Below are 115343 nucleotides of genomic sequence, written 5' to 3' on the forward strand. Positions count from 1 at the left end.
GCCTATCCCTTTTTCTCTTTGACCTGTCGGGCGATTCCGGTCACTGGCCAAGCTATTTTGGCGAGGCTTTTGAAACCGTATGGGGTTTTACCGATGTTGACCAAGTCCTTAAAAACCTGTTGTTCGGAATATTGGGAAGCAGCCTTGCCTTGATGGTCTTTTTCAGAAAAAAAATTTTTCAACTGAACAGGAAACGGATGGATGGGCATACCGTTCTCGAACTCATAAACAAGGGAGAGAGCAGCCGGGTGGAATTCAAGTCAAGTTTGCGATGGGACGTGCAGCAGGGCAAGGTCAACAAACAACTTGAGTTTATCATATCAAAAAACATTGCCGGGTTTATGAACACCGAGGGGGGCAAGTTGCTCATGGGTGTCGATGACGGGGGAACCATTCTGGGCCTGCAACAGGATTTCGATACGCTTAAAAAGCCGGACAGCGATGGCTTTGAGCAGTATTTGATGCAATTGATCGCCCTAAACCTGGGAACCCATCTTTGTACGCTAGTGAACGTAGCATTTTTTGGGTTTGGTCTAAAGCAAGTGTGCTGTATCGAGATTTTACCAGCCCAAATGCCGGTATATGTGACCCTTGAGGGACGGTCACGGTTTTATATACGCACGGGCAATGCCACACGCGAACTCGATTTGCCCGAAGCCCTGGTGTATATAGGTAAGGAAAAGGCACAGTACAACTAAAAACGGGAGGTTATTGGGCCATGCAGGAAGGATTATTTGCACTTCCGTTGCACAATTGTTTTAATTAGATTGATTTAAAAAAATATACAAATATGGTACGGATAATAAACTTGGAACAGGAACACCTAATTGCCGCTAAAATCAGTGGAAGACTTACAGAAAAGGATATGGAAAAGATGCATCCGCTTATCCACAACATCATAGAAAAAGGGCATAAAGTGGATTTCTATTTTGAAATGGAAGATTTTGAAGGTTATACCCTTGAAGGGTTTTGGGAAGACCTAAAAATTGATTCGGCACACTTGGGAGATTACGGCAAGATAGCCTTTGTGGGCAACAAAAAATGGCAGGAGTGGGTGGCTAAGGCAACTGAATTTTTCACTAGCTCGGAAGTTAAGTATTTTGATATTTCCGAGAAATCACAAGCCCAAAAGTGGATTAAATCTTAATTAACGATAACAAAACGATTAATAATATGAATGACAAGGAAGAACATAGCAATGACGATGGCCACAATCACGACCACGGTGGCATCTTCGGCAAAAACACGGAACTCTATTTTGCTATTTTAAGTGGGGTCACACTAATAACAGGTTTCCTATTGGAGAAATTTACAGGGGTTTCAGAAAATATTCCTTTTGGACTCTATATCGCAGCCTACTTTTTTGGCGGTTATTTTACCCTGAAGGAAGCTATAAGCAAAGTGGCCAAGGGCGAATTTGAAATCGATTTCCTGATGCTGGTCGCGGCTGCGGGGGCGGCCTATCTGGGCGAATGGGCAGAAGGAGCCTTGTTGCTGTTCCTTTTTAGTCTGGGTCACGCATTGGAAAACTATGCAATGGGCAAGGCAAAAAAGTCCATTGCGGCACTGACCGACCTCGCCCCAAAAACAGCCCTTCTCAAGAAAGATGACGATACCGTTGAAGTGGGTATTGAAGAACTACAGGTGGGCGACATCATCGTGGTGCGCCCCAATAGCAAAATATCTGCCGATGGTGTAATTGTAAAAGGTAACAGTAGTGTTGACCAGGCACCCATTACCGGGGAAAGCGTTCCGGTGGACAAAACACCAATAGAAAATCCGGACAAAGAGTATACCTCAAAAAGCAATATTCCCAATGAGAACCGTGTATTTTCAGGAACTATCAATGGTAACAATACCCTTGAAATAAAGGTAATCAAAGAGGCAAAAGATTCTACCCTCAACCGCTTGGTTACAATGGTTCAGGAGGCTCAAGACCAGAAATCGCCCACCCAGTTGTTGACCGACAAGTTTGAGCGGTACTATGTGCCAGCGGTCATTATACTGGTCGTTGCACTGAATTTTGCTTTTTTGGTCATCGATGAACCCTGCAGCGAAAGCCTATACCGTTCCTTGGCGGTATTGGTAGCTGCAAGTCCGTGCGCGCTCGCCATTTCTACGCCATCTGCTGTATTGAGTGGTGTGGCAAGGGCTGCACGTGGCGGGGTTTTGATAAAAGGTGGTCGCCCATTGGAAGATTTAGGGGTACTTACCGCATTGGCCTTTGATAAGACAGGAACGCTTACCGAAGGAAAACCAAAGCTGACCGACGTCGAAAGCTTTGGCAGCATAGATAAAAAGGAACTGTTGGAAATTGCTATTGCGGTTGAGGAACTGAGCGACCACCCCCTGGCAAAGGCAGTTGTACGGGACGGAATGGAACAGCTCGGAAAGGACACAAAGATTCCGGATGCCGATGATTTGGAGGCCGTACAGGGCAAGGGCATAAAGGCAAACTATCAAGGGAATTCCATTTACATTGGTAACCTGGAACTCTTCGAGGACATTGATAAGGGCGTACCCGACGATGTATCAGAAAAGGTAAGAGCGCTTGAAGGGGAAGGAAAGACCACGATGCTAATAAAAAGGGGCAATGAATTTATAGGGATGCTGGGGCTGATGGACACGCCACGGGAAAAAGCCAAGGAAACCCTTGCCCAACTAAAGGAAATAGGCATCAAGAAAATGATAATGCTTACGGGCGACAACCAGAAAGTGGCAGATGCCGTAGCCGAGGAAATCGGTTTGACCGAAGCACGCGGAAGCCTGCTTCCCGAAGAAAAAGTGGAGGCCATCAAAAAACTTGCGGAACAGGAAAATAAACTGGCAATGATAGGTGATGGGGTCAATGATGCCCCTGCTATGGCAAACAGTACCGTTGGTATTGCAATGGGTGCGGCGGGAAGCGACGTGGCTTTAGAAACCGCAGATATAGCACTAATGGCAGACAAACTGGAAACCTTGCCTTTTGCCATCGGTTTGAGCAGAAAAGCGAAGGCGATAATCAAGCAAAACTTATGGGTTAGCTTGGGGGTTGTTGCCCTTTTAATTCCTGCGACAATTATGAGTTGGGCAAGTATAGGGATAGCCGTGGCCATTCACGAGGGCTCTACGTTGGTAGTGGTGGTCAATGCACTGCGTTTGCTCGCCTACAAAAAATAAATTCAATAAAGGAGATTGCCTTTGAATCAAGGTTAAAAATGAACAAAACGGAAAAAATATTGTCAAATTACGGTATTCGCCCTACTCAAATGAGGTCCAAGATATACAGGTATCTGAGAAGGAAGCAAAGTGCCGTGTCCTTTTCCGACTTGAAAAAGGTCTTTGCTGAAAAGAGCGAAACCAATAAGACAGCAAACAGAACGACCTTTTATCGCAACCTTAAGATTTTTGAGGATAAAGGACTTATTCATCAGATAAATGATGGAACAGGAGTGGCAAAATTTGCAATTTCTGATGAAAATGCAAAAGGTGATTACGGTTCAGATTTACATCTGCACTTTCATTGTACCGAATGTAAGAAAACAATCTGTTTGCCAAATAAGATATCCGAAGAAAGTTTACCAGATGATTATAAAATAAACGATGTCAACTTGGTATTAAAAGGGATATGTGTGAAATGTAAGGAAAAATAACAGGTGGGAGTTCCAGAACTTTGAACCCTTGTGCCCAAGAGTCAAGTCCAAGGTTCTTCCACCTTATTTAACCAAAAAAATACAACTATAGAAAAATATGATATAACAATTATTGGTTCGTGTTTTGGCGATAATGGAATTCAGGGCAGCGGCAGAAGATATTGCACGGATGTCCCACGGACACCCCACATTTTCAGAAACCTTTAAGGAAGCCTGCTTGGCCGCTACCGAAGACAGGGCGTTGCATATATAAAATTATAAAGAAACGAAGATGAAGAAAATTCAAAAGCTAACCCAAGAAATCAACGAATTAACAGTAAGGATAGAACAAGAATATCCCGAACTCTATCGGTATTTGGATGAGAACCCCATAACTATTCCCGTAGATGATGAAGCAAAACCGACCATTAAATTGTTCACTGATTATTTGGAGAGCTTAAAATCGATTTTGGAAAAATATATGGAATCCCATAAAAAGTAAAGATTTAAAAGACCAAACGTAGAATTTAATACAGATAAATCAAATGTCCACCATAAACAAAACCACTTTTAAGGTAAGTCAAATGGATTGCCCTTCCGAAGAGCAGATGATAAGGATGAAACTGGAGTCAAATCCTCAGATCAAATATCTGGACTTTGACATTCCAAATAGAAAGTTGGATGTGTACCATCAAGGGAATGCCCAAGAAATAAATGTGGCATTGGGGGCATTAAAGTTGGGAGAAAAACTCTTGGGAACAGAAAAGGCGGAAACACCTATTGCCGAAGACGAGACAAAACAAAAGAAGATACTCTGGTGGGTCTTGTACATCAATTTTGGTTTTTTTGTTATCGAAATGACCACGGGTTGGATTTCTTCCTCGATGGGTCTAATTGCCGATTCACTGGATATGCTGGCCGATTCCATTGTATATGCATTGAGCCTTTTTGCCGTAGGCGGCGCTATTTCCAGAAAAAAGAAAGTGGCGAAATTCAGTGGCTATTTTCAGATGGCGTTGGCCCTGCTGGGATTTTCGGAAGTCGTGAGAAGGTTTTTGAGTAGTAGCGAAACCCCTTTGTTCCAATGGATGATCATCGTTTCCATTTTTGCCCTTATCGGCAACCTCGTTTCCCTATGGCTCATAAACAAAGCCAAGAGTAAGGAGGCGCATATGCAGGCAAGTGCCATCTTTACCTCAAACGACATTATTGTGAACGGCGGGGTAATACTGGCAGGTGTGTTGGTTTATTTTTTGGACAGTAAATGGCCCGATTTGGTCATTGGCGGTGTTGTGTTTGCCTTTGTGATGCGGGGGGCCATTAGAATTTTAAAATTGTCCAAATAATTTGAATGTACAATATCAAATAGTATCAAATGGCAACAAACCAATTATGGAGAAAAGAACTATAATCCTGCTGATTTTACTATTGTTGGCCATAGACCACACAATAAAAATATATGTTAAGACTAATTTTTATTATGGAGAGGAATATTATGTGTTTGGCCAGGATTGGTTTCGGTTACATTTTTGGAAAACTCCGGGATGGCCTGGGGATTCAAGTTTGGCGATGGTTATCTGGCCAAAGTTGTTTTAATTTTATTCCGGTTGGCAGCGATCATATGGGGAACCTTTTATATCAATAAGATGATTAAGAAGGGATATGCCAAGTTTTTTTTAATCAGTGCAGCATTTATATACGCAGGTGCGCTAGGCAATTTGATTGATGGAGCTTTCTACGGGATGATTTTTGAAAAAAGTGACCCGGCACTTCAAAATATTGCGGAAATATTCCCGTCGGGCGGTGGTTATTCGGGATTTTTAAACGGTAATGTGGTCGATATGTGGTTCTTTCCGATTATAGACACCAGGCTTCCGGAATGGTTGCCATTTTGGGGCGGGGATCATTTTACGTTTTTCGACCCTGTATTCAATACAGCGGATGTTTGGATCAGTACGGGAGTTCTTTTACTCCTGGTTTTTCATAAAAAACATCACAAGACAAAAAAACTCGAATAATAAACATTTGAATATACGAATGCTAACAGAACAATTTTAAACAACGATATACGATGAATGTCTGGCTTTGGGTAGTAATATTGGGCCTAGCGGCCTGGGCAGCACACTGGGGTGCGGATCGATTGTTGACTCCTTTAAAGTTGCTCCGCAAGCAATGGGGGCTTACCGCATCCGCTGGAGCCGCTTTTCTTGCCCTTTTAACGGCCAGTCCTGAAGTTGCCATCAATATAACCAGTGCGGCACGGGACGTTTCCGATATTGGCTTGGGAAATTTGTTGGGTTCCAATATTATTTCCATTCCCTTGATGGTGACCATAGCTTATTTTGCTTCAAGGAAACAGTTCAAGAACAACAAGGAACATCAAGAACATCTTGATAAAGACATTCTGGCGTTGAACAAACGTTCGGTTTCCGTACTGTCCCTTCCTTATCTGGGCATTATCGCCCTTGTGGCCATTTTAACTCTGCCCAAGCCCTGGCGTGGCCTGCAACCTGTAGACGGGTGGATTATGCTGGTCGCTTATGCTGCCTTTTTGACCCACGCAATCATAAAAGGCAAGGAAAAGGGCAAAAAAGTAGAATGGAACAAAAAACAGGTCTGGTTATCGATTGCCGGGGCCTTTGCGATAGCAGTTGGCGCTTTTTTCATAGTGAAGGCGACCGAAAATATTGTTTCTGCCCTAAATATTTCTGAAATCGTGGGAGGCCTTTTCATCACGGGCCTAATGACCACCGCACCGGAAATATTCAAGACCTGGAGCGTGGTAAAAGGGGGCGAGGTGACAGCGGGCACCACCAGTGTTATTGCAGACAATGCCGTAACGATGACGGTGGCATTTTTTCCGCTGGCTTTGGTAACCACCCCCATTGAGGACTTTGAACTGTTCTAGGTCAACCTGGCCTTTGTCGGGCTTATGCCGCTGCTTTACACATTGTTTGTGCATCAAAGCAAGGGACTACACGGTTTCGCAAAGTGGCAGATTATTGTGTTTGACGCTACGTATATCGCCTATTTACTGGTCATGGTTTTTTACGTGTTGAAACTTTTTTGATAGATGAAAAATAAACTTTTAAAGATTGCTCGATGAGGCTCAATATGCTGAATGAAAACATCCGCAAATTGGCCGTAAAGTATGCTGAAGAATACTATTGAACAAACCTATGTTCCAAGGAGGAAGCCCTTGAACGCGGCATTGTAAAAGCAGAAATGGAAGGGCGAAAGCTCTAAAAAAAGTATAGAATATGGACTGGACATTTGAAGATTTCAAAACAAATCTTGATGGCCTACAGCCGTCAGTTCGGAAGAAGGCCCTCAAAATTGCGCAAGAATTGGTAAAGGAGAATGGGTATTCTCGTGAGAAGGCCCATTACGGAGGGAATCAAAGGTGCAGAAGAATGGTTTTATGACCTTAGGGGATAGCATTGGTGCGTTGATTTAAATAAAGCACAGTATATTATGTCACGGGAAAGGAGAAAGCGGAGAATAGAGGAAAAAAAGGGTAATTCAATAAACAGGAAAGTGAAAACCAGAAAGGAGAAAGGGTATTGCCTGTTGGTATTTGTGGCAATGTTCCTTGCGGTGCTGACAATTGCCTTTCTAGATTCAATTCTATATGGTTTTTTCCTGCTTTTCAATTGAATAATTAAACCTAAAAAGAAAGATTAATGGAGTCAAATCAATAACAACAAAATGATATGAAAGATAACGGTATTTTAATACCTGTAGATTACACACAGGTTTCAAAAAATGCGGTGAGCTACGCAATAGGGCTAGCACAAGAATTGAAATCAAAACTGGTTTTTGTCCACGCCTATTCAGTGGTAGATCCATCAGGTACGCCCATCGGCATGGCAACTATGGCACACAATGTAACAGATACCACAGCATCACAAGAGAAAATCAATAAAGAAAAATTGGATAAGTTTCTAAGGGGCTTTCCTGAATTGGACAAGTTGAAATTTCAAGCAATGGTCGGTTTCGGGGCAACGGTCGATATGATTTCTGGCCTGGCTAAGGAAATGAATACCAGTCTTGTCGTTATGGGTACCAAGGGTGCGTCTTCGGGATTTGATGAAATTTTTATTGGAACCGTTACCGAAAAGGTGACACAAAAGGCACCTTGTCCGGTACTGGCCGTACCTGAAGATGCCAGCTATACTGCATATAAGCGTATCGGGGTCGCAGTGGATACGGATAGTATGGATAATAAAATAGATTTTGAAATGTTGTCCAGATTATTGGAAAACTATAATGCACAGTTGCACTTTGCACATATAGCGGACAAACAGGAAAGGGTGCTGGAGAAAGCATTTATTCGTGAAAGATTTGGCAAACTTCTTGTACCTAGGCAATGGTCTTTTACAGTTATTCAGGAAGACAAAACCGAAGAGGGTATCGATGAATTTTTGACTGAAACCCCAATTGACCTATTGGTTTTGCTTTATAGGGAACACGGATTTTTTGAGGCACTTTTCAAAAAGGGGCTAAGAAAAAAAATGTTGTATGCCTCTAAGGCCCCATTGCTGATAGTTAAGTAGCCTTTCTACCTATGTGCTGCTCTAGTAAATATTAGGTATAGCTTACTATGCGAAATTATCGTGCTTATTCTTGGCGCAGGTGGATTGGCTACGATGTGGGAAGCCGTTTTTGCGGATGTTGGTGTGGTGTTGTTAGCGATATTGAATGCGGTGCGGTTGCAGAAGATGAAATGGACTTAGGAATAGTAAGTATCGAAATATAGTATTTTATTCTAGCCAACTATCAATATCCGATAGCACAGGATTTGCATAATTAAATCAACAACCCTTTTAAGATGTAAACACTTCCTTCTTGGCAAATTACTATAAATAAATTTAGACTAAACTAAAAATATATTTATATTTGCAAAAATATAAATATAGTAATGCCTAAAATCATTCAATTTTACATTGGCCTGTCCTTAATCGCTCTACTTGGCTGTGAAAATTTCGGCCCCGAAGAACCTATGGAGTTTGAGTTATTGGATGGGCCGTTGGATGGATTGTCCGTTAGTGAGCAACAGCGTTTTTTAGCCGGGGATATTGCCTTTAACGATGATGTTTTTACCGTTGAAAAAGGCCTTGGTCCCTTGTTTGTTGGCACCAGCTGTGCAAGTTGCCATTCAGGGGATGGAAAGGGTCATCCTTTCAATCAACTTATCAGGTTCGGTAACAATGACTTGAACTTACCCTCGATGTTATCCTTTGGTGATGGCAGGAATCAAATTCAAAATAAAGCCATACCGGGTTTTGAACCGGAGACCGTGCCAGACGGCTTCCCATTTTCCATTTTGGTCGCTCCGGCAGTGACGGGATTGGGTTTGTTGGATGCTGTCCCTGACACGGATATTTTGGCTCTCGCAGACCCTTCTGATGCAAATCAAGACGGTATTAGTGGAAGGCCTCACTACAATATTCCTCCTGAATTCACCAAGATTCGGAATAATAGTGTTCCCCAGGGAAACAATTATATCTTCAGGTTTGGAAAGAAAGCGGGTAGTTATGATTTGTTGCACCAAAGCGTCAGCGCATATAACCAGGACATAGGAATTACATCCCTTTATGACCCTATAGACCCGTTCAGTGGACTTGAAGAGGATCCTGAAATAAGCACCCAGACCTTGAACGATGTCGTTTTCTACCTTAAAACCTTAAAAGCACCAATTCCCAGAAATCAAGCAGACCCCGATGTCATTGCTGGAAAAGAACTCTTTGAATCGGTACAATGTGCTGTCTGTCACACCCCCAAGTTGACCACAGGATTTTCCCCAATTGAATCGTTATCCTTTAAGGAATTTCATCCCTACTCGGATTTGTTGTTACATGACATGGGGCCTGAATTGGATGATGGATTCACCGAAGGAATTGTCGAGACTTCGGAATGGAGAACCCCACCGCTGTGGGGAATCGGTTTATCGGCCAATTCCCAAGGGGGGCAAATGTTCCTGTTACATGATGGAAGGGCTTCGAGCATTGAAGAGGCTATTGAATTGCACGGCGGCGAGGCCGATAATTCAAAAGCCCGGTATGTGTCCCTGACCCCAAAAGAAAAATCACAACTGATAAAATTCATTAATTCCCTATAGGTGCATAGAAAAGATTTTATTAAACAATTTGGATATCTGATTGCAGTCCTGCCAGCTTCCTCCGCTTTACTCAGTAGTTGCGCAGGCCTGTATTATGCATCCTTTGTTGAAGAAGGAGGAGTGCTACGAGTTTCAAAGGGTGAGTTTCAGCAGGTGAAAGGGGGAAAGCAGATTGAACGAGATTTCGTGGTCATCCAGGGCGATTCCATGCGATACCCCATCGGAATTTTCAAAACACAAAACAATGTTTATCTGGCCAGTTTGATGCAATGTACCCACAGGGGCTGTGAACTCAACATTGGCGGCGGCATATTCAATTGTCCATGTCATGGCAGTGAGTTCGACCGTTCAGGCAGGGTTTTAGAAGGGCCGGCCGAAGAAAACCTAAAATCATTTGAAACAACCGCCGATAATGAAAATATTTATGTGCATGTCTCATAAAATATATGCAGCCCTTGCTTTAATGAACATTTGCGTTTCAACCCTAAGCTCGCAAACTAGCGACAGGGACAGTATTCAGGAATCGATGAATATGGATGCGGTTTATGACCGTCCGTTTTTGACTTTCGATAAATTTCCAGTCAATCTGGGTGGTTATCTAGAGGCGAACTCAATTTACAGTGTTGAGGACGGATTGTCGGAGGGGCTTTCTTTTCAGGCCCGAAGATTGACCCTTTTTGTCTCGGCTTCTATTTCAAAGCGCATTAAGTTTTTGACCGAATTGGAATTTGAAAACGGGACAGAGGAAATTGCCATTGAATTCGCCTCAATGGACATTTCCTTGCACCCCTTGTTGAATCTTAGGGGAGGTATCGTACTGAATCCAATAGGATCCTTTAACCAAAACCACGACGGTCCAAAATGGGAGTTTGTCGAACGGCCAGATGTCAGCACCAATTTGTTGCCCGCCACTTTCTCCAATGCCGGATTTGGTATATATGGAAAGGCATATAAGGGAGCTTGGACCTTGGGATATGAAGCATACCTCACCAATGGCTTTGATACAAGCATTATAGATAATGAGGAAGAAAGGACATTTTTGGCCGCAGTCAAGGAGAATTCCTCGCGTTTCGAGGAGAATTTTAGCGGCAATGCTCTCCTCAATGGAAAGTTCGCCATCAAGCACAGAAAATTAGGGGAATTGGGCATTTCCTATATGGGCGGGGCATACAACAGGAAAGAAGTTGATGGGCTTCAGGTTGATACAAAATCAAGAAGGGCAGATGTTCTTGCGCTGGATTTAAATACTGCCATAAAAAAAACGGGAACAAGGTTTATTGGTGAAATGGCCTATATATGGGTTGATGTTTCGGACACTTTTACCCAGCAGTTTGGCAATCGGCAGGTTGGTTTTTTTGTGGATATTGTTCAACCGGTACTAAAGACCGAAGTATTGGACTGGGAAGATGCCGTACTCAACCTGTCGCTCAGAACGGATTATGTGGACTACAACATGGGCAAGTTTGCCCAAACCAATACGAATATTGGGGATGACCTGTTCGCTATAACACCGGCACTAAGCTTTAGGCCCACGCCACAGACCGTTCTAAGGATCAACTACAGATACCAATGGCAACAGGATATTCTTAACAATCCAGCCTCAAGAACGGCTACATGGTATTTTGGATTCAGCACCTATTTTTAATAAAATATTCTACATAGCTGCTTTGATTTCATATCGGGTAGAATGTACTTAAGTAAGGTGTGATTTTAAAAGAGCATCGATGGATAATATTATTTAAGTATTTGCTTAAATAATTATATTAATATATCTTTGTCAAAAACAGTACTATGGCACTTGAATTAAGTTGTACGCGCGCCGAGGCCGACCAAAAGCAGCTAATGCGTTGTCGCGAAACCTTGGGAACAAACTCAGAGGCGATTGTCGAAATCAGCAAAGTGCTAGCCTTGGCCGGTAACGAAACGCGATTAAGGATACTATTCCTGTTAAATGAGGAAGGCGAGCTTTGTCCCTGCGATTTTGCCGATATACTTGAAATGAGTGTCCCTGCGATTTCCCAGCATATCCGTAAAATGAAGGATGTGGGATTGATTACTTCGAGACGTGAAGGGCAAATCTTGTATTATTCATTGGTCCAGAATCATAACGAAGTATTGGACAATGTATTTACCAAAATTCAGAAAAACAAAAAGGTAGCATAAAATGGAAACAGGAAAAACCTCGAACAAGGTCGCCTATGCAGGAATATTGACGGCCATAGCGGCATCAATATGTTGTATAACCCCAGTTTTGGCATTGATTGCCGGAACCAGTGGAATCGCATCCACGTTTTCTTGGGTGGAACCATTTCGGCCTTATCTTATCGGCATCACTATACTCGTTTTGGTCTTTGCCTGGTACCAGAAACTACGACCAAAAACACAGGAGGAAATTGACTGTGCCTGTGAGGATGATGCAAAACCCTCCTTTTGGCAATCCCAAAGCTTTCTTTTAATAGTTACAGTTTTCGCGGGATTGATGCTGGCATTTCCATATTACTCCAATATGTTTTATGCACAGCCCAGTAAGGACATTGTCTATGTCTCGCAATCCAATATTGTAAAGCACACTTTTAATGTTGAGGGAATGACCTGCGCAGGGTGTGAAGCCCACGTAGAGAGCGAGGTCAACAAACTGGGTGGCATATTATCGGTCAAGGCAAGTTACGAAGGTGCGAATACCGTAGTGGAATATGATAAAACCAAAACCGATTTTGTCGCAATCCGAAAGGCCATTAACAGCACAGGTTATAAAGTAATCGATGGTGAAAATAAAGAAAACGAGTAGATGAAAAAGTACGATGTCTTTGTTATCGGTTCTGGGATGGCAGGGATGACCGTTGCAAATAAATGTGCTTCCAAAGGCCTTAAGGTAGGCATTACGGATGAATTGCCATATGGTGGAACCTGTGCGCTAAGAGGTTGCGACCCCAAAAAGGTAATCATCGGTGCGACCGAAGTAAGGGATTCTGCTATGCGCCTAAAAGGAAAGGGTATCGATACGGTTCCCGTTGTCAATTGGCGGGATATAATGGCTTTCAAGCAGACCTTTGTTGACGAAATGCCGCCCAAAATAGAAAAAGGAAACAGGCATAATGATATAGACACCTATCATTCTTCGGCAAAATTTCTGTCCAAAAATACCCTACAGTTGGGAACAGATACTATCGAAGCCGACAAGATTGTGATTGCAACGGGCGCAAAACCAAGGGTACTGGATTTTGAAGGTGGGTACTTGGCACTTTCGAGTACCGATTTCCTCAATCTAAAGGAGCTGCCCCAATCCCTGCTCTTTATTGGCGGAGGTTACATCGCCTTTGAATTTGCACATATCGCCGCCCGTTGTGGTGCCGATGTAACTATTGTACATAGGGGCAAACGACCTTTGGAAAACTTTGAACAGGATATTGTAGTACACTTGATAAATGCCACGAAGGAATTGGGAATAAAACTGGTTCTAGCGACCGAAGTTTCTAAAATCGAAAAGAGAGATAACCACTATACAGTTACAGGAACTACCGACGGTAAAGAAATGACATTTAGAACGGAAACCGTTTTCAATTCGGCCGGTCGCCAGCCTGCAATTTTTGATTTGGAGCTGGACAAGTCCGGAATATTCTTTTCAAAAGAAGGGGTTGCCGTCAACGAATATCTTCAAAGCGCATCGAACCCAAATGTTTATGCGGCCGGAGATGCGACAGATTCAAAAGGACTGCCCCTGACACCTGTAGCCGTTATGGAAGGACATATTGTAGCTTCGAATATCATCAAGGGGAACACGAAAAAAGTGAGCTATCCACCGATGCCCTCCGTGGTTTTCACTTTGCCAACATTAGCAGCCGTAGGTCTGACCGAGGCAGAGGCCAAATCACAAAAAATCGAATATCAGGTCAATTATAACGAGGTGGGCAATTGGTTCAACGCAGAGCGGTTGAATGTTAAGGAATATGCCTTTAAGACTATTGTCGATAAAGAATATCATACGATACTGGGAGCACATTTAATTGGTCCCAACGCCGAGGAAACCATTAATTTGTTCGCAATAGCGATAAAGACCAAGATGAGAATCAACGATTTAAGGACGATGATTTTTTCTTATCCAACATTATCCTCGGATATTCCCTATATGCTTTAACAAACTATCAAAATTTATGAAAAGTGATGAATACACTAAAAAGCACTGGGAAGAGGTTTATACCGGAAAAAGTGATGAAGAAGTAAGTTGGTTTGAAGGGAAACCCTCGACTTCATTGGATATTATAGCTTCCCTTGACTTACCCAAAGATAGTTCAATTATTGATATTGGCGGGGGGAACTCAAACCTTATAAGTCATTTGTTGGAAAATGGCTATAACAACCTGTCCATTCTTGATATTTCAGAAAATGCACTTCAGCGTACCAAATCAAAATTAGGCAAGTCAGCCGCAAAGGTGCAGTGGATAAATTCGGACATATTGAATTTTGAACCGACCCAAGACTTTGAGTTATGGCACGACCGGGCTACTTTTCATTTCTTCACACGGGAAGAAGATATCTTAAAGTATATTGACATACTGGGTCGTTCCCTTAAGACGGGAGCGTATTTTATACTGGCAACTTTTTCGACCACCGGGCCAAAAAGATGTAGTGGATTGGAGATTACCCAATATTCTCCTGAAAAACTAAAGGAATTGTTTAAAGTAGATTTCACCCTATTGGAATCCTTTGAAAAAATTCATAAAACCCCTTTTAAAACAGAGCAAAATTTTATTTATAACCTGTTTCAGAAAAAATAATATGAACTACGAGAGAATCCTTTTAAATTCAACCATTACCTGCCCTAAGTGCAGTTTTAAAAAAGAGGAAGAAATGCCCATAACGGCCTGCCAATTTTTCTACGAATGCAATAATTGCAAAGCCCTGTTAAAGCCGAAAGAGGGGGATTGTTGTGTATTTTGTTCCTATGGTACGGTAGCCTGCCCACCAATACAAGAAGGCTCTGGTTGTTGTTGAATAATTTCAGGATAAATTTGTAGAGCACCCCCAGTACAATTATATATTGCCAAAATTTTAAAATCGATGATACCACGAGATTTAAGCAAGGACATAAAAACGAGGTTGCAAAGTATCAATGGGCAAATTGGTGGCCTCATTAAAATGCTCGATGAAGATACAGACCCAGAGAAGATTTTAATACAGTTCAAGGCAGCACAGAAAGGATTGGATAAAGCCCATTTTCTGTTACTGGACGAAGTTTATCGAAAAGCTTTGGCCATAAAAATATCCGAAACTGTCAAGGCCTGCCCCGGAAATTGTGGCAATGAAGACCGTATCGAATTTATAAGAAAACAGTTTCCAGATTTGGAATTGGACAACCTAACTGAAAAGATGAAGGAAATCGATGTGCTCAAGGCCAAGCTTGAAGCATACAAAAATGGTTGAATCCTTCCAATTAGCATAGCATTTATGGCCCACGAAACGTGGGTCATTTTTTTTGAAATTTTATTTGGAGACCACCCCACCCACCATTCTACCTTTAAACTGTTGTTATGATTTACTAACAATGAAACGATTTATGAATAATTAAAATTGAAAGAATGAAACGTCAAGTAGAAGTTTTTACGGCCAATTGTCCAGTCTGCGACCCGGTGGTCAAAATGATCAGGGAATTGGCTTGTGATAAATGTGAGGTAACGACCTATGATTTGGTCCAGCAGTGTGAAGACAAGATTTGTCTTGATAAGTTGGATGAATACGGCATAAAGAAAGTTCCCGCTGTGATAGTGAACGGCAAATTGCTGGACTGCTGTAAGGACTCGGCCATTACCAAGGAAAGATTGATGGAAGCAGGAATTGGACAATCATAATTAAAAAACGGTTAAGTATGATTCGCAAAATATTCCCGAAAATATCGCTGAACATTAGCTATCTACTATTGATATTGCTATTGGCCGTAACAGGAATGGCGATGGCCCAGGGTCACGGCCCTTTATATGGTTTGCAGACACCGACTTTGGCCAAAGGTGGTGTAGATTTGAACGTGGCAAGTATGAGTTTGAGCACGGAAGATGAAACGTCTTATATGCTCCGCTATCTGTTTTCCTATGGCATTACGGAAGACCTGCAGATCAACCTGACCACCCCCACGATGATAGAACGGTTGGGTGATGCACCAAGGACAAGGGGCAATAGCAATATGCCCGCCAACGGTGATATTGAGGCTTCTCTTTGGTACCGTTTTTTCTCGAATGCTTTTGGGGTGGGAAAGCGTTTTGAGTCCACGGCCATCGTGGGTGTTTCTGCACCAACCGATGATGTCAGGGGACAGGTCAACGTGGGCAACTCGGTACATGCGGCCATTTCAACGGGCTATGCCTCGCGCACATGGTATGGATGGATTGGGGGTGGTTATCAATATTATTTTAAGAAAGGTGGCGAACAATTGGGCGACCTGCCCTACGCCAGTGCGGTAGTGGGGTATCGCCCCAATATATTTATGGGGGATTACCCAAAGCCCGATTGGCGCATCTTTATCGAATCGCTGGCCGAATTCCCCGGCGACAATAAATTTGAGGGGCAAATGGACTTTACAGATTCGCGCAGTACAAAAATACTGGTCGGGCCCTCTTTTCTTGGACTGTATGGTGCTTGGGGAATATCGTTCGGTGCGATGTTTCCGGTCGTACAGGACTTGACACTTGGGGCAGTGAAAGAAAGGTATCGATTGGCCATAAACTTAAGCTATTGGTTATAAAGCAAGAATTTTAAAAATGTATAGAATGAGAAATATATTTAGAATTATGATGATAGGTCTATTCGGAATTGGCACAGCATCGGGGCAAATTACCAAAGTTGACCAAGAAGTTTATGGAATGGATTGCGCCCCTTGCGCCTATGGCCTAGAGCGGGGACTGAAAAAGATGGATGGGCTTCAGGAAGTGCGTGTCAGCCTCAATGACGGAAAGGCATATATGGGATTGGCTGCCGAGAACGGACTTAAATTACGTAGCATTCAGGAAGAGGTAAAAAAGAACGGTTTTTCGGCAAAAAAAGCTGAAGTGACCCTAATTGGAAACGCAACGAAAGAAGATGGCCAATGGTACATTGAGACCGCTAATGAACGATTTTCGGTATCGCAGGATACTCCTAAGGCGTTGTTACAAAAATTAACCGTTGGAACAGCAACCATAAGCGGAACGGTACAGGATGAGGAAGATGATAACCTCTCTGGCCAATGGTCCATCGTACTAACCAAAATCGAATAGGTTTTATGAAGACTATTTCCAAAATGGTATTGGGAAGCAGCTTGGTTGCCGTCCTTCTTCCCTTGATATGCTGTTTTTTGCCTGCTCTGCTATCGGTCGGCGCGGGATTTGGTTTCTTGGGCTCAACTTTTGAATGGGTACATCCTGCCCAACCCTCTCTGACCATCTTTTCGGCCGGTGCCCTTGGGTTCGCCCATTTAAGGAATTTTCAAAATTCAAGAAAATGCAGTGGAGAGGAAACCTGCCAAAACGACAAAAGGAAACGCATTATCAACACTTGGTTTCTCTGGACATTTACCTTGCTGATTCTTGCTCTTATGATTTTAAACTACTGGTATGAACTTTAGAAAGTTATTCATTTTTTCGGTTTTTGCTTTGGTTCTTCTCACATCTGGTTGTGAAAGAACGAAAGAACAATGGCAGTTCGAACGGAAAATTATACTTCCCAAAGAAGCCCGCCCCTTGGCTTTGGCCAAGGACGAGGAGGCCATTTGGTTTTCAGATCCGGATTATTTCCGCTTGTATAAAATCGACCTGAATGGAAAGGTGTTGGATTCCATCACGGGGATACAACGGCCGATGAACATCCATATGGATAAGGAAACACTTTACATACCCGAATTCTTGACCGACACCATCTGGCAATATAAAAAAGGTAAAACCAGTCCGTTGAAAATCAACAAACGACCACAGGCCCCGGCGGGTGTTTCTGTATATGGGGATACCATTCTGGTAGCCGATTTCTATAACCATCGTATCATCGTTCAGACACCAAATTATAGCTATACTATTGGAAAGCAAGGCCATAATGAGGGCCAATTGTATTATCCAATAGATGTAAAACTAAAGGATGGTAAGGTATTCGTGGCCGATGCGTACAACCATCGGGTTCAGGTCTTTGATTTTGATGGAAACCACATCAAGACTATCGGCTTAAATGAAAAAATGAATGTGGCCTCCGGCATTGCTTTGAGCACTAATGAATTAGCCATCACCGACCAAGAAAATAGCCGGATATTAATTTTTGATTATCAAGGAAAGTTGCTGCAAATATTAAAGGAAGGCATTTTCTATCCAACAGATATTCACTTTGACAAGGGAAGGCTTTTCATCGCCAATTTCAAGGACAATTCTATATCCCATTATGGCAAGTAATATCAATTGGATATTATTATAAAAGCTATCTTATGCGTTCATACTCCGTAAATTCGAACGTAGTCTCGCCATTTTCGTTTTTATCCGATTCAGTTCTGACAAGTAATTGTTGGGCATTTAATTGAATTACAATATGGTATTCACTTGTATTAAAATTAACATGGCTCAGTTTTCCTGATTCTTCGAGAGACCAAGTGCCAATTTCAGTGAAAGTTTTTGATATCTGGCTATGACAGGCAATTGCCCCGATTCCCCAGAAATAGCGGTTATCTTCTTGCTCGTCGCCCTTAACATATCTGATAATGTCATCTTTTCGGCAATTTTCGAATTGGGCAAACAAATCTTCCAAGGGCTCCAATATGCCCAATGAATCATTGGGTTGTCCTCTAAATTCTGCAATTCTTTTCCAATCTCCTGCTAAATTATTTTCGGTAAACAAAAGGTTGACTTGTTGTGAACTTTGGTCGTCTTTTTTGCAAGACCACATAACCAACAAGGAAAGTGATAATATGTAAATTGTTTGTTTTGGCATTACTTGATTGACATAAAGTTACATCTTATCCTAACATTAAGTACATCTATTTTAAAGAACTATAGTTAGATAGGTTCCAAGTTGTTTTAAATGGCCATTCACTAAATAATTTCAAAATACAAATAAGATTCTTGCATTGGAATTTAGACCTGTTGGGTTGTTAAGGCCAAAAAAGTCTATCCGATTAGCGATGTTGCTTTTACGTTTCCCGTCGTTTTCCTGAAATCTCAAGTATTTTGATCTGATAGACAATCGGATTTCCCCTTTCGTATAATTTGCTCGAAAATTCATTGATAAACTCAACCTCTCTCCGTTCTTTTCTACGGATAATGCTCTTCACGCCTTCTGTAAAAAGGTGTAACTTTTGTTTGGCAATGTTGCCCTCAAGTTCTTCGAATGTGCCGTGCACCATGGCCGATTCCCAATTGAACATCGATTGTATTTCTTCTACCTGTACGGTAACCGAGTTGTTATTTCGCATTGCATTGATTTTATGGCCATCCGAGGTATAGCTAATGATCGTATTGTCGGCAGGATCAAAATAATAGGTGATGGGAATCAAATAAGGCTTCCCTTGCCATAGATAGGCCAAGTGGCCGAGGTAATTGTTTCTGAGGACACGCTCAATCGCACTAGTTGTTAAATCTGTCATTGCTATTGTTTTTGAATATTACTGATGGCTTATATGTGTTTTTCAAAGTGTGGTTTCTGCTTGTATTCTATCATCGATTATATATTTCCTTTTTTAAGTTGTTGTGCCTCATGATTTATCGCCTTGGCCGTATAGACAGATAAACAAGCCAAACCATTTAACCACTTGCCAACATATTATAACCTATAATTTTTCAAAAACCTTAAATGCGGTAGAAAGGTTAGAAAAAGCATGGTTGAACGTACCATTTGATACGAAATCCAATTACCCAACTTATTGAGTATATCGGCTCTTTGTCTGAGAGTTCCCTTTGTAATTTCGCTACACTGGCTTATAACCATTTCAAAGTCGGCCCGAAGGTTTTCGGCAAATTCTCCGGAGTGAACTTCTACGTTCATTTCAATACTGCCATAGCAACTAAGACTGTTCAAGTTAAATGAGCCTACGGTAGACCATTTGTTGTCAACCACCGCAGCTTTACCGTGTACTACGGATTTGTTCCACTCATAGATTCTCATATGGTGGTCTAGAAAAGAGGAGTACAAATGTTCGGTAGCCCTACTTACCAAAGGCACATCGCTAATGCCCGCTAAGATTACCGTTGTTTTTATTCCTCTTTTACAGGCCTTTTTCAATGCCTTTGCCAATCTGCTTCCAGGCAAAAAATACGAGCCTATGATAACTATTTCCTTTTTAGCATGAATGAAGGCGTTCGTGTAGGCATCACAGACTTCCGTTTTTTGCTGTAGCCAGTCGTTTTGTAAAATTCCCACGAGTGCGCTACCGGCCGAATGTAACACGGGTGGTATTTTTTTTGAGCTTCCCCTTTTATAAAAATAATCGCTACATAATATTTGCAGATTCTTAGCTGCCGGGCAGTTCAACTGAACGGCGTAATCTAGCCAAGGCTCTTCATCTTGGGTTCCATGGTATTTATCGGCAATATTGATACCTCCTATCAGTGCCATTTTTTCATCGGCGACCGCAATTTTATGGTGCATTCGCCTACCTAAATAGAAATTATTATAGGAAAAAAGGGGAGAGAAAAATCGAAGGGAGATACCATGCTGCACCAAATCCTGTACAAAACTATCGGGTAATGCCGCACTACCAAAGGCATCCAATAAGACATATATTTTTACCTTTCGTTGAGCGGCTTCCTTCAAACAGGAGGATATGCGGTTTCCCGTGTCATCGTTTTCAAAAATATAGGTTTGTAAATGGATTTCCTTTTCCGCCTTATCGATTAACTTTTCCAACCGCAAAAAATAGTCTTCTCCCGAATGGACCAACTCAACATATTTTGAATTGTCTGTGGCATTTTGAAATGCTGTTTTACTGTGTTTTCCAACTGCATATTTATGGTCCATCGCTACCCTTTTTTATGCTGGTCGGCCAATAAGATTTGATCAACCTCATTATCTTGTTTCCTCAAAAAATAAACCAATCCCAAAGATGCCAAAACGGTTGTCCCAGCAATAATGAAAGGGTAATAAAACCCTCCGGCAATCAGCCAAGTCCCCAATACCGGACCCAAAATTTGACCGATACTGTTCGTGGAACTTTGAATGGATATATTCCTTCCCGTGTTTTCCTTGGATATCAAAGAAACTGCCGAAAGCAGGTTTGGTGTCACCATGGCTCCCCCGGCTGCGAAAATTATTATAGTAACATAAATGTATAGTTCACCACTCACAAAAGGGAAGACGATTAACGAAACACCCGATATCAATAACCCCAATGTTATTTGCTGTTTAGAGGTCAATATTTTTTCGCCATAGGTTGCGAATACCGGTTGCAAAACGGCCATCACGGAACCACAAAGCATAAAACCAATACCCACCTGATTGGTTGTAAAGGCCAACTCATCCTTCCCATAAATTGAAAACACGGTCTCAAACAGGGTAACCACGAACTGCATCACAAAGGATAAGAGCAACAAAATGATAAAATAGTTACTAAGGGAAAAGCTGAATTTGACTACCTCAGAAGCAATACGACTTTTTACTTCCGTATTCTTTAGCCATTTTATGATTATCAGCAATACCACAAAGCCCAAAAGAGCGGCCAAAATAAAGGGAACCGAAAAACGGTCTAGATGGAACACTCCAAAAGAGTATGTATAGTGAAGGTTCGTTCGCGACAGAAATCCCCCCAGAACAGGGCCAAATATGACACCGGAACTGATAGCGACCCCAGACCAGGCCATTATTTTTGTCCGTCGCTTTTCTGAGGTAATATCACTTAAATAGGCATTACTGACGGGAATGACCGCTGACGTAAAGATGCCCCCTATGATACGGGCTATATATAGCATCGACAGGGAAGTGGCAAGACCCGTTAGCAAGTTCATCACGACAAAACCTACAAGCCCCAATAGTATAATAGGTTTACGGCCGCATTTATCGGAAAGCTTGCCCCAGACGATAACGAACAAAAGCTGGAACAGGGGATAAATACTGGTCAACATTCCAATATGGAAGTTGATCAGATCCGTGTCCAGATTGTCCTTTAACGCCAATCTTTCCGTATAATACGGGAGGGTAGGCAATAAAATCCCGTACCCGAGCATTACCACAAATAAACTCAACAAGACTAAAAATATCCTGTTGCGTTTTTCCTTTTTGTTCATTATTTTTTCCCTATTTTCCTTTTCAATAACTGTGCATTAATAGCCACAATAACAGTACTCAAACTCATAAACACTGCACCAACGGCTGGACCCAGAACAAAGCCCGATGAGTACAATACACCCGCTGCCAGGGGTATGGCCACTACGTTATAGCCCGTAGCCCATATTAGGTTCTGAATCATTTTGTTGTAAGTGGCCTTGCCGAATAAAATCAAGTTGGCAATATCCTGTGGGTTACTGTTTACTAGAATAATGTCCGCAGTCTCGGCAGCGACATCGGTGCCGGAGCCTACGGCGATACCTACATTAGCTTTAGCAAGTGCGGGTGCATCATTGACCCCGTCCCCAGTCATAGCTACGAACTCTCCTTTGTTTTGTAGCTCTTCTACGATCTCCACTTTTTGATGGGGTAGTACCTCGGCATAATAGCCATCCAATCCTAGTTTGTCGCTCACGGCCTTAGCGGTTTTTTCATTGTCACCTGTGGCCATCAAGACTTTGATGTTGTTCTTTTTGAATATTTCGATAGCTTCCGCAGATTCTGGTCTTATTTCATCGGCAAGAGCAATGTATCCTGCTAGCTGTCCATCGATTAATACAAACACAACAGTTTCAGCAGCGTCACTATAGGCATCTTCAGGTATAGTGATTTTTTCATCCCTTAAATAACCCGGACTGACCACTTTTACTTTTTTGCCCTCTACATTTGCTTCCACCCCTTTGCCGGTAATCGCTTTGAAATTTTCAGGTTTTGGGATGGCAACTTTATCTTCCTTTACCTTTTTTATTATTCCAACCGCGATAGGATGTTCTGAACTTTGTTCCAAGGCACTGGAAAGCCTTAGGACTTCGTCAGTTGAATACTTTTCATCCACCGATTCAATACGGGTAACGCCAAAATCCCCTTTGGTCAATGTTCCTGTTTTGTCAAATAGTAAAGCGGATATTTTACGAGATTCTTCAAAGGCAGTTCTGTTACGGATCAATAAGCCGTTTTGAGCAGATACCGCGGTGGATATGGCCACTACCAGCGGAATGGCCAAGCCCAGGGCATGAGGGCAGGCAATGACCATTACGGTAACCATTCTCTCCAAGGCGTATACAAATGGGAAGCCTAAAATCAACCAAACCGCCAATGTGCCAAAACCAATTGCCAGGGCTATGTATGTCAACCATTTTGCAGCCCTATCAGAAAGGTTCTGCATTTTAGATTTGGTCTTTTGCGCTTCCTCAACCATTGTGATTACTTTGTTGAGATAACTATCCTTACCGGTATGTTCAACCTTTACTTTCAAAGTGCTATTGCCATTTACTGAACCACCGATTACTTTATCGTTCTCATCTTTTTTTACGGGCTTGGATTCCCCTGTAAGCATTGATTCATTTAAGTAACTCGAACCATCTACTATAATCCCATCAGCTGGGACTTTTTCACCTGGCTTTACTAAAATCACATCGTCTTTTAACAAATCTTCCAAGGGAATATCTTCTATAGTATCACCCTTTACCCTGTGGGCTTCGGCTGGCATCATACTTACTAAAAGCTGTAAGGCTTTTGATGCACCTAATACACTTTTCATTTCTATCCAATGGCCTAAAAGCATAATTGCGATCAGTGTTGAAAGTTCCCAGAAAAAATCTTCGCCCCTTAGTCCGAATACTGTGGCAGTACTATAAAAGTAGGCAACGCTTATGGCCATGGAAATTAGGGTCATCATTCCAGGTGCGCCCTTTTTGACCTCTGACCAAAAACCTTTTAAGAAAGGCCAACCTCCAAAGAAATAGACGATGGTAGATAGTGCAAATAGGATATATGGGTTTCCTGGTAAGAGAAATTCATATCCGAAAAACTCCTGTATCATTGGCGAGAAGAACAATATGGGAATGGTTAGCACGAGCGTTACCCAAAACCGTTTTCGAAAATCGGCAATCATCATTTTGTGATGGTCGTGACCCATTTGACCGTGACCTGGATTATGACCTGAATGGTCGCCAGAACCGTGATCCATTTTACTATGATCCATCTTGATATGGTCGTCGGATTTTAAATCTTCCATTTTCGAGTGATCCATTTTTGAATGGTCATCTTTGTCGTGATTCATTTTAGAATGGTCCATTTTTGAGTGATCCATTTTGGAATGATCTATTTTTTTGTTTTTTTGCTTTTCGTGATTGTCCATAGTATTCTATTTAAGGGTTATCGTAATTTTTTTCGCATTGCTTCCGAGATATTTTCAGCATAGACCCCATAGGCATCTACCAAAAGCCCCTTTTTACCATCTTTTGATGAAATGGCATAAAGAACACTGTTATCGTCCGTACTGCTCATACCTTCAAAACGATGGGTTTCATCCACATCAAAATCTTCGGGATGGATTTCCAATTCCAATGAAGCACATTTTATACAGTCGGGGGCCAAATTAAAATCATAGGTATATCCCCTGATCTGTAAATCATTAATTGCCTCTGATAGGGTGTCATAGTTTCTCATAATTTATTATTTGTATGCCATCGTAAAATAGCTGCCGTCTTTCTCGGTAAATTTCTGGAATGATAACAAGTTCTCATTTGTAAGTTTTTCACTTGCAACATAGTCCAATTGTTTAATTCGTATTCCTATGGCGTAGGCCTTTATGTTGATTTTGGATTTGATTGTTTTCCCACTTCCGTTAGATACCAATACCCGGTCATAAATTTTAATTTTACTGTTGGAACCAAAGAAGTTCAACAATCCCGAATCAAAGCTCATTTCGAGTTCAACATTCTCCAAGTTCGCTAGATCATAGAGTTCCTTGAAATTTTTGGACACTGTATTGATTTCGGTTTCCTTTGATTTTGGGTTTGAAAACGGAAATGCCATTACCAAAATACTGGATTCATCCGGTTTACATCGGTAAGTGGTGGTATATTTATCGGTCGAGGTGCCATTTTCATCAAAAAGTTCGGTTACAACCTCAATTTCATAATATCCATTGGCTTCTTTTAGCCTTCCCGCTTTAAAGGTTTGCTTGTTCAGAAAATCGCCATTGTTATTGAAATTTTCCCGTACCACCAGTCTATCGGACAATTGTCCAATCAACATTTTATCTTGTGGGTATGCGGAAAAAATCATAAAAACGAACAGTATTAAGTGCAATCCTATTTTCATATGTGGTGCATCAATTCTTTTACTTCCTTGGCGATGACATCGCTCAAATCAATTTTATTTGACTGGTGTGGAATAGTGTTGCAGGTAATGATATCCTCCACATAAGCGTCCCATAAATCCTGATAGGCATTTCCTGAAAATACGGCATGGATACCTATGCAAATCGGTGGTTTCATTCCTGCATTTTTTAAATGTTCCGTTGTTTCTATCATGGTCCGGGCAGTTGAAATAATATCATCTACCAAAAGTGGTGTTGCCCCCTTATACTTATCTACATCCGGCACGGAAACCTCAACATCGCGGTCTCCATGACGGATTTTTTGCAAGACGGTAAAAGGGGCATTTGCCTTTTTCGCCACATCGGAAACCCATTGCTCGCTCTCGGAATCGGGTCCGATGAGTACTGGATTATGAATGTTTTCCTTGATGTATTTGGAGATTTCGTCAGCAGCATGGATGACCCTGTTCGGAATGTTGTATACTTCGCCCAACGAATGTATTCTATGCAAATGGGGATCGATGGTGGTGATGCTATCGGCAAAACCCGAAATCAATTTCCCGAAGAAGCTAGAGGTGACGCCTTCCCCTTCATTAAAGACCTTGTCCTGTCGCATATAGGCCAAATAGGGAGCCACCAAGCAAGTGCACATAGCGCCCAAAGATTTTGCGGTGTGGCTTAAAAAATACAATGGCAATAGTTTTTCATCGGGTTCGTGCAAGGTGCAGACCATGACCACACATTTGTCTTTCACATCGGAAAGGATACGCGTGTAGGATTCCCCGTCAGGAAATTTGCGTATGGTGCATTCCCCGATTTCCGCTTTCATTTTCTCCGCTAACAATTCCGTGAGTTCTTGGTTTCCCGGAAGACTGAATAATATAGTTTTCATTTGTCCTTTTTTTTATTCTATTGTTATAATATCGTTATGGCTCTCATAATATTCCAAGGCATAGTTCAACTCCCCTTGCGATTCTGCAAAGAGCGTATACAGCAACTGGCCTTTTTCTATTTCATCGTTTAAATGAACGTTCAATAAAATACCGGCAGATTTAGATTGAGGGGCACCCGAAAGTTTGGCGAGCTTTGCTATTTTTCGATTATCAATACGCTTTAGACTACCTGATTTTTCTGCTCTGATTTCAATTTTATAAGGTGCTAAAACAGGTTTTGAAAAGCGGCCTTGGGCCTTACAAATGGCAAGGAATTTTTCATACGCTTTACCAGATGTAATCACTTCTTTGGCGGTTTCCGTTCCTTTTCCTTTTTCGACTTTGCCCGAAAGCTCTATAAGTTCGCCAGCCAAAAGCAATGCTCTTTCCATTAGGTCGATTGGCGCATCTGTCTCATTTTTCAAAACCTTTAGTATATCGATGGCTTCCAAAGCTGGGCCAATTCCTCTCCCTACAGGTTGCGTACCATCTGTAATGACCACTTTCACATTAAGCCCAACAGCGTTACCGACTATTTCCATATGGTTTTTTAGTTTTTGTGCCATTTCTTCACTTCTAACTTTTGCAGTTTTTCCCACGGGAATATCTATAACAACGTGGGTTGAACCTGCCGCAGATTTTTTTGAAAGTACCGAAGCTATGAGCTGCCCTTCACTATCGATATCCAAGGCCTTCTCAATCTTAATCAGTACATCATCGGCAGGGCTTAATTGCGCTGTACCCCCCCAAACAAAACAACCTCCTTCTTTTTCTACCACAGCCGTTATTTCTTCGGAAGAGAGCGTTACATTGGTCAGAACTTCCATAGTATCTGCTGTACCAGCGGGCGAAGTAATGGCTCGCGAGGACGTTTTTGGCATTGTAAGTCCATAAGCAGCAACAATGGCAACTACTAACGGGGTTGTTCTATTGCCAGGTAATCCGCCAATACAATGTTTATCTACTACTATTTCTTTGTTCCAATTTAGTTGCTTTCCAGAGGCAATCATGGCTTTTGTGAGATCCGAGATTTCATTGACATCTAATCTATTTCCGGCACAGGCCGTAATAAAAGCCGAAAGATGAATGTTGGAGTAATCTCCTTCAACGATATCCGTAATGATTTCATCAAAGGCCATATAATCCAGTTTTTGATTGTAGATTTTGGCCCGTACATAGCTTAACGAATCTATAGGTTCCAAGTGCGACACCCTTAGTGTTTCATTTCCGGACACTTTTAATTTTTTCGCCGCCGCTTCCGATAAGCCTATCTCTCCGTCTAGCAGCACATCCGACGTTATTACATTAAGACTGGCAACGATGGAAGTATTGAAATTGGAAACTCTGATTCTGGTCAATGCTTCAAAACCTTCGGAAACACAGACATGGCAATCTTCCCGCATATAGACCACATGTTCGTTCTGTGTATAAATGCCCAAGTGTTTATATTTTAAAGTACTTGATTTTTCTTCCATACTATTTTTCATTATTTGGTTTTTAAATGTTTCGATGAAGTCCAAAGAAGCCAAATACCGAGAGTTACATCAACCCCCAAACAGAAAAGTGGCCACCATTGAGGTGGGTTTGTCGAGAACACAATATTACCTTGAAAAAGGTCATATATCCCGTGGAATACCAGTGCGATGCCAACTATTTTTAGGTTTCTATGATGCCCTAATATTGCAATTACCGAGAATAGCAAAGCAATGCTTGTTTCGAATATAATTTCGTAAGTATTGTTAGCTTGAAAAGCAAAAAGAACATAGTAGAAAGCAATAGCAATCAATAATACAGGATAGAAACTGCTGTCCTTATCAAAGCCCGTTTTTATTGCAAGTAATACAATGGAAATTCCTAATAGTACCCCAATGATTAGTTCGACCATATCAGTTAATTAAGTATTATTTCTTCAATATTGTATAGCTGAGAAATCTCGGAATCCCAGTCATAGGTTTCCTTAATGCCTTTTTGCAATGCCTCCGCACCTTCTATCTCTCCATGAACAATAAATATCCTTTCAGATTTCTGTTCGACCTTGCTTAGCCAATCCAATAGTTCGGAATGGTCGGCATGTGCCGAAAGACCTTCTATTTCTGCCACCTCCATTTGAAAGGATACAGTTTTTCCGTACACTTTTAATTCCTTCTCGCCTTCCAACAATTTTCTCCCCCGAGTGCCTTCCGCTTGATAGCCCACAAAAAGCAAGGTGTTATTGGCGTTTTGTGCCTGGGTTTCGAGGTAATTGAGCATTCTACCTCCTGTGAGCATTCCGCTTCCGGCTATGACGATTTTAGGTGTATCGTCGCTTCTCAATTCCATAGTTTCACGATAACTGCTTACTACCGTAAAATGTGAACACATTTCGTCACACTCAGCATCTTCCAACCTATGCCAGTCCCTGGTACGATGGAACAGTTCCAGTACGTTGGCACCCATCGGGCTGTCCATAATCATCTGTACTTTGGGGATTTTATTTTGTTGTAACAACCTCCAAAATATTAGCATCATCAATTGGGCACGCTCTACGGAAAAACTTGGTATGAAAAGGCTTCCGCCCCTTTCAATGGTTTTGTTGACCAATTTTTCAATTTCGGGAAGTGCCTCTGCTTCTTCGGGATGAAACCTGCCGCCATAGGTCGATTCTATAAAAAGAACATCCGCCTTTTTTGGTTTTAGCGGTGGATATAGCAATAAATCGTTCGTTCTGCCGATATCCCCTGAAAAAACAAAACGTTTTCCGAGAACATCCAATTCAATGTAGGTGGCACCAAGAATATGGCCGTTGTACTGAAATCTAGCTTTTATGTTTTTCATCAAGGGCAGCCATTGGCCGGGCGGTACTCCCTTAAAAAAGGGAACGGTTTTTTCAACATCCTTTAAGTCATAAAGTGGTTCGGCGGGACTATGTTTGGAATAGCCTTCCTTATTGGCCCGTTTAGCTTCCTGTTCTTGAATCTTGGCACTATCGTTCAATACGATTTTGGCAATGTCCAATGTGGGGTACGTTCCATAGATGGGGCCATTAAAACCATGTTTGACCAATCTGGGCAGATAGCCTGTATGGTCCATATGTCCATGTGTTAGTAAGACCGCATCAATTTCCGAGACTTCAATGGGAGGATGCTCCCAGTTTTTTAAGCGTAGTTCTTTTAATCCCTGAAAAAGGCCACAATCAATCAAGATTTTGCGTTCGCCGGTATCCAAGAGATATTTTGAACCAGTAACGGTTCCAGCAGCTCCTAAAAAGTGAATGTTTATTTTGTTGTTTTTCATTTATAGTACCTGTTTAGTGTCCCCCACAGCAGGAAGGTGTGTTCCCTTTATCTTGGTCCGGTTGGCATAACTCCGCTATTTCTTTGTAGAGACCATGAAAATCCTTTTTAATGAGAGCTGCCATATTCTTGGCAGATTTCGGATCGGTGCTTACCATCTCCAATAGTATTTCAAAAGCTTCTTCAAGTAATTTGGAATCATCCTCCAATGCTTGGTAAAATGGCTCTAGGTCAATACTCTCCTGTTTTTTCAGTTCTTCCGTTTTCATATGTTTTCTTTTTAGGATTAATTAATGTTTGTTGGTTTAATGCGCTGTGCATAATTCTTCCGAATCTTCGAGAATTTTTTTTTGTCGTTGCTTGACGATACCTATTTGCTCCAATAGTGATGGGTTTTCGTTAATATCCTTGCAAAGCACAATGCCTTTATCCAATAATTTGGATTTCTCGGCTTTTGTCAATGTTGTTAAAGAGGTTAAGGGATGAAGGCCGGATTTGTCTATCCGTTCTTTCAGACCGTTCCCTTTCGGGTAATCCCAACTTGTAAGCATCAGCCCAACACAGGTACCATATTGTATGGCATCGGTGGTAAAACGTGTATTGGTATAAACTCCTCCTTGATGAAACTTGGTTTTATGGCCTTGCTGTTTTCCCCATTGTTTTTCCACATCCAAAAATCTTGAATGGATATAGAGCGGGATTTTCACATTACAAAACCTCCCCTGATCACTATGGTATTTACATTCGATCATATAGTGTTTATTGTCTTTTTGGGCAATCACATCTACTTCGTGCTGAACACAATTGCCTTGTACCATTACCCCGACCTTTGTATCAAAACCCTCATGACTTAAGAGGCCACCAACAAATTTTTCAAAAGGATAGCCCGAAGGCCCCAATTCCATAAGGGCTTTTTTTAGTTTGTATTTTGAAGCACTTACTCTAGATTTTTTCCTTAATATTTTAAACGCCATTTGATATATCTTTTTGGTGGTCATTCCCTCGTAAACTGCCTTATCAATTTCTTGAACTATCTCTTCGACCAACAATTTATCGGTACCGGCCCGTTCTAATGAATGCCTTACTTTACCTATTTCAAAAGGAGCTTTCTCCCCACTTGCCTTTATGATATGTATCTTATCCATTGATGTGTATTTTTTTAATATTGGCCAAAGCAAATACGATTAGGAAAAAACTTAAGAATATTTCGAGCATGACAACGAACCGGGCTACATCGGACGTTGGAATTATATCGCCGTATCCTACCGTTGAAAAAGTAATCACACTGAAGTAGAAAAAGTGGTACAAATTATACAAGTACGAATTTGAATAATCGGGAACTCCTTCAAATGTGGTATGGCTGAATTGAAAAAGGCAGGCATAATCGGTTGCAAAGGACAATATGCTTATGACGATTATCAGCCCAAAAACCCAAAGCAATCGCTCCAATGAATGACAGATCTTTATCAATTTCGACAATCGCTTCAAGGTAGTCATCGTAATCAGGATGGTCTTACCCAAGGCCGCCGTTGCAATGATAATGTGGAATGGCAAAGATTTATGATCGACCATTGACATTAAAATAACATACAAGATGCCGATACCCAAAATGGTAACGAGGGGCAATACCGTTCTTCCCAACAATAACTTGTAAAAGGGCTTTTCTCGTATTTGATTTAAGTTATTCGACATCGTACTATCTATGTTTTTTTTTAAATTTTGATTGTCATTACCGGAAGTGCCGAATGATTGGCCACACCCTCGGCGATGCTCTTGGAAAACAGGCTCAAAAAGCCTGTACTACCATGGGTGGACAAAGCAATCAGATCCGCAGGTTCGTGTCTTAGGAACGTGTTTATACCCGTTTCTACGGACGGTTCGTTATTGACGTACATGGAATAATTATTCAAATGGGGAAACTTTTCCAAGAATCTTTTAATCGGATTTAATCCTGCCGCGATGCTATTGGTATCCGTTTGGGTGTTGATGCGCAACAAACGAATATGTGCATTACATTTTTTTGCGATTGAGATTACATGTTCGAAAGCACCACTCACATCCTCCATAAAATCAGAAACAAATACAATGTCTTTAAAAGGAAAGGAAACTTCGTCCTCTTTAACCACGATTACGGGGACATCTGATTTTCTTACAATTTTTTCCACATTGCTGCCAAACAGTTCCCGCGCTGTGCCTTTGGTGCCGCTACTCCCCGTGATAATAAAATCATGTTGAAAATGACCGGAATGTTTTAAAATATTGGTGGTCTCAATCTGGTACTCCAAGAAGGTGCGACACTTTAGGTTTTCCTTCTCCGCTTTTTTTTCCAATTCCCGCAATGCAGATTTGGCCGATCCGATTTCCTTCAAGGTCTTAGGATATCTTTTTTCCTTTAGCTTGTCGAGTTTGACCCAGTCTACGGGAGTATGTATCAAGTGAAAGAAATGAATTTCCGCATTATATAGTTTGGCCATTTCAATGCCCAAATCGGCGGCTTTGTTACAATTTTCGGAGAAATCAGTGGGTACTAATATATTTTTCATAGTGCTATTGTTTTTAGGTTTATATGTATTTTAAAGCTTACAATTGGAGCCTGTCCTTTATTCATTGGAGACTTCGTTTCCCGATTCGATTTGTTTTTCAAAACAATCCAGATTATATACGGTAGTGTCCGCAATATTGGTCAATGCGGTATCGGTCAAGAATGCCTGATGGCTTGTTATTAGAACATTCTTGAAGGTCATCAAACGCGCAATTACGTCATCCTGAAGTATCTCATCGGAATGATCTTCAAAAAACAATCCTTCCTCTTCTTCATAAACATCCATCCCAAAATATCCGACTTTTTCTGTTTTTAAACCTTCAATGACCGCTTTGGTATCTACCAGGCCGCCCCTGCTCGTATTGATGAGCATAACACCTTTTTTCATGACCCCAATTTGCTCGGCATCGATTAAATGTTTCGTGTCGGTAGTCAAAGGCACGTGAAGACTGATAATATCCGATTCGGCACATAATGTTCTACAATCGGTATAGCGGGCACCAAATTTTTCTACTAGGTCTTCATCCTTGTTGACATCATAGGCTAGAATTTTACAGCCAAAACCATGAAGTATTTTGATTAGGACCCCTCCAATTTTTCCAGTACCTATTACACCAACTGTTTTCCCGTTCAGATCAAAACCAGTGAGCCCGTTCAAGGAAAAGTTCTGTTCGCGCACCCTATTGTTGGCCCGTATCAATTTTCTGTTCAAAGCCAATATGAGTGCGACCGTGTGTTCTGCAATAGCGTAAGGCGAATATGCGGGAACACGAGCCACCTTGATGTTCATTTCATTCGCCTTTTCCATATCCACATGGTTGTAGCCTGCCGAACGAAGAGCTATGTATTTGACTTCGAACGCACCTAGTTTTTCTAGTATGTTGGCGGATGCATCATCGCCTGTAAATAGGCTTATGGCCTCCGAGCCTTCTGCCAAGGGAACGGTATGCTCGGACAGTCGTTCCTCTAGTAGCCTCAATTCATGTTTGCCGTCATTGGCGGATGTCAAATACGATTCTTCGAATTTATGGGTGCTGAATACCGTTGTTTTCATTTACTATTGTTATTTTATTTGCTAAAAATATTTACGAGTTCGTACAATTCATTATTTACTTGGTGTTGTTTTACCACCTGTTCAAAAGGCGTAAGACTTAATTCATTATTCAAAACCCCGACCATAACATTCTTCTTTTCGCTCAGAATTGATTTTACGGAAGCCACACCTAGTCTTATCCCCAACATTCGATCGGCAGCCGAGGGGTTTCCACCTCTTTGTACGTGACCCAACTTGGTTATACGCAGGTCTACATCAGGCTTCAGTTCCTTGATTTTCGATGCGGCAATCTCGGCACCCAATTCATCTCCTTCAGAAACAATTACAATAAATGCATCTTCACGATTGTAGTTGGCGGCCCTTTTTAAAAGTTGGACAAAATCCTGCCCGCTTTCAGGAATTAAAATGGCATCCGCACCAGTACCCAAAGCTGAATGAATGGCAATGTAGCCCGAATCCCTTCCCATTACTTCCACTATGAACACGCGGTTATGCGATTCAGCGGTGTCCCTGATTTTATCAATATTTTCAATGGCGGTGTTAACGGCAGAGTCAAAACCCAACGTAAAATCCGTGCCTGCCAAATCATTGTCTATGGTTCCAGGAATGCCTATAAATGGGATGTCACATATTTCCGAAAAAACCAATAAACCTTTAAACGTTCCATCACCACCTATCGCTATCAGAGCATCTATATCATTTTTTTGAAGATTTCTCAAAGCCCGCTGTCTTCCTTCCAGCGTTAAAAAGCGTTTGCTTCGGGCTGTTTTTAAAAATGTTCCTCCCCGATGTACCATCTTTTGCAATTTGTGGGCGTCCAAGAGAACTAAATCGCCATCTACTAGGCCCTCATATCCTTTTCGGATACCACTTAACCTGATACCACTTTGTTCTGCTTTTTTTGCAATTCCGTATAAAGCCGCGTTCATCCCCGGGGAATCACCTCCCGAGGTAAATACTGCTATATGTTGACGTTTTATATTCTTCATCTTCTAAGTTTTGTTTCGATAATTTTTAGCGGAACCCTATCATGAATCCGACTCTTCAAAAGCACAGCTCTTATTTTTCATAAAAACGGCAGCCATTTTTTTGTATTCCTCGCCAAGGTGCTCTCCGCACCATTCAAGAAGCACTGGCTGTTCGGAACAAGTGGTATTGCGAACCGCCTTTTTCAGTTCCATCTTTAACAACCTCTTGTCGAAGCTGACTTTTTTCAATATGGTTTCGTGATATTCCAGTGTTTTCATCTGTTCAATTATTTGAAATTTGATTTAATGCTGCCATAGTATCAAGCTATTCTCCAACGGTACGGAAACGCCTTCGTAGCTGGGTACAATGCGAACCGTATAGTGATCGATAGGTCGGGAAGAATTTACCTCTGCATAAAAGTTATGTGCCCCATCTTCCCCCATCCAATCAAATTTCATCTTGATTTTTTCGGGTACTCCACCGTTGATCCCTTCCGCGAACAGTTCTACCTGAACATGTTTTGGGTTTATTCCATTTAACCAGATAGGTACCTTAAAGTGATGTTTTTGGCGTTCGCTTTCGATTTGAACTTGTCCGAATTTTATGGCATCCCATTTAGCTTTGAGCTCATGGCCCGCGCCAACGATTCTTTTCCCTTTAGCCCCTTTTCTCGCTGCGCACTTTTTATAGTTGATCGCCGCTGGCAAATAATAGTCCTCCGTATATTCGCGAACCGTTCGGTTGGTGGAAAAAAGGGGTGTTAAGGTCGCCATACTTTTTCGCATGCGCTCTACCCAAATTTCCGATACTCCTTTTTTGTTACGTGCGTAGAATTCGGGGACGACCTGCTGCTCCAGTATTTCATATAGTGCTGCTGCCTCGTGCGCGTCCCACGCGGGATCATCGCCATGTTCTTGGCCATCGCCCAAGGCCCAGCCCACTTCGGGAGTATAGGCCTCGGCCCACCAACCGTCCAGTACCGATAAATTGAGGCCGCCATTTACAAGTACTTTCATACCACTGGTTCCGCTAGCTTCCCAAGGCCGTCTCGGGGTATTTAGCCATACATCGACACCTTGGACCAAATTTTCCGCTAACATCATGTCATAATCACTTAGAAAAAGGACATGCTTGTACAGATTATGCTGTTGGATAAACTGTACCCATTTTCGTATCAAACCTTTTCCCGCTTCATCAAATGGCGGTGCTTTACCAGCCAGGACCAATTGTACCGGATGTTCCGGGTTGGTAAGGATTCGGACAAACCGTTCGGGATCGTGTAACAAGAGATCCGGTCTTTTATAAGGCACAAACCGGCGGGCGAAGCCCAAGGTCAAGGTATTGGGGTCAAAAACCTGTTCTGTGGTCGTTATCACTTCTGCGGGTAGGCCCGAGACTATTGCCTGCCTCTCAAACCTTACCCTTATAAAACCTACGAGACGATTTCTGGAGCGAGTCCTAAATTCCCAGAGTTTTTCGTCGGATAGTTTCGAAATATGCGCTGTATGGTCAGCGAGTTCACCTCTCCAGCGATTTTTTCCACAGGATTCCGTCCAGATTTCATCTGCATATTTGGAATCCCAACATGGCATGTGCACCCCATTGGTTACATGGCCTACAGGAACTTCGGCTGCCGGCCAGCGCGGGAAAAGATTGTTAAAAAGATTTCTGCTTACTTCACCGTGCAAACGGCTAACACCATTTACCGCCCCGCTGCCACGAATGGCCAGATAGGCCATGTTAAAACTTTCTGATCGGTTATCGGCGTCTGCCTGCCCCAAGGCCATGAGATTATTAAAATCCAAGCCCAGTTGTTCCTTGGCATAAGCTCCTAAATGGTATTCCATTGACGAGGGACTGAAATGATCAAAACCAGCTGCAACCGCCGTGTGTGTCGTAAATAGGTTGCCCGTACGGGTTACGGCTAGTGCCTCCTCAAAAGAAGTTCCGTTTGCCTTCATAAAATCGTTGGCACGTTCCAGAACCAGAAAGGCCGCATGGCCTTCGTTCATATGGCAGACTTCGGGTTTTATATCCAAGGCTTTTAGTAATTTGTAGCCTCCTATACCCAATATGATTTCCTGTTTTATGCGCAGTTCGTGCCCTCCACCATACAGCTCATCGGTAATTCCACGATGGATCGGCAAGTTGGCGGCGTCGTTGCTATCCAACAGATAGAGTCTCGCCCTTCCTACCTGTACCTGCCATGCACGGAGCCAAATCGGATGACCGGGCAACGATACCTTTATACGAAGCCATTCCCCATTCGGTAAGCGTAAGGGTGTAACGGGCAATTGCCCCGGGTCATTATAGGGGAACAGGGCATTTTGCGTGCCGTATTTATCGATTTCCTGACGGAAATAGCCTTTGGCATAAAGTAGCCCAACGGCAACAACGGGCACGCCCAGATCACTAGCCGCTTTTAGTTGGTCTCCCGCTACATTGCCCAGGCCACCGGCATAAATAGGCAGGGCCTCGTTGAGCATATATTCCATACTGAAATAGGCAATGGTCGTAAGTGCTGCCTTCCGATGTTTTTCCTGAAACCATGAAGGAGCGGAATTCGCTTGTTCGTTTGCCTTTAATAGGCCTTTAAGTTTTTCTCGAAAAGCCGGGTCCGTCAAACGCTCCTCCAGTCGATCTCGTGAAACCGTTTGTAGAATGACCCATGGGTTTCGTGTGAATTCCCAGAGTTCCGGATCTAGTTGCTGCCATAATTCATCCGAGGCATGGTTCCACGACCACCGGATGTTCAGGGCCAGTTCAATAAGGGCATCGACTCCCTCGATGTCAGTATGCATCAATCCGTAGAATTGATTTGTACTGTATTTTTGTTTTTTCATCTTTCTATTTCATTTTCAGATTAGTATTCAATCCTATTCATCATGATTTTTCATCGAAAAAATTCTCTATCGCTTTCCAGACTTTCAGTGGTTGCTTCAGAAAGAGCTGGTGGTCGCCATCCTGAACTTCTATCAACTTAGCCTGAGAAAAGGACCTTGCAAAGTTTTCTACATTCGCAAAGGGGGCTACTTTGTCTTTAGCGCCATGAACAAAAAGTATCTTTCTATCCCGTATGTTCTTAATCGTTCTATATAAATTGTTGTTCAGGATAATTTCGTTCAACGAATTATAATAGCTCTGCCAGGTATGTTTTTTCGAGTCCCTAAAAACATCATCGGTCAGATTTTCAGGCTTGAACCATTTGACAATGTATAATGGGTGGAGCATACAGAACAGTTTTCCATAGGGACCTACGGCAAGCTGGTCGAAAAAAGAATCGCCGGACATCTGTTCCAAAAATTGGTTTTTACTTTCGAAAACGGGAAGGCCAATCACCGTAGCTCCCTTAAACCAGTCTGGGTGTTTTGCGAAAAGTGCCAATGATAGCACGGCACCTAAAGAATGACCGACAATAAGACTCTCTCCTCTATCAAAGCCTTCTTTAGAAATGATGTTTTCAAGAGCAGCAAGCTGAATTTCAAGGGTATAATCGCTTTGGGGTTTGGGAGAATCTCCGAAGCCCAATAAATCAACCAATAGAAGCCTGTACGTTCCGGTAATTTGCTCCAAATCCCTTTTCCAGTAGTTTTTGGAACCTGCCAAGCCATGAATCAAGACCATGTCCTTTTCGCCCGAGCCCACTACTTCATAGTTCAACAGCATGGTTTCGGAATCATATTCAGGTGCTAAAGCGACGGTTAGGTATTGATATCCTGCAACAGAGATGAAGAGTATCAATACTGCCGACACTGCCACCAGAGCCCCTTTTACAATTTTCACGATCATGTATTTCATGGTCTTATATTATTAATTTCTACAACCTAAGTTTGTCTTGCTTACGTGTTTTTGAACATCAAAAACTCCATGGGTTTTAGCTTTACCTTAATGAAAAGGCGGTCAGCTTCTTGATCTGTATTCTTTTCTATTCTGATTTTTTTCTTGTTACCATAGATGCAGTCCATAAGGCTGCCCTCTTTATTGATAGTGGTATCAATCGCTATACATTCTTCTTTGGTATCCTTTGGGGAAGAATTATAGACTACGAGAATTTCACCCTGATGCAGAATCCTTGAAAACGCCAGCAGGCATTCCTCACATTCAGGAAAATGAAAATCAAGTCCGTTTTCTGAAGTTTCCCTAAAATACATTCTGCCGAACTTTAGTATGGCCTCTTTCTGCCTTAGATGTGCCAAGACCGAAATTCTCTTGTATATCCATGAATCCTGGTTCAATACGTTGGTCTTCTTGTCGTCGGGATCGAACATTCCTTCCCTGATATACCGGTCATCCGTTCCGTTGCCCTCAAAACCTTGTTCGGTACCGTAATAAATACATGGAGCACCGAGGGCACAAATAAGAAAGCCCACGCCCGCAACAACTTGCTCGGGAGTGGCATTTTGACCAAAACGGTGCTTAAAGTCCATCCCCACCTGATCATGGTCATCGATATAGGTTACCAAGAATTCCCCATACTCACCCCGGCTTAGGGCATTCTTTTGCAAATCCGAATACCGTTGTATCAATCGGTTCGGGGATGAATTCCCCTTTATCACTTCAGCCAAAACACTGTGCAATGGATGATCCAAAATGGAATCAAGCCCATAGTATACATTCCGGTCCTCCGGAAGCATTTTGGGGCCTATATAGGGATTACCCATCTCATCATTACCGATAATCTCACCAAACAAAAAGAAGTTTCTCTTGCCCAAGGAGTAGGCATATTCTCGTATATTAGAACAAAAACGGCTGATATCGCTACCCTTCATATGCTTTACGGCATCCAAACGGAAACCGTCCACATCGGTCTCCCGTATCCAATAACTATGTATCTTGGCCAGTATCTCTTGTAAATCTTCACTAGCAGGGGAACCATCGTTTCTAAATGTTTTTAAGGTAAGGAAGTCACCTTCTTGGGTCTCCGGATACGCATCGAAATTCCTGATCTGCCCTTTACGGTTATAAAGCTCCTGATCTCTCAGTTCGACTGGAAGCGGCCTGTCTTTCTCGCGCCAACCTCCCAGTGGAAAACGTTGTCCACCCGCATAGAAATAATCATAATCAAAAGGATAGGACCAATTATCTCCAGAATGATGCAGAACGATATCCAAAAAGACCCGTATATCCAGATCATGTGCCTTGTCCACCAATTGTTCCAGTTCTTCCTTGGTGCCCCAGCGTTTGTCCACGTCCATATAGTTCTGGATGGCATAGCCATGGTAGGATCCCGGGTTGTTTTCGAACACAGGGCTCAGCCAAAGGGCCGTACAACCCAAATTTTTGATATAATCGATATTGTTGATGATGCCTTTAATTGTCCCCCCAAAAGGCTTTTGCAACTGATCTTTATTCCCGAAACCGGGATGTCGGATATCGAAATTCTTCGAATGCCGCTTATTACTATCATGAAACCGATCAACCATAAGAAAATAAATAATCTCCTCCCGCCATTCCCTGTGACAGTTTACCCAGTACGCTTTGCCCTTTTTAGGGGAAAGATCTACTTCATTTATTGATTTTATCATCATCCAGTTCTTTAAACATTTAAACAGTGGAATATTCCGTATTTGCTTTTACATCGCTTATAATAGTTCCTTCTGATTTATTCCCATAAAACCTATCGAATACCATACAGGCCGTTAGGTCCCCGGTAACGTTGACCGCAGTTCGGAACATGCCAAGCAAGCGCTCAACCCCGATTATTATGATAATTCCTTCGGCCGGAATTCCTGCACTGGATAGTACAGAGGCCAAAATCACCACGCCACCACCCGGTATGGCCGGGGTGCCGATGGAAGCGGCGACTATGGTAACTACCACAACAATAACATTTAGAAGGCCCATTTCAAGTCCATAGGCCTGTGCTATGAACAAGGTCGTTATGGTCTGATAAAGGGCCGTCCCATCCATATTCACAGTAGCCCCGATGGGAATAATGAAATTACTGATGGAGGCATCCACTTTGAGATCTTCCTCCGCTGTTTTTAGCGATAAGGGCATTACTGCGGCAGAGCTTGTTGTAGAGAATGCCAAAAGTTGGACATCCGTGATTTTTTGTAAAAATTTAAACGGATTGCTGCGGCCAAGCAGACTTATCAATACAAGGTAAACACCGACTAATATTAGCAATCCCATCAGTACCACGAGTACATAAAAGCCCAAACCTGAAAGGGAGTTTAGGCCAACGCTCGATGTAAGCTGTGCCATTAAACCAAATACGGCGATCGGAACCAATAACATGGCCCATTTGACCACTGTCATACAGATTTCCTGTATGGCCCCCAAGAGTAACTTTACGGGTTTGAGAAAGTCGTCGGTCAACGATAACACGGCAACACCTATTATAATGGTAAAAATGACGATACTCAACATTTCGCCACTTACCATGGATGCCAATGGGTTTTCGGGCAGTAAATTTGTTATGGCATTCGGAATATCGTTTATTCCAAAGGATAGTTCCGAACTTTCGGCAGTTTTGGCCAATGCATTTGCATGATCGACCTCCGCCTGTTGATGCAGATACTTTCCAGGCCTAAAGATCAGTGCAAGTACGGTGCCTATGGTTACCGATATAATTGTTGTTAATATGAAATATAAGAGCACCCCGCCACCCAACCTTTTCAAGTTATCCTTGTCGTTACTGGCTATTCCGGTAATGATTGAAGCTACGATCAAGGGAATCATGATCATCTGCACTAGTTTCAGGAAGAGCATGCCCGGCAAGGCCAGCCAATTCCCTAAAACATCGGCAGTGCTTTTGGTGATCCAACCGTTTTGGGGGCTTAACAACAGGCCGACCCCGACACCGAGAAACAAAGCAATGATAACCTTGAGCCACAACCTATTTTCTACCAACTTTTGCAGGTAGTGGTTCAGGGATTTTAGTGATTTTATTTCCGTATCAAGCATGCTTATATCTGTATTAAGCTATTGTGATTCTTTTTTCAAGGTAAACCCCCTGAACCGCATGTATCAATTCCACTCCTTCCTTAAAAGGTCTTTGAAAAGCCTTTCGTCCCAAAATAAGACCGGAGCCTCCAGCCCGTTTGTTTACGATTGCCGTTGTGATGGCTTCGGTCAAATCGGACGCCCCTTTGGAACCCCCACCAGAGTTGATCAATCCAATTTTGCCCATAAAGCAATTGGCGACCTGTAAACGGCACAAATCGATGGGGTGTTCCGTTGTCAGGGTTTTGTACATGGCATCGTCATACTTCCCAAATTGAAGGTCTTTAAAGCCAAAATTTGTTGTGGGCAATTTTTGTTTGATGATGTCCGCCTGTATCGTTACTCCAAGATGGTTCGCCTGCCCTGTTAGATCCGCGGCGGTGTGATAGTCCTGTTTATCCGTTTTGAAAGCATCGTTGCGGGTGTAGCACCACAAGATCGTGGCCATGCCGAGGCTATGGGCCTCGGCAAAGGCTTCCGCAATCTCTTTCAACTGTCGATTACTTTCCTTAGATCCAAAATAGATGGTCGCCCCGATAGCTACTGCGCCCATATCCCAAGCTTCCTTGACCTTTCCGAACACGTTTTGGTCATACGTGTTGGGATAGGACAATAACTCATTGTGGTTTATCTTGACAATGAACGGGATTTTATGGGCATATTTACGGGCATAGAGACCTAATGCCCCAAAAGTTGAGGCTACCCCATTACAACCAGCTCCAATGGCCAATTTTATAATATTCTCAGGATCAAAATAATCGGGATTCCTATAAAACGAAAAAGCGGCACTATGCTCAATCCCCTGGTCTACGGGAAGTATGCTTAAATACCCCGTATCCTTTAGATTGCCATGCCCGTACAATTGGGCAAGACTCCGAAGCGTTTGTGGATTTCGATTACTATTGGCAAAAACTTTAGAGACAAAATCAGCATCGGGCAGTTGTAGTTCGTCCTTGGTAATTTTTTCGCTTACGTGGTCCAAATAGAAGGAAGCTTTGTCCCCTAATTGTTCCACTATATTTCCGTATGTTTTCATTGTTGTTGCTATTGATTAATACCTAGACTTTTATTGGTCTTTTCGATGGATTTGTGCGCATCGGTCTCAATACCAGTAAGGGCCCGAATGGCATCGATGGTCTCGGGGATTACGATCGCCTGATTATCGACCACATATGCATAAAAAAGTTCATCGCCCACCACTTTTAGCATATCTTCCCAAAGGGCTACCTCATACATATCGCCCCAAGGTCTTCCCATATCCATAAACATTTCCTTGATCGTATTGTTGGAAACCAATCCTTGATCATAATGGATTAGCTTAATGCGTGTAGAGGTTTTAAAGGCGTTGAGCACTTCTTCTTTAGATGCTTTTTTCCTTAGCTTCACGTTCCAGTAATGCATGTGGCTAAGGGTTTGGGGAACTTTGACCGCTGAAGTAATGACATCCAAATCCGGATCGACACTTTGCGCATCGGGCCCTTGATGACTTGGGATGTCTTTTTCAGGCACCATGGTGTTCATTATACCTCCTAAATGGCTTTCCCATGGGTCGGTGGCCCTTCTTAATAATGTTCCCCGTGCATAATCCAATAAATCTGCCCTTTTTAAAGCGGTCAATGTTCTCAAGATTGATGTGGTATTACAGGAAACCACTCGGGTAGCATCAATATTTAGCGCCGTACTATAATTGTTTTCCGCACTAAAGGAATGTCCTGTGGTTTCGTGTTTTTCGCCACCTTGAACAATGAACTTAATACCTTGTTTTTTATAGACCTCTACGTTCTTTGCCGCTATATTCTTCGGAGTGCAATCCACCACAAGGTCCACTTTATCCAATAAGTCCTGCATATTGCCCATTACCGAAATGCCCGAAGCCTTCATTTGTTTTTCCGCTTCGGTGGTTGCCGCATAGATATCATAATCCTTTCTTACAGCGTTCTTTATGCGCCAATCGCTGATAATGTCGCAAATCCCGACTAGTTTCATGTCATCCTGTAACTGTATGGCATCGGCAACTCTTTTGCCGATGACCCCGTATCCTACTACTGCAATATTTTTCATATCCTTATTATTATTTAACTGTTATTAATTTTTTACTGTTTCCGTGTAATAGTAGCGCGCCCATTACCCCTGCTATCATCGAAGCGAATAGGATGCTTACCTTGGCCGTAAATATTAGGGACTCGTCCGTGAAAGCCAATTCATTTATAAACAATGACATTGTAAAGCCTATTCCTCCAAGAAAGGCCACACCATAAATCATGTTCCAATTCACGTTTTCCGGTAGTTTGGCCAGTTTAAATGCGACCAGCAGTCGTGAAAAAGCGGTAATACCGATAAATTTTCCAAAAATCAGACCTAGACCAATCCCCAAACTAACGGGACTGGATAGTACTTTCAACAAATCTCCATGAAGATGTATTCCAGCATTTGCCAAAGCGAACAAGGGAAGAATTACAAAGCCCACTATTGGGTTTAAAGTCCTTTCCAATTTTTGAAGTGGAGTTTCAGCCTCGGAACTTGCAGTCTTTATATCCTCCAATATCTCCAATTGCGTTTTTGAGATAAGCGTGCCCTTTATCGACTTGGTTTCTTGAAATCTCTTATGCAAACGGTCTAAACGCTCTAAAAAGGTATTCTCCTTAATTTTTACCCTACCAGGAATGGCAAATGCCGTCAGAATCCCGGCAATGGTTGGATGTACCCCTGAAAAAAAGAAGGCCAGCCAAACACCACCGATACCAATGATGGCATAGAACCAAGTGCTTCTCACTCCAGCATAATTGCCTATAATCAAAGCTCCGAAGAACAATAGCCCATGCAGTAAATCCATCTCGGATATACCGGAAGTATAAAATAGGGCAATGACCAAGACGCCTCCCAAATCATCCACTATCGCCAACGTAATAAGAAAAACCCTTAAAGAGGCTGGCAGTCTTTTGCCGACAAGGGCCAGGACCCCTAGAGAAAAGGCAATATCCGTGGCCATGGGAATGCCCCAACCATTAGAAGCTTCGCCCGAGCTATTGAACATAAAATAAACAAGGGCAGGAAGTACCATGCCACCTATAGCTGCACCAATAGGTAGCACCGCATTCTTTGGGGATGAAAGTTTACCACCGATTATTTCACGTTTCAGCTCCAGACCTACTTGTAGAAAGAAGAGGGCCATCAAACCATCGTTGATCCATAACAGCAGTGGCTCCGATAGCTGAAGACTGCCAACGGTAAAGGCAATATCAGTTTGCATTAAGTCGATATAATATTCCTTCCACGGCGAATTGGCCCAGACCATTGCGACGACGACCGTGATAAAGAGAACAACACCACTGTTATTGAGTTCTTTGGCCGTGCTGCCGAAGAATTTAATAATGCCGTTATTTGTAAGGTGTTTAGACATCAATACTGGATTTTTTTGTGTTTACATCCTTTTCCAAATGATTTTCGGAATTATCCTTTGTTTGAGTTTTCGCAGTATTATTAAGTTTGAAATTCCTAATAATTACCCTATTGCTCTTTTCATAGGAAAAATAGCTTACGGCCCAATTGAAGCCGACCAATAACTTGTTTCGAAACCCACTAATGGATAACAGGTGTACGACCGACCACAGCAACCAGGCAAAATAGCCGGCAAACTTTAGTTTACCTAGATCTGCAACAGCCTTGCGCTTACCAACGGTAGCCAAAGAACCCTTGTCCTTATAGCTAAATAACCCTATTGGTTTATCATTGATGATCCCCATCAATGTGCAGGCAAGGTATTTTCCCTGTTGGATGGCCGCCTGTGCTACCTGTGGGTGGCCTTTTGGGGTCTCTTCGGAAATCAGGGCGGCAATATCCCCGATGGCATAAATGTTTTCTTGACCGTCTACTTTCAAATAAGCATCGGTTTTTAAGCGATTTCCCTTCACTACATGCCTCTCATCGATACCCTTTGGGAAGTCCCCTTTTACACCTGCCGTCCAAATTAAGTTCTTGGCCAAAATCGTCTTCCCACTTTTGGTTTGTACGATCCTACCATCATAATTGCTAACGGACTCTTTCAGCAATACTTTCACGTTTAGATTTTCCAAATAGGTCAGGGTTTTTGAAGAAGCTTTGTCGGACATGGCCGAGAGCACTTCGTCCATAGCTTCCACCAAATAAATGTTCATTATGGAAGAAGGGTACTCTGGATAATCCTTTGGTAGAATGTATTTACAAAACTCCGCCAAGGCACCTGCCATTTCTACCCCTGCAGGGCCACCGCCCACAATCACAAAATTGGTAAGGGCATCGCGTTCCTCATCATCGCATGTAATCGCGGCCTGCTCCAAGTTTTGCAACATCATGTGGCGGATGTTCAGGGAATCCCGGATATCCTTCATGCCCAAACTATTTATTTCCACTTCTTCCATACCGAAGAAGTTGGTCTTTGTTCCCGTAGCCAAGACCAGATAATCGTAGGTAAGTTTTCCTTTGTCCGTTATGACAGTATTGGTAGAGGCTTGAATTTCCTTTACCTCGGCCAGCCTGAAGCTTACATTCTTATACCCCTTAATTTGTTTTCTAAAAGGGAACACAATACTATCGGGTTCGAGGCCGCTAGTGGCTACCTGATAAAATAAGGGTTGGAATTGATGAAAGTTGTTGCGGTCTATCAGTACAACCTGAATATCTTTGTTTTTCAGCCCTTCCACCAATGCTAGACCCGCAAAGCCCCCTCCAACTATAACTACCCGTGGCAACCTAGAATTTGGCAAGCAGATAGCTTCCGTCACTTTACATGTATTGTTGTTGATACGGTCTAACATTTGGTTATTGCTCATTAACTTTTTACTGATTATTTTTCTCTTTCGAGTCGCGTTTCCGTACTATCATGACGGAACAGTCGGCATGCGTTGCCAAGGACTGGGAAACCGAGCCAAGCAGAAATCTGGAAAATGCACCATGACCCTGCGACCCGACTACGATTAAATCGGCATCAAAGGCTTCCGCCTTTTCCAAAATTGCACTTTTGGGAAGGCCATTGACCACCGCTGTTGTTATAGACAATGCGCTATTATTGTCACTTAATGATTTTGAAGCTTCATTAACAAGATCTTCTGCTGATTTTTTCGCATTGGATACCGTTTCTTCATAATAATTGCCAAGTGTGCCGCCCAATGGAAGGGCACCAGGAGCGGCCAACATGGGATTTTCGAACACATTCAAAATACATACTTCGGTACCCGCAGGCAACGGCAGCGCTGCAAGTTCATCTATGGCGACTTTACTAAAGTCAGAACCATCTATTGCTAATACTATTTTCATCTTTTTAAATTTATTTGTTCATGATTAATTATGCTTAATTCCCATATTGCCAAATCAACTTACGACCAAGGGTTTCATCAATTTTTTCCAATACAAATGCTCGTATAGCCCCGACCAGTACATTCCGAAAGTGAAAGCGAACAACAGTTCCTCAACGGGGATACCAATAACCAATATATGGGTCAGGTTCTCCAGATTCCAGTAGAGTTCCACATAATCGGGATAGAACGGAAGGATGCTACCGAAATAAATAAAGTAGAGCACCGTGAACAATAGACCTCCGATCCAAATCTTTTCTATTAAATCTGGCCTGCAATACAGCGTTGCCAAACCGCCCATGAACATGGCTAGAATCCCACAATAAATATGGTTCAATTCGGTAAAAAGACTCAAGGCCCCGAAAACCAAAACTGGAACAAAGAGAATATATACATGCAGGGAGTGTCTTCTATGACTTCTTTCGGTGTGCGGGAATTCAACGTAGCCACGTTTAAAAATAAGATTATACAATACCGTACCAATACCCCCAATAGCGAATGAAAAGATGAGACTTTCAATATCGAAGCCTGTCTTTATCGCCAAATCAAAAAGGGACGGCGGATGCCAATATTCAGGAACGAACAAAGGTTCTGTAAGCCCGAAGGGCATCGTTATCCAACTCATTTTGAGCATTTCCTTCCTAGAATCCTTTTTCAGGAGGTAAACCAGGCCCCAAAGGGCAAGGAGGATAAGCGACCATATAAACCAAACGTATTGCATAGGAATCTTCTAGTTGATATAATTATGTCCAGATTCAACAGGTCTTCCCTGTCGCCGAACTGTTTATTGAATATTTTACTAAAGGAATACACCAAGGCCAGCTGCACATGGTGCCCGATTTTACCAAATAAGTTTCCATTGGCCCCCTTGTTATTTTACCCATTTTTTGGCACTTACCACTAGCAGATTGTCAGGAAAAAACAATATACCAGCGGTCAATGCAGTGCCATATTCTAAAGCCTCTTCTATCCACAAGCTTAGATTATCTCCTCTTAATTTGTGCGTTATAAAAGCCTGCAATGCATGCTCCGATAAGCCATCCCAGAATAAAGGTTTGTACGATGCCAAAGAGAGCCTCCAGTAGGGGGACATCCATTCTTATAATATTGGTCGTGTCCAGACCGTGCAATAGGCTATTGAAAAATAATATGCTCCCTTCTTGCCCTGCGGTAGCCATGACGACCATACAGCCCAGATAAATCAAGGCTCCTGTGAGACCGAATGCAAAACCAAGTTTTTTTACGTTTAATCGATACATGATTGTTGTTTTTATGTTAATAGTTGTTCCAAATTCATTTGTGGAGTAAAGACCCTTTGTGCTAAACCAAAATTTTAATTAATGGTTCTTTTCCATACTTTTTTTGTACTCCATCTTATTGTGCATAGCTTTTTCCAATTCCTCATGCTCCAAAGTGTGGTCACAAAAGGTGTTGCTCAAAAGGCTGTCATTGGCAATGACCGGCATAAAATGATGGGTGGTCAATAGCATAAGGTCAGGGTATCCAGTAATCATATCGCTCAGTTTACCGGCGAGAATGGTATCGTTTGCCGCTGCTTTTACGAGTTCGTCTACCATCATGCCCGTGGCATGATCATTATCCATCATTTTGGTAATATACTTTTTGCCCAAATCGTGGTCTTCGACCATCAAGGTCAAGACTTCCTCTTGTTTAGAGGGGTTCTTAAGCATATCCTTTACAGCACTTTCCTGTTTTTGTGCACAGGCCGATAATGTGAAAACGGCCAATACAATTCCTACTGCTTTTTTGATTTTTGTTTTCATTTTGATTCATTCTAAGTGTTACTAATTGCTTATTATTCCTAGTGTCATGTTAAAGTTGAAATGACACTATTCGGATTTTAGAATCCTTTTTGATTCTTCAAATTCCTCTTTTGTAATTTCCCCATTGGCAAATCTTTTTTTGAGAATTGCGAGAGGGTCTTCCTTCTTTGATTTTCGGTACGGGATATCGTATGGCACAAAGAAGATCCATATTAAGAGGATCAACCATATGATCCACCATACGAAGTGCATACCGCCCCAGTGTCCGTCAAAAAAATGCATAGTTTTAGATTTAAAGATTAATAGTTGTTCGTTGTTGGACTATTTGTCCGATCTTAAAAGATTCCTTGATTGCTCATATTCCTCCTTGGAAATCTCGCCCTTGGCAAACCGGATTTTGAGCGTTGTTACCGGATCGTCTTCATTGATTTCTGCATCAGATGTGCCAGACGGCGCAAAAAAAATCCAGCCTAAAGCCACTAACCAAATTGCCCACCAGATAAGGTGCATTCCCCAAAAAAATCCATCTCTGTAAAACATGTTCTTAATTTTATGGTTACTATTATTTTAAATGATCTCAGTAATGGTATAGCCCTCAAGTTTGTTGAGTTGCTTTTGCAAATCTTCTACTGAAAGTTTCTCCTTCATACTGATGATCGTCTTTCCTTTTGGGCTTAAAAAGATTTCCGTTTTCTCAATGTCCGGGTGTGCTTCCATGGTTTTTTTTACCCTTGCTATACATCCGCCACAGCTTATTCCGTTTATTTGATATTTATGTTTCATTGGTTTCTGATTTTTTTAATGATGGCTATGGCCCTTATGTTCCTCATTGGTTTCAGATGCCAACGATTTTTTTTTACCATATTCGTGTTGCTTATTATTCTGTTCCGAATGGTTATGCCTACCGTGGCCATGTGCGCCATGCGGCATAAAGAGATGAAACACGAACATCAGGATGATAAAGCCAAAAAGTCCGTTATATCCCGTAATGCCCAATGCTGGGGCGAAAAAAATTAATAGTAACGGAAGTCCGCAACCGATAACCATCCATATCCAATGACCTTTCATGATTTCTATTTTTTAGTGTTAAATTTTATATACTTTAATGATGATCGCCATGACTTTGGCTTTTGCTCAATTCCAATTTGGCCTGTTCAATATTATCTACTCCTTTCTCGGCCATCATATCCATGCAAGACTCCATACAATCTTCGCTCATCATGCCTTTTTCATGCATCATTTTCATCATATCGCCCATCATCATTCCATCTTTCATCATGGATTGCATCATGTTTTTCATCATCATGCTATCTTTCATCATGTTTTTCATCATCATGCTATCTTTCATCATCATTTGCATACCCTGGCCTTTCATCATATTACCCATCATCTGTTGGTTGCCCTGCATCATCTGCATGGCATGGTCGTTCCCTTTCATATTGTCCATGAATTCGGTCATATAGCTGTGATTATTGGCAATTGCATCAAAGAGTGCCGTTCTCGTTTGTGAATTTTCGAGCATAGCATTAGAATCTGTTTTCTGGTTGCAACTGGATAGGATAACCATTGCGAATACCGAAATAATGATTGTTATTGTTTTCATAGTGTTATATTTTAATTATGATTCAATTGTTATCTTTTTTTGGAATTTTGCTCCCATAGCTAAGCATCTATTACTATGGGAGCATCTACCTCTAACCCTAATTTGCTGATTTAAGAAACTCTTCAATTTTTTTACTTTCATTTTCGGTAAGATTGGCCCTTACCCTCATATGGAGGCTAATGGTTTCCCAATCGGTATCGTTATAATCTGCTGGAGATGGGGCAATATGACAGCGATTACAGGTCTCTCCCCAAAGCTGTGCTCCTGATTTCTCTATCTTGAAATCATCAGCTGTATCCGCTACCGTTTCGGCGGGCACATCCGAATATTTTGTCTTGGTTGAAGAGCACGCAACCACTGTCAAACCCGTGATGGCCAGTAAGGCCAAGACTATCGATAATTTATATGTTGTTTTCATTTTTTTGCTTTTTATGATTCGATCAAAATCCTATGGCCCAATGCAGAAATAATCCATCTGTATTTGTGATTCCATTACCGTCATGGCCTCCTTCTGTTTCCGTGGTCTGGTAACTCAACTTGACTACAGAACGCCAGCTCAGCCAATAGTTGACGCCAAAGGCATACTGAACTGATTTTTCCTCCCATTCGGCACCCTCGGGAGCATTGAAATCTGAATATCTTCCAACAAACTCCAATTTCTTGACAAAGTCATTGCTTGCCATTGTAGGCCTATAGCTCAATTGCCCATAAAAGGAATTACTTTGGTTATCAAAAGAGTATTCTTCTGCGATACCATCCTCCAGTTCTGTAAAAGTTGCCGTATCCACATTGGAATTATTGTATTGCGCCTTTACGTCAACTACGCCGCCTATTCCTGATATTTGTTTGACAAAGGAAAAATCCAAGGCATAGAGAAAGGCACCGATATCTTCATATTCTGAATCTTCTTCCCCCGTTCCACTAGTGGAATACGCTGAAAACCCTATTTCTGTGGAAGAATCAGAAAAAGGCAGCAACCCGATTCGACCCCCATAAGCCTTGGCAAGATTGGTGTCCTCATAATTCTCGAATTGAAGCATCCCCGCTTCTTCAGGTTCCAAATTACCGTCCTTGAGACGTGGACCGTTTGTGGAGTATACCGAATAGTTCAAAGTAGGGCCTCCCAAATCAAATGCCCCTCTTAATTCTACCCCTATACCCGAGGAAGGTGCAATCCCGTCATGCCCATAGCCCAAAGGCGTATTGGGCAATCTGTTAATCCATGCAGGATGCAAGCGTTCCATAAAAGTGCCAAATGGTAAAAGAAATTTTCCGGCCCTAACGGTCATGTTTCTATTAAGTGCATACATAACGTCCGCATATTCCAAACCGGTTTCCAGTTCGTTCCCTTCAAGAACAAACTCCAGTTCTGCCTCGAACATCAGCCTATCTGAATGTTTATAAAGAAATATTGGAGCAAAGGCCGCACCCAAAAATGTGGATTCTGTTTCATCGCCAGAATCCATATACTCAAATCCTGTATGCCCGTAACCACGCAGCATAAATTGGGTCTTGCTCGGTTCAAACGTGTTATAGGTCTGGGCGTATGAAGTTGTACCTAAGACCACTACTGTTAGAAAATATATTAGCTTTTTCATTGTTTCAAGGTTCTGATATAGTTAATCAATTCCCATCTTTTCTTTTCGGGAAGAGCGGTTTTATAGGAGGCCATGGGTGAGCGTCCTTCCTCTAGTTTCCAGAAAATTGCGCCGTCGGTCTGGGCTTGGAACTCGGCACTGGTCAAATTGGTCGGTAGCGGCTTTAATCCTGCGCCACCAACGCCATCACCTTTGCCCTTGGCTCCATGGCAGACCACACAGAGCATTCTGTACGTCCTTTTCCCGTTTGCCACTGCATCTGTGTCCCCCTTTAAGGGGTTGACAATCTTATCGGCACTTGCAGGGGCTACCCATTTTTCTTGGGCATGGCCATTGAACCCGAGAATTAACAAACCTGTGACCATTAATATGGTCCAAATACGTATGTCTCTTTTGTTTTTCATTTTATTGGTATTGAATTGTTAGTAAATCTATTTTTTGTTGGATGTTTACATCTGCATAATTTTCGTTCTTATCTATATAATTTCGTCCAGGAAGCTTCTTTCCCATACTTGGCTGTTTTTATAATCTGTCATGCTCAATCCAGTAACATTTTTAAACTGTCTGGATAAATGGTTCACGCTACTATAATCAAGTAGATAGGCTATGTCTGAGAACGCATGCTGTTGCAACTGTATGAGCTCTTTGACCCTTTCGACCTTCAGTTTTATAAAGTACTTTTCAATGGTAATGTTCTCTTTTTTAGAGAAAATCTTGCTCAACATCTTATAATCGCGATGTAGTTCTGCTGCCAAATGTTCGGAAGTCTTTTCCTTAATATGTAAAGGAAGGTCTGTTACAAGTTCGATTAAGGTGATCTTGATATTCTCAACGATCATTTCCTCCTCGTTCTTGGCGATTTCAAATCCGTTGGAATGAAGCACCTCCGCTATTTTCAAATCGATTTTTTTATCGATTTCAGTAGTGATACGGACTGATAGTTTGCCCAGTTCAAGGGAAAGCACTTCTACACCGATTTCTTCAAGGTCTTGCTTTATGACCTTAAGGCACCGACTGCAGACCATATTCTTGATCCAGTATTCTCTCTGAGAATCCATACTTTAGGGTTTATTGAATGTTCTAATTGCTTATGTCCGTAAGGACTCATTATTATTTGGTATTTTGACCAATTGGAGCGAGTGTCGTTGGAATAAAGGGTACGACATTAGAGGGCAGAACGCGATGTTTGCCAGTAGGAAGTACAGATTATTGGATCAATAATCTGTTTGAATAAAAATCAAATAAGGAAAGTTTCATGAAGCACAAGAATGTCCTTCTCGATCCATGGCGGATCGTAATTTACAAAGGGAACGATGTTTTTATCTAGCCCTTCAAAACGATTTATATAGGTGTAAAAAAAGCTATGTAAGAAAACATAGTTTTCGATGCTGAATTCCGCGGTAACCTTTTTAACGTTGTCATCACCGGCCTTGCTAAATGTTTCATTCCTGCAACAATCCTTGGCTCCTACAGAACACTCCTTGGAAGGGCTTTCGCTTTTTTGAACTTTATCGTCACAAGATTTTGCCTTACCAAATACGGCAATATCCACTAATTTGTTACAACAGAAATGCATATCAGCGCTAAAGGATGTGGTCGCAAAAAGTATTGCGAACGTCAAACCGATGGATACTATTTTACGTAAAAAGCGCTTCATACTCTAAAATTAGCAAAAAACTGTTTAAGTTTTAAAATTAAGGGTCAATTTGAAAAATATATAATAATCTAATTTTTATGTAGTTAGAATCAATTTAAATGATATTATTTTTCAAAAATAACATAAGTGATTAAACAAGAACATGACGATTGTCATGTTTGCAAAAAAAGTTGAATGTAGTAACTCGAATAAAAGCTATTCTTGTTTTTTACTAAACACAATCAGCATAGTACTAAAAAATTGGTGTGTGCTTTTGGGTATATAACACTATAAATCAGATGCGTTCAAACACTTAGTTAGACCCCCGTGTAGAGAAATTATTGATTTTACTATCTTTTAAAAGATGCGCCGAAGACCATATATATATTGTTTGGATACGATTTTCTAGCAAAAGACGTTAATTTTTAAAAGTCTTTGTTATGGAAAGAAAACAGTTCTTACGAAGTTTGGGTGCCGGTGCGGCATTCGCAATTGTTTTTCCCTGTGTTCAAAGCTGTTCCAAAGATGGTAACGGAGACGTTTCACCAGAGGATATGAGACCGATACCTACTGGAATCGATTTTACGATAGACCTTAACTCCAATGAGGGTACTAGCTTACAGAACAACGGCGATTATATATTAAAAGACTATGTGGTCGTAGTTAAAAATTTAGAAGGTAATTTTGTGGCGGCCAGTCAGATATGTAGCCATCAACAGACCGAGGAAGTTAGGTTTGTTGAGAACGACGGCGGTATTTACTATTGTTCTACCCATGGCGCACGCTTTGACCAAACCGGAAAGCCCTTGAACAGTATTACGAGCAACCCTTTGAAAATATTCCAGACTGAACTTACTGGAAACCTACTTCGGGTCTTTGAATGAATTAGACTGAGCTAAGGTTTGGGTATCGTTTTGATTTTCACATTTTTCAATTGAATTAGGGAGAGTTCTTCCAGTTGGTCATTTTCAAAAGCCTTCTCGATTTCATCAAAATCAATGCCGTCCTTTATTTTAGGTTGTAGGTTACGGTAATCCTGTATTACGACCCCATTAACGTTGCGCTGGTTGTATGCTTCCCGAAACCGCATTCCCCCTTTGCCAGTAAAGTATTTGTAAGCCAGATAATCCATACTATAATCCTCAACATCGAACCAATAGAGGAACACATCCTCAAAATCATCGCCACCGCCCTCTTGCTTAAAAGTAACACGGATTTTATAGTACTCCTTACTTTTTATCACGCTTCTACCTTGGTCTTCTACAATGACCGCGGGGTCTTTGAGCCAAAGGGGCAAAAACGCAAAGTACATCACTGAATTTACCGAATTGGTATAGGCTTTCTCTCTTTTTTCGGTAAGGCTTATCAAGGTATCGGCCACATAGCGGACCAGCCCCTTATTGGTATAGACATCCCGTATTTCCGTGCCATCGCCTTTCTTGCCGATTCTTGTGTATTCAAACCGCCCCTGGTTTCTTTTGTATTTATAATGATAATCCCGAAAATCAAATGAAGCCTTTGCATTTTTCAATTTTTCGGTTCCCGAAACTGCTATGGCCTTATCGATGATATCTTGTTGCGCAAAGGAAAGACTAAAAGATAGTATGGATATGATTATTGGAATCGAAAAAAAGAATGGTTTGTTGCTTACTTGTTTCATATAGTTCTTGATCGGTCCAGTTGTTTTTTGGTAATTCATTTTATTTCTTGTTTGTTGGTATTCCCTTATTCTATTCATCAATAGCTTTGGTCTCCGTCTGTAAAAAGTCCGGTGCCAAGAACTGTATCTGTTCCCGTATTTTTTTTGCCTTATCTTCTTCCCCGGTACTGACATATCGCAAATAACGATGGTAAAGCGCCCCCACTTTTACAAATCGAATTTCTTCCTCTGCTAAGTTGGAAAGATAGGGGTCTTTCCCAGCAGGAAGATTAGTATTTAATAAGGTCAACAAATCATCCAACTCCTTGCCTGTAATATAGCTTGCACTGCCCGAATTGGCTTGTTGCGATAGAATAGGTGCCTTAAATTCAATAGACCTTCTGTCATCGGTATTCAGTTCAACACCCGACAACCGATTTCTAATGGCCTCCAAGTTACCTAGATAAAAAAGACCGGCCATGTGGTTGTTTTCCGGGTCAATTTGCTTACCCACTACATGGACAATATTTTTGCGTAAGGTATTATCGTTAAGCTGTGAGCCTGCTTCCTGGCCAACGAGTACGATACTGGCCCGGTCCTTGGAAAAATCGGCCCGCCAGAGTGTCACTTGTGGATAAACGGCTGCAAATGTAGCGGCAATGGTATTGAAGTTCTCAGGTGTAAGCTGGTATAGCGGTAACCATTGCGCAAAGATGCCACCGGGCGATAATCGCTTTTTAACTTGTTCAAAATGTTCAAGGGTGTAAAGACTTCCCGTACCTGCATGCCACGGGGTAAAAAGGTCTCCGATAATAACGTCGAATTTCTTATTGGCGCCCAGAAGAAAGTTTCTGGCATCGTCAGCTACTATATTCGCCCGTTTATCTTTGAAAAGTCCATTGGTCCAAGGTGAAAAATAACGTTTTGCCGCAGTAACCACGTTGGACACCAGTTCAACGGCTACTACATTTTCTACATCATGGTTAAACGCCGCACCTGCCGTGATGCCGGTCCCCAGTCCCAAAAACGCCACATTTTTAGGTGCTGGATGTATCATAAGCGGAACATGGGCCTGCATTTGCTCGACCAAAAACGATTTCGAATCCCCGAGCACATAAAAATTATCTAATCGCATCTCTAAATTTCCCGCCAATTGTATTATAGAGACGACACCGTCGCTTGATTGCCAATAATCCAGTACTTTTTCTCCTGTTTTCAATTGTACAAGAGGTGGGTTTTTCAACACGAATATTCCGAAAATCAATGTAACTAGTAATAAAAGTTGAATAATTTTCTTTTTTCCGGATGCTGGGAAAACAATCAATAGAGCTAAGATGCCATACAGAACAGCAATGATTTTTATACTATTCCAGAGGCCGACCAAATCAAGTAGAACAAAACCTGCCACTACCGGCCCCACAAAGCCGCCCAACGAATTGTAGAGTACTAATTTGCCCGCGATTATCCCAGATGGCATATGGATTGTAGGGGCCGCTTTCAACAGAAAGGGAAACACGGCACCTAAAATAATAGTTGGAGGCATAATTACTATTAGGCTTAGTTTAAAGACGGACCATATATATGTAAGCCAAGATGCGTTCACTGCAAGGTACTCAAGTCCGTTTGTCACAGTACTGAATACCGTTGGAGATATTCCTATCAAAATTGCGGCCGAGGCCAACAATAAGATCAAAAGTTTTGTTGACGGCGCCCTTAGCCTTACCAGCACATGGGATAAAATACCGCCAAGCCCTAGGGATAAAAGGAACACTACCAATATTGCAGCGAACGAATAGACCGAATTTTGTAAAACTTGGGCGAACATTTTAGTCCATAAGGTTTCGGCCGCTAGTGCCAAGGCCCCGGAAAAAAAGGCGACCGTGATGAATTGGCCATAACCCAATTCGGATGTAGCGTAAGTGGATTTTTCGTGCTTTTCAGGCCAATCGAAGGCTTCAAGAGTAGCGGGGCGGGGAGTCTTATAAAAGCGGTCGATAACAAGCGCCAGAACCCCTACGGAAAGAGCCAGGGCCATGGCAAAGCTATAGGTTGCACTGACCCCGTACCTAGCTAACAAATAAAACGCGGCAGCAAAAGCACCTAGAGCGGCCCCTAAGGTATTTACGGCATACAAAATCGTTCCACGTCTTGAAAGGTCAATTCGGTTTTTCCCGATGTACTGTGCCAAAACGGGAAAGGTGCCTCCCATTAAAAATGAAGGAAAAAAAAGTAATGAAATACCAAATACAAACTTGATGACTAAGAGAACGCTTCTTGAAACCCCTAAAAAAGATACGATATCAGAATAGTATTTTTCATAGAAATGGAGGCCAGGAATCAACAAGAGTGCCGTTACGGCAATACCTAGCTCCATAAAGCCATATAAGCGAAGTGGCCGTTTAAAACGGGCGGAAGCCTTGCCAAAAAACCGTCCCCCAAGGGCCAATCCGAGAAAAAAAGCGGATAATGTTGCAGCCGTTGCATACGCCGCATTCCCGAACACAAGTCCCAGCCGGTACATCCAAATCACTTGGAATATAAGGCCAGCGGTGCCGGACAACAAAAACAAGGCACATAAGAAAATGAAGCTTCCAGAACGTTCAAATTTTGGAATCGCTAACAGGTTTTTCATAAAAAATGTAATTGACAACTTTGCCTTCAGCAAACTTAAAAAGAAAAGAGGCCCTAAAAAGCCTCCTCTCTTTTTTGTATGACATTTTCAAATATTTTCAATCCAAACAGCCAACATAATTGGGGTTGTTCGATTCTGACTGTGGGACTAGAAATTTAAGATTGGGATTATATTCCCCTCCCTTGAAATAAGGCCCCCATGGAAACACACTAGAGGGCATCATATCATAAACATCCACAAGTCTTCTTAGGTCTCCCAGTCGATGACCGGTACTGAACAACCAAAAGGCACGTTCTGAAAAATGGGCCAGCAACAGGTCTTCGCCACTAATTCCTGAGAGGTCTAACTCTGATAGACCCATTGCGGCCCTAAGTTCATTATGTATATTCTCGACGGTTTGGGCATCATCTGCACTAGCGGCCGCCTCGGCTTCGATCAACCTTGCTTCTATTCCTGAGGCCAAGGCCACGGGTACACTGGAGGAATTGAATTTGAGTTGGTTGTAATACAGGGTAATATCATCTTGTCCAAATTCCGTGCCCCCGTCCCAAGGTGTCCGGGGATCCATAGCGGAGCGGTACATTAGACCATTGCCGCCTTTGCCATCTGCTATAGAAAACTGACGGCGAACAGTGGTCATTATATAAATACCGTTCTCTTGTCTACGACTGTTGTCCGATTGTTCAATATTGTAAACAAAATCTGATGGAACAGCAGCTACTTCGCCAGCCGCGGCATCAATTTGTCCTAGGCCCAAAAGGGAGCGGGCCTTGCCTAACCGCCCCAGGTTGGCCAATTTATCGTTGCTGCCGGCGTTGGTGATGGCTTGATCAAACCATTCGACCGCAGCATTAAACATTTGCTCAGTAGTCAAAGGCTCCCCATAGATCAATTCACCTCCGTCGGCAGGTGCCTTGCTAAAGGGAACCCCACCGCAAAAGGTTTCTGCGAACATGACATAGGCATACCCAACGATACTTTGCATCTCGCTTTCCACTTCTGGATTTCCGCCGAAATTGGCAAGAAGGTCTATAGTAGTTTCGGCCCCGGTTCGTGATCTGTGCAGGTTACCATAAATTGTATTTATGTCACCGTTAATATCTTGAAGGTTTCGGGTATCAGCCTCACGTCTAGTGGGGAAGGTTCCAGAATAACTATACTCATCAGCCATAAGGCCGCTCATAACGATTAGGCCCGTGGTAGCCCCATGGCCTGCTGCGGAACCGCTCATGGCCACGGCAAGATCTCCCAAAGAACCCGCGCGTAGGGTTTGTATACCGGCTTCGCTATTAAGTGATTCCGGTGTAACAATATCAGGATCTGTAACTTCTACCACCGAATCGCAAGATATACTCAACGATGTAAGTACAACCAAAACAACGACATTAAAGATCAATCTGGAATAGTTGTTTTTTATTTTCAGTAATGTTCTCATTTTCTTAGATTTTTTTATATTAAAAAGATAGGTTTAGCCTTGCTTTCCAAGAACGCACGGGTGGTTGACTGAGAAATTCCTCAGTAGTAAAATTGGCTTGCCCCACAGAACTTATTTCGGGATCAAGTCCCGTGTAGTCGGTCCATACACCCAAGTTTTGCCCGGAAAGCGTCAGGCTTATACGATCAAAACCAAGTTGACTCGAAAAGGTGACAGGCGCATTATAGGTCAACGAAATTTCACGTAGCCTCCAAAACGAAGCATCTTCGATATAACCAGCATTAGTGCCCAAAAATTTTGATGCAACGGCCCTTGCCTGATCGGCAAGCGAGGCATTGGGATCGTTCAGTTCTTGGTTGTTACTATTCCCGTTTCGCCAAGAACCGGTGTTGTTATAAAGTTTTTGACCACCCCTGTAGTTTAGGAGTCCTCTTAGCACAAATTGATTTTCGAAAAAACTAAGTGTTGGGGTAAATGAAATATCGGTAGTGGCAAACGGCGTACCTAAGTACCCTACTTCCCCAACTTGTATCTCATCCTGCCCAATGAAACCATCGCCATTGGCATCGTTAAAAGTATAGGTTTCATCCCAGTAACCGCCAAGGGGAAAGCCTTCAACGTGACGTTGTTGACCAAAAATGACCGGTTGTATGCCCTCACCCAATTCTATCAATTCATTATCTATGAACGAACCCACAAAATCGACCCCAAAGAAAAACTTATCGGTTTCGATGATTCTTGTATTCAATCCAATTTCAATACCCGAGTTTTTAACGGAACCCAAATTTTCAAAGCGCCCTTCGCCCACGCCGAGCGATAAGGGCAATTGCCTAAATATAAGAGCATCTTCGGTACGTTTATTAAAATAGGTCATTTCAAAGCCAATTTTTTCGGACAATAGTTTCGCATCAAAGCCGAACTCAACTTCCGTTGACCGCTCTGGGGTTAAGTCGGAGTTTCCAACGCTGCCAATAGTGACCCCGGTAACACTTTGTCCGTCCAGTGTAGCGGCTATGGGATTGAAAAACCTCAGCGCATCATTGGTGCCCGGTTGTACCCCCGAGGCTCCCCAGGCTCCCCTAAGCCGTAACGAGCTTATGCCATATTTGTCGGAATCATTGAAAAATTCTTCTTCCGAAATCAGCCAAGAAGCACTCACTTTGGGGTAAAATACCGAATTGAACGAGGCACCAAAAGAACTCCCGCGATCGGCCCGTACGGCACCTGTCACGAACAATTTGTCATTAAAACCGATCTGTTCCTCCACAAAGACCCCTACGGTACGCGACTCGATGGTCTGTTCGTTACTTTGTGTTACTGCTGCCCCCGCAATAGAATTACTACCCGCAACCAACTGAAGACCGGTTGCGAAGGTGCCTTGCGAAAGATTCTGTAAATATTGGAATCCAAGGGAAGTTCTGGAATTTATGCCCTCCCAAAGATCTGTTTTGTAAGAACCTACGGCATCCAAAGTATAGACAAAATCGTTGAACCTATTAGAGAACCGGGCACCTTCGTCGTAGTTTAGAAAATCAGGGGCTTCACCCGTGGGGAAAAACTGACTGTCCCAACGGGATGTAAAATCTAGGCCTCCGGAGGCTCTTAGGTTCAATTTTTCAGAGGGTTGCCAAATGAGTTCAAGACCACTGGTAAAACGATTGATTATTTGCCGGGTGTCTATGGTAAACAGTTCATCGGGTGTAAATTCGCCCCAACCGTTGTTGACATCTATGGTCGATGTACCATTTAGGCCCTGACTCATTAATGCGAGGGCAAAATTATCGTTCAAGGGAAGTTCCAGATTACTGTTGGTGTAGCCCGTGGTCAAATTTACCTTAAGGTCATCAGTAATCTTGGCTCCGAAATTTCCCCGGAAATTCGTTCTTTTTATGTTATTGACGGGCAACACGCCTTCACCGTCGCTAAGACTTCCCGAAAGGAAATAGGTGAGTACTTCCGAACCTCCCGATACGCTCAACCCACCGCCATAAGACTGTCCGGTTCTAAAAGGCGAGGTACGCGGGTCGTTCAAGGGCTGAAAAGAATTGACCGTACTGTGGACAAAAGTGCCTTCGGCCGCTTCAAAGTTGAAACCGGGATTGCCTGCTGCGTCAAGTGCCTGATAGTTTTTGGGATAGGTTGTTACATCTTCTACCAAACCGCTCTCGAAAAATGCAGACCATCTTGGTTCTCCTTGTTTACCTTTTTTAGTGGTAATACGAATTACACCGTTGGCCGCAATAGATCCGTATAATGTTGCCGCGGAAGGACCCTTGATGATTTCGATAGACTCAATATCCTCTGGGTTGATATCATTTAAACGGGAAGGGGATTGCCCACCTGTTTCAAAAGAGATTGAATTTGCCTCGTTATTAATCAAAATACCATCAACATAAATTACTGGTTCGTTGGAAAGGGATGCACTGTTCGAACCCCTGATCCTAATGCGCGAGCCCATGCCTGTAGAACCTCCACTACTTGAAATCTGAACGCCGGTCGCCTGCCCCTGAAGTAGGTCCGAGACATTGCTTATCGGCCGCTGCTTTACGTCATCGGCAACGTTGAGATTCGCAATGGAATTTCCCATCTCAACCTTACGGCGCGCACCGGTTGCGGTAACGATTACTTCGTTCAAATCCATTGAACTTTGCATCATGGCAACGTTAATTACGTCTGCTTGTTTTACACTGATTTCACGTGAGGAAAAGCCAATATAGGAGAACACAAGAATATCGCCCTCAGAAGCTTCTATTTCATATTCCCCATCAAAATTGGTGGAAACCCCCTTAGTGGAGCCCTTGATGACAATACTCACTCCACCTAAGGGAATATTGTCTTGATCGGTTACCGTGCCAGTTACCGTCATAGTTTGATCCGGAACCTTTGGAGGATTGGATGAGGCCGGACTTGTACCGGAATTCAACGTTTTGCCGTTTTCAACCAACACGATAAGTTTTCTTCTAATTTCAAAAGAAACATCGGTTTCCTTTAGAACTATACCCATCAGTTCATCTATCTTGACTTTGTCGACGTTTACGGAAATACGTTTATTGATGTCTAAAGTGGAATTCTTATAAAGAATGTTGAAATCGGTCGTTTTCTCTATTTCTTCAAATACGGAGGCTATCGTAGCATCCTTCATGTTCATAGAAATATTGGATTTCTGGGAATACGTGTTATTTGCCTGAAGTTGAAAAAAGGCAACCAAAAGAAACAACATGGTAATTTTCATTTTCAGGTCTATTTTAATCGTAAAATACCTTTTACATAGTGTGTTTTTCATACTTTTGAGAGAGTTTAGAAATTGGTCAAATAGTTTTTAAATTCGTTTGGAATCATGGGATTGTTCCAGCAATCCCTGATTCTTTTAAGGTTCACTCCATACGCTTAGTTTTTAAGGTTAATTTTAATGTTATTGTTTTCAATGTTGTAGTCAAAACTTTTAATCCGTTGAAAAGCCTGTAGTATTTCCTCAATGGTTTCCGTTTTAAACCTTCCTGTATATCTTTCTTTGCTTACCTGCATATCCTTTATCTCGATTTTTACATCATAGTGCCTTTCAAGTTTTTTTGCGATATGATAAAAGTCTTCGTTCTTGAACAACAATATGCCATTTTTCCAAGCAATGTAACTGCTAACATCTATATTAGCAGTGGCTAGTTCATCATCGGAATAGGAATAGGAAGCCAGCTGATTCGGTTTTAGGATTACATCTTCCGAACCAATAGAATTATTCCGACCGACTGACAGACTACCTTCAACAAGTACCACTTGAATATGTTCGTCATCTCGGTAACTGGAAATATTAAATTCCGTCCCTAGGACCTTTGCATCAAGAAGCTGTGTGCTGACCGTAAATGGCCTTAAAGAATCTGGAGCAACGGTAAAGTAAGCTTCCCCTCTAAGAACAACATTCCTTGGGCCTTCGTCGTAAAATACCACTGGGTATGTAATTGAAGAACCCGAATTAAGGTATACTTCCGTACCATCGGATAGTACCAACTGAAACTTTTTCCCATAAGGTACATCCAAGGTGTTGAACACCAACCGATTCACCTTTTTTTGGTTCGATGCTACTTTTTTATAGGTAATTTTAGTGCCTTCTTGCTCTACCACATAGGCATTTGTAGTAGACACTATTCCGGTTGCCCTGTCATTTAAGGTTTCCTTTTTAGACCCATCTTCAAAAGTAATCGTGGCTTCTTTTTCAAGAATTACTTCAGGACTACGTTGCTCGTAAGCATAAATACCTAACATAAGAACGCCGACAAAAATCGCGGCGTACCTGAGTAGTAAGTTCCTTTTTTTGACCTTGCCTGCGACGAGTCTAGCTTGATTGAAGGCCGATGTCAGATTTTTCTTTAGGTGTTCCATACTTTCTTCTTCTCCAGCCCCGGTTATTAGATGATGGAGTTCCACTTCTTCCTGAAAGCTAGATTTATTTTTATCGACCCATTTGGCCAAAATATCAATCTCATCCAAAGTTGCCGTATTGGCCAAAAATTTGTGTATGATAATTTCTATTTTCTTGTTTTTCATTGATGATTTTTAGGAAAGTCCCAATTCATATTATGTAAACGATTGAACTATACAATACCCTTACTTTTTATTGTCAATAATCTATAATATTGATTTTTTTTGTTAAAATAGCCTATGAATTCAAATAACTTGGGTGAAAAAATTAAGGTTGAAGCAATCCAAAAAGGGGATAGGAAGGCTTTCAAAACAGTCATTGAGTCCTATTACAATGAAATCTACTGGTACGCAAAAAGTTTAAGCCGTAACGAAGCTTTGGCAAAAGATTTGGTGCAGGAAGCATTTTTCAAACTATGGAAGAAAAGGGATAATATAAAAAAGGGAACCATCGTAAAGGGATGGCTCTTCAAGTCTGTCCGAAACAATTTTTTGGACCATGTAAAAAAGTATAAGAAAGAAACTTATTTTTTCGAGACTACCTATGCCGAAACTTTGGACCATGTAATTGAAAGGGAATATCAAGAAGACTTAAAACATAAGGTGGAACTAGTTGAAAAAGAGATCGAACAGCTTCCCAAGAAATGCAACCAAGTATTTAAGTTAAGTAAGAAAGAAGGTCTAACCAATACTGAGATTGCGGAACATTTGGGTATCTCCATCAAAACGGTCGAAGGACATCTTACCAAAGCCCTCAAAATTTTAAGGGAAAAATTAAAAGAAAAAATTCAAGTGCTGTTTTTAATTCTTGGCCATGTGCGGTAAAAAGGACAAATGTCCTTACATCGGTTTTCAATTGACATGGTCTAAAAATTATGATTCTTCCTTTTAAAGGCCATAGGTTATTGAAAAATTAACCCCGAATGGATGCCCAGGCCGTAGTCCGGCAGGAACCCTTGAAACCGCATAGGTGGTGTCAAACAAGTTAATGATATTGAAGGAAAAGGTAAAATGACTATTGTAGAAATAGCGTCCCGACATGTCAACGACAAAATTGGAATCCACCCTTAAATTTGTGGGAATGGTCCCTGTTCCTGCTTGTGTCCTGAATGCATCGATATAGCGTGCGCCCAGGTCGACAGCAAATTTTTTGTGCTTTAGGCCAAGGTTCAAATTGAACTGGTTCTTGGCGATATAGGGTATTTCATCACCAACCGAGACTTCCCCGAATATAGCGTTGGCACTATCAAATGAACTAAGGAACTCGGTATCGGTCAAGGTATAGTTAAACGTTAACGGTAAGCGGACCTTTTCCGAGCTGTTGTTCAAAAGGTTATAGTTCAACGATACTTCTACACCGCTGACCCTGACCTCGCCAGCGTTGAATTGGTCCAAGCTGCCCGTACCACCTGTAGCCGCTAGGTCGCTCCCCAACAAGTTTTGATAGTCATTATAGTAGCCTACCACTTCGCCTTGAATTCCATGATAATTGAAACGGGTACCCAATTCATAATTTATACTGCTTTCCGCATCTTGGCCTTCGGTATTGCCGGGAGGGGAAAACCCTTTGTGCACCCCGCCAAAAACGGAAAGATTTTCGGTAAAGGTATAATTTGCCCCAATTCCCGGAATCCAAACATCCACTTGGTTCTCACGTTCGGAAAGGTCCGTACCCGATCTCGTTGCATCGTTGGTACCGTAATTTATCCTGCCCAACGTAATATTCTCGTACCGAATACCCGGGGTCAATGTAAACCTGCCCAAATTTAGTTTGTACAAGGTATGCGCAGCAATTGCCTTTGCGTTGCCGATACGGTTTGCATCCGCCCCTTTGATGCCGACCGTTGTGCGTATTAGTTCATTGTTCTGAAAACCATACCTGTCTACCCATTGAAACCTATCCTCCTCATCCTCATGGTAGCGAATACCCAGCTCCAGGCTTTGCAGCCAATCAGCGCCCCAGCGCAAGCGGGCTATGGACTGTATTCCTTGGGAGGTATACCTCCTGTTATTCGCTTTTATGCCGAACACATCTTCCGGGGTATCCGTGTTTCCCAACAGGGAATTATATTCCATGGCATAGGTTTCCGGATCTGCGAGCACATTGTTTATGCCAACACGCTCCCCAAGATTTACATCGTTCAATTTATACCAGTTGCGCTTAAACTTGTTCACATATCCCGTGGTGGTAATGGACAGGGCCTGGGAAAGTTTAAGAAAATGTGTTAATTGGTATTGTTGGTGTTCCGCGTCCATCACATCTTCCGAGGATGCCCTGTATCTGCGGTACGGGTTTTCATTGAAATCGGCATCGGTCAACCCTAAATAGGTTTCATTGGCCCTTTCTTCGGAAAATTGGATTTTAAAGAGAAGGGATTGATAGACTTTGGCACCTTCATCGGTATTCATTCGAAACTTTGCCAAATAGTCCGATTTATCAAAACCCGTATTTCCCCCTCCGTCAATATTTTTAAAACCGTCTGAATTGTAGTTATAGTATTCGCTTACGAATCCGAAGTTCTTAAAACTATCGCCTATTACGATCTGTGTATTTTTTGAATTGAAGTTACCGGCCGATAAGGTCGCTCTTCCCGTAAACCGGTCCGGTATCCGGGTAGAGATCATATTGATAGCGCCACCCGTAGTATTTGGCCCGTACTGGACCTGACTACTTCCCTTCAATACTTCCACGGCCTGCATCCTTGCGATGGTGGGAAAATAATATGCGGCAGGGGCACTGTAGGGGGCAGGGGCTATAAGCACCCCATCTTCCATAAGATTGATTTTTGCACTACGTTCTGGAGAAGTACCCCTCAAACTGATATTGGGCCGTAATCCAAAACCGTCCTCCTCGTAGATATTCACCCCGGGCACGTTTCTCAATATCCTGTTAATATCGTTATAACTGAATTTTTGGAGTTCTTTCGCCGATATATAATTTGCGGAACCCGTTCTGTTCATGGCTTCAAATTTACTCCCTAGAATTGCACTTCCATTGACTATGACCTCGTTTAGGATTTCCGTTTTCAGGACAGTTGAATCTTTGCCATCATTGCTTTCCTGTGATAATCCTAAATTCGTTGTCAGGAGCATTATTGAAAATACAGTTAAAAACCATTTCATATTATACTTATTTAGATTGAATAAAAATAAAGTGCAAACGTAGGATAATTTTTGGTTTGGCGCAATCTTATTGAGAAAGATTCTAAATAATTTTCTAATTTCGGTATGCCTATAACTTAACTGCTTTATGCTTTAGTTATGATAATTGTCATGTATTTTCAAAAGGCAAACAACTAGCTTTGCATATCATATAATCCGACTGATTTTAGTTCTAAAATTTTGTTAAACGAAACTCCCATGTTAAAATTTTTGTAGCTTTGCAAAACTCATGAAAAGTATTTTTCATAAAATAACGTCTTTTACCATGGCACTATTAGTGCTGTTCTCAACCTTCTCTTTTTCGGTTGCGCAACACTATTGTGGGGATGTTCTGGTTGATTATTCTTTCGTGGGCCATGCAGAATCTTGCGACATGGAAGTTCAGGAGTCAGCAGAGTTACCAGAGTGCAATTTGGTCAAAGCCGATTGCTGTAGCGATGAAGTCCTTACCGTTGATGGTCAGAACGACTTAAAAGTATCGTTTGAAAAATTAAGCTTTGAACAACAACAGTTTGTTGCCAGCTTCATCTACACCTATCTTAATCTTTACGAAGGACTACCTGAAAACATAGTCCCGTTTAGTGATTACCCCCCTCCACTTTTGGTCAAGGATATACAGATCCTAGATCAGATTTTCCTCATTTGATTTTTAAGTAATAGCATTTTACAGCCCGACTGATAGCAGTTTAGGGCTTATCCTGTTTTCGTTGGTTTCCAGCCAGCACTTCTAATTACTTAATCATCAATGTCATGCTGAATAAAAGCATCAAATTCCTTATCGAAAATAAATTGGTAGCCGTTTTGCTCCTAGTCCTTTTTGTAGGCTGGGGAACCGTAAACGCCCCTTTCGAGTGGAGCACTGGCTCATTACCAAGAAACCCTGTTGCCGTAGATGCCATACCTGACATCGGAGAAAACCAGCAGATTGTTTTTACCAAATGGGACGGTCGTTCCCCACAAGATATCGAGGATCAAATTACCTACCCATTGACAACCTCACTCTTGGGAATACCAGGGGTTAGGACCATCCGTAGCTCCTCCATGTTCGGATTTTCAAGTATCTATATCATATTTGAAGAGGACATCGAATTCTATTGGAGCCGCAGTCGTATCCTTGAAAAATTGAACTCCTTACCGAGCGGTTTACTGCCCGATGGGGTCAACCCTGCATTGGGGCCGGATGCCACGGGACTTGGACAAATCTACTGGTACACTTTGGAGGGACGCGATGAGAAAGGAAATGTCACAGGCGGCTGGGATTTACAGGAGCTTAGAAGTATTCAGGATTTTTATGTTAAATATGCCCTATCGTCAGCAAGCGGTGTTTCAGAGGTGGCCTCTATAGGGGGTTATGTACTCGAATATCAGGTAGATGTAAACCCCGAACTGATGAAGCAATATGGTATTGGGCTACAGCAGGTGGTAAAAGCGGTAAAACAAAGTAACCGTGATATTGGGGCACAGACCTTGGAAATTAATCAGGCCGAATATCTTATTCGCGGGCTTGGGTATGTGAAGTCCATCGAGGATCTACAGAATGCAGTCGTTACCTCTGAGGATTACACGTCCATTCGCTTAAAGGACATTGCGAATGTTTCTTACGGACCGGCCACACGGCGCGGCATTTTGGATAAGGAAGGCGCAGAAGTTGTCGGGGGCGTAGTGGTCGCAAGGTATGGTGCCAATCCCATGGAAGTCATCAATAATGTCAAAGACCAAATCAATGATTTAAGTGCCGGACTGCCCTCAAAAGTACTTGAAGACGGCAGAACATCCCAACTTACCATTGTTCCTTTTTATGATAGGACCGAACTCATTCAAGAAACGCTCGGTACGCTCAATGAAGCCCTGACCTTGGAAATCTTCATTACCATTTTGGTCATCATTATCATGGTCTTCAATTTAAGGGCATCCATCCTGATATCGGGACTGTTACCGGTTGCGGTGCTTATGGTGTTTATTGCGATGAAGCTATTCAATGTGGATGCAAACATCGTGGCACTTTCGGGTATAGCCATTGCCATTGGAACCATGGTGGATGTAGGGGTCATACTCTCGGAAAACGTCATACGCCATTTGGACGAAAATGAAGAGGGCTTGCCTATTAATACCGTTGTCTACAATGCCACCGCAGAGGTGTCGGGGGCCATATTGACCGCCGTGATGACCACTATCATCAGTTTTATTCCGGTATTCACGATGATCGGGGCCGAGGGAAAATTGTTCAGACCGCTGGCCTTTACAAAAACCTTTGCGCTTACCGCATCCATTATCGTAGCCTTATTTTTGATACCACCCTTTGCCGCCTTTCTGTTTAGAAAAAAAAGCATAAAGAAAACCACTGGATACGCCGTTAATGGAATATTGATAGTTCTAGGGATTATAGCCCTTGTTTATGGCTTTTTATTGGGATTCATATTGATTGCCTTCGGTATCGTAGGCTTGCTAAAACATCCAGAATTAGCATCACGCATTTCCACTGGATTTTCGCTTTCCGAAGAACGGGCCAATCTTATCAATATCATTATTTCGGCCTTTGCCATTGTTTTTGTTTTGGCGGAATACTGGAGACCGCTCGGTCTCGATAAGAGTATTTTTTGGAACCTGATTTTTGTTTCGCTTATATGTTTCGGACTACTTGGCTTCTTTACCATATTCCGGAACTACTATACAAGGATACTTCGCTGGGCATTACGGAATAAACTGATATTTCTCTCCATACCCACTGCCATTGTTATATTCGGGGTTATGATCATGCGCAATACGGGTAAGGAGTTTATGCCCTCGTTGAACGAAGGTTCCTTTTTGTTAATGCCTACTTCTCTTCCGCACGCTGGGGTCGAAGAGAACAAACGGGTATTACAACAACTGGATATGGCGGTAGCTAGTATTCCTGAAATAGCAACGATAGTCGGCAAATCCGGTAGAACCGAATCCGCATTGGATCCGGCGCCCTTGTCGATGTATGAGAACGTCATCCAGTACAAGCCAGAATACATGTTGAACGAGAACAGGGAGCGCCAACGGTTCAAGGTCAATGAAGACGGTATGTTCGAACTCAGGGACGGTACTTTTGTGACCAATCCAAACTTTGAAGTAGACGACAATCTTGAATACGAAGCGTCGGAAATAAAATCTGTTTTTTCGGTGCAATACAAAGATTTGATACCGGACGAGGATGGAGAATATTTCAGGAATTGGCGACCCGAAATCGAATCTCCCGATGATATCTGGAAAGAAATTGTCAAGGTTACCAAATTTCCTGGCGTTACCTCTGCCCCGAAATTGCAGCCAATCGAAACCCGATTGGTCATGTTGCAGACCGGCATGCGTGCGCCCATGGGCATCAAGGTAAAGGGACAGGATCTTAAGGAAATAGAAGCTTTTGGTCTAAAGCTCGAAGATATTCTAAAGCAGGCCGATGGGGTCAAAGATGAAGCCGTATTCGCCGATCGAATTGTCGGGAAGCCCTATTTGCTGATAGATATCGATAGGGAGCGGTTAGCACGATACGGCATTACCATTGAAGACGTGCAAAGCGTGTTGCAAGTAGCGGTTGGCGGCATGGTGCTTACCCAAACTGTTGAAGGCCGTGAGCGTTATGGAGTTCGGGTACGGTATCCAAGGGAACTGAGAGAGAATCCAGCGGACTTGGAGAATATTTATGTTCCTGTTGCCAAGGGAAGCCCGGTTCCTTTGAGCGAGTTGGTTACCATTCGATATGAAAAGGGGCCACAGATCATCAAGAGTGAGGACACTTTTTTGGTCGGTTATGTGTTGTTCGATAAGTTGGACGGTTTTGCCGAAGTAGAAGTCGTCGAGAACGCGCAGGCCCTGATACAGGAAAAAATTGATAGCGGGGAACTAGTAGTTCCCAAGGGTATCAATTATCTGTTTACAGGTACCTATGAAAACCAGTTGCGTGCCGAAAAAACCTTATCGGTCGTAGTGCCCTTGGCATTGGCGATTATATTCTTGATCCTTTATTTCCAGTTCCGTTCAGTAGGTACCTCATTAATGGTATTTACCGGGATTGCTGTTGCCTTTGCCGGAGGTTTTCTGATGATTTGGTTCTATGGTCAGGATTGGTTCCTGAACTTCAACTTTTTCGGGGAAAACCTACGAGACCTCTTCCAGATGCATACCATTAACCTGAGTGTTGCCGTATGGGTCGGGTTTATTGCCCTCTTTGGTATCGCTACGGATGACGGTGTGGTCATGGCCACCTACCTGACCCAAACTTTTGATAGAAATAAGCCCGATTCCCTTGTATCCGTTAGGGATTCGGTTGTCGAAGCAGGCGAAAAACGTATCCGTCCGTGTTTGATGACGACCGCTACCACTATTCTGGCACTGCTTCCGGTATTGACATCCACTGGCCGTGGTAGTGATATTATGATTCCGATGGCGATTCCTTCTTTCGGGGGAATGCTTATCGCCTTGATTACCTTGTTTGTTGTTCCAGTGTTGTACAGTTGGAAGGCCGAGTTTCAATTAAAAAGAATGTCCAAATGAAGAAATACCTATACATATTGATCGGAATAGTATCCATCGCTTCCATGAACGGGCAGGAGCTGGAAAGCCTTATCCAACAGGCCGAACTCAACAATCCGGAAATTCAGGCTTTTGAGCTGCGGTACAATATTGCCTCCGAAAGAGTGAACGAGGTAAATACTTTGCCCAATACGGAGGTAAGTGCCGGACTTTTCGTAAGCGAGCCCGAAACACGGACTGGAGCACAGAAAGCACGGTTCTCGGCAAAACAGATGATCCCGTGGTTCGGTACCATTACCGCACGTGAAAATTATGCAAGTTCATTGGCAGACGCCCAATACGAAGAGCTGGTCATCGTCAAAAGAAAATTGGCGTTGTCGGTCTCACAATCCTACTACCGATTATTCTCGATTAGGGCGAAGCAAAGTGTTTTGGACGAGAATATTGATTTGCTGGAAACCTATGAACGATTGGCCTTGACGTCTGTAGAGGTTGGTAACGCTTCGGCGGTTGATGTACTCCGCTTGCAGATTCGACAAAATGAACTGCTTCAGCAAAAAGAAGTTTTGGAACAGGAGTATTTGGCCGAGCTGACCTTGTTCAACAATCTATTGAATAGGGACGAACAGACCCAAGTCGAAGTTTACGAAGGGCTTACGGTACCCGAACAAGACCCGATAACGGAAGAAGGAAGCCTTGACCTGCACCCCGAACTTTTAAAGTATGACAAATTGTACGAGTCGGTCGAACAATCCGAAATCTTGAACCAAAAAGAAGCGTTACCGGATCTTGGCTTCGGATTGGATTACATACCCGTCGCCGAAAGGCCCGATATGTCTTTCGATGATAACGGAAAGGACATCTTGATGCCGATGGTATCGGTGTCCATCCCGATATTCAACAATAAATACAAATCCATTTCCCAACAGAACAAATTAAGGCAAGAGGAAATAACCGCCCAAAAGCAAGAACGAAGAAACAAACTCGAAACACTTTTGAGCGAGGCCATTAACAACAGAATGGCCGCCAGGATTCGTTTCAGGACCCAAACAAAAAATATCGGACAGGCCAAGGACGGGGAGGAAATTCTTATCAAAAGCTACGAGACCGGTACCATCGATTTTAACGATGTGCTCGATATTCAAGAGCTTCAGCTTAAGTTTCAAATCAATCGAATCGAATCCATCAAGGGCTACTATGTGCAGTCGGCCATTATCAATTATCTAAGGAGCTAAGATCAATATAGATAAGAGCAAGATGTATCGATTGAATTTAATAAAGTAGTCTAGTACAAATAAAAAAATAAAATTATGATCAGAAAAATTACAGTGTTGTTGGTACTTCTCATTTCATGCGAAGGCTTTGCCCAAGTAGGGACCAACGGGCAGGATAGAAAGGAAGAAGGGCGACCCGTTACGGAATACAGCCTTGTTTTGGAAAATAATAAGATAACGCTAGGAGGGGTAACTGCCAACGGGATGACCATTAATGGCGGTATTCCCGGACCAGTCTTGGAATTTACGGAAGGCGACCTCGCCATCATCAACGTAACCAACAAAATGGATGTTGAAACATCGGTACACTGGCACGGCTTGATACTCCCCAATTTTTATGATGGGGTTCCCTATTTGACTACCCCACCCATCGAACCGGGAACGACTTTCCAATACAGAATTCCGATTAATCAATCGGGTACATATTGGTACCATTCCCATACGATGCTACAAGAACAGAAAGGTGTGTATGGTTCCATTATGATTCAGCCCAAGGAAAAAACATTGGAATATGATAAGGATTTGGTCGTGGTACTCTCTGACTGGACCAACGAAAAACCGATGAACGTACTGCGTAACCTAAAAAGGGGAAACGAATGGTATCAGGTAAAAAAAGGTACAGCGGTTCCCTTGGGTAGGGTCATCAAAGAAGGTGCTTTTGGGGCTCAACTTAAATTTTGGAGAGACCGTATGGAAGGCGCTGATATTGCCGATATCTACTATCCGGCATTTCTGACCAACGGGAAAACATTGGCAGAATATCCTGAATTCAAGCCTGGAGAAAAGGTGCGGCTTCGCTTTATCAATGCTTCGGCCTCTACTTATTATTGGATGGATTTTGGTGGGGTTAACCCAATGGTAGTTTCCGGCGATGGTATTGATGTGCAACCCGTAGCCAAAAGCCGATTTCTATTTGGTGTTGCCGAAACCTATGATGTAATCGTCACCATACCTGACGGCACTTTGGAAGTTACGGCAACGGCACAAGATGGCTCCGGGCATACCTCATTGCGTTTGGGAAAGGGAACTCTTTATCCTGCGAAAACGATTGACAGACCGGACAAAGTGGCGATGATGAAGCAAATGGCCAAAATGGATATGAAAATGGGAGCACCTGCAATGGTGGGAAACAAAAAGAAGAACACGCCCGAATATCTCATGCAGAAATATGGGATGAAGATGGATATGAAAGACGGTCAGATGAATATGGGGATGAACGATAAGATGTCTATGAACGATGGCAAGATGAAGGGACAAATGGATATGAAGATGGATGATAAAAAGCCTATGAAAAGTGACCAAATGAAAATGGACAATAGGTCGGGAATGAACCCGCCTGCCGGACGGGCAGGAATGGACTCGATGTCAATGGACCATAACGGAGAATCAAATAAAATGAAAGGCCATATGAATCACAATATGCCCAAGATGCAGAAGGATACTTCTTCATTTGATTACGACACTCGTAAAACTTATTTCAACTACGACTTTTTAAAGGCAAAGGAGAATACCACCTACAAAGCTGATTTACCGGTAAACGACATACTGTTGAACCTAACGGGAAATATGCAGCGCTATGTATGGAGTATGAACGGCGTACCCCTTTCAGAAACCGATAAAATAAAAATCAAGGGAGGAGAAGTAACTCGGATTACGCTCAACAACCTTACAATGATGCACCACCCAATGCACCTGCACGGGCATTATTTTAGGGTCATCAACGAAAATGGCGAACGTTCCCCGTTAAAGCATACGGTAAATGTACCGCCTATGCAGAAAGTGGTCATAGAGTTCTATAACGAAGAGTATGGCGATTGGTTCTTTCATTGCCACATTTTATATCATATGATGGGCGGAATGGCAAGGGTTTTCAGTTACGATACGCCAAGGGACGAGAGAATGAAGGATTTTCCCGTTCAAAAACTCATCGATGAAACGGACCATTATTATTCGTGGGGATTGGCTCGTGCCGGCTCAAACTTTAATGAACTCTTTTTAACGTCAAGTAATATTCGCAATGAATTTGGTTTAAGAGCAGAGTTCGATTATGACCAAAACCTTGAAGCCGAAGTTAACTATAATAGATACCTAAATGATTGGGTACGTCTCTATGTGGGTGTTAACACCGAAACCGAAATACCTGATTCCTACGATGAGTTCAATACCGTAGGATTGGTCGGTGTAAAATATTTTACGCCTTACAGGTTCAATGTAGATGTGAGTATGGACCATCAACTGCGTCCGAGAATACGTCTGGACAGAGAGCTATTGATTTTTCCTAGAATTTTTCTGGAAGGCGAATACGAATATAGAGCAGACTTCGGGTGGGTCAACGATTTGGAGAATAACAACTCATTTGAAAGTGAAACACAATGGCTGGTAGGGGTTGCATACATTCTTTCCCGTAATTTTTCAATACAGGCAAACTATAATAACCGATATGGCTGGGGCGGTGGACTTTTAGCAAGATTTTAATTGATGGAAGGATATAAAAAAAATAGCTTGAGTTTGACCGGTGCCGTATCTCTTGGTACGGGTGTAATGATCGGTGCCGGTATCTTTGCCCTGTTGGGGCAGGTGGCCGAACTGTCTGGCCAATGGTTTCCTATCGCGTTCTTGGTAGGGGCCATTATCTCGGGCTTTAGTGCCTATTCTTATATTAAATTATCAAATGCCTATCCATCAGCTGGGGGTATTGCAACCTATCTAAAAAAGATTTATGGTAAAGGGGCACTGACTGCTTCCGGGGCTTTGTTGATGGCTATTTCCATGGTTATCAATGAGAGTCTGGTCGCCCGTACCTTCGGCTCGTACACCTTACAAATGTTCGATGTTGGCGACAATAGTGTATGGGTTCCTGTTTTAGGGGTTGTACTGTTGATTACGGCTTTCTTAATCAATATTTCGGGGAATAACGTCATCGGCAAATCTTCGTTGGTAATGGCCATCCTGAAAATAGGGGGTATTTCCATTTTTGCGATAGGTGGTTTGTGGGCTGCGGGATTCTCCTTTTCTGAAGTAGTCCCGTCCAGCAGTTTATCCGAATATCCGGTCTCCAGTTATCTTGGGGCTTTGGCATTGTCGATTTTAGCCTACAAAGGCTTTACGACCATAACCAATAGCGGTGGGGAAATTGTGAATCCCAACAAGAATGTCGGTAGGGCCATCATTATTTCACTGGCCATTTGTACCCTTATCTACCTTTTGGTCGCTTTTGCGGTTTCCTCCAACCTTTCGATAGAAGAAATCATACGGGCCAAGGACTATTCCTTGGCGGAGGCCTCCAAACCTGCCTTTGGCAAGTACGGGCTTTGGTTTACGGTAGGTATAGCCATCGTTGCCACAATTTCAGGGGTTATTGCCAGTGTTTTTGCCGTTTCAAGAATGACGGCTATGTTGACTGACATGGATTTGATTCCCCATAACCATTTTGGAATGCCAGGAGGCATACAAAAGCATATGCTTGTCTATACCGTAGTCTCGGCAATTGCATTGACCGTTCTTTTTGATTTGACAAGAATTGCATCTTTAGGGGCCATACTCTATTTGGTCATGGATATTGGAATCCATTGGGGTGTTTTGAAAAACCTACGAAAAGAAATACAAGCGAATGCTGCAATAATCGGTACCGCTATTATACTTGATCTTATTGTTCTGGGAGCTTTTTTATGGATCAAAATATCCAGTGATCTGTTGGTGGTGGTTGTAGCGGCCGTGCTTATAATACTCGTTTTTACCGGGGAAAAATGGTTTTTAAAAAGAAATGGCAACAATGAAAAAGTAGAAAAAACAAATGATTGATTAACCTGAAAAATGAAAAGATGAAAACAAAAATGATTTTAATGACAATCGGATTAGTAGCAACGATGGTAGGCTGTAAATCAACTTTCAATGCTGCCGAGACCATGCGGGTGGATGAAAACAGAAATGCCATCTATCAAGAAATTATTTCTAACCCTGTACAATTTACCAACTTCATCAGTGAGGCAAGAAAAAATGAAGAATCTAAAAAGATGCTAATGAAGGCTCATATGGAGCAGATGGAATCTGGGGATATGAAAATGGTGATGGATAAAAACCCTGAGATGAAGGAAAAAATGCAGTCCCATATGCAGAAGATGATGGAGAAGAACCCAGAAATGAAGAAAAAGATGGAGTCCAAAATTCTCGATAAGATGATGGAAAGCGAAAAGGGCCGTAAGATGCTGATGGAAAAAATACATAATAATGAAATGATGAAAAAAGAGATGAAGGAAAGAATGAAAAATATGATGGATGAGAATCCTGATATGATGGAAGAAATGATGCAGAAAATGATGGAAAAAAATCCAGAGATGATGAAAATGATGAAAGAAAAAATGAAAAATAAAGGAGCGTAAGCCTTCGAATACCGAGGTGGATTGAAAAACAGAAAATAACTATTAAAATTCTACAATTATGATGATGTGGTGGTGGGTATTGATACCGGTCATTTTGGTGTTGGTTTTTTTCCTGTTTAATGGAAAAAATAGGAGAGGCCCTAGAAATATCGAGGACCCTATGAAAACACTCGACAACCGGTTCGCCAAGGGCGAAATATCCAAAGAAGAATACGAAGAACAAAAACGAACTATTAACTCTAAAAATTAAAACGATGGAATATTATTTCAACAAGACCCTTAACGAAGACTTTGAAAAGGTAATCGAGAGGGTAACGGAAGAACTGAAAAACGAAGGTTTTGGCATCCTGACCGAAATCGATGTCAAGGAAACCTTGAAGAAGAAACTGGACGTGGACTTCAAAAAATACAGAATACTTGGTGCTTGCAATCCGCCCTATGCCCATAAGGCACTGGAAGCCGAAGATAAGATAGGTACTATGTTGCCTTGCAATGTAATCGTGCAGGAAGTATCGAAAGGGAATGTAGAGGTGGCGGCGGTAAACCCAATGGCGTCGATGCAAGCCGTCGACAATGAAATATTGGCCGAAATCGCAAGTGATATTACCGCCAAATTGGAAAATGTAATCGATAAACTTTAGAAGCGGAACAATGGAAAATAGTAAGGGTAAAAACAAACAGGTCTCGCAACAAGATTATTCAGAAAGTCAGAGCACCCCGTATTGCATTACGCGGAGGTATGGTAGTTTGACATTTGAGGAAACCGTGCAAAACGTAAAAAATGGCTTGAAAAAGTTAGGTCTTGACCTTATTGCCGAATTTGACGTGCGAGAATATCTGAGTTCAGATATGGAAAAGATGCCTCGGCACCTCATTCTAATGGTATGTGAAAAAGAAACTGCATTAAAACTAATCTCAAAGGATGTTCAAATGAGCGTTCTTTTTCCGTGCAACGTAACCATTAAGGAAGTGGAACATAACACGATTATCGAAGTGTCGATAGAAAATACCGATATCACTTGGTCTTCCGCTAAGAAAAAAGAAATAATGGAGGTGGCGAAAAATACAAAGAATATCTTGAAAAAATTGCTCGACACTATTGAGCAGCAAAACGTAAAACTATAATTAACATCAAAATCAATAATCATGAGAAAATCAAAAGTAACAACAAGTATTATGGCAATTGCATTGGTAGCCCTTACGGCTACTTCATGTAAAGACGCTAAAAAAGAGCGCAACGACGAAGACGGCCACCATTCGGAACAAATGGATGACAATAGTCATATGGATGGCGCAATGGAAGAAGACCATAGCAAAATGGATCATGGCGATATGGAATCGTCGGATAAAATGATGGGCAACGCAAAGCACGCATCAAAATCAACAACACTTATTGCCAATTACCTAGACCTAAAGAATGCACTGGTCTCCGACGACAAAGATGGTGCGGCGAAAGCCGGGGGCACGATGGTAACAGCTTTAAATAGTTTTGATGCCAGTTCCTTTAGTTCAGAACAACAAAAAGAACTAAAAGATATCATTGAAGATGCCACCGAACATGCAGAACATATTGCAAAAAGCGATATCGACCATCAACGTGAGCATTTTAAAATCCTGAGTAAAGATATTACAGATATGGTTGCCATCACTGGAACGGAAAATACCTTGTATGAACAGTTCTGCCCCATGTACGACAAGGGTAGTGCTTGGTTGAGCGCAAGTAATGAAGTAATGAATCCGTATTACGGCAGTAAGATGTTGACCTGCGGAAAAGTACAAAGGGAAATCAACTAAGTGAAGAAAAGTGTAAAAATCATTGCACTAGTGTTTTTGGTCGGGTTAGTGGGAATTCAGTTTTTTCCGACTTCCCGAAACCAAAGCGACACAATACCAAAAACCGATTTTATGCTGGTAAACAATGTGCCGAAACAAGTGGAGCGTATCATCACGACCTCTTGCTATGATTGTCATAGCAACAACACGGATTATCCTTGGTACAACAAAGTGCAACCCGTTGCCTGGTTATTGGAAGATCATGTTACCCATGGAAAGGAAGAATTGAATTTTAACCAATGGGCCGATTATTCAAGCAGAAGAAAGAACAGCAAGTTAAAATCGATCATAAGTCAGATAGAAGATGGAGAAATGCCCCTTTGGTCTTACACACTGGTTCATAGGGAAGCAAAACTTTCGGAGGACGAAAAGAAAACCGTTCTCGATTGGGTTTCAAAATTAAAGGACAGTTTATAAACTAAAAATTCAACAAATGAAAAACTTAAAAAATGGTGTAGTAACGCTGCTCATGTTGGGGACTACAATGGGCTACGCACAGCACAAAATAGAGTTGAACCATGACCATAGCAAAATGGAAATGAAGGTGGTCGAACTGGAATTTAACGACGAGAACATCGCCAATGTCTACGAACATTACGAGCACATTAAAAATGACTTGGTCGGCTCCAATCCGGTCGATGCCCAAAAGGGAGCGGTGATGTTGAACGAAGCGCTCGAAAAGGTCGAGGGTTCTGATGCGGCATTATCGGCCTCGCAAAAAATCGCTGCTACCGATGATTTAGAGAGACAGCGAAAGGCTTTTTCCGATTTGGGCAATGAAATAGAAACCTTGTTGAAAGGAACTGTTACATCGGGGAAAATCTATAAGGATTTCTGCCCTATGGCCTTGAACGGGGGTGCGTATTGGTTATCAGCCATTAAAGACATCCGCAACCCGTATTATGGGGCAAAAATGCTCAGCTGCGGAAAAGTGACGGCCATCATCGAAAAGTAAAGCCTGATAGGGGAGGTTGAATATAGTTAATGGTTAGTGTTTAAAATGCTTCCCCTTTTCAGGTATTAATAGTTGATTGTTGCTGAGCACAGCTTTACGAGTATTAAAAAAATAAAATGCAAAAAAAAGATTTAACGTAAGCAAAACCTAAATGGAAGCATTAAGCCTTGACATTTTTGTAGTACCAACCATTGCGCTGACCGCGGTCGTTCTGCTATATCTCTATTTTGCCAGACAGGTACGGGACAAAAAAAATTATAACAACTATATCATCGGTATTGCAGTAATAGCGTTTTCGTTCAATTTTATCTGGGAGCTGGCACAAGGTCCGCTCTATGAAGGTTTTGAATACGATTGGCAACATATATCGTTTTGTGCCCTCGCATCTGTAGCTGATATGTTGATGGTGCTTATCCTGCTTTTCGGATTTGGTTTGGTTTATAAAAATGTCTTTTGGACAAGGTCAATGGGTATCAATAAAATATTCCCGTTGATTTTTATCGGAAGTGCTGGTGCAATTTTGGGAGAAATTTGGCATACATCACGGGGCGATTGGGTCTATGCAGAGGCAATGCCTGTAGTACCATGGGTAAATATAGGATTGTCGCCACTATTACAATTTGCCGTGTTGCCCTATTTAATTTTTGTGATTGGTAAAAACTTTATAAACGAAGGGAATTTGGAAAAGTAAAATCTGGGTCGGTCGGGAATGTGTTTTTATTGGTTAATTATTTAGTGTATTTCATGACCGCCCTGATTTTTTTAATGAAGAAAAAGTCCTGTTATGGGAAGGGAAATTTGGTTGATTTAGTGTTTAACGCCCTTCCCTTGACAGGCACAATAAACAGAATTAGGATTGAAATGAAAGATTGTTGTAAAAATGGCCCGGAAAAGTCAGGGAAACAAGGTTGGAAAAAGTGGTTCAACTATACCATTTACATCATTATAGGCACTATTGTTATAGGTGCGCTTATTTTACAGATTATGAATAGTTCATCATAAAAACGATTGATTATGAAAAAAACAGTTTCATTTTTAGTACTGCTTTTAAGCCTAATGTCGCTTCATGCAAGTGCCCCTGAGTCCATTGGGAACAATTCGGGATATTCGGCGAATAGTTTGGGAACCTTTTATGCTCTTGAATTGTCCGAAAAACTACAGCAACATACCGAAAGCCACGCTGAAAAGCCCATAAACAAGGAGGAGGTGGCTTTGGATGAATTCGACAATTTACATCCGTTGGTGGTGCATTTTCCTATCGTACTCCTTTTGTTTGCGGCATTGCTCCAAGGTATTCAGCTGTTCGTCCTTAAAAGGAACTTGGACTGGGTTATCCTGTTTCTTATTGGTACGGGTTTTATTGGGGCCTACGTAGCGGGAACTTTTGTACACCCGCATACCCATGGCCTTACGGATATAGCCCAAAAAGTATTGGATAACCATGATAAATATGCAGATTGGACCATTTGGTCGAGCGCTCTGGCCGCAGTATTGAAGGTTATCAGCCTTTTTTGGATAAAACTGAATCGAGGTTTTGAAATAGCCGTTCTCCTTGTTATGGCCTTTTCGGCGTTCTCCGTTTCACAAGCAGGACATTATGGCGCTCAGCTCGTTTATATTCAGGGCGTTGGCCCGCAGGGCCAGTATTTGGAAACTGAAACGTCAGAGGAAGAAAGCCATTCGCATTGAAAAATAAAGCATGAGAAGAATATTTTTAATATCGTCGATAATGCTGCTAGTGGTACTTGCCGGGCTTATAATGTGGAAGCCTCATTTATGGTGGCTTGCGCTGTTGATCGCACCTTTTATGCTTCTCGGCACTAAGGACTATTTTCAAAAATCCAACAATATAAGACGCACCTATCCTTTGCTGGGAAGAGTTACAAATCTACTGGAAAAACAACGTCACGTCGTTCAAGAAACGGTTTTATTGAATAGAACAGAGGGAAAACCTTTCAATTGGATACAGAAAGAAATTGTTTATAAACGTGCCGAGGACGCGGTCAAAAACCAACCTTTTGGAACGCAGATTCCGTATGACGAAGTTGGTCGCGAATGGTTTACCCATTCCACGTATCCTGCAAAGGAAATCAAAGATGATTTTAGGGTTACCATAGGAAGTTCAAAGTGTTCAAAACCCTATTCGGCAAGCATCCTCAATCTGGCTGGAATGAGCTATGGTTCCATTAGCAAAAATGCGACCCTTGCTTTTAACGGCGGTGCAAAAATCGCAGGATTTGCCCAAAATACCGGTGAAGGTGGATTTACCCCCTACCATCAGGAGTATGGAGCCGATATTATTTTTCAGTTTGGCACTGGATATTTTGGATGCCGAGATACAGAAGGAAATTTTGACCCTAAAAAATTTGCGGAAATCGCATCCAATGAGGTGGTCAAAATGATTGAGATAAAAGTCTCACAAGGTGCAAAACCCGGTTTTGGTGCCATTCTTCCTGCCAAAAAAAATACCGAGGAAATCGCAAAGTACAGGGACGTAGAAAAAGGAACCGAAATTCTATCGCCACCACATCACGCTGCATTTAGCAATGATTCGGAAATGATTGCCTTTATACAAGAATTACGAAAACTTTCTGGAGGAAAGCCCATAGGGATTAAAATGTGCATCGGACAGCAAGACGAATTCGAAAGAATGGTCCGCATTTTCGCCGAAAAGCAAAACTTTCCAGATTTTATAGCCATAGACGGTGCAGAGGGTGGTTCCGGTGCTGCACATATGGAATCGCTACATTGGGCCGGGCTTCCCATAATCGAAGCGATACATTTTGCAAACGGCATCCTTAAAAAGTATGGATTGCGCGATGAAATAAAGGTAATGGCGGCAGGAAAAATAATATCGGCTTTTGATATCTATAGAATGTTGGCACTTGGTGCCGACGCCTGCTATAGCGCAAGGGGGATGATGTTTGCTCTGGGCTGTGTACAATCCTTAAAATGCAATCTGGATACCTGCCCTACGGGAATCACTACAATGGTACCTTCAAGGGTCGCATCATTGGTAGTAGAAGATAAAAAGACCAAAGTAGCCAACTACCATAAAAACACCATGGAAGCTTTTAAGGAGCTGCTAAAATCAATGGGGCTTGAAAGTAGAAAAGGTATCGACAAGAAGTTCATTGTCCGCCGAATCAATGAAAGCGGGACAAAAACATACCAAGAGTTATATTCAAACGGATTGAATGGTCGAAAAATAAAAAGCAATGGATAAAAATGCAATGTATTTTTTAATAATACTGTTGTTTTCTGGCAACGTGGCTATGAACGCCCAAAACTTTATAGTAAAGGAAGGAAGCGCATCCTTTAAGGCAAAAATGCCCCTTAATTCCTATATCGGTAAATCTGATGATTTACAGGGCACCATTGATTTTAAGGACGGTGCGTTGAACTTTTCGGTACCTGTAAAATCCATAAAGACAGACAATGAAAAACGGGATGGACATATGTACGAGTTGGTAAAAGCGGAAAAAAATCCCAATGTCGTTTTTGAAGGAAAGCTTAAAGACGATTTTGATTTTGACGAAAAAGCGGCACAAAAGCTCAGCGCAATGGGCGATTTTACCCTTGCGGGAGTTACACGGGAAATAACAATTCCTATTGAGTTGAAACTTGTTTCAGAAGAAACAATTCAGTTAAAAGCTTCTTGGTCCCTATTGATTACCGATTATAATTTAGAACGCCCCAGTTTTACATTTATAAAAGTTAATGACAAGCATGATTTGAGTGTGGATGCGCTTCTTGAGAAAAAAAAATGAGAACGAAACAAAGACCTGCGATGAGATTTTTACAGTTAACAAATAAGAATGGATAAAGAAAAAGACATAGAAACCACAGTTGCCTTTTATGGACAGCTTTTCAATAGTTCAAAGTATGTTCTATTGGTGCTGCTTATTGCTTCAGTAATCGAACTGTATGCGCTACCTCCTATGGAAGGGTCTTATGCTATGATTATCCTACTGGCCTTAACATTACTAAAGATAGGATTCATTATAGCCTTGTCCTTTAACCAACTAATGAAGATAATTGGTCAGAGCCATCTATTGAGCCACGTACTGGTGTTGTTCGGATACCTGATTGTGTTGATAGTTTTCTCGTTTGCAATAGATTACACAGCGTTGCAGTTTGTGGATGCTATTCATTTTAAAATGAACAACAGTATTGGCAATGATGGACTGTCGGTATTTTTTGATTTATCCTATTTCAGTTTGATAACATTCTCATCAGTAGGATATGGTGATATAGTCCCAATTTCCTTACCCGCGAAAATCTTGGTGGCGCTTGAAGTGGCACTGCGGTTTTTCGTCCTGGTCTTTGGTATCGCAAATGTGAATAGAATTCGAGTAAATAAATAACCTTTAAAAACTAAAAGTATGCAAACACTAAAATCAACTACAGTAACAATGTTGCTCATAATAGCGACAAGCCCACTATTTGGTCAAGATGCAAACACGGAAAAAGAAGCAGTGCTTACAGTAATGAAAAGCTATAAGGATGCCCTGCAAAACCTAACGACCGATGGTACTTTCGAATTATTTACCGAGGATTCCGAGGTTTTTGAATCGGGAGGCGTCGAGGGTACGTACAGCCACTATATAGAACATCATTTAGGACCGGAATTAGGTCATTTTGAAAAATTTGAATTTACAGATTATGAAATCGATGTAAGGGTAGATGTACCCTATGCCTTTACTACAGAAACGTACATATATACCATTGTCCTCAATCCGGACGACAAGGGAAATAGCCGGACCATAAAGAAAAAAGGGGTGGCAACCTCAATCCTTAAAAAAATAGATGGAGATTGGAAAATAATAAAAACCCATTCATCTTCAAGAAATACTAAGTAACAACCAATGAGTAGATATATTTCAATTAGTATAGTGTTCGGTCTTCTTCTTATTACCAGTTGTAAAGAGAAGAAAACCGAGCGATTGCCGCAACAGTCAAAAGAAGCAACAACTGCCCAACCGCCAAAAAAAGTGTTAAGCCCCCACACCTCTGCAATGGCGACCATTGGTAATGCGCACATCCATATTGATTATTCATCGCCTGGGGTTAGGGACAGGATGATTTTTGGTGGTTTGTTGGCGTATGACCAAGTCTGGCAAGCTGGAGCACATATGGCTACGTGGATAGAGACGGATACGGATTTAGAAATAGATGGTAAGGAACTGAAAGTAGGTAAATATGGATTTTTTACCATTCCTTCAAAAGAAGAATGGACTATCATTTTAAATTCCAATTGGAACCAGCACGGAAAGGATGAATATGACGAAAAAGATGATGTAATACGATTTAAGGTGACACCGATTATTGCGGATAGCCTAAAGGAACACTTAGAATATAATATCAAGAAAATTAGTGATACTCAAGGTGAGATAACATTGGCTTGGGAAAAAGTTAAAGTAGTAATTCCATTCAAAGTAAAATAGCAAGATATGGTCAACCAAAGCTCAATGATAAAGAAATTAAAAACACGTGTATCATCAACGAATAAAAAACTAATACAGTTTAAACCGTGAACGAATTTTTAAAACAATGGGGCGAAGCCGCCTATACGACTACCGGATTTTTCTGGATGGCGCTTTGGGCGTTCATTTTGGGTTATATCATCAGTAGTATGATACAGATTTTCGTGACCGAAAAGCGGATGCAAAAAACAATGGGCGAAAACGAAGGCAAAAGTGTGCTTTTGGGCACGTTTTTCGGCTTTATAAGTAGCTCGTGCAGTTTTTCGGCTTTGGCAGGTACAAAATCCATTTTTAAGAAAGGGGCAAGTTTTGTGTCTTCCATTGCCTTTCTGTTGGCATCGACCAATCTCGTCATAGAATTAGGGATTATCATTTCCATCTTTTTGGGTTGGCAGTTTGTGGTGGGCGAATATGTAGGTGGTATTCTCTTGATTGGTATTTCGTGGATTCTGATACGACTCATCAATCCTAAAAAACTCATCGAAAAAGCCCGTAAGAATCTCGAAAATGAAGATGATGATAAGATGGACGGTTCCAAAGATTGGAAGAAACAAATCAAGAACGAAGACAGTTGGGCGCGCGTTGCCAAAAAATATAAGATGGAATGGCAAATGGTCTGGAAGGATGTAACCGTAGGTTTTACCGTTGCGGGCATTACAGCGGCTTTTGTGCCAGATTCGTTCTTTCAGACCTTATTTATCAATAGCGGTCAAGGCAATACAGATTTTACTTTTCTCGAAATTCTGGAACATATTGTTGTTGGTCCGGTTGCCGCATTCTTAACATTTATCGGTTCAATGGGAAACATTCCGTTAGCTGCCTTGCTCTTTGGAAAAGGCGTGAGTTTTGCTGGCGTAATGGCCTTTATTTTTAGCGATTTGGTGGTTTTTCCAGTACTGAGAATCAATGCAAAGTATTATGGTTGGAAAATGTCATTGTTTATCACGTTTTTATTGTTTACAGCATTAATTGGTACGGCATTGACGCTGCATTATGGGTTTGATGCATTGAATATGCTACCAGATTCATCACAGGTGAAGATTCAGGATAGCGAATTTTTCAAGATTGATTATACCTTTTTCTTGAACGTTGCTTTTCTCATCATTTCAGCCTATCTCGTTTATCTGGGTTTTTTCAAGAAAAAAGATGTAGAACATTCAATGAGCGAGATGGCACCCAAGAGTCCATTGTTGGAAAGTGTTTTAAAATATGCAGCTTTAATCTGTTATATATGGCTCGCTGGGGGACTGATTGTAAAATTTTTAGTGAACTAAATTACTGATAAAGAATTAGTCAAATATGGTCAACAGAAAAACAGCAAAATGGATTCGAAAAGCCCACCGCTACTTGGGTATCTTTCTGGGTATTCAGTTCCTGATGTGGACGATTAGCGGCATTTATTTCAGCTGGACGGATATTGATGAGATACACGGCGATCATTTCAAAAACGAAAAACCAAAACATATGGTTTTTTCAGATTTATTGGGTACGGGTCAATTAAATAGTATGCAACCCATCCAATCGCTGGAATTATTGGAAATAGCAGAAGAACCTTACTATTGGATAAACGAAGCAAAGCTTTATAATGCCAAAACAGGAGAGGGAAAGGAAGGTATCACTAAAGAAGAAGCGCAAGAGGTAGCACAAAGATATATGCTTCCAGAACTTAAAATAACCGCAATAAAAAGGATTGAAGAAGTGGGAGACCATCACGAATATCGAGGAAGACCTTTGCCTGCCTATGAGATTTCGTATGCTACACCTAAAAATTTAAAGGCTTATGTAGCTGTCGAAAATGGGGCGTTTCAAACGGTGCGGCATAGAGATTGGCGCTGGTTCGATTTTTTATGGATGACCCACACGATGGATTATGACACGAGGGATAACTTCAACACCATAGTTCTAAGAGCCTTTTCGCTCTTAGGCTTGATAACGGTATTGAGCGGCTTTTTGCTTTGGTATATTTCATCACCATCTGTACGAAGGATGAAAAGCAAATCAAGAAGGTAATTTTTGAATGAGTGGAGACGCAATATATGGAAAGAAAAAACCTAAGTAAGCGCGAGATTAGAAAAATGCCATTTGAAAAGGAAGGTGCCTATATTTTATGGGGCATTATCATACTTTTTATAGTACATACGCTCATTGTACTGGTTTTGAAAAATATTAGTGAATCCATATAAATTTTTAAGAAACAATAACATTTCAATTTTGAATATCATGAACAAGAACATCATTTACATTGCAGTGGCTGCGTTAGCGGTCGGTTTATTGGGGGGATATTTTATTTTCTCAAATGCTGAGGCCGATCAATTGGCCATAAAAGATCTTTCGGATATGTCCGATAGCCATGACCATTCCGGAGAATCCGAGAATCAGATGTGGACCTGCTCCATGCACCCACAGATCATGCAACCCGAACCGGGAGACTGCCCAATCTGCGGTATGGATCTCATTCCCGCTGAAACCGGAGGAGAAGGGCTGGGCGCAAACGAAATAAGGATGACGGACAACGCCTTGGCATTAGCCAATATACGGACCTCTACCGTTGGTACAGGTGGTTCGGATGGGAGTTCACTTAAGCTCTCAGGAAAGATTCGCGAGAACGAAGAAGCAAATGCTACCCAAGCTACATATTTTGCGGGTCGCATTGAACGGCTAAATGTGAATTATACCGGAGAGAACGTTGCCAAGGGCAAACTTTTGGCAACCATCTATTCCCCAGAATTGGTAAGCGCACAACAAGAGCTGTTGACGGCCGCATCCATGAAGGAATCGCAACCGGCATTATACAATGCCGTTCGCAATAAATTAAAATTATGGAAGCTTTCTGACAATCAAATAGATAAGATAGAAGAAGTGGGCAAAGTGCAGGAAAACTTTCCAGTCTATGCCACAGTTTCAGGAACGATTACCGATATCATGGTTGAAGAAGGAGATTATGTAAAACAAGGTCAGCCTTTGTACAAAATTGCCAACTTAAATTCCGTTTGGGCGGTATTCGATGCCTATGAAAATCAGATAGCATCGTTGAAGGAGGGTCAGGAGGTCAAGATAACGACGAATGCCTATCCCAATGATGAATTTACGGCAAAAATATCCTTTGTAGACCCGTTACTTAATTCTTCTACAAGAACGGTTATGGTAAGGGCAATACTTAACAATAAGGATAATCTCTTGAAGCCGGGTATGTTCGTGGAAGGTACAATCAAAGCTGCCGAAATGCAAATGGATAACGCGGTTATTGTCCCCGCTAGCGCCGTGATGTGGACGGGGGAACGGTCGGTGGTCTATGTAAAGACCAATCCCAATGAGCCTGTCTTCGAAATGCGCGAAGTTGCCCTTGGAAATACCAATGGCGATACCTATACCATAATCAGCGGGCTTGAAAACGGGGATCAAATTGTGACCAACGGAACATTTACTGTTGATGCGGCCGCACAGTTACAGGGTAAAAAATCGATGATGAACGCAGAAGGAGGCAAAACCATGACCGGGCATGAGGGTCATTTGGGTATGCAGGAAGGAGATAAAATGGAACCCTCAACAAGTACGGGCACCGACCATTCTAAGATGAAAAAAAGGATTAAAGTATCAAGTGAGTTTCAAGGTCAGTTGAAGCAGGTTTTAGAAGCCTATATAGATGTTAAGGATGCCTTGGTAAACGATGATGGCGCGGCCGCACAAAAAGAAGCAAAACAAATGGAAGAAAGTTTGGCCAAAGTCGATATGAAGTTGCTAAAAGACAAAGAGGCACATGATCATTGGATGACCATTCAAAAAGAGCTCAAAGCATCGTCCAATGCAATGGCCAGCAATTCGGATGTCAAGGGGCAAAGAGACCACTTTAAACATTTATCGGCCCACATGATCAGCGGTGTTCAGCTTTTTGGAGTCAATCAAAAAGTGTACAACAGCTTTTGCCCGATGGCAGATAGCAATAAGGGAGCCAATTGGCTAAGCCTGGAAAAGGAGATTCGAAACCCATATTATGGAGAAGCGATGATGACCTGTGGAGAGGTAAAAGCTACTTTGGAATAATTAATTTCCGTAAAAGGCGGATGTGGCCAATAGGTACTAAGTTCCGCTTTTTTACTTTAAAAAAGTTGGATGACGATGAGCGAGAACAGAAGGAAAAGGAGAAAGAAAGAGAGAAAAAAACCGCAAAACAATATCGATAAGAAAGATAAAATTTACGGAATACTGGCGATAGTACTATTATTTCTTATAGCCACTATATTAGTTATTATCAATGCATTTTCATAGTAACTTTCCTTATGATAGAAGTTGAAACTGGAATAACATGAGCAACATCATCCACATAAAAAATATGGTCTGCCCCAGATGTATAGCGGCAGTATCCAATATTTTGAAGGATTTGGAAATTCCATATGTATCTATAAAATTGGGAGAAGTGGAATTGCCTGCAACACTTGCTTTAAAGAAAAAATTGGCCTTGTCCATAGAGCTTCAGGAATCCGGATTCAGCTTGATAAACGACCGTAAAAGTCAACTTATAGAACAGATGAAAACCTTGGTCGTGGACAAAATCCATCATTCTTCCGGTGGATTGGATATTAAATGGGCGGACTATATAAGCGAAAAACTCCATCTTGATTACAAGTACTTAAGTTCCCTTTTTTCATCTGTGGAAAGCATCACTTTTGAACAGTATATCATCACCCAAAAAATTGAAAGGGCAAAGGAATTATTGGTGTATGACGAACTTACCTTGAGCGAAATTGCCTATCAACTGGGGTACAGCAGCGTAGCCTATTTAAGCAATCAATTTAAAAAGGTAACGGGAATGACCCCTTCACAATTCAAAAAAAGCATAGATAAAAATAGGAAATCGTTGGATGATATATAATTTCTACGATAAGCTTCCAAAGGAGCCCTCATATTGGTTGCTTTGAAACAAATGTCCCAATCTCAAATGAGTCAATGTTTGTTTTTTTAGAAACAAATGATCTTTACTGTAAACTTTATTTTTAACTAATGTCCATTTGCACGTTCTTATTTAATGGTTTGGTATGGGCAAAATCAATGAATTTAGGGCATAAACAATAGAGTCGAACTGATTTTCGCCTGTTGGCGAAAGTGAATAATTCTTTTTTGCAAAAAATTATGAAGGCTGTGGGGGAGCTGAAAATCACTAAAAGGTAATAAATACTTACGAAATCGGAAAATTTCCAGTTTCACGAAAAAGACTGAAATAAACTACGTCATGAAAAAAAGATATGAAATAAAGGGAATGACCTGTAACGGTTGTAGAAACCATGTAGAAGAAGCACTTTTAAACGTCGCAGGAGTAGCCGATGTATCGGTTGATTTGAAAAATGCTGAAGCAATAGTAGAATCGCAGTTTGAAGTGCCTTTAGAAAATTTGCAAAAGGCCCTTAAAAATACCGGCGATCAATATAAAATACAACTTAAGAATAGTGTTGAACAAAACTAAAACAATGCCTATATAGTTATGCGGTAATTTGTATGATAGCTACAATCAATTGAAATTCTAATAATAACCAAAAAACAATTTTACGATGGAAAACAAGGAAAAACAAACAGATAAGTATTTAAAGTTCTTCGCAATGATCGGCACCTCAATGGTCGCGATGTTCTTTTTAATGTACACGCACTCCTATCAGATTATCGATCACTTCTGGTATAGTGAAACCAGGTTCTTTATGACGTTGATCATGGGCGGGTCCATGGTTATTATCATGCTGCTGTATATGCTACAAATGTACAAAGACCGCAATAAGAATATTGCCATCCTGGCATTGGGCGTTTTGCTGATTGCAGGCGGAATATGGCTGGTCAGGAGTCAGGTTACGGTTACCGGTGTTGATTATATGGAAGGTATGATTCCCCATCATTCCATCGCTATCCTAACTAGTGAACGATCTCAAATAAAAGATATCAGGGTAAGGGAAATCGCCGATGAAATCATCAAAGCGCAGCGTCGGGAAATAATGGAAATGCAATGGTTGATCAACGATATCAAGGAAAATGGGATAGTAGAAACAGAAGAAGAAAAGGAAAAGCGTCCGCTTCCCAAATTTGAAGGATCGCTCACCGAAGAAACAACAAACCTTGACTGATACGGAAAAGTGAATGTCAGGAGGTAATAACAGTTTTTACTTTCGAAAGGAAAAAACGAAAATACAGGAGAATAAACGAAGGCATTTCGGACGTTAAATTATAAACGCATAAAATTTTTATGAAAATACAGCAATTTGAATATGAACCACTTTCCCACTATTCATACGTACTGCTGAGCGAAGGGGAGATGGCGATAATCGATCCCGATCGCGACCCGATGCACTATTATAACTTTGCGCATAAAGAAAATGCTAAGATCAAAGTTGTGCTATTGACCCACTCCCATGCAGACTTTGTAAGCTCACATTGGCAAATTAGCAAAGAAACAGGTGCCACGATCTATAACAGCAGCAGATTGGAAGCTGAATACCCTTTCGAAAGTTTTGATGGGAACAGTGCCATATTCGTGGGAAATACCAAACTAGAAGCCATAAATACTCCGGGGCATTCATACGATAGTATTTCCATTCTTGCCACAGATGAAAATGAGGTTGCACTTTTTACGGGGGACACCTTATTGATCGGGGATGTCGGACGCCCGGACCTGCGCGGAAATGAAGATGACAAAGAGCAAAAAAAGCAAGCACTGGCCCGTGAAATGTTCAACACAATTCGAACTAAATTCAAAAAAATACCGAATGAGGCCATTATTTACCCCGCCCACGGGGCGGGATCCCTGTGCGGCAAAAGCATGTCGGCAGATAGCAGTAGCACATTAGGTAGGGAGCGAAAGGATAACTGGGCATTTGGCCATCAAAATGAAGATGAGTTTGTCAAAGAACTCCTTGAAGACCAACCGTTCATACCGGCCTATTTCAAACATGATGTAGCTATGAACAAAAAGAAAGTTGAATCGATTGATATGGCAACCGCTAAAATCCCTATTCATCTCAACGCCGAAACCCCAAAAGATAATATCCTAATTGTTGATAGTCGTGATGAAAACGAGTTTAAACAAGGTCATTGGCCACAGAGTATCAATATTATGCAGGGTGGCGAAGCATCCTCTTTTGAAACATGGTTAGGTACTATAATCCAACCAAATGAGGAATTTCATCTGGTTGTCGATTCTCCAAAAAGTGTAAAGACCATCGCCCAGCGGGTGGCGAAGATCGGATATGAAAATCAACTCAAGGCCATAACTACCCTGCCGAAGGCAAACTTGGTCAAAAACGAACGATTGGACATCAAGCATTTTTTTCTTAACCTGGATGATTACACCATTGTCGATGTCAGAAATACGGACGAGGTAAGGGAAAAGAAAATTTTTGAGGATGCTTTGAACAAACCCCTTCACGAACTAAGGAATTCAATTCAGGATATTCCCACTGACAAACCCATTGTTGTCCATTGCGGCAGTGGATATAGAAGTGCGCTCGGAAGCAGCATACTTTCAAATGGGTTGAACGACGTAAAAGTATTTGATCTTGGCGAAACTATCGAAAAATTGAAATAACCTATTTGTTACTTCTTATGTAAAAATGATGTAAGACAAAATTTTAAATGGCTATGGGAACACGTTTTTTTACAGGTTTAATCATTTCACTCCTAGTATTGGCAACTACAAATGCGCAGACCGTCGATTCGCTACCGCCGATATCGGCATCCAAGTCCTATTCCAACTATAGCAATGTCATTGGCTGGAAAAATGGAAGGACCCCAAAAGCCCCGCCAGGTTTTACCGTTACAAAATATGCTGACGGTTTCAAGAATCCAAGGTGGATGTACGTTACACCGAATGGCGATGTACTTGTGGCGCAAAGCAATTCGAATTATCCGCTTTGGAAAAAAATCGGGGCATGGTTCATCGGGGCATCAAAGTCGAAAAGCTTTAAGAACAGTGCCGACTTGATAACCTTGCTCCGCGATGTAGACAAGGATGGATCTCCCGATGAACGCGCCGTATTTCTCGAAAAGGAACTCAATCAACCCTTCGGAATGCTTGTGTTGGATGATTGGTTCTATGTGGCCAATACCAACGGATTGCTACGTTTTCCTTACAAGCCCGGCCAATCTCAACTATCGGGAAAAGCAGAAAAAATTACGACCTTGCCCGCAGGAAAGGCCAATCGACATTGGACACGCAATATAATTGCCAACAAGGACGGTTCAAAAATATACATAGCGGTCGGTAGTGGCTCAAATGTCGGGGAGAAAGGGGCGAGGCCGAATTCATGAAGGCGGCCATTCTGGAGATCGACCCCGATGGTTCCGGATTAAGGGTCTTTGCTTCCGGATTAAGAAACGCCGTGGGTATGGATTGGAACCCCATTACCGGAGACTTGTGGACGGCGGTCAACGAACGCGACGGATTGGGCAACAACCTCGTACCAGATTATTTGACCAGTGTCCGCGAAAACGGATTTTATGGTTGGCCCTATGTGTACTATGGGCAAAATGAAGATCCAAGGGTAAAATGGGTGCCTTCGGCCCAAGTGGAGAATACACTGCTGCCCGATGTGAACGTTGGCCCCCATACGGCATCTTTGGGATTGACGTTCTACACGGGCGATTCCTTTCCTGACAAGTATCGGAACGGAGCCTTTGTCGTGCAGCATGGTTCTTGGAACAGACAGGTTTTATCAGGCTATAAAGTGGTTTTCGTGCCTTTCGAGAACGGAGAACAAACTGGAAAACCTGAAGACTTTTTAACGGGTTTTATTGTTGACGGCAAAAAAGATGAGGTCTATGGCCGACCCGTGGGTGCCGCCGTACTACTCGATGGATCGATGTTGATAACCGATGATGTGACCAATACGATCTGGAGAATCAGTTGGGACGGTAAACGCGGTATGTGAGCGATTCTCAATGGGGTTTGCCGTTAAATAAGTATTTTTATTTATGGTAGATGCACAACCTCCGGTAAATGATTTAAGAAACCTTTTGAGTATCCTTTATTTATACGCTGATATAAACCAAACATATTAGTCAGGATTCCAATAACATCACCGTTCCCAGTCCACCATCGGCACAGACACTGACCACCGCTTTCTTGCCGGGTCCCATTTGTGCCAGTTCCTTAATGGCCTGGTTAATAATTCTTGAACCAGTTGCTCCGAAAGGGTGACCAACGGCAATGCTTCCTCCATTTGGATTGAGATGGGCCCAAGGGAACGCTCCAAAGTCGAATGAAACACCCACCTTTTTAAGGTGATTTTTATCTTCAAGTAATTGAACGTTAGCAGCCACCTGTGCCCCAAATGCTTCGTGTATTTCCCATAGGTCAATTTCGTCATAACGAAGTTTATGTCTTTCCAACAATTTGGGTATGGCAAAAGTAGTGGCCATCAACAGTCCTTCTTTTTCAATATTTACGGCGGCGATTTCCCAGTCTACCAATTGAGTAGCATAGGAGTTGTCAGAAAATTTCTCTTTTGCTTTTGAACCACATACCCATAAACCTGCGGCACCATCGGTCAATAAGGAAGAATTTCCGGCAGTCAATGAACCGTTGCCCGACTCCTTATCGAATACTGGATTGAGTTTGGCCAACTGCTCCAAACTGGTATTTTCCCGAGGAATCTTATCCTCTTTAATGCCATCCAGCGGTAAAATCAAATCATCAAAAAAACCATTATTTCTTCCCCTAATATAATTTTGATGGCTGTTAAGGGCAATCTCGTCTTGCCGCCTTCTCTCTATTTGAAGGCGTTTTGTGGTAATTTCGGAATGTTCGCCCATACTCAGGCCAGTAGTTCTGTTGGTAACACTCGGGATAAACAACCGTATATCCCCAAAACTCAAATCTTTCAATTTTGAAAATTTATCCGCAAGTGTCTTGCTTTGGAACAACCTCCGCAGCCAGTCGGAAAAATTCTGGTTCAGTCCTAGTTGAACCCGACTCATACTTTCGACGCCGCCCACTAGGGCAACCTCCTCTTCGGTTATCAATCCAGCGGCTTCAATGGCTGCCATCATACTGGTACTGCAGGCCATAATAGTGGTAAACGCTGGAATACTTTGATCCAATTCTGCATCCATAAGTATCTCTCGCGCAAGGTTGCTGTAGCCAAGATTCGGCGCTACCGAACCCCAGATAAAGAGATTGGGGGAAATGGAATTCCATTTTATCATTTCTTGAACAACGGGAATCGATAATTGGAGAGCATCTTTATCTTTAAGCTCTTTATCGACTTTTGCAAATGGTGTTCTCAATCCGGCGATTAACCAAATTTCACTTTTAGAGTTTTTCATAGTAGTAATTCTATTAAGCCTTAAATTAGGAAAAAATGGTCCTATGAAAAATAATTAAAGCATAAGATTATTGTATGTAAGCAACTTTTTAATGCAACAAGTAAAGCTTTGCAGAGACTTCTACTATCGCTGGAAAGAGGGAGTACTCTTTTTACCTGTCACAGCCATTGATAAGAGTAGTCGAGGCCTGTGGTCAAGAGGCGAAAAACTTTATGTAGATTTTTGCACGATGGTCAGTTGTTTCTTCCGAGAATTCTACAACTCTTTCAGCAAATTTCGTAACACGGTTGGCGGCAACAATTCCGAACTTTGCATAAAGTAATTCAGATAAAGCTATGGAAACCACAACTGTTTTGGAGCAAAAGGATAAAACCAAGAAATCAGATATCAAAAAATCGTTTCCGGTCACGGGAATGACTTGTGCGGCCTGCGCATCAAGTGTTGAATCCATCCTGTCGCATACTGAAGGTGTCAATAATGCCATTGTTAATTTTGCGAGCAGCTCGGTACTCGTAGATTATGATGAGAACGTTACCGAAGAAAAATTGCAAAACGCTTTACGTCAGGTGGGCTATGACATTATCATAAATGCTGAAGACCCTTCGGAGGTACAAGAGGAGCTTCGGCAAAAGCATTATTATGATATAAAAAACCGTACTATCTGGTCAGCGATTCTGACCCTTCCCATTTTCATTTTGGGAATGTTTTTTATGCATTGGGAACCTGGAAAATGGATATCCTTGGTATTGACTTTTCCTGTTTTATTTTGGTTCGGTCGTAGCTTTTTCATCAATGCTTTCAAGCAGGCCAAACACGGGAAGGCGAATATGGATACCTTGGTCGCCTTGAGTACCGGAATCGCTTTTCTGTTCAGTGTTTTCAACACCCTCTTTCCTGAATTTTGGCTGAGCCGTGGTATTGAACCACACGTCTATTACGAAGCGGCCACGGTCATTATTACATTCATTTCCCTTGGAAAATTATTGGAAGAAAGGGCCAAATCAAACACCTCTTCGGCCATTAAAAAACTGATGGGATTACAACCCAAAACACTAAAAATCATTGAGCATGGGGAAGAAAAAGAAATTCCTATTTCCTCGGTTCAAGTAGGTCAAACTATTTTAGTTCGTCCAGGAGAAAAGATTCCTGTGGATGGGGAAGTTTCCAAAGGCAGCTCGTATGTAGATGAAAGTATGATTACAGGGGAACCTGTTCCCGTGGAAAAATCAGGTGGTGGAAAAGTATTTGCGGGTACGGTAAACCAAAAAGGAAGTTTTCAATTTACCGCTGAAAAAGTAGGTGGGGAAACTTTGCTCTCCCAAATCATCAAAATGGTGCAGGAAGCACAGGGAAGTAAGGCTCCAGTTCAAAAATTGGTCGATAAGATTGCCGGTATTTTTGTTCCCATCGTATTGGGTATATCCATCATTACGTTCATCGTTTGGATGTTGGTAGGAGGCGATGATGCATTTGCGCAGGCGTTATTGACCTCTGTAGCAGTATTGGTTATCGCTTGTCCCTGTGCATTAGGATTGGCAACACCTACAGCTATAATGGTGGGTATTGGGAAAGGAGCCGAGAACAATATCCTGATAAAAGATGCCGAAAGTTTAGAACTCGGCCATAAAGTGAATGCGGTCATTCTTGATAAAACGGGTACCATTACCGAAGGAAGACCATTAGTGACGGATATTCATTGGTCTGAGAATAATAAAGACACGAAGAAATACAAACAAATTCTTTTAGCAATTGAAGCACAATCTGAACACCCTTTGGCGGAAGCGGTGGTCAACCTTTTGAAAGAAGAAGATATTGAAAAAGCTGAAATTGCTTCTTTTGAAAGTATTACAGGAAAAGGCGTTCAAGCTGAAATAAAGGACGGTTCAAAATATTATGTGGGAAACCATAAATTAATGCTTGAGAATAATATTCAAATCGATGCCTCCTTAATGCAAACAGCAGAAAGCCTCGAAGAGCAAGCAAAAACAGTCATATTTTTTGCTAATGAAAAACAAGTGCTGGCGATACTCGCCATTGCGGACAAGATTAAGGAAACTTCAAAGAAGGCCATAGCAACGCTTCAAGAAAGGGGTATCGAGGTCTATATGCTTACTGGAGATAATAATAAAACTGCAGCAGCAGTAGCACAACAAGTAGGGATAACCAACTACCAAGGAGAAGTAATGCCCTCAGAGAAAGCAGCTTTTGTTGAAAAATTACAATCGGAAGGAAAGATAGTAGCTATGGTTGGCGATGGTATCAATGATTCTCATGCTTTAGCACAAGCCAATGTAAGTATTGCAATGGGTAAAGGTTCGGACATCGCAATGGACGTGGCAAAGATGACCTTGATTACCTCAGATTTGCAAACCATTCCCAAAGCGTTGGAACTATCAAAAAAAACGGTTTTTGGTATACGTCAGAACCTGTTTTGGGCATTCATATATAATATCATTGGAATACCTATCGCGGCAGGAGTTCTGTATCCCGTAAATGGGTTCTTGTTAGACCCGATGATTGCGGGAGCAGCAATGGCATTCAGTAGTGTATCGGTTGTAGTTAATAGCCTACGGTTAAAACGAATAAGACTTTAATAATTATAAATTCAGAAACTATGAAAACTTTAAAATTTAAAACAAATATCAATTGTGGTGGTTGTGTCTCTAAAGTAACCCCATTTTTAAACAAACAAGAGGGTGTTGAAAGTTGGGAAGTGGATACCGCCAATCCTGATAAAATCTTAACCATAGAAAGCGATGGTGCTTCCGAAGAAGATGTAAAAGCTACCTTGCAAAAAGTAGGATTTAAGGCAGAGTCAGTAGAGTAATACCTTTAAATTATTATGGGTTACGTTATCCTCTTAGGTGTCATTCTTCTTTTGGTTGTTCACTTTTATAGAAAAGCAAAACGACAAAAGGTGCAGCCTTTCCCAGAGCACTGGCATGGATTGTTGTTGGATAATGTACTCTACTATCGTAACCTTTCAAAGGAAAGGCAAGCAGCATTTCAGCAACGAATGATGCAATTTTTAAGTGAAGTCTATATTGATGGGGTACAATTGGAATTGCATGAGCTCGACAAGATTTTAATTGCGGCGAGTGCTGTAATTCCTGTTTTTGGTTTTGAGGAATGGCAATATACCAATTTAAGCGGAATCCTATTGTATCCTGATAACTTCAATGAGGATATGCAATTTAGCAGCAAAGATAAGTCGCGTAATATCGGTGGAATTGTGGGGAATGGACGTTTTGAAAAGCAAATGATTTTATCGAAAAAAGCATTGCATCACGGGTTCAAAAACACAACCGACAAAAGCAATACGGGCATACACGAGTTTGTGCATCTTATTGATAAGCTGGATGATAGTACAGATGGCATTCCAGAGCGATTGTTAGAACATCAATATGCCATTCCTTGGTTGACTTTAATCCATAAGGAAATGGAAGCGATTAATAATAATCATTCTGATATCCGAAAATACGGAGGTACAAACCAAGCAGAATTCTTTGCTGTAGCTTCAGAGTATTTCTTCGAGCGACCAGATTTACTTAAAAAGAAACATCAAGAGCTGTATAAAATGCTGGTGGAATGTTTCAATCAAAAGTTAACGGATGTAATTTAAATGGATTTTAATAACTGGAATTATAAAATGAAAATGCTGATATTTTAGACTAAAAAAGCGATTTCCCTTACCGTATCCAAAATTTTGAAACTATTTTCAACAGCCTTAAATGACTGATTTTAAATCATATAAAGTCTCGTTATGATAGAGCTCATAAATAATACTTAAATTTTGGCCATCAAAAAAGCAATCCATATTACGGATTATTTTTTTGATTACATTTGTTCGATTATTAAAGAATGGGAAAGAAGATTCAAATAGCGATTATGTTCATTACCCTCAGCATATTTTTGGTGCCACCGAGGGTATTTGCACATATTGACCTTACCCATCAATCTGAAAAAAGCTGTTGTTCTAATCACGCGGAACCTTCCCACAGCGAATGTTGTAAAAATCATAAAAGTAAGGACAGTGAGAAAAAAGATTGCGATGGCACTTGCGGAAATCTTTCCTGCCACTGTCCGTCAACCACCACTTTGCCTATAAATTATCCTTTAGTTTCCGATGAAACCGAGACAGCTGTTATCGTTGCTTTCAAGAACCTTTGGAACTATACCAAACAACAGCCAAGACCTGTCTATTTCCAGATTTGGTCCCCTCCAAAATTGAGCTAGGCATCCTTTCCTTGATAGCCACAATTGCGTCAAATTGAAAGCAAATTCTTTGTTCTCAACATTCAATCTTACATAACAATTTTAAATTCTTTTAAAAATGAAATCAATGGTCAACATATTGATATTGCTATCAGTAGTATTATCAACAACTTCGGGCTTCTCCCAAATAAAAAACCAAAAAACCGAAACCGTAAAAATTTTCGGCAGCTGCGATACCTGCAAAGGGCCCATAGAAAATGCAGGAAACCTTAAAAATGTAGCCAAGGTCACTTGGAACGAGGAAAGCAAAATGGCCGAATTAACCTTCGATTCCAAAAAAACAACTCGGGACGAAATACTAAAACGTATTGCCTTGGCTGGTTATGACAGCGACGAATATTTAGCGCCGGACAGTGCCTATGCGCAACTTGCGGAATGCTGTAAGTACGAAAGACAGAACAAACAGCCTACAATAGCTATGGACCACACTAAAATGGATATGGATATGCCCGAATCAAAAATGGAAATGACTACTCCATCTTCTGAAAACCATACAGATATGGCTATGCCTAAAATAATGGGAAAAAATCCATTGGACGCGTTGTTCAACAGTTATTTCGGGGTAAAAGATGCCTTGGTAAATACCAATCCTACGGCAGCGGCCGCAAAATCATCGGAATTGTTGGTCGCATTAAAAGCCCTGAAAATAGAATCGCTAAAAGCGGAAGAACAGACCGCTATAAATGCACTAATGCCTTCATTGATGGATGTTTCAAAAAGTATTTCGGAAAACAAGGATATTGGCAGGCAACGCGAGACTTTCAAGGTGCTGTCAAAAAATATGCACGGGCTCCTTCCTTTTTACAAAGCCGATGAAACCCTCTATTACCAATACTGCCCAATGCAGGACGCCAATTGGTTGAGTAAGGACAAAACAATCAAAAATCCCTACTATGGCTCTCAAATGTTGAGTTGTGGCTCTACCGTGGAAACTATTGAAACAAAAAATTGAAATTCGTTAAAATCTAATCTTTGACATCCAAATGAAAAAAATAATCATTGTCATCCTCTTTCTTGGAACGCTTTCCATTGAGGCACAAAATATAGTGCGTTACGACCTTTATGTTCGTGATACCATCGTGAATTTTACAGGTAAGGAAAAGCGGGCCATTGCCGTGAACGGACAGATACCAATGTCAACCCTTACCTTTACGGAAGGCGATATTGCCGAAATCTATGTGCACAATGAGTTGGATGAAGAAACGGCCCTGCATTGGCACGGGCTGTTTTTGCCCAATAAGGAAGACGGCGTTCCCTACTTGACCCAAATGCCCATAAAACCGCACACGGTGCATAAATATACCTTTCCAATCATACAGCACGGAACCCATTGGTACCACAGCCATTTTGGTTTACAGGAGCAGATAGGAATGTATGGTTCTATGATTTTGAAAAAAAGACCGGACGATAAAACTTTCAGAAAAGGCATAGACGATTTGCCCACCATTCCCATAGTTTTAAGTGAATGGACAGATTTAAAGCCCGAAAATGTACATAGAATGCTACACAATGCATCAGACTGGTTTGCCATAAAAAAGGGAACCACACAAAGCTATGCAGAGGCCATAAAAAAGGGGCACCTAAAAACAAAACTTCGCAATGAGTGGAAGCGTATGAACGCTATGGACGTAAGCGACGTTTATTATGAGAAGTTTTTCATCAATGGCAAAAATGAAAATGAGGATACTTCCCTAAAAGGGCTAAAAGCTGGAGATAAGGTGCGCCTGCAAATTTCAAACGGAGGTGCTTCCAGCTATTTTTGGCTCACGTATGCTGGCGGAAAAATAACCGTGGTCGCCAATGACGGTAATGATGTGGAGCCTGTGGAGGTGGACAGGATGCTTATAGCAGTTTCTGAAACCTATGATGTGGTAGTTACCATTCCGGCAGATAACACTGCTTTTGAGTTTTTAGCAACCCCAGAAGACCGTACCAAATCGGCCTCCCTCTATTTGGGCGAAGGCATCAAGCAGCTCACGGCGCCACTACCCAAACTGAAATACTTTGAAGGGATGGAAATGATGAACGGAATGATGAAAATGAATGGCGACCTTGACCAAATGGGAATGAATATGAGCCTACAGCAAATGGATATGAACGTGGTGATGTATCCTGAAATAACCAGTCCTGCGGATAACGGAAAAAGCAAAAAAATGGAAAACGAAGAGCCTATTGGCCAGAATATGGGCGAAATGGATGGAATGAAAGGAATGAAGATGAACGAAGATATGTACAAAAGCAATGAACTTTCAGAAATCACAACGCTCAACTACGCTATGCTCAAATCGCCTACCCAAACCACGCTTCCCGAGGAGGCACCAGTACGGGAGCTACATTTTACGCTTACGGGAAATATGAACCGTTACGTTTGGAGCCTGGACAATAAAGTGATTTCGGAAAGCGATAAAATTCTCATTAAAAAGGGCGAAAAAGTAAGGATTACGCTGTACAACAATTCGATGATGCGCCACCCGATGCACTTGCATGGCCACGATTTCAGGTTGCTCAACGGCCAAGGCGAATACGCGCCATTAAAAAATGTGGTGGATATTATGCCTATGGAAACCGATGTCATCGAGTTTGAGGCAAATGCAGTAGGCGATTGGTTTTTTCACTGTCACATCCTTTACCATATGATGAGCGGTATGGGCAGGGTTTTTAGTTATGAAAACCAAGAGCCCAATCCGTTGATACCTAATCCAAACCTTGCATTGAAAAAATTAAAGGGTGACGATAGGGATTTCCATTTAATGGCAGAAAACGATTTTGCCACCAATGGAAATGATGGGGAGTTAATGGCACAGAGCACTCGTTGGAGTTTTGGTACCGAATGGCGTCTGGGTTATAATGATATGCACGGTTATGAAACCGAAACCCATATAGGGCGGTATATCGGAAAAATGCAATGGCTGATGCCCTTTGTAGGTTTTGACTGGCGCTATAGAAAATTGGGGCATAATGAGGTGGAGGAAAATCTTTTTGGACAGAAGAACACAAAAGATAAGCGTGCTTTGGTAAGCGTAGGGGTCAATTACACCTTGCCAATGCTGGTAATGGCGCAGGCCGAGATTTTTACCGATGGGAATGTAAGGCTACAATTTGAGCGTAACGATATTCCCGTTACAGCAAGGCTACGAATGAATTTGATGTGGAATACAGACAAAGAGTATATGGGAGGATTGCGATATATAGCAACCCGTAATTTGGGAATTACGGCGCATTACGATAGCGATATGGGTTTTGGTGCTGGATTTAATTTAAATTATTAATATTCTGTACATTTATTTAATCACTGCCAACAACGAGCCGTAAGAAAAGCATTAGTCAATTTCTTAAGGCGAACCTATTCAGAACCGGACAGAGTTTAAATTACAGTCCCTTATTTTTGTTTGTTTTATTATATTAGGCAAATAAATCTTTCACTTTGTGTTCAACATATTTATAAATCACGCAACTGTCCTATGAAATTCACATCTAATTAAAAATCCTAATGATGATTTTCGATAAATCCAGATTTTTAAAAATCTTTACGATAGCTTCATTTCTTGTAAGTTGCGAAAGTGATGGAGGATTTGACCCTACTACTGAACAAAGAATTGATTTTGAAAAATTCACCTTGGTCACTCCCTTGGATTGGGTCCGTTTTTACCCTCAAGGCACTGATGGTTTTTTTGGAGGACTCACAAACAACAGGGATACTCTTTATTTTGATTATGGTGTTTTCTCTTTTTCCTCTATTGATGGCATTAAAGAGAACAACGGAACAATCAGCTTTCAGGAGCTTATGGTAGGAGGTTACTCTTCGAAAATCGTTTTGGAAAAAAGAGAAGGAGAGATTAGTACAAGGTTTTCGTTTTACTCGGATAAGAAAGATGGTAAGAACTTGAACTGGGTATATTGCTATGCACCTGTTAACCAAGGATTAATCAAAAGTATATTTTTGTCGCATAGGTTTAAATAAACCTGAACTTCCATGTTACAAACAGCACTAATTCCAGGTTTTCCATAGTGGTTCGAAGTCTGTTCAAATTTTGTTATTTACAAAAAAGTCTTTATTCCCTTTTGAAATGACTATAAACTGAACGTTTTAGAGAATCAATTTTTTTGGTCTTAGCCAGTGAATTACCATAATGTAAGTTCGTATTTGGATGTTGGCATTATTTCAAAAGAATCCATAAGTTATTTTTCATGTTCCCTATGCTCCTGCGGAAGTTGAAAATCCTTCGCCTTCAAGCCTCCCGAGCGGTCGACTTTCCGGCTCCAAATTTTCAACACCCTCGGCACCGCGCATAAACCCAAACGGACGAAGAAAAATCGTCTGTTTGAATTTATTTTTCCAATGCGCAATTTATCGGCTTAAATCTTGTTTAAGATATTGGAGCGCAAAATTTTATATTTGTAGAGCTTACCAAAACCAATATCCATGAAAATCAGCACTATTATTTTTCTAGTTTTTTCCATAATGTTCGTCTTTTCATGCAACAGCGATGATGATGCCGTAGCCGAGTCGGATAGGAGCCAAGCTTTGTTAGGTCAATGGGAATATACAGCTATAATGACTGATAAGGCAGTTGACATCAATGGGGATGGTACCGTAAACATCGACCTTTTCAATACTCAAGAAATAAGGCAATGTTTAAAAGATAACCTTACATTTTTCACCGAAATGGGAACGGTGGGAAGTGGTGCTTATTCAATCAACGAAAATGGACTGGCTTGTGATGAACAGGACCCATTCTCCACTATTGAAGAAGATAGGTATGAGCTTATAGATAACACGACCATTCAATTCGAAATTCGAAACGAAATGCGTATTCAAGAACTTTCTAAAACAAAATTAGTCGTTGAGACGAATGATAATTTGGGCAATGAGGATGTTATCGTTACTATTACTTTTAAAAAAAGCTGACAGCCAAAGTTTAAATTTGTACTACTAAACCCTGATAATGTTTCCGGTAGTCCTATCACTCCATTGTCCGTTGGTATCCATTACTCTGACCTCATAAGGTTGGTCTTGATATCGCAACTTGCCCTCACTTGGTTCTTCTTCCATTAAAAATATGCGATCAACGCCTGTACCCTGTGCATCGTTATAGTTAAAAAGTTTGGTATCCCATCTTCTGTCAAACCGGTTATAGATCCGTATTTCAACTTGTTGAATGGTCGCCCCGTTATAAGCCTCTGAGCAATTTGCATCGAAGCAGGTAAAAATGCGTATCTGATAATCACAGCCGTTCAGGCCACCGCAACTAACATTTCGCTTTTCGCCTTTGGCCGCTACTGTTGGTTTTTTGAACATTATGACGGATTCGCTCAACGTCTGGGAAATGCCCGTGGAATTCTCGACCCTAAAATTGATGGTAAAGTTCTCATCGGTCTCGGGGAAAAATTGCATTGGGGTCGAGCCGTAGTCCAACGACAGAATATCCCCTTCTCGATATAGTCGGCTCTTATAGTATATGTACCCCGCGCTGGCACCCGTAAACGTAAAAGTCATTTCGTAGGTTATATTGGGATCATGACCTGTGCTGGCATTAGTAACTGCCGTCAAAGTAAAAGGCTGCCCTTCATACTTATCCTCGGAGGATTGACTGATATTGAAATCGAAGAATTCCTCGTATTTGTCAAACTGTATGTTGACATCCGCCTTTTTTTCTACTTCCGACGAAGACCGAACGGTAAACTCTATACTATGGTTCGATTCGGAAATTCCGGTATATTTTCCTTGGAATGTACCTATCGGAACGTTGAAACTCTCGCCGGCGGCATAGGTGGTTCCCTGATATTCAAAAGTACCGTTGCTTCCTCCTGAAGAATAATACATCACATACGTATCGCCGCCGATACCCAATTCCGATATGTTGAAATTGATGTCTACAGTATCCCAGGTATTGGCCTGCGATTGGGAAGCATTGGCCGTAAAGTTGAAATTTTTTGGTTCGACATTAATAGCAATGTCAACTGTCTTTTCAAGACCCGTATCATTCTGTACGTAGAAAGTCAAGTTGATATTTCCGTCATCCGTTCCCAACAGTTCCCAATTGAAATTTCCCTTGGGAACATCATAAATATTACCTGCACTGACCTGCGTGCCATTTTCATTGGTTATGACGGCATTCCCGTTAATACTATATCTCATAGTATAGTCCGAAGAACCAATACTTTCCGAAATATTGAAGTTCAAGGAAGTGATTTCCCCGACCGAAATATCGGATTTTTGGCTTCCTCCAGTAAATAGAAAATCCACTTGATTGTAACTGATAGAAGTACTTGCCGTATGGGTTATATTGGCAGTGGATTCTGCACTAAGTACGATATCATGTTGACCCGCTTCGGTGCCTGTGTAGACGACATTGTTATTGTTCGGGCCTAAAAGGAATTTCTCTCCTGGACCATATTCAGTTCCATTCACGCGTAACGAACTGTTTCTCCCCGATGAATAAAAGGCCTCATAACTATCATTGGTTCCCTCGGGTATTTCGTCAATGTCTATAATCACGTTCACGGGAATATTCGCAAATTCGGAAGTTTTTGAAGGTGTGATATTAACCGTAAAATCATTTTGCTTGGTTTCGAGATCGATCAATACAGGGCCGACTTCTTGACCATAATTATCCGTAACGATAAAAGAAACTTGATGTGAACCCAGACTTTCTGGATAATAGAATAGGGAAAAATTCCCTAGTTCCACGGGATACTCGGTCGAATTTTGTAAGGTGTTGCCGCTGATACCTGTAATTCTCCCATTGCCTTCCAAAAGCTCATAGGATATATTGTAATCGATGTTTTCGGTATTCCCGTTGGATTTGATATTGAAGTTGAATTGTGTCCTTTCATTCACGAATACGGAATTACTTTCCGAATTACCTGAAAAAGTAAAGGGAATATTCGCTACTTCGATTTCGACACTATCCCGTTTTACTTGACCGTTGGAATCACGAACGTCAAAATATATTTTCCGCTTTCCCAAATCGGTACTGGTAAACGTATAATTATAGGAGTTGGGTACAATTGTTCTGTATTGACCAGGTTCCATGACCCCACCGTTGTGATCTCTAACTGTTCCCGCTCCGTCACTTGTTGAGGAAAAGGAATGTGATATTTCATATTCCACTTCGGAATCCTTATCCTGAGTTTTCAAATCTATGGCAATGGCCAAATTTGTGTCGAGTTCTACTTGGGTCGAAGATGCAGTGGCATTGAGGGTAAAATCCAGATTTAGAACCGTGAGGAGTAATTCCTCTGTCAACGTAGCCCCATCGGGAGCTTTGGCCGTTACAGTAAGTTTGTGCTCACCCAAAGTCTCGGGCAGATATTCCAGTTCTGAAACCCCTTTTGGAAGGGTAAACGGTTTTCCTGCATCAAATACCTCCTCTCTAAGATATAATTTCCCAGTACCATTTTCAATTTGATAGGTAACTTCAAAGTCCCCTTTGTTATTAGGATCTTCAGTTTCTTTATCCCGCAATAGCGTTGCACTCAAGGGGTTTTTAGAGTTGATAATGAACTCGTTGACCCCTTTATTGAGCAAAAAGCTAAAACTGGCGTATTTGGCGTTGTACGATAATTCCAATTCTTTTTGATTGGCGTTGGAATCCCAAGCGAGAAACCTGACCTTATGCAGGCCTGTATCTATGGCGACATAGTTATAGTTCCAATTGCGGTCGGTTATGTTCAGGGTATCATTGGCCCGTATCGTGTCGCCTTCCATGGTCATAAAATAACCTTTACTATCGTTAGTAGAATACTTCATGAAGTAGTTCACGGTAGTAATCTCTTTTTCTGGAATCAAGGAGAAAGCGGTTCGGGTACTTTCGAACAAAAAACTTTCTTCGGGATGTTCGCCCGTAAAACTAAAATCAAAGCTGTCGAGAATAACATCTTCGAATTCTTTACTACAGGCTATGACAAGTGCCACAAAGCACAAAACAAGCGGAATTCGAATAGGTTTAAGTTGGTTTCTCATTTTCATGTATTTTTAGAAGAGGAAATACCGTAGGCCCAATCCAGCATAAGGATAGAATTGGCCTACATCGCTATTTATATGGAAATATTCATTGGCTTTTAGCAAGAGGGAAAAGTCGTTGTTGAGGGTTATTTCTCCTTCAATTCCGACGAAAACCCCATATATAAATTGACTTTTGGCATCCAGAATGGCACCATTGGACAAAAGACTATTTCCGTTATTGATGACCTCATAGCCGAAAATACCGCCGCCGCCAACATTGATGGCATATTTTTTAAAGTTCTTCTGCTCCCAAACTTTAATGAAATACCCTGGCTGTACTGTAAATATGTTGTAGGGAATATCGAAACTTCCTTTATCCTCCGCAATGGCTGCAAATACACTTAATTGAGCATATCGGTTTCGGTTCAAATGGTAATTATACGTCCCCATAATCCCGAAACCATCTTCGGCGTAACCCCCACTTAGCCCTACGGAAGATGCATAGTTGCCACTTTGGGAGTAGGCCAAAGTTGAAATAAAAAGTGCTAGAATTATCGTATTGGTTTTCATTTTAAAAGTGTATAGGGTTGTTGATAATTTCATGGCCTATCTTCAATGAAAGATTTCGATTTCCGGATTCTTCATCCAATTCAACGACCACCTCTTTCTTTTCATCCAAAGCAAACTTTTTAAAGACGATTACAAAGTGGTTTTCACTTTTACCCGAAACCGTTTTTGGTCGTTTGTAAACGAATACCGGTTCCAAAGGCATTTTTTGGTTGCTACTGCTATTTTTATAATTAGTGGCCAGTTGATGCTTAATGAAGTTGATGTCCAAGTCAAGCCCCTCTTTGTTCTCGATACGGTACTGAAAATAGAGTTCGTCCTCATTGTAATACACTCCCTTTAGCCAAAGGAAAACATTGTCCAGCCTTGAGAAATAACGACTGATCTTTGCCTTATCGAACTGCATATAATAGCATCGCAGACGGTAATATTCCATGGGGTCTTTTTCGTAGAGTTCTTTTGTAGCCCTGTCAATGGAATTTGTTGCCGAATCTTTGGTTGATATAGTGAGTTGTTCTTCTGGAATTTCTATCCGTTTTATTTTTGTTTCTGAACCTGAATCCGCAACGTCCAAACTAATTGACTTGGAATTACCATTGATATTGGTGATCGCCTTTTCGGGCTTGATGTACCACGTAAACTTCTTTGGTTTTTCCTTTAGTTTCAAAATAAAGTCATAAACGTTACCTGATTCGGTAATTACCGTATGGTTTGTGAAGTTTTCTTTTTCAGGTGCCAGCTCATCATAGTATAACTTTAAGATTCGCCCATGGAATTTACTTCCAGCGGCCTTTGGCAAATCCGCTATAAAACCAAAGTCGTTACCGATAATACTTTCCGAAATATTCTCGGGAAATATTAAAATGGTCTTGTACTTTTTGGAAACTTCCAAAGTATCGGTACAGTATTGTGCCGTACCCTTGCACATCATCATTAAAGCCAATATGAAAAAAAACTGTTTTGCCATTTTTTATGCTTTTGGTACTAGAATTACACGATCCCCGTTGACCAGTAAAATCTTATCTCGTTCTTTGTATTTTTTCTTTTGGAAAAAATTGCCAAAAGACCTTACTAGATTACGGGCCAAGGGCGATTCTACCGATTCCCCCGCCGCTTCGGATAGTTCGTTTACACCTTCCCGTTCAATATTCGCCCTAAATTCCTGCAATAGTGCTCCTGCCCGCTCATTGTGAAGTCCTACCATTCCATCTTCTTTATCCATAGCTGTCAATGACATCTTTACATTGTCGATATTGGTTACTTCCAATATTATCCGTGAACCTTGTATGTTTGAGGTGGCATAAACAAAAGTGTTCTTTGGAAATCGCTTACCGTTGTAATAAGTATCCTCCTTTAAAATCAATTTTACGCGATTACCAGGAAGAATGAACTGGTCGCGATAGATGGCTGCATCAAGGGAAATTGAATTGGCGGAAGGTTTATTTGAGGACGCTACGTAGGGTGCGGAATAATCCTGACTTCGGGAAAGGCGTTCGTCACGTGCTTCCATCATCAGTTTTCGATACTCCAACTTTTCCTTAAATTCAGTTTTAGGATCGGCAGTCGATTTTTGTGTTGAAGCAGGCATAATTTCTGCGGATTCCATCGATGGTTTATCATCGAATGAAAAAGCGTTCAGTTCTTCCAGAACCAGTTCCAAAGAATCATTTGTCCGTTTGGTCTCCACGATGTTTTTCAACGTGCCATTATTGCGTAATCGTTCCAAAGAATCCTCTTGCGATTTTTTGTAAAGCTCATTGGGTCGTTGGACTTTAAGTTCATTCTCTTGACCGGGAAGCTTGTTGTTATAACCGTCGTCCTCCGCCAATGGCCTGTTTTCTTCTCCGAAAGAACCTAGACTGTTCACGAGAAAGTATATCGTCAGGAGCACGACAATCGGAGCCGACAACGCAAATAATTTGTGCTGTCTTACCCATGTATTGAATGTTTCGCGGTCAAGTTTCATTGTAAATCATTGTTTTCTAGAACATGGAACCGGATAATCTTTAACCCGTTCAAATTATTAGGTGTTGATTTGGTCTCCAAGAGAAAACCGCTGGTCACTAGATTTCGATATTCCGTCTTTTCATTCTTGCGTATTTTTTGTTTTCCCATAAACCGAAAGGCAAAGGGGTAAGCGGAGTAGTCGATATATAGCGAATCTTGCTCCACTTCAATGGAATAGTCGCTTTTGGCGACATCCTCATAATAGTTTTGATCCAACAGGCGGTTGTACAGCCGCTTACCGGAATGGTCTATCATATAGAGTGCCTTGCCCTCTATATTCCTTTTAATAAATCGTAGGTCGGGTTCTAACGAAAAGAACAGTTCGTGGAAGTTTTTTACATGTCCTTCGCACAAAATATCGAGCGCACGTTTGGGGTCGTTTATGCGCACAGCGGCCAATTTTTGTCCGTTGTCAAGCAAATAAAAACGGTTTTTTGCGCTTTCGTTCGTTTTATATCCAAAGTAAATATTGAACAAAGTGCAACCTACCGTAAGAGCTAAAGATATATAAAGAACCCTGTTGCTATTAGCACGAATCTTGTTTAAATCGTTGAAAATGTGATAAGTATCGTTCATCTGTTTATGCGCCATCGTTAAAAATCCATATTTATCGTTAAGGTGTTTACTGTATCAATGTTCTTACTCCCTTTGTAGCCCCTCCCGTCTTGGCATCGACCGTAGTTTGTGCTGCTTTTTTGGTATAGTGTTTTGTACGCTCCTTTAAGTGACCTGCACTTACGTTCATTCCCTGAACAATGAAATTGGAGAGTACCGGTGCCTTGAAATACATAAAAACGTTCATGAAAATCAAAAGCCCGCTCGTGAGTACCAACCCCAAATCCGCTTCTCCGCCCTGAAGTATGGAACCGATCAGCTTGTCGAGAATGTTCAACATGAAATTGTCAATGAGGTACAGCATGGGGATCCATAAACAAACGCTCATGAACTTTTGTAGCCACGCCTTCCACATTCCCCCGAACACGGGAATGAACGAAAGCCCGATATTCAAAGGGCCGAAAATGATAAGAACGAAGAGGTAAATGACTGACATCGCCTTGATACCAATGAATACGACCGCCGATATGACCGACGCGACCATGACGACCACGGAGGTTATGGAACTGAGAACAAACGCCTGAAATGCTTCAGGATCTGCACTTAAAAGTACCCAAGACCAGGCATAATCGGAAGAGGACTTCACTTGTGCGACCAAGACCTTCATTTGCAATATGTCCCAAGAAATATCATTGCTCTTAAAGGAGTTGCCGATACCCTGATAAAAATCAAGGATGGTCATTGTAACTACTTTGTAATTGAGCAATAAAACGGCCAAGGGAACCCATTTCAGGTATTCCAAAAAAACTGCCCTTGTTTGGGGGTTCACAAAGACCCTTAGCGCGAGCAATGCGATGCCGATAAAGGCGAACTGCTGCCCAATATCGACAATCGTATCGGTCGCCTCGAACGCATCGGCAATGTACTGGTCGAACATATCGTTGACCGTTTCGCGTATTCCTTTTTCCGTGACCTGCATATTCCTGTTCTTATTCTTTGTTCATATTGATCAAGGACAACCGCGCTTCACGAAACGCATTGACTTGCGAGAGTTTGTTATTGTAGGCGATCAAGCCGTCCAATAGCTGTTCGAGTTTCGAGTTGATGCCGCTGACTTTTTTTAGGCGCTCTTCGGGAAGGATGATGGATTTGGTTTTGATAATCCCATTACATTGTTTGAACAGATTTTTGGCCTCTAGAATCGCATTGGCCGTATAGCCTGCAAATTCCTGAATTTCATCCTGCTCTAAATATTTCCATTTTTGGATGCTGTTTTTGGAGGTGCTGTAGGCTTCAAGAATCTTGTCCTTCAAATCCATGGTCATGTTGACATCCGTTGATTTCATTACATAATCGGGCGAGGACTTCTTGGCATCGAGTTCTTCCTTCAGAATTTTTCTCGATTTTGAGGTCTCGTTGTTGTTCTTTTCCATCAGATTGATGAGTCGCCCCAAGTTCTTGTTGACAGCCTTTAATTGGATGTTTATGTTCATCAATTGGCTGTTGACCATACCAACGCTGGCATTGGTGGCAGCATCGGTTACCGGAATCTGGCCAATCATCGCCATCGGAAAAAGTACGGATAGGTACAATAGTGTTCTTTTCATGTTTTCTAGGTTTTAAAGGAATTTTCGTAGGCGTAGGCCTTTGCGGTAAGCTCCCAATTATTATGATTGTTAGTGTATAGTTTTTTAATCCTTGAGCTTTCCGTAGGATTGGTCTCGTAGATACATTTTTCTTCCACCGAGGTTTCCACGCCATATACTTTTACCCTGTCCATCCAACAAAAGGCTACCTCACGGAACTTCCGGCCTTCCGGAAGGTCTTTATTGATGGATAGGATGAGTTGCTTCTGTTTTTCTCCAAGACCCATGACGGACTGGATTCGGTCAAAAGACTGAGCGAAATCCCGCATATCCAAAAAGACCTTAATGTGGGAATTGACCACAATGGCGTTTTTGATAATCTCCGAGGAGGTAAAGTCATCCACCTTCTGTGAAATAAAAATGGGTTGGCCACCAAGTTTTCGCGCCATTCTCGATTGGCTGTTGAAATAATGTACCAGTTCCGGTCTGACCAATGCCTTCCATGCCTCGTCTACCGCTAAGATTTTATTTATGGACAGTTTCGAGGGGTCGTGCATTTTCTTATTGAAAATTTCCATGACCATCAGCGCGATAATGGGAAATAACAGCTCGTTGTCTATAAGTTTACCCAACTTGAAGTACACCACCTTTTGGTCGCTAAGCCCTGTGATTCTATTATCCTCTTTGTTCAACAAATTCCCTCTGGGGCCATCGGAACGGTATTTTTCCAATAGGAAGAGAAAAACATTGGGATCGAACTTTTCCTTCGGAATTTTCTTGGCTTTTATCAAAGCCACGACCTGCTTCTTACAGAATTCGAAAAAGGTATCGAACTTAAAATTTGAATCATCGTTCTCCCACATGGCACTATAGTAGCCTGAAACCAAAAGTTCAAGAACGGTATTCGTAACCTCAAGATCATTGCCATTGTCCGTACTCCCTGTAATCAATTTTAGCAGGGATACCAGATGTAGCAACTTACTTTCCGCCAAGGTCTGTTTCTCGGTGGTCGATCGGATAAAATCATGTTTGTCCAGTAAAAAGGGGTTGAAGGTAAACGGGCGAGCATCGTCATGTTGTAGAACGACCCCACCGAATACCTTGGTCAGTTTGTCGTAGGAGTTGCCATCCTCCATGATAACGGCCTCGCCGCCCTGCCGTAGTTCGGAAGCAATATAGTGATTGACATAGTATGACTTACCACCTCCCGATCCGGAGGCGACAAGCATACCACGGTTGAATATCCAATCCTTTTTTTCGGGTTCCCGGTAAACACTTACCGACAAGGGCCGCCCTGAAATCCGATCGACCAATCGCATTCCATAGACCGAATTCGTAGCATCCTTGTAGCCACCCTCAAAATAGAGTAGGGAGGAGGCCATGTCACTTGGCATGGGCATGTACATATCCGAGGAGATTCCTATGCCGTTTCCCGGAACCCCTGCAAAAAATAAGTTCTTTCGATCTATGGTATTCTGTTTTGCGTTTATTCTCAATTTTTTGAAGGCCGAGCCAACGGAATTTTCCATCTGTCTTTGATGGTCTTTTCCTTCATCAAAACCAAATACGTTCAAATGATAAAAGACCGTTTCCTTGTGGTTTTCAAGAACCTCTTTGGTGTACTCATAGATTTGATCGGCAAAAATGGTGTTACTATCATCCTTCTTTCCCGAACTGAACCGTTGAAAGCTCTTGGCTTTTCGTCGAAGGCTGGCCAAGGCTTTTTCTTGATTCGGGATATAGATGTATTGGTTGATGATATGTTCATGGGGTACCTTAAAGCCCAAAGAGAAAAGGTTACCGATGGGGAAGCGATTGTGCCGGGTCGTGAATTTGCCGTACAGTTCGTGGGTGCCGATATGGTCCTTGGTAAACTGGTCTAGGTTTTCGAGCGTGAAAAATTGGCCCTGTTTGTTTCCAATGTTGACGCTATTACCACAAAAGTCAATATCCCTCAAATTTTGGTTTTTTTCGGACAGTCCGAAATATTTGGCGTACAGTCCGTTTTCTGAAAACAGTTCGTCGTATTCCAATATGTTGGATTTGATAAGTCCGGTCGAATTGATCAAGTTGTTGACGCTCGTTACCTGGTTCTCGAAATCCGCCAATACATTAGTATCAATGAATTCTTTGGGGACCGTATGGTTTAGGTAGAAATCCCTGTTCTTGTCCAAGAAACCGTTCGCCCGTTTAGAACTGTACTTGATATAATTTTTGGGCACGATACTGATATACAGGTAATGGGTCCCTTTCAGATAAGGACGGTCTTCAAAATGGTGCTCGTTGGCCCGTTCCAAAAAATCGCCTTGCAAACGTTCCTTGATCGGACGATAATTTTCCTGAAGGAAAAAATCCTGCCTGTGGAGCAGCCGGTTCGGCCCCAGGACGGCGATAATATTAAAGAACAGTTCTTGAAGGAGTCCATATTCCGAGGCATCCAATGTGAATACTTCGGGAAGTTCCAATTGCAAAGGGATAGTCACACACCCCTTTTCTTTCGCGATCAAGGATTGCCTTTCATAACCGTAGATGGGGAACGCATCCCAAAGTGCTACCTGTTTTTCCATAGCAACAGATTTTCAAACGGATTGGAAACTTTGATTGTATCGGGCTTTTGGGAATCCGCCAGTTTTTTGACAAAGCCGTTAGCGCCATAGGTTCGGGAATAGAACAACAGTACAAGGAAGACGATTGCGATGACGATGGCCATCAATAGCAAGGCCCAGATTATCGGAATAAAGGTGGAAATTACCAGACCGAGCATGATGGCTGTCAGTACCAAATACAGACAATACCTAATGTATTTGGCCTTGAGTCCTTTATATAGGACATCCTTTTGCAGCCCCTTTTGGATAGGGATATATTGATTCTCCATACGGCGGGAAATTTAGATGTTGGCAATTTCCTCGCCGATGGCGATCAGGGCAAAAAAGATGGCGATACCGATGACGGCCTTGCCCAACTTATTGGCAAGGTCGGTCTGCTGGTCGCGTATATAGAGATAGGCAAGCCCTGTTATGGCAATGGCGACACCGGCAATGATCTTGATGATGTCAACGATTTCACGGGATAAGGTCTTGGAATCGTTCTTAAAATCCTGTGCCTCCTGTAAGAGTTGTTCGAATTGCCCGTAGGAGCAAAGAGGAATGCTGATTAAAATCAGAACTAGGAGAAATAGTTCAGGTTTCGGAATCCGGCGGGTCATCTTCCGCCGTATCCTTGTTGCGGATAACTTTGAGTTTTTCATGCTTTTTGCGAGTTAAGGAATTTGAATCATCATCCAATGAACCCTCTTTAAAAGCTTCCAGAAGCTTTGAAGTGTCTTCCACTTCGTCTATCTGGTCGAGTACAGCTCCTAAATCGGTCTGTTCATTATTTGATTTATTTACAAATTTATTATTTATATGCAAATAAGCAAATTTTTCAGAATCTTTTTTCTTTGAAGTTCTTTTCTTTTTTAGCAACACCCACGAAACGTAGCCATAATAGATAAGGGCCAAACCAATCAATATGTACCAATAGCTACTCATTTTTCTTTATTATTCCTGTTCGATAAGGTTTAGCAGTTTCCTGAACTTTTGCTGTATAAAATCTTCCAAAACCTTTCGCATCAAATCATTGCGATGGGTTTTGATCTCTA

General features: G+C 41.8%; 122 protein-coding genes (2 of these 122 running past the window's edge). 63 read left to right on the forward strand and 59 right to left on the reverse strand.

Features of this window, described 5'->3' with window-relative positions; all coding sequences use genetic code 11:
* The 24 genes from ACZ41C_RS15045 to ACZ41C_RS15160 all read left to right on the forward strand — a co-directional run.
* Positions 1–698, forward strand: the 3' portion of a protein-coding gene (locus ACZ41C_RS15045) for an AlbA family DNA-binding domain-containing protein (RefSeq protein ID WP_464562603.1). Its footprint begins 73 nt before the window's first position; the window shows 698 of its 771 coding nt (coding positions 74–771); its start codon lies off the left edge, out of view; the stop codon is at positions 696–698.
* A gap of 92 nt (positions 699–790) precedes the next feature.
* Complete coding sequence (locus ACZ41C_RS15050) at positions 791–1147, forward strand: SpoIIAA family protein (protein WP_414459853.1); 357 nt, start codon at positions 791–793, stop codon at positions 1145–1147.
* A 26-nt stretch (positions 1148–1173) separates the two neighbouring features.
* Positions 1174–3162, forward strand: a complete 1989-nt coding sequence (locus ACZ41C_RS15055; RefSeq protein ID WP_414459854.1) for a heavy metal translocating P-type ATPase — start codon at positions 1174–1176, stop codon at positions 3160–3162.
* A 38-nt stretch (positions 3163–3200) separates the two neighbouring features.
* On the forward strand, positions 3201–3635 hold the full coding sequence (locus tag ACZ41C_RS15060; RefSeq protein WP_414459855.1) for a Fur family transcriptional regulator: 435 nt from the start codon (positions 3201–3203) through the stop codon (positions 3633–3635).
* A gap of 124 nt (positions 3636–3759) precedes the next feature.
* The gene (locus tag ACZ41C_RS15065) at positions 3760–3888 is read left to right on the forward strand and encodes a hypothetical protein (protein WP_256621137.1); all 129 of its coding nucleotides are present in this window, start codon (positions 3760–3762) and stop codon (positions 3886–3888) included.
* Positions 3889–3906: 18 nt separating this feature from the next.
* Positions 3907–4116 carry a hypothetical protein gene (locus ACZ41C_RS15070; RefSeq protein ID WP_109649868.1) on the forward strand — a complete coding sequence of 70 codons (210 nt, stop codon included), beginning with the start codon at positions 3907–3909 and terminating at the stop codon, positions 4114–4116.
* 43 nt (positions 4117–4159) lie between these two features.
* Positions 4160–4960 carry a cation efflux transmembrane domain-containing protein gene (locus tag ACZ41C_RS15075; protein ID WP_414459857.1) on the forward strand — a complete coding sequence of 267 codons (801 nt, stop codon included), beginning with the start codon at positions 4160–4162 and terminating at the stop codon, positions 4958–4960.
* Between the two features lie 198 nt (positions 4961–5158).
* Positions 5159–5632, forward strand: a complete 474-nt coding sequence (locus tag ACZ41C_RS15080; RefSeq protein WP_414459858.1) for a signal peptidase II — start codon at positions 5159–5161, stop codon at positions 5630–5632.
* Positions 5633–5685: 53 nt separating this feature from the next.
* The gene (locus tag ACZ41C_RS15085) at positions 5686–6522 is read left to right on the forward strand and encodes a sodium:calcium antiporter (protein WP_464562606.1); all 837 of its coding nucleotides are present in this window, start codon (positions 5686–5688) and stop codon (positions 6520–6522) included.
* 805 nt (positions 6523–7327) lie between these two features.
* The gene (locus ACZ41C_RS15090; RefSeq protein WP_275615882.1) at positions 7328–8170 is read left to right on the forward strand and encodes a universal stress protein; all 843 of its coding nucleotides are present in this window, start codon (positions 7328–7330) and stop codon (positions 8168–8170) included.
* A gap of 365 nt (positions 8171–8535) precedes the next feature.
* Entirely contained in the window at positions 8536–9735 is a 1200-nt protein-coding gene (locus ACZ41C_RS15095; protein ID WP_275615881.1) for a di-heme oxidoredictase family protein, read from the forward strand.
* Positions 9736–9855: 120 nt separating this feature from the next.
* The gene (locus ACZ41C_RS15100; RefSeq protein ID WP_464562608.1) at positions 9856–10176 is read left to right on the forward strand and encodes a QcrA and Rieske domain-containing protein; all 321 of its coding nucleotides are present in this window, start codon (positions 9856–9858) and stop codon (positions 10174–10176) included.
* Complete coding sequence (locus tag ACZ41C_RS15105) at positions 10166–11380, forward strand: hypothetical protein (RefSeq protein ID WP_464562610.1); 1215 nt, start codon at positions 10166–10168, stop codon at positions 11378–11380. Before ACZ41C_RS15100 ends, ACZ41C_RS15105 begins: the two co-directional genes overlap by 11 nt.
* A 146-nt stretch (positions 11381–11526) precedes the next feature.
* Positions 11527–11898 carry an ArsR/SmtB family transcription factor gene (locus tag ACZ41C_RS15110; RefSeq protein WP_275615877.1) on the forward strand — a complete coding sequence of 124 codons (372 nt, stop codon included), beginning with the start codon at positions 11527–11529 and terminating at the stop codon, positions 11896–11898.
* Position 11899: 1 nt separating this feature from the next.
* Positions 11900–12523: a mercuric transport protein MerTP gene (gene merTP, locus ACZ41C_RS15115; RefSeq protein WP_275615876.1), complete on the forward strand. Its 624-nt coding sequence runs from the start codon at positions 11900–11902 to the stop codon at positions 12521–12523.
* Entirely contained in the window at positions 12524–13870 is a 1347-nt protein-coding gene (locus ACZ41C_RS15120; RefSeq protein WP_464562613.1) for a dihydrolipoyl dehydrogenase family protein, read from the forward strand.
* 16 nt (positions 13871–13886) lie between these two features.
* A complete protein-coding gene (locus tag ACZ41C_RS15125; RefSeq protein ID WP_275615874.1) occupies positions 13887–14510 on the forward strand; it encodes a class I SAM-dependent methyltransferase in 624 nt (207 codons plus the stop codon).
* A 1-nt stretch (position 14511) separates the two neighbouring features.
* A complete protein-coding gene (locus ACZ41C_RS15130; RefSeq protein ID WP_464562615.1) occupies positions 14512–14727 on the forward strand; it encodes a GDCCVxC domain-containing (seleno)protein in 216 nt (71 codons plus the stop codon).
* Between the two features lie 66 nt (positions 14728–14793).
* Entirely contained in the window at positions 14794–15156 is a 363-nt protein-coding gene (locus ACZ41C_RS15135) for a metal-sensitive transcriptional regulator (RefSeq protein ID WP_275615872.1), read from the forward strand.
* Positions 15157–15311: 155 nt separating this feature from the next.
* Positions 15312–15581 (forward strand): thioredoxin family protein, encoded by a 270-nt coding sequence (locus ACZ41C_RS15140; protein ID WP_275615871.1) that lies wholly within the window; start codon positions 15312–15314, stop codon positions 15579–15581.
* Between the two features lie 17 nt (positions 15582–15598).
* Positions 15599–16468: a hypothetical protein gene (locus tag ACZ41C_RS15145; RefSeq protein ID WP_275615870.1), complete on the forward strand. Its 870-nt coding sequence runs from the start codon at positions 15599–15601 to the stop codon at positions 16466–16468.
* A gap of 25 nt (positions 16469–16493) precedes the next feature.
* Entirely contained in the window at positions 16494–16979 is a 486-nt protein-coding gene (locus ACZ41C_RS15150) for a heavy-metal-associated domain-containing protein (protein ID WP_275615869.1), read from the forward strand.
* A 5-nt stretch (positions 16980–16984) separates the two neighbouring features.
* Positions 16985–17326, forward strand: a complete 342-nt coding sequence (locus tag ACZ41C_RS15155; protein ID WP_275615868.1) for a hypothetical protein — start codon at positions 16985–16987, stop codon at positions 17324–17326.
* On the forward strand, positions 17316–18134 hold the full coding sequence (locus tag ACZ41C_RS15160; protein ID WP_275615867.1) for an NHL repeat-containing protein: 819 nt from the start codon (positions 17316–17318) through the stop codon (positions 18132–18134). The genes ACZ41C_RS15155 and ACZ41C_RS15160 overlap by 11 nt, the downstream gene beginning before the upstream one ends.
* 25 nt (positions 18135–18159) lie before the next feature.
* Here ACZ41C_RS15160 and ACZ41C_RS15165 read toward each other — a convergent pair whose 3' ends face one another.
* The 40 genes from ACZ41C_RS15165 to ACZ41C_RS15360 all read right to left on the reverse strand — a co-directional run bounded on the left by ACZ41C_RS15165 (position 18160) and on the right by ACZ41C_RS15360 (position 52785).
* Entirely contained in the window at positions 18160–18666 is a 507-nt protein-coding gene (locus tag ACZ41C_RS15165; RefSeq protein WP_275615866.1) for a hypothetical protein, read from the reverse strand.
* Positions 18667–18865: 199 nt separating this feature from the next.
* Positions 18866–19318, reverse strand: a complete 453-nt coding sequence (locus tag ACZ41C_RS15170; protein ID WP_275615865.1) for a pyridoxamine 5'-phosphate oxidase family protein — start codon at positions 19316–19318, stop codon at positions 18866–18868.
* Between the two features lie 176 nt (positions 19319–19494).
* Entirely contained in the window at positions 19495–20688 is a 1194-nt protein-coding gene (locus ACZ41C_RS15175) for a phospholipase D-like domain-containing protein (RefSeq protein ID WP_464562618.1), read from the reverse strand.
* A gap of 2 nt (positions 20689–20690) precedes the next feature.
* Positions 20691–21950 (reverse strand): MFS transporter, encoded by a 1260-nt coding sequence (locus ACZ41C_RS15180; protein WP_275615863.1) that lies wholly within the window; start codon positions 21948–21950, stop codon positions 20691–20693.
* On the reverse strand, positions 21950–24082 hold the full coding sequence (locus ACZ41C_RS15185) for a copper-translocating P-type ATPase (protein WP_464565771.1): 2133 nt from the start codon (positions 24080–24082) through the stop codon (positions 21950–21952). The genes ACZ41C_RS15180 and ACZ41C_RS15185 overlap by 1 nt, the downstream gene beginning before the upstream one ends.
* 65 nt (positions 24083–24147) lie before the next feature.
* Complete coding sequence (locus ACZ41C_RS15190) at positions 24148–24441, reverse strand: phosphoribosylpyrophosphate synthetase (RefSeq protein WP_275615862.1); 294 nt, start codon at positions 24439–24441, stop codon at positions 24148–24150.
* 6 nt (positions 24442–24447) lie between these two features.
* On the reverse strand, positions 24448–25062 hold the full coding sequence (locus ACZ41C_RS15195) for a hypothetical protein (protein WP_275615861.1): 615 nt from the start codon (positions 25060–25062) through the stop codon (positions 24448–24450).
* 32 nt (positions 25063–25094) lie between these two features.
* Positions 25095–25988: a ribose-phosphate pyrophosphokinase gene (locus ACZ41C_RS15200; protein WP_464562620.1), complete on the reverse strand. Its 894-nt coding sequence runs from the start codon at positions 25986–25988 to the stop codon at positions 25095–25097.
* A 12-nt stretch (positions 25989–26000) separates the two neighbouring features.
* On the reverse strand, positions 26001–27515 hold the full coding sequence (locus tag ACZ41C_RS15205) for a thymidine phosphorylase family protein (protein ID WP_275615859.1): 1515 nt from the start codon (positions 27513–27515) through the stop codon (positions 26001–26003).
* Positions 27515–27913 carry a DUF6010 family protein gene (locus ACZ41C_RS15210; RefSeq protein WP_275615858.1) on the reverse strand — a complete coding sequence of 133 codons (399 nt, stop codon included), beginning with the start codon at positions 27911–27913 and terminating at the stop codon, positions 27515–27517. Before ACZ41C_RS15210 ends, ACZ41C_RS15205 begins: the two co-directional genes overlap by 1 nt.
* A 5-nt stretch (positions 27914–27918) precedes the next feature.
* Entirely contained in the window at positions 27919–29301 is a 1383-nt protein-coding gene (locus tag ACZ41C_RS15215) for an MBL fold metallo-hydrolase RNA specificity domain-containing protein (RefSeq protein WP_464562622.1), read from the reverse strand.
* Positions 29302–29314: 13 nt separating this feature from the next.
* The gene (locus ACZ41C_RS15220) at positions 29315–29569 is read right to left on the reverse strand and encodes a hypothetical protein (protein WP_275615856.1); all 255 of its coding nucleotides are present in this window, start codon (positions 29567–29569) and stop codon (positions 29315–29317) included.
* A 36-nt stretch (positions 29570–29605) separates the two neighbouring features.
* Complete coding sequence (locus ACZ41C_RS15225) at positions 29606–30445, reverse strand: ATP cone domain-containing protein (protein WP_464562624.1); 840 nt, start codon at positions 30443–30445, stop codon at positions 29606–29608.
* Entirely contained in the window at positions 30438–30992 is a 555-nt protein-coding gene (locus ACZ41C_RS15230) for a potassium channel family protein (protein WP_275615854.1), read from the reverse strand. The genes ACZ41C_RS15225 and ACZ41C_RS15230 overlap by 8 nt, the downstream gene beginning before the upstream one ends.
* A 20-nt stretch (positions 30993–31012) precedes the next feature.
* Positions 31013–31843: a universal stress protein gene (locus ACZ41C_RS15235; protein WP_275615853.1), complete on the reverse strand. Its 831-nt coding sequence runs from the start codon at positions 31841–31843 to the stop codon at positions 31013–31015.
* A gap of 57 nt (positions 31844–31900) precedes the next feature.
* Positions 31901–32896, reverse strand: a complete 996-nt coding sequence (locus ACZ41C_RS15240) for a 2-hydroxyacid dehydrogenase (protein ID WP_275615852.1) — start codon at positions 32894–32896, stop codon at positions 31901–31903.
* Between the two features lie 14 nt (positions 32897–32910).
* Positions 32911–33885: an ATP-dependent 6-phosphofructokinase gene (locus ACZ41C_RS15245; protein WP_275615851.1), complete on the reverse strand. Its 975-nt coding sequence runs from the start codon at positions 33883–33885 to the stop codon at positions 32911–32913.
* A 39-nt stretch (positions 33886–33924) separates the two neighbouring features.
* Complete coding sequence (locus ACZ41C_RS15250) at positions 33925–34143, reverse strand: hypothetical protein (RefSeq protein ID WP_275615850.1); 219 nt, start codon at positions 34141–34143, stop codon at positions 33925–33927.
* A gap of 24 nt (positions 34144–34167) precedes the next feature.
* Entirely contained in the window at positions 34168–36708 is a 2541-nt protein-coding gene (glgP, locus tag ACZ41C_RS15255) for an alpha-glucan family phosphorylase (protein ID WP_464562628.1), read from the reverse strand.
* Positions 36709–36748: 40 nt separating this feature from the next.
* Complete coding sequence (locus ACZ41C_RS15260; RefSeq protein WP_464562630.1) at positions 36749–37663, reverse strand: alpha/beta fold hydrolase; 915 nt, start codon at positions 37661–37663, stop codon at positions 36749–36751.
* A gap of 41 nt (positions 37664–37704) precedes the next feature.
* Positions 37705–39393 (reverse strand): alpha-amylase family glycosyl hydrolase, encoded by a 1689-nt coding sequence (locus ACZ41C_RS15265; RefSeq protein ID WP_464562632.1) that lies wholly within the window; start codon positions 39391–39393, stop codon positions 37705–37707.
* A 16-nt stretch (positions 39394–39409) separates the two neighbouring features.
* Positions 39410–40774: a dicarboxylate/amino acid:cation symporter gene (locus tag ACZ41C_RS15270; protein ID WP_464562634.1), complete on the reverse strand. Its 1365-nt coding sequence runs from the start codon at positions 40772–40774 to the stop codon at positions 39410–39412.
* 13 nt (positions 40775–40787) lie between these two features.
* Positions 40788–41849, reverse strand: a complete 1062-nt coding sequence (locus ACZ41C_RS15275) for a class I fructose-bisphosphate aldolase (RefSeq protein ID WP_464562636.1) — start codon at positions 41847–41849, stop codon at positions 40788–40790.
* Positions 41850–41857: 8 nt separating this feature from the next.
* Positions 41858–42874, reverse strand: coding sequence for a type II glyceraldehyde-3-phosphate dehydrogenase (locus ACZ41C_RS15280; RefSeq protein ID WP_464562638.1), 1017 nt, complete (start codon positions 42872–42874; stop codon positions 41858–41860).
* Between the two features lie 10 nt (positions 42875–42884).
* A complete protein-coding gene (nhaA, locus tag ACZ41C_RS15285; RefSeq protein ID WP_464562640.1) occupies positions 42885–44213 on the reverse strand; it encodes a Na+/H+ antiporter NhaA in 1329 nt (442 codons plus the stop codon).
* Positions 44206–45621 carry an NAD(P)/FAD-dependent oxidoreductase gene (locus ACZ41C_RS15290; protein ID WP_275615843.1) on the reverse strand — a complete coding sequence of 472 codons (1416 nt, stop codon included), beginning with the start codon at positions 45619–45621 and terminating at the stop codon, positions 44206–44208. Before ACZ41C_RS15290 ends, nhaA begins: the two co-directional genes overlap by 8 nt.
* Positions 45622–45628: 7 nt before the next feature.
* Positions 45629–46105 (reverse strand): universal stress protein, encoded by a 477-nt coding sequence (locus ACZ41C_RS15295; protein WP_275615842.1) that lies wholly within the window; start codon positions 46103–46105, stop codon positions 45629–45631.
* 54 nt (positions 46106–46159) lie between these two features.
* A complete protein-coding gene (locus ACZ41C_RS15300) occupies positions 46160–46864 on the reverse strand; it encodes a lycopene cyclase domain-containing protein (protein ID WP_318344307.1) in 705 nt (234 codons plus the stop codon).
* 262 nt (positions 46865–47126) lie between these two features.
* A complete protein-coding gene (locus ACZ41C_RS15305; protein ID WP_275615840.1) occupies positions 47127–47402 on the reverse strand; it encodes a DUF5676 family membrane protein in 276 nt (91 codons plus the stop codon).
* A 78-nt stretch (positions 47403–47480) separates the two neighbouring features.
* Positions 47481–47927 (reverse strand): hypothetical protein, encoded by a 447-nt coding sequence (locus ACZ41C_RS15310; RefSeq protein ID WP_275615839.1) that lies wholly within the window; start codon positions 47925–47927, stop codon positions 47481–47483.
* 66 nt (positions 47928–47993) lie between these two features.
* The gene (locus tag ACZ41C_RS15315; RefSeq protein WP_094997493.1) at positions 47994–48209 is read right to left on the reverse strand and encodes an SHOCT domain-containing protein; all 216 of its coding nucleotides are present in this window, start codon (positions 48207–48209) and stop codon (positions 47994–47996) included.
* Positions 48210–48248: 39 nt separating this feature from the next.
* On the reverse strand, positions 48249–48467 hold the full coding sequence (locus ACZ41C_RS15320) for an SHOCT domain-containing protein (protein WP_414459864.1): 219 nt from the start codon (positions 48465–48467) through the stop codon (positions 48249–48251).
* 27 nt (positions 48468–48494) lie between these two features.
* Positions 48495–48710 (reverse strand): heavy-metal-associated domain-containing protein, encoded by a 216-nt coding sequence (locus ACZ41C_RS15325; protein WP_275615837.1) that lies wholly within the window; start codon positions 48708–48710, stop codon positions 48495–48497.
* A 15-nt stretch (positions 48711–48725) separates the two neighbouring features.
* Positions 48726–48995, reverse strand: a complete 270-nt coding sequence (locus tag ACZ41C_RS15330) for a hypothetical protein (protein ID WP_275615836.1) — start codon at positions 48993–48995, stop codon at positions 48726–48728.
* 34 nt (positions 48996–49029) lie between these two features.
* Positions 49030–49530 carry a hypothetical protein gene (locus ACZ41C_RS15335; protein WP_275615835.1) on the reverse strand — a complete coding sequence of 167 codons (501 nt, stop codon included), beginning with the start codon at positions 49528–49530 and terminating at the stop codon, positions 49030–49032.
* Positions 49531–49627: 97 nt separating this feature from the next.
* On the reverse strand, positions 49628–49948 hold the full coding sequence (locus tag ACZ41C_RS15340) for a hypothetical protein (protein WP_275615834.1): 321 nt from the start codon (positions 49946–49948) through the stop codon (positions 49628–49630).
* Between the two features lie 22 nt (positions 49949–49970).
* Positions 49971–51128: a porin family protein gene (locus ACZ41C_RS15345; RefSeq protein ID WP_464562646.1), complete on the reverse strand. Its 1158-nt coding sequence runs from the start codon at positions 51126–51128 to the stop codon at positions 49971–49973.
* Positions 51125–51532: a c-type cytochrome gene (locus ACZ41C_RS15350; RefSeq protein ID WP_275615832.1), complete on the reverse strand. Its 408-nt coding sequence runs from the start codon at positions 51530–51532 to the stop codon at positions 51125–51127. The genes ACZ41C_RS15345 and ACZ41C_RS15350 overlap by 4 nt, the downstream gene beginning before the upstream one ends.
* A gap of 72 nt (positions 51533–51604) precedes the next feature.
* Positions 51605–52186, reverse strand: a complete 582-nt coding sequence (locus ACZ41C_RS15355; protein ID WP_094997501.1) for a helix-turn-helix domain-containing protein — start codon at positions 52184–52186, stop codon at positions 51605–51607.
* A gap of 179 nt (positions 52187–52365) precedes the next feature.
* A complete protein-coding gene (locus tag ACZ41C_RS15360; protein WP_275615831.1) occupies positions 52366–52785 on the reverse strand; it encodes an HYC_CC_PP family protein in 420 nt (139 codons plus the stop codon).
* A 419-nt stretch (positions 52786–53204) separates the two neighbouring features.
* On the opposite strand from ACZ41C_RS15360, the gene ACZ41C_RS15365 reads away from it, so the two are divergent.
* Positions 53205–53648, forward strand: coding sequence for a QcrA and Rieske domain-containing protein (locus tag ACZ41C_RS15365; protein WP_275615829.1), 444 nt, complete (start codon positions 53205–53207; stop codon positions 53646–53648).
* Positions 53649–53659: 11 nt separating this feature from the next.
* Here the strand turns inward: ACZ41C_RS15365 and ACZ41C_RS15370 are convergent, their stop codons facing one another.
* The 5 genes from ACZ41C_RS15370 to ACZ41C_RS15390 all read right to left on the reverse strand — a co-directional run bounded on the left by ACZ41C_RS15370 (position 53660) and on the right by ACZ41C_RS15390 (position 63009).
* Positions 53660–54463, reverse strand: a complete 804-nt coding sequence (locus ACZ41C_RS15370; RefSeq protein ID WP_464562649.1) for a DUF6503 family protein — start codon at positions 54461–54463, stop codon at positions 53660–53662.
* 31 nt (positions 54464–54494) lie between these two features.
* A complete protein-coding gene (locus ACZ41C_RS15375) occupies positions 54495–57035 on the reverse strand; it encodes a spermidine synthase (protein ID WP_464562651.1) in 2541 nt (846 codons plus the stop codon).
* A 97-nt stretch (positions 57036–57132) separates the two neighbouring features.
* Positions 57133–58470 carry a hypothetical protein gene (locus tag ACZ41C_RS15380; RefSeq protein WP_121848280.1) on the reverse strand — a complete coding sequence of 446 codons (1338 nt, stop codon included), beginning with the start codon at positions 58468–58470 and terminating at the stop codon, positions 57133–57135.
* Positions 58471–58489: 19 nt separating this feature from the next.
* Positions 58490–61753: a SusC/RagA family TonB-linked outer membrane protein gene (locus ACZ41C_RS15385; RefSeq protein ID WP_464562654.1), complete on the reverse strand. Its 3264-nt coding sequence runs from the start codon at positions 61751–61753 to the stop codon at positions 58490–58492.
* A 104-nt stretch (positions 61754–61857) separates the two neighbouring features.
* Complete coding sequence (locus ACZ41C_RS15390) at positions 61858–63009, reverse strand: FecR family protein (protein WP_464562656.1); 1152 nt, start codon at positions 63007–63009, stop codon at positions 61858–61860.
* A 114-nt stretch (positions 63010–63123) separates the two neighbouring features.
* Here ACZ41C_RS15390 and ACZ41C_RS15395 point away from each other — a divergent pair, with 114 nt between their 5' ends.
* A complete protein-coding gene (locus ACZ41C_RS15395; RefSeq protein ID WP_464562658.1) occupies positions 63124–63708 on the forward strand; it encodes an RNA polymerase sigma factor in 585 nt (194 codons plus the stop codon).
* 63 nt (positions 63709–63771) lie between these two features.
* Here the strand turns inward: ACZ41C_RS15395 and ACZ41C_RS15400 are convergent, their stop codons facing one another.
* Positions 63772–66006: a TonB-dependent receptor family protein gene (locus ACZ41C_RS15400; protein WP_464562660.1), complete on the reverse strand. Its 2235-nt coding sequence runs from the start codon at positions 66004–66006 to the stop codon at positions 63772–63774.
* Between the two features lie 268 nt (positions 66007–66274).
* Here ACZ41C_RS15400 and ACZ41C_RS15405 point away from each other — a divergent pair, with 268 nt between their 5' ends.
* The 29 genes from ACZ41C_RS15405 to ACZ41C_RS15545 all read left to right on the forward strand — a co-directional run bounded on the left by ACZ41C_RS15405 (position 66275) and on the right by ACZ41C_RS15545 (position 93369).
* Positions 66275–66691 (forward strand): HYC_CC_PP family protein, encoded by a 417-nt coding sequence (locus ACZ41C_RS15405; protein WP_464562662.1) that lies wholly within the window; start codon positions 66275–66277, stop codon positions 66689–66691.
* A 104-nt stretch (positions 66692–66795) separates the two neighbouring features.
* A complete protein-coding gene (locus ACZ41C_RS15410) occupies positions 66796–70560 on the forward strand; it encodes an efflux RND transporter permease subunit (RefSeq protein ID WP_464562664.1) in 3765 nt (1254 codons plus the stop codon).
* Positions 70557–71774, forward strand: coding sequence for a TolC family protein (locus ACZ41C_RS15415; RefSeq protein ID WP_464562666.1), 1218 nt, complete (start codon positions 70557–70559; stop codon positions 71772–71774). The genes ACZ41C_RS15410 and ACZ41C_RS15415 overlap by 4 nt, the downstream gene beginning before the upstream one ends.
* Before the next feature lie 75 nt (positions 71775–71849).
* Positions 71850–74288, forward strand: coding sequence for a multicopper oxidase domain-containing protein (locus tag ACZ41C_RS15420; protein WP_464562668.1), 2439 nt, complete (start codon positions 71850–71852; stop codon positions 74286–74288).
* Positions 74289–74291: 3 nt separating this feature from the next.
* The gene (locus ACZ41C_RS15425; protein ID WP_192466561.1) at positions 74292–75614 is read left to right on the forward strand and encodes an APC family permease; all 1323 of its coding nucleotides are present in this window, start codon (positions 74292–74294) and stop codon (positions 75612–75614) included.
* 20 nt (positions 75615–75634) lie between these two features.
* Entirely contained in the window at positions 75635–76192 is a 558-nt protein-coding gene (locus ACZ41C_RS15430) for a hypothetical protein (RefSeq protein ID WP_464562671.1), read from the forward strand.
* A gap of 160 nt (positions 76193–76352) precedes the next feature.
* Positions 76353–76442, forward strand: coding sequence for an SHOCT domain-containing protein (locus ACZ41C_RS15435; RefSeq protein ID WP_225621523.1), 90 nt, complete (start codon positions 76353–76355; stop codon positions 76440–76442).
* A 4-nt stretch (positions 76443–76446) separates the two neighbouring features.
* The gene (locus ACZ41C_RS15440) at positions 76447–76833 is read left to right on the forward strand and encodes a DUF302 domain-containing protein (protein WP_121848289.1); all 387 of its coding nucleotides are present in this window, start codon (positions 76447–76449) and stop codon (positions 76831–76833) included.
* Between the two features lie 10 nt (positions 76834–76843).
* Positions 76844–77317, forward strand: a complete 474-nt coding sequence (locus tag ACZ41C_RS15445) for a DUF302 domain-containing protein (RefSeq protein WP_464562674.1) — start codon at positions 76844–76846, stop codon at positions 77315–77317.
* 21 nt (positions 77318–77338) lie between these two features.
* Positions 77339–77986 (forward strand): DUF3347 domain-containing protein, encoded by a 648-nt coding sequence (locus tag ACZ41C_RS15450; RefSeq protein WP_464562676.1) that lies wholly within the window; start codon positions 77339–77341, stop codon positions 77984–77986.
* Positions 77987–78442, forward strand: a complete 456-nt coding sequence (locus tag ACZ41C_RS15455) for a heme-binding domain-containing protein (protein WP_464562678.1) — start codon at positions 77987–77989, stop codon at positions 78440–78442.
* Between the two features lie 16 nt (positions 78443–78458).
* On the forward strand, positions 78459–78980 hold the full coding sequence (locus ACZ41C_RS15460) for a DUF3347 domain-containing protein (protein ID WP_464562680.1): 522 nt from the start codon (positions 78459–78461) through the stop codon (positions 78978–78980).
* A gap of 151 nt (positions 78981–79131) precedes the next feature.
* On the forward strand, positions 79132–79671 hold the full coding sequence (locus tag ACZ41C_RS15465) for a hypothetical protein (RefSeq protein ID WP_464562682.1): 540 nt from the start codon (positions 79132–79134) through the stop codon (positions 79669–79671).
* Positions 79672–79994: 323 nt separating this feature from the next.
* Positions 79995–80669: a DUF2231 domain-containing protein gene (locus ACZ41C_RS15470; protein ID WP_464562684.1), complete on the forward strand. Its 675-nt coding sequence runs from the start codon at positions 79995–79997 to the stop codon at positions 80667–80669.
* A gap of 10 nt (positions 80670–80679) precedes the next feature.
* Positions 80680–82206: an FMN-binding glutamate synthase family protein gene (locus ACZ41C_RS15475; protein ID WP_464562686.1), complete on the forward strand. Its 1527-nt coding sequence runs from the start codon at positions 80680–80682 to the stop codon at positions 82204–82206.
* Positions 82199–82750: a YceI family protein gene (locus ACZ41C_RS15480; protein ID WP_464562688.1), complete on the forward strand. Its 552-nt coding sequence runs from the start codon at positions 82199–82201 to the stop codon at positions 82748–82750. Before ACZ41C_RS15475 ends, ACZ41C_RS15480 begins: the two co-directional genes overlap by 8 nt.
* 48 nt (positions 82751–82798) lie before the next feature.
* Positions 82799–83347 (forward strand): ion channel, encoded by a 549-nt coding sequence (locus ACZ41C_RS15485; RefSeq protein ID WP_464562690.1) that lies wholly within the window; start codon positions 82799–82801, stop codon positions 83345–83347.
* Positions 83348–83365: 18 nt separating this feature from the next.
* Entirely contained in the window at positions 83366–83842 is a 477-nt protein-coding gene (locus tag ACZ41C_RS15490) for a YybH family protein (RefSeq protein WP_464562692.1), read from the forward strand.
* A 6-nt stretch (positions 83843–83848) separates the two neighbouring features.
* Positions 83849–84427, forward strand: a complete 579-nt coding sequence (locus tag ACZ41C_RS15495) for a DUF2911 domain-containing protein (protein ID WP_464562694.1) — start codon at positions 83849–83851, stop codon at positions 84425–84427.
* 86 nt (positions 84428–84513) lie between these two features.
* Positions 84514–85740 carry a permease gene (locus ACZ41C_RS15500; RefSeq protein ID WP_464562696.1) on the forward strand — a complete coding sequence of 409 codons (1227 nt, stop codon included), beginning with the start codon at positions 84514–84516 and terminating at the stop codon, positions 85738–85740.
* A gap of 25 nt (positions 85741–85765) precedes the next feature.
* The gene (locus ACZ41C_RS15505; protein ID WP_464562698.1) at positions 85766–86476 is read left to right on the forward strand and encodes a PepSY domain-containing protein; all 711 of its coding nucleotides are present in this window, start codon (positions 85766–85768) and stop codon (positions 86474–86476) included.
* Between the two features lie 26 nt (positions 86477–86502).
* A complete protein-coding gene (locus ACZ41C_RS15510; protein WP_464562700.1) occupies positions 86503–86649 on the forward strand; it encodes a hypothetical protein in 147 nt (48 codons plus the stop codon).
* Positions 86650–86686: 37 nt separating this feature from the next.
* On the forward strand, positions 86687–88507 hold the full coding sequence (locus tag ACZ41C_RS15515; RefSeq protein ID WP_464562702.1) for an efflux RND transporter periplasmic adaptor subunit: 1821 nt from the start codon (positions 86687–86689) through the stop codon (positions 88505–88507).
* 262 nt (positions 88508–88769) lie between these two features.
* The gene (locus tag ACZ41C_RS15520) at positions 88770–89336 is read left to right on the forward strand and encodes a helix-turn-helix domain-containing protein (RefSeq protein ID WP_464562704.1); all 567 of its coding nucleotides are present in this window, start codon (positions 88770–88772) and stop codon (positions 89334–89336) included.
* A 357-nt stretch (positions 89337–89693) separates the two neighbouring features.
* Positions 89694–89924: a heavy-metal-associated domain-containing protein gene (locus tag ACZ41C_RS15525; RefSeq protein ID WP_464562706.1), complete on the forward strand. Its 231-nt coding sequence runs from the start codon at positions 89694–89696 to the stop codon at positions 89922–89924.
* 85 nt (positions 89925–90009) lie between these two features.
* Entirely contained in the window at positions 90010–90570 is a 561-nt protein-coding gene (locus ACZ41C_RS15530; RefSeq protein WP_094997534.1) for a DUF305 domain-containing protein, read from the forward strand.
* 119 nt (positions 90571–90689) lie between these two features.
* On the forward strand, positions 90690–92027 hold the full coding sequence (locus ACZ41C_RS15535) for an MBL fold metallo-hydrolase (RefSeq protein ID WP_464562708.1): 1338 nt from the start codon (positions 90690–90692) through the stop codon (positions 92025–92027).
* Positions 92028–92080: 53 nt separating this feature from the next.
* On the forward strand, positions 92081–92749 hold the full coding sequence (locus ACZ41C_RS15540; RefSeq protein ID WP_464562710.1) for a PQQ-dependent sugar dehydrogenase: 669 nt from the start codon (positions 92081–92083) through the stop codon (positions 92747–92749).
* Positions 92746–93369, forward strand: a complete 624-nt coding sequence (locus ACZ41C_RS15545; protein WP_464562712.1) for a PQQ-dependent sugar dehydrogenase — start codon at positions 92746–92748, stop codon at positions 93367–93369. The genes ACZ41C_RS15540 and ACZ41C_RS15545 overlap by 4 nt, the downstream gene beginning before the upstream one ends.
* Positions 93370–93499: 130 nt before the next feature.
* On the opposite strand, the gene ACZ41C_RS15550 is transcribed toward ACZ41C_RS15545, so the two are convergent.
* Positions 93500–94765 carry a thiolase family protein gene (locus ACZ41C_RS15550; RefSeq protein WP_121848307.1) on the reverse strand — a complete coding sequence of 422 codons (1266 nt, stop codon included), beginning with the start codon at positions 94763–94765 and terminating at the stop codon, positions 93500–93502.
* A gap of 335 nt (positions 94766–95100) precedes the next feature.
* Between ACZ41C_RS15550 and ACZ41C_RS15555 the strand changes: the two genes are divergently transcribed.
* The 8 genes from ACZ41C_RS15555 to ACZ41C_RS15590 all read left to right on the forward strand — a co-directional run bounded on the left by ACZ41C_RS15555 (position 95101) and on the right by ACZ41C_RS15590 (position 103949).
* On the forward strand, positions 95101–97359 hold the full coding sequence (locus ACZ41C_RS15555) for a heavy metal translocating P-type ATPase (RefSeq protein WP_464562715.1): 2259 nt from the start codon (positions 95101–95103) through the stop codon (positions 97357–97359).
* Positions 97360–97379: 20 nt separating this feature from the next.
* Complete coding sequence (locus ACZ41C_RS15560) at positions 97380–97592, forward strand: heavy-metal-associated domain-containing protein (protein WP_464562717.1); 213 nt, start codon at positions 97380–97382, stop codon at positions 97590–97592.
* A 15-nt stretch (positions 97593–97607) separates the two neighbouring features.
* The gene (locus ACZ41C_RS15565) at positions 97608–98387 is read left to right on the forward strand and encodes a M90 family metallopeptidase (protein ID WP_464562719.1); all 780 of its coding nucleotides are present in this window, start codon (positions 97608–97610) and stop codon (positions 98385–98387) included.
* Between the two features lie 239 nt (positions 98388–98626).
* Complete coding sequence (locus tag ACZ41C_RS15570; protein ID WP_464562721.1) at positions 98627–99001, forward strand: hypothetical protein; 375 nt, start codon at positions 98627–98629, stop codon at positions 98999–99001.
* 97 nt (positions 99002–99098) lie between these two features.
* Complete coding sequence (locus tag ACZ41C_RS15575; RefSeq protein WP_464562723.1) at positions 99099–99992, forward strand: DUF3347 domain-containing protein; 894 nt, start codon at positions 99099–99101, stop codon at positions 99990–99992.
* A 31-nt stretch (positions 99993–100023) separates the two neighbouring features.
* Positions 100024–102309 (forward strand): multicopper oxidase domain-containing protein, encoded by a 2286-nt coding sequence (locus tag ACZ41C_RS15580; protein ID WP_464562725.1) that lies wholly within the window; start codon positions 100024–100026, stop codon positions 102307–102309.
* Between the two features lie 221 nt (positions 102310–102530).
* Positions 102531–103001, forward strand: coding sequence for a hypothetical protein (locus ACZ41C_RS15585; RefSeq protein WP_464562727.1), 471 nt, complete (start codon positions 102531–102533; stop codon positions 102999–103001).
* A 462-nt stretch (positions 103002–103463) separates the two neighbouring features.
* Positions 103464–103949 carry a hypothetical protein gene (locus tag ACZ41C_RS15590; RefSeq protein ID WP_464562729.1) on the forward strand — a complete coding sequence of 162 codons (486 nt, stop codon included), beginning with the start codon at positions 103464–103466 and terminating at the stop codon, positions 103947–103949.
* A 24-nt stretch (positions 103950–103973) separates the two neighbouring features.
* Here the strand turns inward: ACZ41C_RS15590 and ACZ41C_RS15595 are convergent, their stop codons facing one another.
* The 12 genes in view from ACZ41C_RS15595 to ACZ41C_RS15650 are tightly spaced (at most 31 nt apart) and all read right to left on the reverse strand, a layout consistent with a single transcriptional unit that may run on beyond the window.
* Positions 103974–107006 (reverse strand): TraQ conjugal transfer family protein, encoded by a 3033-nt coding sequence (locus ACZ41C_RS15595; RefSeq protein WP_464562731.1) that lies wholly within the window; start codon positions 107004–107006, stop codon positions 103974–103976.
* 12 nt (positions 107007–107018) lie between these two features.
* Complete coding sequence (locus ACZ41C_RS15600) at positions 107019–107558, reverse strand: conjugal transfer protein TraO (RefSeq protein ID WP_464562733.1); 540 nt, start codon at positions 107556–107558, stop codon at positions 107019–107021.
* Position 107559: 1 nt separating this feature from the next.
* Positions 107560–108522, reverse strand: a complete 963-nt coding sequence (locus ACZ41C_RS15605) for a DUF4138 domain-containing protein (RefSeq protein ID WP_464562735.1) — start codon at positions 108520–108522, stop codon at positions 107560–107562.
* A 3-nt stretch (positions 108523–108525) separates the two neighbouring features.
* Positions 108526–109521 carry a conjugative transposon protein TraM gene (traM, locus tag ACZ41C_RS15610; RefSeq protein WP_464562737.1) on the reverse strand — a complete coding sequence of 332 codons (996 nt, stop codon included), beginning with the start codon at positions 109519–109521 and terminating at the stop codon, positions 108526–108528.
* Positions 109518–110153, reverse strand: a complete 636-nt coding sequence (locus ACZ41C_RS15615) for a hypothetical protein (protein WP_464562739.1) — start codon at positions 110151–110153, stop codon at positions 109518–109520. The genes traM and ACZ41C_RS15615 overlap by 4 nt, the downstream gene beginning before the upstream one ends.
* 31 nt (positions 110154–110184) lie before the next feature.
* On the reverse strand, positions 110185–111096 hold the full coding sequence (locus ACZ41C_RS15620; protein WP_464562741.1) for a hypothetical protein: 912 nt from the start codon (positions 111094–111096) through the stop codon (positions 110185–110187).
* 10 nt (positions 111097–111106) lie between these two features.
* Complete coding sequence (locus ACZ41C_RS15625; protein WP_464562743.1) at positions 111107–111724, reverse strand: hypothetical protein; 618 nt, start codon at positions 111722–111724, stop codon at positions 111107–111109.
* A 5-nt stretch (positions 111725–111729) separates the two neighbouring features.
* Positions 111730–114270, reverse strand: coding sequence for a TraG family conjugative transposon ATPase (locus ACZ41C_RS15630; protein ID WP_464562745.1), 2541 nt, complete (start codon positions 114268–114270; stop codon positions 111730–111732).
* The gene (locus ACZ41C_RS15635; RefSeq protein ID WP_464562747.1) at positions 114255–114578 is read right to left on the reverse strand and encodes a DUF4133 domain-containing protein; all 324 of its coding nucleotides are present in this window, start codon (positions 114576–114578) and stop codon (positions 114255–114257) included. Before ACZ41C_RS15635 ends, ACZ41C_RS15630 begins: the two co-directional genes overlap by 16 nt.
* 12 nt (positions 114579–114590) lie before the next feature.
* Positions 114591–114950: a hypothetical protein gene (locus ACZ41C_RS15640; protein ID WP_464562749.1), complete on the reverse strand. Its 360-nt coding sequence runs from the start codon at positions 114948–114950 to the stop codon at positions 114591–114593.
* Complete coding sequence (locus ACZ41C_RS15645) at positions 114883–115233, reverse strand: hypothetical protein (protein WP_464562751.1); 351 nt, start codon at positions 115231–115233, stop codon at positions 114883–114885. Before ACZ41C_RS15645 ends, ACZ41C_RS15640 begins: the two co-directional genes overlap by 68 nt.
* Positions 115234–115242: 9 nt before the next feature.
* Positions 115243–115343, reverse strand: the final stretch of a protein-coding gene (locus ACZ41C_RS15650) for a hypothetical protein (RefSeq protein ID WP_464562753.1). It continues 364 nt past the right edge of the window; 101 of the gene's 465 nt are visible here — the last part of the coding sequence; the start codon falls outside the window, past its right edge; the stop codon is at positions 115243–115245.

The sequence above is a fragment of the Maribacter sp. C-4077 genome (assembly GCF_055378385.1).

Excerpts from the sequence above, each read along its gene's own strand:
- ACZ41C_RS15295 (WP_275615842.1), bottom strand. The coding sequence starts at position 46,105 with ATGAAAATAGTATTAGCAATAGATGGTTCTGACTTTAGTAAAGTCGCC.
- ACZ41C_RS15315 (WP_094997493.1), bottom strand. The coding sequence starts at position 48,209 with ATGCATTTTTTTGACGGACACTGGGGCGGTATGCACTTCGTATGGTGG.
- ACZ41C_RS15465 (WP_464562682.1), top strand. The coding sequence starts at position 79,132 with ATGGAAGCATTAAGCCTTGACATTTTTGTAGTACCAACCATTGCGCTG.
- ACZ41C_RS15090 (WP_275615882.1), top strand. The coding sequence starts at position 7,328 with ATGAAAGATAACGGTATTTTAATACCTGTAGATTACACACAGGTTTCA.
- ACZ41C_RS15485 (WP_464562690.1), top strand. The coding sequence starts at position 82,799 with ATGGATAAAGAAAAAGACATAGAAACCACAGTTGCCTTTTATGGACAG.
- ACZ41C_RS15170 (WP_275615865.1), bottom strand. The coding sequence starts at position 19,318 with ATGACAGATTTAACAACTAGTGCGATTGAGCGTGTCCTCAGAAACAAT.
- ACZ41C_RS15125 (WP_275615874.1), top strand. The coding sequence starts at position 13,887 with ATGAAAAGTGATGAATACACTAAAAAGCACTGGGAAGAGGTTTATACC.
- ACZ41C_RS15350 (WP_275615832.1), bottom strand. The coding sequence starts at position 51,532 with ATGAAAAACAAAAGAGACATACGTATTTGGACCATATTAATGGTCACA.
- ACZ41C_RS15185 (WP_464565771.1), bottom strand. The coding sequence starts at position 24,082 with ATGGATCACTCAAAAATGGACCATTCTAAAATGAATCACGACAAAGAT.
- ACZ41C_RS15415 (WP_464562666.1), top strand. The coding sequence starts at position 70,557 with ATGAAGAAATACCTATACATATTGATCGGAATAGTATCCATCGCTTCC.
- ACZ41C_RS15505 (WP_464562698.1), top strand. The coding sequence starts at position 85,766 with ATGGTCAACAGAAAAACAGCAAAATGGATTCGAAAAGCCCACCGCTAC.
- ACZ41C_RS15445 (WP_464562674.1), top strand. The coding sequence starts at position 76,844 with ATGGAAAATAGTAAGGGTAAAAACAAACAGGTCTCGCAACAAGATTAT.
- ACZ41C_RS15110 (WP_275615877.1), top strand. The coding sequence starts at position 11,527 with ATGGCACTTGAATTAAGTTGTACGCGCGCCGAGGCCGACCAAAAGCAG.
- ACZ41C_RS15165 (WP_275615866.1), bottom strand. The coding sequence starts at position 18,666 with ATGCCAAAACAAACAATTTACATATTATCACTTTCCTTGTTGGTTATG.
- ACZ41C_RS15405 (WP_464562662.1), top strand. The coding sequence starts at position 66,275 with ATGAAAAGTATTTTTCATAAAATAACGTCTTTTACCATGGCACTATTA.
- ACZ41C_RS15220 (WP_275615856.1), bottom strand. The coding sequence starts at position 29,569 with ATGAAAACGGAAGAACTGAAAAAACAGGAGAGTATTGACCTAGAGCCA.
- ACZ41C_RS15155 (WP_275615868.1), top strand. The coding sequence starts at position 16,985 with ATGAAGACTATTTCCAAAATGGTATTGGGAAGCAGCTTGGTTGCCGTC.
- ACZ41C_RS15370 (WP_464562649.1), bottom strand. The coding sequence starts at position 54,463 with ATGAATTACCAAAAAACAACTGGACCGATCAAGAACTATATGAAACAA.
- ACZ41C_RS15150 (WP_275615869.1), top strand. The coding sequence starts at position 16,494 with ATGAGAAATATATTTAGAATTATGATGATAGGTCTATTCGGAATTGGC.
- ACZ41C_RS15480 (WP_464562688.1), top strand. The coding sequence starts at position 82,199 with ATGGATAAAAATGCAATGTATTTTTTAATAATACTGTTGTTTTCTGGC.
- ACZ41C_RS15305 (WP_275615840.1), bottom strand. The coding sequence starts at position 47,402 with ATGTATCGATTAAACGTAAAAAAACTTGGTTTTGCATTCGGTCTCACA.
- ACZ41C_RS15600 (WP_464562733.1), bottom strand. The coding sequence starts at position 107,558 with ATGAAAACCAATACGATAATTCTAGCACTTTTTATTTCAACTTTGGCC.
- ACZ41C_RS15200 (WP_464562620.1), bottom strand. The coding sequence starts at position 25,988 with ATGAAAACTATATTATTCAGTCTTCCGGGAAACCAAGAACTCACGGAA.
- merTP (WP_275615876.1), top strand. The coding sequence starts at position 11,900 with ATGGAAACAGGAAAAACCTCGAACAAGGTCGCCTATGCAGGAATATTG.
- ACZ41C_RS15280 (WP_464562638.1), bottom strand. The coding sequence starts at position 42,874 with ATGAAAAATATTGCAGTAGTAGGATACGGGGTCATCGGCAAAAGAGTT.
- ACZ41C_RS15360 (WP_275615831.1), bottom strand. The coding sequence starts at position 52,785 with ATGAAGCGCTTTTTACGTAAAATAGTATCCATCGGTTTGACGTTCGCA.
- ACZ41C_RS15075 (WP_414459857.1), top strand. The coding sequence starts at position 4,160 with ATGTCCACCATAAACAAAACCACTTTTAAGGTAAGTCAAATGGATTGC.
- ACZ41C_RS15080 (WP_414459858.1), top strand. The coding sequence starts at position 5,159 with ATGGCCTGGGGATTCAAGTTTGGCGATGGTTATCTGGCCAAAGTTGTT.
- ACZ41C_RS15180 (WP_275615863.1), bottom strand. The coding sequence starts at position 21,950 with ATGAACAAAAAGGAAAAACGCAACAGGATATTTTTAGTCTTGTTGAGT.
- ACZ41C_RS15425 (WP_192466561.1), top strand. The coding sequence starts at position 74,292 with ATGGAAGGATATAAAAAAAATAGCTTGAGTTTGACCGGTGCCGTATCT.
- traM (WP_464562737.1), bottom strand. The coding sequence starts at position 109,521 with ATGAAACTTGACCGCGAAACATTCAATACATGGGTAAGACAGCACAAA.
- ACZ41C_RS15190 (WP_275615862.1), bottom strand. The coding sequence starts at position 24,441 with ATGAGAAACTATGACACCCTATCAGAGGCAATTAATGATTTACAGATC.
- ACZ41C_RS15460 (WP_464562680.1), top strand. The coding sequence starts at position 78,459 with ATGAAAAACTTAAAAAATGGTGTAGTAACGCTGCTCATGTTGGGGACT.
- ACZ41C_RS15050 (WP_414459853.1), top strand. The coding sequence starts at position 791 with ATGGTACGGATAATAAACTTGGAACAGGAACACCTAATTGCCGCTAAA.
- ACZ41C_RS15640 (WP_464562749.1), bottom strand. The coding sequence starts at position 114,950 with ATGAAAAACTCAAAGTTATCCGCAACAAGGATACGGCGGAAGATGACC.
- ACZ41C_RS15435 (WP_225621523.1), top strand. The coding sequence starts at position 76,353 with ATGAAAACACTCGACAACCGGTTCGCCAAGGGCGAAATATCCAAAGAA.
- ACZ41C_RS15310 (WP_275615839.1), bottom strand. The coding sequence starts at position 47,927 with ATGAAAACAAAAATCAAAAAAGCAGTAGGAATTGTATTGGCCGTTTTC.
- ACZ41C_RS15550 (WP_121848307.1), bottom strand. The coding sequence starts at position 94,765 with ATGAAAAACTCTAAAAGTGAAATTTGGTTAATCGCCGGATTGAGAACA.
- ACZ41C_RS15585 (WP_464562727.1), top strand. The coding sequence starts at position 102,531 with ATGATGATTTTCGATAAATCCAGATTTTTAAAAATCTTTACGATAGCT.
- ACZ41C_RS15630 (WP_464562745.1), bottom strand. The coding sequence starts at position 114,270 with ATGGAAAAACAGGTAGCACTTTGGGATGCGTTCCCCATCTACGGTTAT.
- nhaA (WP_464562640.1), bottom strand. The coding sequence starts at position 44,213 with ATGTCTAAACACCTTACAAATAACGGCATTATTAAATTCTTCGGCAGC.
- ACZ41C_RS15375 (WP_464562651.1), bottom strand. The coding sequence starts at position 57,035 with ATGAAAAACCTGTTAGCGATTCCAAAATTTGAACGTTCTGGAAGCTTC.
- ACZ41C_RS15105 (WP_464562610.1), top strand. The coding sequence starts at position 10,166 with ATGTCTCATAAAATATATGCAGCCCTTGCTTTAATGAACATTTGCGTT.
- ACZ41C_RS15575 (WP_464562723.1), top strand. The coding sequence starts at position 99,099 with ATGAAATCAATGGTCAACATATTGATATTGCTATCAGTAGTATTATCA.
- ACZ41C_RS15060 (WP_414459855.1), top strand. The coding sequence starts at position 3,201 with ATGAACAAAACGGAAAAAATATTGTCAAATTACGGTATTCGCCCTACT.
- ACZ41C_RS15095 (WP_275615881.1), top strand. The coding sequence starts at position 8,536 with ATGCCTAAAATCATTCAATTTTACATTGGCCTGTCCTTAATCGCTCTA.
- ACZ41C_RS15590 (WP_464562729.1), top strand. The coding sequence starts at position 103,464 with ATGAAAATCAGCACTATTATTTTTCTAGTTTTTTCCATAATGTTCGTC.
- ACZ41C_RS15635 (WP_464562747.1), bottom strand. The coding sequence starts at position 114,578 with ATGGAGAATCAATATATCCCTATCCAAAAGGGGCTGCAAAAGGATGTC.
- ACZ41C_RS15535 (WP_464562708.1), top strand. The coding sequence starts at position 90,690 with ATGAAAATACAGCAATTTGAATATGAACCACTTTCCCACTATTCATAC.
- ACZ41C_RS15330 (WP_275615836.1), bottom strand. The coding sequence starts at position 48,995 with ATGAAAGGTCATTGGATATGGATGGTTATCGGTTGCGGACTTCCGTTA.
- ACZ41C_RS15345 (WP_464562646.1), bottom strand. The coding sequence starts at position 51,128 with ATGAAAAAGCTAATATATTTTCTAACAGTAGTGGTCTTAGGTACAACT.
- ACZ41C_RS15440 (WP_121848289.1), top strand. The coding sequence starts at position 76,447 with ATGGAATATTATTTCAACAAGACCCTTAACGAAGACTTTGAAAAGGTA.
- ACZ41C_RS15495 (WP_464562694.1), top strand. The coding sequence starts at position 83,849 with ATGAGTAGATATATTTCAATTAGTATAGTGTTCGGTCTTCTTCTTATT.
- ACZ41C_RS15320 (WP_414459864.1), bottom strand. The coding sequence starts at position 48,467 with ATGTTTTACAGAGATGGATTTTTTTGGGGAATGCACCTTATCTGGTGG.
- ACZ41C_RS15235 (WP_275615853.1), bottom strand. The coding sequence starts at position 31,843 with ATGAAAAATATATTAGTACCCACTGATTTCTCCGAAAATTGTAACAAA.
- ACZ41C_RS15145 (WP_275615870.1), top strand. The coding sequence starts at position 15,599 with ATGATTCGCAAAATATTCCCGAAAATATCGCTGAACATTAGCTATCTA.
- ACZ41C_RS15160 (WP_275615867.1), top strand. The coding sequence starts at position 17,316 with ATGAACTTTAGAAAGTTATTCATTTTTTCGGTTTTTGCTTTGGTTCTT.
- ACZ41C_RS15390 (WP_464562656.1), bottom strand. The coding sequence starts at position 63,009 with ATGAAAAACAAGAAAATAGAAATTATCATACACAAATTTTTGGCCAAT.
- ACZ41C_RS15205 (WP_275615859.1), bottom strand. The coding sequence starts at position 27,515 with ATGAAAAATAGTATGGAAGAAAAATCAAGTACTTTAAAATATAAACAC.
- ACZ41C_RS15355 (WP_094997501.1), bottom strand. The coding sequence starts at position 52,186 with ATGGATTCTCAGAGAGAATACTGGATCAAGAATATGGTCTGCAGTCGG.
- ACZ41C_RS15265 (WP_464562632.1), bottom strand. The coding sequence starts at position 39,393 with ATGATGATAAAATCAATAAATGAAGTAGATCTTTCCCCTAAAAAGGGC.
- ACZ41C_RS15490 (WP_464562692.1), top strand. The coding sequence starts at position 83,366 with ATGCAAACACTAAAATCAACTACAGTAACAATGTTGCTCATAATAGCG.
- ACZ41C_RS15520 (WP_464562704.1), top strand. The coding sequence starts at position 88,770 with ATGAGCAACATCATCCACATAAAAAATATGGTCTGCCCCAGATGTATA.
- ACZ41C_RS15250 (WP_275615850.1), bottom strand. The coding sequence starts at position 34,143 with ATGAAAACACTGGAATATCACGAAACCATATTGAAAAAAGTCAGCTTC.
- ACZ41C_RS15340 (WP_275615834.1), bottom strand. The coding sequence starts at position 49,948 with ATGAAAACAACATATAAATTATCGATAGTCTTGGCCTTACTGGCCATC.
- ACZ41C_RS15515 (WP_464562702.1), top strand. The coding sequence starts at position 86,687 with ATGAACAAGAACATCATTTACATTGCAGTGGCTGCGTTAGCGGTCGGT.
- ACZ41C_RS15325 (WP_275615837.1), bottom strand. The coding sequence starts at position 48,710 with ATGAAACATAAATATCAAATAAACGGAATAAGCTGTGGCGGATGTATA.
- ACZ41C_RS15260 (WP_464562630.1), bottom strand. The coding sequence starts at position 37,663 with ATGAAATACATGATCGTGAAAATTGTAAAAGGGGCTCTGGTGGCAGTG.
- ACZ41C_RS15530 (WP_094997534.1), top strand. The coding sequence starts at position 90,010 with ATGGAAAACAAGGAAAAACAAACAGATAAGTATTTAAAGTTCTTCGCA.
- ACZ41C_RS15290 (WP_275615843.1), bottom strand. The coding sequence starts at position 45,621 with ATGAGCAATAACCAAATGTTAGACCGTATCAACAACAATACATGTAAA.
- ACZ41C_RS15565 (WP_464562719.1), top strand. The coding sequence starts at position 97,608 with ATGGGTTACGTTATCCTCTTAGGTGTCATTCTTCTTTTGGTTGTTCAC.
- ACZ41C_RS15210 (WP_275615858.1), bottom strand. The coding sequence starts at position 27,913 with ATGGTCGAACTAATCATTGGGGTACTATTAGGAATTTCCATTGTATTA.
- ACZ41C_RS15120 (WP_464562613.1), top strand. The coding sequence starts at position 12,524 with ATGAAAAAGTACGATGTCTTTGTTATCGGTTCTGGGATGGCAGGGATG.
- glgP (WP_464562628.1), bottom strand. The coding sequence starts at position 36,708 with ATGAAAAAACAAAAATACAGTACAAATCAATTCTACGGATTGATGCAT.
- ACZ41C_RS15135 (WP_275615872.1), top strand. The coding sequence starts at position 14,794 with ATGATACCACGAGATTTAAGCAAGGACATAAAAACGAGGTTGCAAAGT.
- ACZ41C_RS15470 (WP_464562684.1), top strand. The coding sequence starts at position 79,995 with ATGAAAAAAACAGTTTCATTTTTAGTACTGCTTTTAAGCCTAATGTCG.
- ACZ41C_RS15085 (WP_464562606.1), top strand. The coding sequence starts at position 5,686 with ATGAATGTCTGGCTTTGGGTAGTAATATTGGGCCTAGCGGCCTGGGCA.
- ACZ41C_RS15195 (WP_275615861.1), bottom strand. The coding sequence starts at position 25,062 with ATGATTTTTTCCGCATACCCACAAGATAAAATGTTGATTGGACAATTG.
- ACZ41C_RS15625 (WP_464562743.1), bottom strand. The coding sequence starts at position 111,724 with ATGAAAAGAACACTATTGTACCTATCCGTACTTTTTCCGATGGCGATG.
- ACZ41C_RS15380 (WP_121848280.1), bottom strand. The coding sequence starts at position 58,470 with ATGAGAACATTACTGAAAATAAAAAACAACTATTCCAGATTGATCTTT.
- ACZ41C_RS15545 (WP_464562712.1), top strand. The coding sequence starts at position 92,746 with ATGAAGGCGGCCATTCTGGAGATCGACCCCGATGGTTCCGGATTAAGG.
- ACZ41C_RS15230 (WP_275615854.1), bottom strand. The coding sequence starts at position 30,992 with ATGTCGAATAACTTAAATCAAATACGAGAAAAGCCCTTTTACAAGTTA.
- ACZ41C_RS15070 (WP_109649868.1), top strand. The coding sequence starts at position 3,907 with ATGAAGAAAATTCAAAAGCTAACCCAAGAAATCAACGAATTAACAGTA.
- ACZ41C_RS15430 (WP_464562671.1), top strand. The coding sequence starts at position 75,635 with ATGAAAACAAAAATGATTTTAATGACAATCGGATTAGTAGCAACGATG.
- ACZ41C_RS15570 (WP_464562721.1), top strand. The coding sequence starts at position 98,627 with ATGGGAAAGAAGATTCAAATAGCGATTATGTTCATTACCCTCAGCATA.
- ACZ41C_RS15395 (WP_464562658.1), top strand. The coding sequence starts at position 63,124 with ATGAATTCAAATAACTTGGGTGAAAAAATTAAGGTTGAAGCAATCCAA.
- ACZ41C_RS15400 (WP_464562660.1), bottom strand. The coding sequence starts at position 66,006 with ATGAAATGGTTTTTAACTGTATTTTCAATAATGCTCCTGACAACGAAT.
- ACZ41C_RS15555 (WP_464562715.1), top strand. The coding sequence starts at position 95,101 with ATGGAAACCACAACTGTTTTGGAGCAAAAGGATAAAACCAAGAAATCA.
- ACZ41C_RS15595 (WP_464562731.1), bottom strand. The coding sequence starts at position 107,006 with ATGAGAAACCAACTTAAACCTATTCGAATTCCGCTTGTTTTGTGCTTT.
- ACZ41C_RS15215 (WP_464562622.1), bottom strand. The coding sequence starts at position 29,301 with ATGAAAAACAACAAAATAAACATTCACTTTTTAGGAGCTGCTGGAACC.
- ACZ41C_RS15615 (WP_464562739.1), bottom strand. The coding sequence starts at position 110,153 with ATGGCGCATAAACAGATGAACGATACTTATCACATTTTCAACGATTTA.
- ACZ41C_RS15300 (WP_318344307.1), bottom strand. The coding sequence starts at position 46,864 with ATGCAATACGTTTGGTTTATATGGTCGCTTATCCTCCTTGCCCTTTGG.
- ACZ41C_RS15225 (WP_464562624.1), bottom strand. The coding sequence starts at position 30,445 with ATGGATAAGATACATATCATAAAGGCAAGTGGGGAGAAAGCTCCTTTT.
- ACZ41C_RS15130 (WP_464562615.1), top strand. The coding sequence starts at position 14,512 with ATGAACTACGAGAGAATCCTTTTAAATTCAACCATTACCTGCCCTAAG.
- ACZ41C_RS15645 (WP_464562751.1), bottom strand. The coding sequence starts at position 115,233 with ATGAGTAGCTATTGGTACATATTGATTGGTTTGGCCCTTATCTATTAT.
- ACZ41C_RS15275 (WP_464562636.1), bottom strand. The coding sequence starts at position 41,849 with ATGAAAACATACGGAAATATAGTGGAACAATTAGGGGACAAAGCTTCC.
- ACZ41C_RS15270 (WP_464562634.1), bottom strand. The coding sequence starts at position 40,774 with ATGCTTGATACGGAAATAAAATCACTAAAATCCCTGAACCACTACCTG.
- ACZ41C_RS15525 (WP_464562706.1), top strand. The coding sequence starts at position 89,694 with ATGAAAAAAAGATATGAAATAAAGGGAATGACCTGTAACGGTTGTAGA.
- ACZ41C_RS15605 (WP_464562735.1), bottom strand. The coding sequence starts at position 108,522 with ATGGCAAAACAGTTTTTTTTCATATTGGCTTTAATGATGATGTGCAAG.
- ACZ41C_RS15450 (WP_464562676.1), top strand. The coding sequence starts at position 77,339 with ATGAGAAAATCAAAAGTAACAACAAGTATTATGGCAATTGCATTGGTA.
- ACZ41C_RS15420 (WP_464562668.1), top strand. The coding sequence starts at position 71,850 with ATGATCAGAAAAATTACAGTGTTGTTGGTACTTCTCATTTCATGCGAA.
- ACZ41C_RS15140 (WP_275615871.1), top strand. The coding sequence starts at position 15,312 with ATGAAACGTCAAGTAGAAGTTTTTACGGCCAATTGTCCAGTCTGCGAC.
- ACZ41C_RS15475 (WP_464562686.1), top strand. The coding sequence starts at position 80,680 with ATGAGAAGAATATTTTTAATATCGTCGATAATGCTGCTAGTGGTACTT.
- ACZ41C_RS15365 (WP_275615829.1), top strand. The coding sequence starts at position 53,205 with ATGGAAAGAAAACAGTTCTTACGAAGTTTGGGTGCCGGTGCGGCATTC.
- ACZ41C_RS15580 (WP_464562725.1), top strand. The coding sequence starts at position 100,024 with ATGAAAAAAATAATCATTGTCATCCTCTTTCTTGGAACGCTTTCCATT.
- ACZ41C_RS15620 (WP_464562741.1), bottom strand. The coding sequence starts at position 111,096 with ATGCAGGTCACGGAAAAAGGAATACGCGAAACGGTCAACGATATGTTC.
- ACZ41C_RS15055 (WP_414459854.1), top strand. The coding sequence starts at position 1,174 with ATGAATGACAAGGAAGAACATAGCAATGACGATGGCCACAATCACGAC.
- ACZ41C_RS15240 (WP_275615852.1), bottom strand. The coding sequence starts at position 32,896 with ATGAAAACAACGGTATTCAGCACCCATAAATTCGAAGAATCGTATTTG.
- ACZ41C_RS15175 (WP_464562618.1), bottom strand. The coding sequence starts at position 20,688 with ATGGACCATAAATATGCAGTTGGAAAACACAGTAAAACAGCATTTCAA.
- ACZ41C_RS15245 (WP_275615851.1), bottom strand. The coding sequence starts at position 33,885 with ATGAAGAATATAAAACGTCAACATATAGCAGTATTTACCTCGGGAGGT.
- ACZ41C_RS15385 (WP_464562654.1), bottom strand. The coding sequence starts at position 61,753 with ATGAAAAACACACTATGTAAAAGGTATTTTACGATTAAAATAGACCTG.
- ACZ41C_RS15410 (WP_464562664.1), top strand. The coding sequence starts at position 66,796 with ATGCTGAATAAAAGCATCAAATTCCTTATCGAAAATAAATTGGTAGCC.
- ACZ41C_RS15335 (WP_275615835.1), bottom strand. The coding sequence starts at position 49,530 with ATGAAAACAATAACAATCATTATTTCGGTATTCGCAATGGTTATCCTA.
- ACZ41C_RS15510 (WP_464562700.1), top strand. The coding sequence starts at position 86,503 with ATGGAAAGAAAAAACCTAAGTAAGCGCGAGATTAGAAAAATGCCATTT.
- ACZ41C_RS15560 (WP_464562717.1), top strand. The coding sequence starts at position 97,380 with ATGAAAACTTTAAAATTTAAAACAAATATCAATTGTGGTGGTTGTGTC.
- ACZ41C_RS15540 (WP_464562710.1), top strand. The coding sequence starts at position 92,081 with ATGGGAACACGTTTTTTTACAGGTTTAATCATTTCACTCCTAGTATTG.